This is a genomic window from Nocardia alba NBRC 108234 (assembly GCF_001612665.1).
Taxonomy (GTDB): domain Bacteria; phylum Actinomycetota; class Actinomycetes; order Mycobacteriales; family Mycobacteriaceae; genus Nocardia; species Nocardia alba.
Genome location: NZ_BDAX01000021.1, coordinates 57,672 through 172,521, shown reverse-complemented (window position 1 = coordinate 172,521; position 114,850 = coordinate 57,672). Strand labels below are relative to the sequence as shown.

Genomic DNA, 114,850 nt, shown 5'->3' with positions numbered 1-114,850 from the left:
GAGGGCGGCGCTACCGAGCCCGCTCAGCGCGGCTTTCGGGTCGGCGACGGCTCGGCGCCAGTCAACTCCCGACGCCATCGCCCCCATCGCCAGACCACCGGCCAGGCCGGCGCCGCCGCGCACCTTCGAGCCGAGCCCGCCCCGAGGTCTGCCCTGCGGCCTCGATGGCCTGCGCGGCTTGACCGACCGGCTCGGTGGTGTAGCGGTGGGTCGCACACCCCTCGGCGGTTCGGTCGGAGCCGGGGGGCGCTCTTTCTCGTATCGCGCTGGTGCGTCGCGCCTTTCGATGCTCGGCTGACCGCCCCGTGGATGATCGGAGTGAGCCACATCGGCTTTCGACGACTCCCCCGAACCCTTCCCATCGGACTTGGTCGCGCCGCCCTTACCCTTATCGCCGGCATCGAGTGGATCGCTCGCGGCCAGCGCCGCGCGCAATGCGGCGTCGAACTGCGCGTCGCCTTTACTGCTCATCGTTCTAACCACTCCCTGAGGTGTCTGAAAGGTTGGGCTAGCGCGACCCACCCGCGTAGGTGAGCGCGCGTTGCGCGTGCACGGCGCGCGATCGCACGAAACTGGTGTCGGTCCCGCGGTTCAGCGCGATGGTGGTCGAATGGTCGATCGCGCGAACTGTCGCGCCGGTTCGCCGCACGCCGCGCAGTGGGGCGATATGCGGACTCTTACTCAGCGCTGACCGGCCCGTATCGGTGCCAGCTACCCGCAGGTGATCACTGTCGACCGCGGCCATCACCGCCCGCTTCGGGCTGCCGGCGTCAACGACGATCTCATCGGTCGGGCCGGCCGGTGCCTTGGCGCGGCTCGCGCCGACAAGACCACCGTCTGCCATATGCGCCTGCGCCCACTGGGACATGGCGTCGGCGATGCCGTCCACGCCTGGGAACCACCGAAACTCGCCGAGGAGATCGGCGACCTTGCCGACGACCACGGCGATGTAGTGCACCATCTTCTGGAACACCCCACCCACGGTCGAACACAACGCCTTGAACGCGCCGGAGACGGCCGTACTGATGTGGGTGAACGGCTTCAGGACCTCGCCGAACTGATCCTGGAAGAATCTACCGACCGGATCGAGCACCTTCTCCTTGACGACACTGAACGCCGCCTTGATCTCGTCCCAGTGCTCGACGATGAGCGTGATCGCGAGAATCGCGGCCCCCAGGGCGAGGGTGAACCAGCCGACCGGCGACGCGTTCCACACCAGGTTCAACGCGGTCTGCGCCACCGACCACAGCTTGGACGCGCCGCCGATGATCTTCTGCACGGTTGACGCGGTGCGAATCGCGCCGGTCAGCTTCTTGAGGTTCTTGGCGACGCCGCCGACCTTGCCGACCATCTTCTTGCCGGCGCCCGTGTGGTTCTTGATGGCCGCGAGGTTGTCCTTGAACGCGCCGCCGAGGTTCTTGAGAGCGGTCGCCTCATCCTTGAGCCCTTTGGTGTCGACCTTGCCGCCCTTGGGTTTGCTTCCCTTCGGGCCTCCTGGTTTACCGGCCGCCGGAGCCTTAGCAGGTGGACGTTTCGCCAGGTCGACCGGCTTGCTCCTATTCGGCGGTGCCGCCGGCCTATCCGGTCTCGCGGACGTCGGTTTCTGGCCTTTGGCCGGCTGCTTCCGGTCGACACCGGGCGGCTTCGCGCCCGGACCACCTCCACGTGGCGACTTCGGCGCAGCGCCACGCTCTCGCTTGCCGCTCTCACGCGGCTGAATCGGCTTCTTCGGCGGCCGAGCCGTGGGGCTTGTGCCCATTGGGTGATCATCGACCTTGGGCGGATTCTTTTGCTGCCGAGCGGGTCTGGACGCGGAAGGCCGACGCGAAGGACTCCTGCTCTTGCTCGGCTCCTTCGTATTGCCCACCTTTTTCGGCCTCTGATCCGTTGAATCGTTGAGCCCGTCCAACGAGACCGGATGGATCTCGATGTCGAAGCCGGCCAACGGGTCCGGAACACCCTCCGGTTTCGAATCACTCATCGTTTCCAACCTTCCGATCTCTTGTGAATTATCGACGTCTACATGTCAATGCCGAGTCAGCCGAATAGCCATCACCCGGCTACACGCCAACCGGACTGATCCGCGCATCCTGCACGGCCTGCAATATCCGAATCTGCGCGAACGCCGCATCGACATCAGCGACCCGGACATCAAATGTGCGCGGACCGGGCCCGCTATCCGTGCGAGGCAACGCGCCGTCGTGCAGGAACGGCGGCCGATACGCGTACCCGATCTTGCGATCCTCAGCTTGGGCAGCACGCAACACCGACCGATCGATCACGGCCATCACCTCGATACCGGATGCCCTACGCGGCGCGGACCCACGTTGCCCACCCACCAAGCCACCGTCGGCCATCCGCTCAGAAGCCCAATCCACCATCGCATCACCGATACTCTTCAACCCGAACGACTTATTGACCGGGAATCCGATATTGATCTCGAGCCGCTGGAAAATCTGACCGATCGCCTTCACAATCCCCACGACCGTCGACCGCACCGTCCCAACCGCGGTACCGACAACCCCACCCATCCCATTGAACCCAGCCATCACCGCGTTGAACGCCGCGCGGTACGGCGTTATATAAATCTTGAACGCCGTCATGAAGAACTCAGCCACCGGCGTCAAAACATTCTTCAACACCCAATCAAACGCGGCACGAATCTGATCCCAATGCTCAACGATCAACTGAATAATCGGCACCGCAGCCGAAATAGCCGCAGCCACCGTCCCCACCGGCGAAAACAACATCGCAATATTCAGCAACTCTTGCGCAAATGCCCAGTCATCGGAGATCTCATCGATAATCTTCTGCGCCCCAGCCGAATCAATAACATCGGTAACAAACCCCGATGCCGCCGCAACAGCACCCCCGACCATCACAGCCAAATCATTAAGGCCATTCTGAACGTAGCTCGTAAATGAAGTCGCCATTCGGGAGAACTCGGCGATAGTCGCCTTCAAACCTGGCAAAATTCCATCGACGAACTGACCGGGCTGGGCGCCGTTTTCAGGTTGGACAACTCCGTCACCGGGCGACTGCCCCGTTAAAGGTGCTACTACCGCAGCTTGAACTACTTCCGGGCTAGGTTTGGGCGAATCACGCAGGGCAAAGCCAACGCCGGCGATAGCTCCCAAGCCACCCAGGGTCACTCCGGCGATAGCATTGGCAGTTGTTGGAGTCGAACTAGGAGCCTTTTTGGGCGGAACCGCCGGTTTTGGCTCACTTGCGCCTCCGCGCGGCGGCCTGAAGAACCCAACCGGGTCGTCACCGATATCAAATCTGGACCATTTGGGCTCGCCTAATACCTTGAATCCGCGTACGGGCTTACTCTTATAAGGAGCTTCAGCCAAGTAATATTCAACATTCGCTTCCTTTCGCCACAGCGACACCAGAATATGTGAAAGCTCGGGGTCATTGGCCAACGCTCTTTGGAATTTATAGTCTTGCGCGAGCTTGTACTCAAGATACAGCCTGGAACCCTGCTTCACATAATGCCACTGGTTTTTCTCATCACGAACCCAGGCAAAATCAGTCTTGCCCGAGCCGCCTTTAGCCTCGACCACAATTAAGCGGCCGTCCAATACGGCGACCAGATCAAGAGCGTTGGCTCCCTCACCCTCATAGATAATACGCGCACCCATCTGCTTCATTCGCAAGCGCGCGAACTTCATCCCCACCTCTTCGCCAAGAAGTTGAGGAAATCGCTTCGGGCCAGTATCTCGATACTGAATATATTTTACGGTTAGCCTGATCAGTTCATTGATTTGGCCACGTTTCGCAATATCGTACGCATTCTTATTACGTTGATCATTCAGAACTGCTACAAGGGAGTCGCGATCCCTGGGAATAGGGTACGTCAGACCAGTAATCTGAGAGAGGACGGCTACTATGCTCTTCTTGTAGTCCGCCGCTGAATTCAGATCATTGAACGTAGACGGCGCTTCCCCCTCTGGGCTTCCCAAGATGGCGTGGAGGAGCGTAATCTGATGGTCGATACTGCCTGGAAGATTCGCCCTTGTTCTTCTATTCGATTGGGTTCTCGTACGAATATAGTCGTTGACATCGTCTTCGAACACGCTTGGAACATCAAATGACGATTCTGGAATAGCTTTCGATACGCCGCCAGGGTGAGTACACAGATTCGCTGATTCCCGACTTATATGACAGTTACATCTATTTATGCCGGTCACGCCGATGCTCCTATAGCTAATATTTTAGAGAAACTCGCAGTGAATAGATCCGCTACACTAAAAGAAACTCTCCTCCTATAGCGCGCGGAATCTTGCGCCTAAGAGCACCTATCAGTTCAATTACTGAGTCATCGCCAGCAGTCAGCGCAGCGGTGAGGTCGAGGAAATCCTTGGTGGATGTCAGTGCGGCGTTCCCAACGGATGACCAACCGCCGGTATTGGTGCAGGAAGGCCAGTGTTTGTTCGACAATCCAGCGGCCGGTGGTCACCTTGTCGCGGGTGCCGCGGCGTGGGATGTAGCCGATAATCCATAATTGCGCGAGTTCGTCGTAGACCCGCGGATAGTCGTAGCCGTTGGTCCGCGATCAGTGTCGTGATCCGCTCGCGTGGTCGGGCGGGGCGTCCTCGCAGGGGCTTAACACGATCGAGCAGTTCGGGCAGCACGAGATCGTCGTTGACGTTGCTGACTGCACGATTGCGAGCGGGAGGCCGTGCCGCAGGTCATGATGTAATGCTTCGCTCCGGTTTGCGGCAGTCGACCGGGCTGGGACCAGTATCGGCTCCCTCTTTTGGCCCGCGCGTGCGAGCCGTCGGGGGATTACGCGGGCGACAGCGGCAATCCCGCGCGGTGGCAGTGGGCGAGCATCGTGGTGGGCATAGCCCCGAACACCTCGGCTGCCTGCGGGTCGCGTAGCCGATGCCAGCAGGTCATGCCAGACCTGATTCCCAGCTTCTGGGACAGGTCTTCCCACTCGATGCCGGTGATCAGCACAAACAAGATCCCATGCCGGACACACCGATCGTTCATCCGTGCTGATCCCGGTGTTCCCGCCGGCTTGACTGGTTGTAGTGGTTCGATCACTGCGCACAGCCGGTCGTCAACGACCCACAGCGCTGTCAAAACGAAACCTTCCGCACTGCAACAAGATTCGCCGCTACCAGACAGAAACTGTTAGGAACTCCGAGAGGACATCCCGTAATTTGTCGCGCAGCAGCCGGTTTCGTGTCGTCGGTGATGATCTCGGCGTCTGACCCGGCAATGGTGGAGTTGTTCTCCGAGCTGCGCCCGGCCACGTTTACCCGTCTTATCACCCGGTTGCGGCGCGAGAACGCTGGTCGGCCGTTGCGGGGCTGGCCTTGGGGTTGAGTTTCGAGGACCAGGTGCTGCTGGTGGGCACCTACTGGCGGACCAACCTCACGATGCGCCAGATATGGGTTGAAATGCACTCGGATTCAGGGGTTTTCCGCGAGTCAGGCGCGGACCTCGGTCCTGTTTTGGGCGGAGTAGTTATCCATCACCAGGTGTAGCTCACCATCGGGGTAAGCACGGGCGACATGGCGCAGGAAAGCGAGAAACTCCTGGTGGCGGTGCCGGGGCTTACATACGCCGGTGACCTTGCCGGTCGCGATTTCCAGTGCCGCGAACAGGGTCATAGTGCCGTTGCAGATGTAGTCGTGGGTTCGACGTACGGGGATGCCGATCTACATCGGTAACGTCGGCGCGGTCCGGCCTAGGACCTGGATCTGGGACTTTTCGTCCATGCAGAGCACGATCGCGTTCTTGGGTGGGTTCATGTAGAGCCCGACGATGTCGGTGACCTTGCCCGCCAGTTCCGGATCGGTGGAGAACTTGAACGTCTCCGCGCGCCATGGTTGCACCCCGTACCAACTCAACACCTTCAACACGGTCCTGTGCGCGATACCGAGGTGATCGGCCTACAGGCGTGCACTCCATGTGTGTGACAGCGTATTTGCGTAGTGGTGGGGTCAATGTGGTGGTGATCAGTGTGTCCCGGTCCAGGGTCCGTGGACGCCCTGATCGATGTTCTTCGTGAAGTCCATCGGTCCTGTGTGCGAGGTAGCGGGACCGCCAGTTGATCCCTGTGCCTGGCGCGAGATTTCGAACCAACGACCGATCTCGGCATGGGCCGCGCCATCGGCGGCCAGGATGATGATCCGGGCTCGTAGAAAAAGTCCGGACCTCATCGTCGTCGACCGAATCCAGGCCTGGAGGATCTCTCGGTCACCGTCACGCAACATCAGAGGGCAGCTCACACGGCCCTGATTCCACCAGATTATCTACCACCCAACAACTTTAAAATCTTTCCACTAGCCCTGATAGGTCACTGCCCAGGGCTTAGCGTTTCTATGAATCCAGTCGTAGGGCATCATTCGGCGAGTTGGGCAATCGCCCTCATGTCTGGCGTATTGGCGTCGTAGTCAGCCCAGACGTCGAAGTGAACATCCTCCGGCGATGCGCCTTTGTTTTGCCGACGAAGTGCCGCTACTGCAATCTTTGCCATCGACAAATATTCGATTTGCTTTGCAGGCCACATGACTGACCGCTTCCATTGTTCGCCGCCCTCAACCGCATAGAATTCCCAACCGGCAGGATCTCCGAGATACTCACGATCCAAAGAATCCGAGGAAGACGCAGGCAGATGCGTGATCGATATTGAAATCTGTCCATACCCCATCTGGAATTGGACATAACCGTTTTCACCTGTTCGCAACCTAATGCAGCCGGTTAACTTCATCATGCGAAAAGTAGCTAGAAGATTCTCCTCGAATTCCAACCATGATCCCGGCTCACAGTTCCCCGAGTATGGACCATCCACAGTATCGACGCCCACTTCAAGGACGTCGGCCTGCGAATCGCGCCAACGTTGATAGGCCGGATTCACGAGGTCTACGGAAACTCCAGAATCTGACATCGCGAGACAAATCACAAGACTGGGACTCACAAAACTGGGACGATCCCATCGCAGACTCGCAAATTGCCCCGGCCTGAAATCGTCCGGAGAACCGAACTCAAGGCGAAGTCGATATGAAATTTCAGCGAAAAGATCAGTTAACTCGGCCGAGTTATTGCCGCTTTCGTATAGCTTAGGGTCCACCAAGACGGTCGAGATCTGTGCCAAATCTTGAGAAGTATCCGCATCATCAGGCGAAGCCAACGGTAGCCAATCCACCAGCGCAAGCGGGAACGCCTGGCCTGGAACGGCATACAACACAGCGAAGCTCTCAGCGGAATAATTGGACTGCCAGCCAGCCAATCGATAGAATTCCTCAGCGTTCTCGGTCGTCCACTGCCAGTCGAAGTCAGCCGCCAATTGGGCGATACTGACGGCAGTTTCGATGTCGGCGTGCATGCTTGGATACTACTTCCTGTCGAGGACGGCCGTTGGCCAAGTCCGACTCAGTGCGGGCAGATCGGTACAGCTGAACCCGCGATGCGTGGCTCCGGGTGTGGACCACGGATGACATGAGTGAGCACCTATATAGAAATCCTAACAGGCTCAGCGGACAGGCGACTAATTTGATTGTAGTGCAGCGTGTTTCACGCAGCGAGCACCATGGATGACCACTCCGGCATCGGTTCGAAGACCCTGATCACCGACAACGGCTACGAGCATCCCAGCGCGTACACCGACCTACGACAGCGCAGGATCGCTGAGCCTTTTTCATCCTGCCGCAGCTAGTCGACGCTCGCGGTCCTGAAGAACACCGATCGCCTTCACAAGCCGCATGGCCTTATCGGGGCAATAACTCACAACGAAGATGGCTGGTAGCACGGATAGTCCACAGCAAACGTGATGTGCCCCACAATCGATTGGCCGTCTGTGTGGGTACGGCCGAACCGGCTTATGCTTCGCGTGCTCTCAAGCTCGAACTGGCTTGGGAGACAACATGTTTGATGGCCATCTCTCTGGGAGTTCGAGAAAATTGAAGAAGTTCATTGCCGCGACCTGTCTTGCGATCGCGGCAACAGCGGCGTTCGCCAGTACCGCGCACGCCGCGCCGGCACCAGGATTCGATCCCAGCACAGTCACCACCAGCCCGGTTGAGGCCGCACCGATCGCGCTGACGCCCGAGCAACGGGCCTACTGCCTGAACATCACCACGAACGGCTTGATCGGCATGGGCCTGGGCGCCCTCGGCGGGTTTTTTGCCGGTTCGGCTATCGGGGCAATTCCCGGCGCGCTCATCGGTGGGGTGGTCGGTGGTAGTACCGGTAGCAGCGCTCCGATGCCGGACGCGGACGCCAATGGCCAACCGCCGGTGGTCAAGTGCTTCTCCGGCGGGGCATTCTGATCAACCGCGGTTCTACCCGGCGACCGGTTTGAAGATGTCGACGATGCTGTTCATCGTGGACAGGCGCCGTTCCTCGCGGACTATGTCCATTGCTGTCTGCGGACGCGGCATCGGCTTCACCTGGGGTGGATCCGCGCCGGCTGCCGCAATCACGGCAGCTTGGACGCCCTGTAGCCCGTCGATGATCGACAGGAGCAGATACGTGTCGAGGGTGTAGCCCTCCGGGGTCGGTGGCTCTTCGGCGTCGGGATCGGGGTCGGATTCCTCCATGTCGAGCCAGTACTCGGCGAGCTCGCGGTCCAACGCCAAGGCTGTTTTGTAGTGCGACCCGCGGGGTAGGCGGTCTTTGAACCGCCAGATGGTGCGCCAGTCGCGGGTGCGGAACTCTATGGGCCCGAAGCAGTCTCGGATGTCGATGCCGCGCTCGAGTAGGTCGTATTCGAGCGCGGCACCGAACTTGTCCCAGAACTCTACGAGCCCTCGGATCCCCCCGGCAGCTCCGTGGCGCCTTCGCCGTAGAAGTGGGCGTACAGATCGTTCTGGAAGGCGACCCATTCGTCGATGGGGCGGTCGGCGAACAGGTCGTCGACCGCCTCGTAGGCCTCGCCCAGCAGGATCTGTAGCTGGTCTTCTTCGTCGTCGGTTTCGGCCAGCAAGCGCGCCTGGCGGCGGGTCAGTGGCTGGATCGCGATGTCGGCGGTCAGGTGGTAGGGGCCGCGTCGCTTGGCTGCGAGTTCACGCTGGATCTCGTAGAAGCGGCCTTCGTCACCGCCTGCGACCTTCGTGGCCGTTGACGTTTTGCGGGGTGCTGCCATCAGGGGATCTCCGGTTTCGTAGTGGTGGAACGTGGTTACTTGGCTGGCTTGGTCGCGGCGACGGCCTGCGCGGCGTCTTCCTTGACGCGGTGGCCGAGACCGAACTTGGCGTCACCGAACGCCGAGGCGTCGAAGACCTGGTACTCGTGCGTGCCGTCGGTCATCGTGACCGGGAACTGGGTGGGGATGATGGACACGGGGTTGCCCCGCTTTCTCTCCGGAAACTGACAAGGAAGTGGCCGCGTGCCGCGACCGGAGAAGCACGGCACGCGACCACGTTTCATGGGCGTCGGTTACGCGACGGTGACGACGCAGTTCACCGAGGCGAGCGCGGTGCCGCCGGTCGGGGTGTACACGATGCCGACGGTGGTGTTGCCCACGGTGGCGTTCGCGGCGGCGGTCACGAGACCGGACGCCGACACGGTGATGTTCGAGCCACCGGCCGGGGTGAAGGCGCAGTTGGCGTTCGGCAGGATGCCGCCGAACTGGTCGGTCACCACGATCGGCGCGGACGTGGTGGTGCCGCGGGTCACGCTGATCGGCGCGGGAGTGATCGCCGAGACGGTGTACTTGATGCCGGTCGCGGACAGCAGCCTCTGCCAGCCGGTGCCGCCGAAGCCGTGGGCGACGGCGTAACCGAGGGTGTCGTCCTTGAAGGCGGTGAGGGTGAGCTTCTCGCCCATCAGGTTGGTGGGGGTCCACTGCTCGCCGCCCCACTTGGTGACGGCGACCTTCGGCATGATCTTGAAGATGTAGATCGGGGCGGCGTCGGTGCCGTCCTTGCCGATCACGACCGCGGAGTAGTAGTTGATCTGCGGGGTGGCGGGCTGCCAGAAGCCGACCTCACCGTTGGCCGCGGCCTGGGTGGACGCCAGGTTGGTGTTGCTGGTCAGCGCCAGGTTCAGCAGGTTGGTCTGCTGCGGCTCGAACTCGATGGTGGTGATATCGCTGGTGATGTCGTCGCGGACCGGCTGCATCTCGCCGTACGCCTCGATGGGCGAGGCCGTCACGGCGCGCGCGAAGTTGACGCCGGACTTCTTGTCGATGAGGCCGACGGACTGGTACGACGCGGGCAGCGCGAGCAGGTTGCCGGTGGCGTCGGTCATGCTGCCCGGGGTGACGGGGGTGGAGTTCGGCCACGGGGCTAGGAACACCGCGGCGTCGAGCGGCTTGAGCAGCAGCTGGCGCTGGGCGGCCTTCAGGGTGGTCAACGGGGTGGACGAGATGGGAGGCAAGACTTTCTCCATTCATGTGCCCGGTGAACCGGGCTGGACAGGGAACTGGGCAACCCCCGCGATCAGGCAGGGGTGCCGGTGAAATGCCGTCTACTGACGGCGGGCGTCGATGGCGAAGGCGAGCTCGACCATCTGATGCAGCGGATCGAGGTCGGGAAATTCGCTCGTCCCGCGGCTGCGACGCAGATTCGGGGCGCTGAAACGCGGTTCAGCGGCGGCGATTTCCTCCACGTAATCGACCAGCACGCCGTTGAAGCGTGCGGCCGAGGCGTTCAGAAAAGCATCGCGCACCTGAATCGCCATGGTCTGCGCCTGCTGCCTGGTGCTGTGGAAAACGGCCGCCCGCACCTTCGCCTGGTAGGTGATCGCGTTGTGGTCGAGCGTGCCGCCCGTTGTGCGAACCCAGATCAGCGGCAACGTGATTTGGCTCGCCGTCGCGGGCAGGGCACTCACGGTCGTCGCGATGGGTGTGAGCAGCCCGATCATGAACTGCTCGAAGTCCGGGAACTGCCCGGCGTATGGGCTGGTCATGCGACACCGTCGTCGAGGGCCGGGACGATCTCGACAGCAGCGTGCAGTACGCCCGTCGAGGGTTCCGATGGCTGCGACGCGGCGACGTCTTCGGCGCCGAGAGCGGAACTCGCGGCGAACGTGGTCGATTCCGTCATGGTGATCTCCGGGTCGTGGGGTCAGAGGCCGAGCAGCGGCAGGACTACCGGCGCGAGCACGATGGCCAGCTCGAGCAGTTGGAGCAGGATGGGAAGCAAGGGATTCACCTCCCCTCGGCTGCGGGCGTTTCGAGGGCCTTGAGGCGGTCGAGGATGTCGGCCAAGGTGTCGACCACAGTCATCCCGTCGAGCTGTTCCCAGCCCGCGAACATGCCCGCGTCACGCTGCTGGCTACCGCACAGCTGCTCGCGGATGTCCTTGACATCGCTGCCGATCGGGCCGCAGAACGCGGTGATGAAATCCTGGATCTGGGTAACTTCGGATGCGCTCATCGGAGCGTCCTCTCCGTCGATGAATGCCTGGACGTCGCGACGGAACTCGTCCATGTCGATGCCGGCGGGGTCGATTTTTCCTTCGTGGGAGTACTCGCGGTGGGCCACGCAGTCCTCGGCGTCGCGGCCGATGCGGGCCAGGATGGCCGCGCAGCCGCGCTTGTAGGCGTCGAGTTGTGCCGGTGTCCAGTCGGTTCCGTCGCCGCGGGAGACGGCTTCGATGCCGATCACGTGGTAGTTGGCGTTGTCGGTGGGCCAGCCGGGCCAGGAGCCGCGGCCCGCGTGCCAGCACACCCCGGCCGCGATCACGCGGAAGGTGCCGTCGCGTTCGAGGACCAGTTGGGCGAGGGGGCCGGGGAGGTCGGCGCGGCCGTCCTGGACGATGCGCCAGTCGTTGCGGCCGCCGCCCGCGGTGTGGTGGCAGAGCACGCCACGCAGGTCACGGAAGTCGCCGTGGCCACGGTCGCGCCAGCCCTCGTGTTCGATGACATCGAGTCCGGCATCGCGCAGCACGTCGGCCAGCCATACCGGGTCGCCGGTCCAGCCCATGGGTATCTCCTTGTGTGAGTGAGGTTTCGGGGTCCCGCCCTCGTGGACGAGGGGAAGCGGCGAGGGCGGGACCATCGCTCCTGACGCAGCGGCGACGTCTACGACCGCAGACCACCTGCGGGAGACGGGCGCGTCAGGAGCGCGGCATGCGGCGGGCTCGAATCCCGCACCGTGTCGAGTGTTCTCCGGGGGCCGACCGCATGCAGTTCGGGAACGGCGGGGTCGCCGTCAGATTTCTTCTTGGAGGGTGGCGGGAATCTTGTAGTCCGCCGCCGGGGGTTCCATGCCCGGTACGTGCAGGCGCAGGAAGCCGAGCAGTTCGTCGATGTGTCGCTGGAGTGCGCGGATCAGGCGGATCGCGTCGCGGAATCGGAGGTGATCGTCGGCGGCCTGCTCTTCGAGCGCGACCACCCGTTCACGCAACTTGGCGACCTCGCGGGCCTGCCACGCCGTCACCGCGCCGATCACGGTCGCCAGCGCCATGCCGGTCGCCTGAACGAATTCAGGGCTCAACCACGATGTCATCGGGCTCACCCACCGATCCGGTCACCGGGGTAACAGCGGGTCTGATGAGGGCACCGGCGATCAGCGGGGTCGCCAATCCGTACAGGGTGAGCAGTATTTCGATCCACGCTGTATCGATCTCACGGCCGAACAGGTAGGCGATGACGCCCGTGACAGCGACGAGTACCGACCGCACCAGCGCGGGTTCCGGGGTCTTGCTGATTCTCATGATGTGTTCCTTCGCGGGTCTCAGATGCGGCCTTCGGCGACATCGCGGTTCAGCGCCTGGGCCAGCGCGCGGGCGTGGCCGTAGCGGATGTAGTCACTGGTGTGCCTGCCGTCGAACAGGTAGCCGCGGGCGTAGGTGATCGCGCCGGTCCAGTGGCTCCAGTTCGACGGAGACCACCAGCGCTGCAATTGCTTTCGGGTTGCGGTGTCGAGCATTCGCTGTGCCCAGCGGATCGCCGAGTTCGCGCTGGCGAAGCTGAAGAAGGCGCCCAGATCCGCGATTGTGCGCAAGGGGTTACCCGCCGGCAGCGCGGTGATGGGGTCGCCGGGTGCCGCGGCCCAATAGGCGGGGATTGCGTCGATGGGGCGTTCGCCGACAACGCCGTAGCCACCGGGGTCGGTATCGCCTAGGTACTTGCCCGCCGGTCTGCGCGGATCGGCGATCAGCGCGCAGGCGATCACCTCGCGGCCCGGGTACTCGCCGCGGCCGATCTCCGCGGCTAGGTCACCCGCGACCGCAGCGCCCTGTGAATAGCCAGCTAGGACAACGGGATTCGGCGAGCGGTCGATGGCTGCCAGCAGAGCGCGCTTACCTTCGGCGACGCTCTCGGCATAGCTCACGTGCAACCCGTAGTCGGCGGGATACGGGACTATCCGAGGGGTGAACATCGCGCTGTTCAGCGCGTCGATGAAGGCACCGGTGACGCCGTCGCCGCCAGGGTTCCAGGTGCCGCCGACCACGAGTACGTCGATCGTGCGGGGCGATCCTTTCGGAGACCACAGTGACATGTTCCTACCTCTCCGGTATGTGAGTGGAGGTCCCGCTCCGACGAACTGCTCCGTCGGAGCGGGACCGTGGCGCCCCTGCGCTGCGACAACGCCTTTCGACCGCAGCGAGCTGCGGGAGACGGGCGCGACAGGGACGGGCCTGCGAGTCGGCGACATGCGCCGATGACAAAGCCCCCGTGCCGTTTTCACGGAACGAGGGCTGAGTGGGGACTGTGACTATCGGTGGTGTCTGCCGGGTGCCAGTTGGCGAAGTATCTCGCCGGAGCTGGATGTCGGCCACAGACACCGGTAGGGGTATTCCGCGGGTATCCCGGGCAGCCAGCCCAGGCGGTTCAGCAAATGCACTGGTATTACAGCGAACTCGTCGTTCGCCAGGTGTTGTAGCCGCCAACCGAGCAGGAACTCGGTGACACCGAGGAGCGCCGAGACGTCGGTGAGATTGTCGCCGACTTCCAGCGCGTCACGCAGGTCGGCGAGTGGGATGAGGCGGTGTGCCACCACATCGTGCACCTCCATCTCGATCCGGCCCCGCCAGCGCTCACCATCGAGTGCCGCTGCCAGGTCACGTGATTCGGCCATCTCGATGTGGGCCACGGCGTGCGCGATGACCTCGTTTCGTACATGACCGGACAGGTCTGCTTGGATCAGGATCGCGCGGTCGACTACGGACCAGTACGACACGAAGTCGAAGACCACGGCCGAATCGACCCGGATTCCCTGGCTGAACGCGGACTCCTGGGCGTTGAACCCGTTGCGCTGTACCGCGATATCCTGCCGGTCCGGCATCGCGGTATCCGATTCACCTTCATCACCCATGGCAACACACAACTCTCACAACTCGGAACTGACCTCGACCCGTCGCATCCTCACCACCCCGACGGTGTCAGATGCCTGTATCAGCTCACCGAGAGGTAGTACGCGTCACCGTGGTCGGTGCCCGGAGCGAGCGCCACCGATCCACCGCACCTGCCACTACTTGGAGGTCTTCCACGCAGATGTCGGAGAGAGCGACATGGCCGACGCGGTTCCTTCTACCTGGTATCGAGTCGTCTACTCGGGAGAGGGGCCTGCCGCCTTCACGAGTGGGTCCCTCACCGGACGGCCCACCGGAATCGTCGGGAGTAAATGCATCGAACGCGCCTGACACAAGTAGAACCTCACCCAGCAGCCGAAATGTCGAGACTCTCGGTCGAGAGCACGAGCCCATTCTAGCGTCGACGCGAAGGGAGATCCCGGTCAGGATCCGTGTAGTCGGCGGTCGCCTACAGCGAATCGCACTGCACCGAACTACTTTTGGGCACGGCGAATCCCGCTGGCACTAGTTTGCTTCATCGGTCGCAACTTGTCAACACCCACTTCCGGATAGCGCGAAAGCCCAGGTAGACGGGGGTATCACGCGACAGCTTCGCGTCGAGCACCGCTCGAAAATCGTGCGGCCTAAGCGTTTTCGACACCGCGACGTGGCCGAAATGTGTCCCACAACGCCAGCGGGGCGCCGGCAACAATCTGCCGACGCCCCGCTGGGTCACTCTGTTCGCTATGCATCTATCGCCCGGTGCCGCACCGGAAGAGCCCGGTGCGCGTCCAAAACCTCACCCACGATGAAGAGCTCCGGCCAGTCCGGCGTCCAGGGCCCCGGGACCGGATTGATGAGGCCGGCCTTGCGCAGGGTGCGCACACGCCGAGCGGTGAGGTTACGGAAACCGTCACCCAACTCCTCGGCGAGCTTGCCGATCGCCGCCGCATGGAGGCGAACAGCCCTGGCACGCAGGACCAGATCCGCGTCGGCGGAGGCGAGCTCGGCCGGCGGACAGACCACCGTCTCGGCCGCCTCGATCGCCGCGGCGATCTCGGCGGGCGCGGCTTCGACACCTTCGGTCATCGCCAGCGCGATGATGTTGCGCTGCAACCACTCCGCCATGCCACTGGTGGTCGCGACCCCGCTGTAGTCGATGCCGCGCTGCTCGCAGACCAGCCGGACCCAGGCCACCATCACCGACTGGAGATGGTCGGCGGCGTGGGCAGCGGCCGGATTGAACGGAAGCCGTTGTTCCCGTGCGCCATTGCGCGTGCGGTAGTCCACCGTGCCGAATCGGGTCTGCCGGGTGCGCGCATCCGACAGATCCTCGACCAGGTCGGGGATGTCACCGAGCATCCGGGCCAGGTCTCGCGCGGCTTCTCGATCCAGGTACAGGTGGTTGTCATCGGCCCACCTGTCCAATGGGGTTACGCCGCATGAATCCTCACGCTCGCGATTCGACGCCGTAATGGCATCGTATGGGCCCATGTACTCACTCCTTCGGTCGATAGCGGGCCGCAGCCCCGGTCTCCCCCCGCTACGCGACCGAAAATGAATGGCGCGCCCGGGGCGGTGTCCAGCGATGGCTCCTACTGGGACCCACAATCGGACACACGTTGTATGCAACGTTGTTGCTAGGCATCTGTCAAGCCGGAGCGGCAGGCGCGGTACCCAGTCATCCGTCACCACAAACAAACTCGCTGATCGCCGTTGCTTATACAGCATCTGCAGGATTCGGATTCGCAAATTCGCAGCCAAGGACTACATGCACTTCATGCATCAGTGCAAACAATCTGCTACCCTCGCTGCATGGTGAGACAACGGAGCGCGGTGGTCCCCACCGAGGTCAGCGCCACCCTGCGGCTTGCTCGCAAGGAGCGCGAGATGTCGATGGACCGTGCCGCGAAAGCAGCGCGGATCAGTACGAGCCTATGGACACAGGTCGAGAACGGGACCCAGTACAAGCGCGGCCAGAAGGTCCCCGCCAGCACCACGGCCGAGACCCTGCAGGCCATGGCGGCGGCGGTCGGCCTCGACGCCGAACCGCTGTTGACCCAGGCGGGGCTGGACCCGGTCGAGACGGAGCAGGTCCGACCACCGGCCGCCGAGGGAATCGTCGACCTGTCCGGGTTGTCCGAAGGTGACCTACGAATTGTCGCCGCCTACGTCAACGGACTCCGGGCGGCCAGACACAGCTGAGCCCTGACGACGAATGCCCCGCTCATCGCGGGGCATTCGTCGTCAGGGTGATGCGTCAGGGAGCCGGGGTTTCCACCGGCGTCTCCTCGGCTGCTGCGAGCTGTTCTCTCGAATATCGGTCTCAGCAACGCTTGCTGACAGGTCACCGCCTATTGCCGACCACTGTCACCCGACTCGGTGGCCTGCCGAGCAGAGGGCCGACCTCGGCGATGACCTCCCCGACCGGCGCACCGGCAACCTCTCCACGAACGACTGCGAAATGGGCACCATCAGTCAATTCCTCTGACGTGCAGACGAATTCGTCGGTTACCAACAGCCTCATGTTGCTTGCATCGTCGGCGCAGACTCGAAGACCGGCGCGTGCTCCGCTCAGCACGAGAGGGACGACCTCGGCCCACGCTTCGTGCGGTCGGCGCTCCAGGACTATCGGCCGGTCGCCGGCGACATCGGCCATCGCGTCGAGAGCGGCGGGGATGCCTACCATCTCGGGGCGCCGGTTGGCCAGGGAATGTGTCATCGTGACGACCACGATCCCGACAACAAGCAGGCCGATACCGGCATATTTCAGCTGGCCGATCCGCTGGGTGAGGCCTATCAGGAGGAGAAAGAACATGAACAGTGGGACGGCATACGAGAAATAGCCGATATAGGCCTCGTCGATCTGGTCGATGCCGATCATCGCGTAGATCGACATCAAGAGCACCGTCACCGCGCACACAGCCAGGCCGCGTCGCAGGAACGTCTGACCACGCGCTACCGCTGCGACGAGGGCGTACAGCGCGACGAAGATGACGAGGCCGAGTATGCGGTTGGGCCCCCAGAACTGCACTGTGTAGGAAGCCGCGGTCCACGGCATATGGATACCGTGACCGCCGCCGTAGACGAAGTACTTCGGGAGTTCGCCGGGGTAATTCACCATCGTGTTCAGCCGAATCGGGAAGGCGAACACTACGACGATCGCACCGAACCACCACCAATCCCGCACAGCGACCGGCAGTTCCCAGCGCCGGACAAGGTAGAGCGCCGCGCCACCGAGCAATGTCACGAAGAACAAGAACTCAGCATGGCCGTGGATCAGTAGCCCGCCGGCCAACGCCACGATCCAGAGGTGTTCGGTGCGCCCAGCCAGTACCGAGGACACCGCGACCAGAAAGACCAGGAACGGTGCGAAATATACGAAGGGAAACCAGAGTTGGCTGAGCAGTTCGCGATACACCGTCACGAACAGCAGACTCGCACCAGCGAGTCCGGCGACGAGCATCCACGACGGATACCAGCTGTAGACAATGCTCAGAACCAGGGCCATCATTGCCGCGTTGAACAGCAGGATGGCAATCGCCTGACCGTTCCACGGTGACGGCACCAGACTCGAGACGTCGTAGAAGAGCCATTCACCGAACGCTTGCACATAGATGAGTGCGGGACCAGGATGATGAAAACCCGCCCTGGAATAGTTGCCGACGAGAAGCTCGAGATCCTTTGCCGCGAGCACCTGGATCGACACGGTCGCCGCGTCGCCCTCCTCGAACACCACCCGGGTGAACAGGTCACGGCTGCTTGCGAGCAGGGCCGTCGCATAAGCGAGCCAAGCCACGATGAAGACAGCGAAGCCACCGTAGGCCGTCGGCCGCATCGTGGCAGGAACTTCATCTCCGACCGATATCGCCGGATCACCAACTAGTTGATCAGTTTTCGTCACATCACACCGCGATAGCTCGAACAAGGCCTACCGACCCATAGCCAGCGATCCTAGCGCCGACCGGGCGCCGGCAACGTTGTGCCGAACCCACGGAGTCAGAGGACTCAGCGCACCGTGGCGGTGAAGCCCGGTTGCCCGTTGAATGGCCGTTCCAGAGGGCCGCACACCTTTTCGAGCATGCGGCCCACGCGTCCGACCTCAGCGTTCGGATGAACAGGAACGCTACGACGGGCAGTTAACCGTGTACTCCCACTGGGTGTCGTTCGGCCCGGTGACCCGGACGCTCACCGTCGTGGACGAGCCGGCGGGCAAGGACACGACCCGTGATCCGGTGCCCTGGTTGGTGTTGTCGCCGACGTAGCCGGTGTCGAGCACCTGGCCGCCTTCGTAGAAGACCTGGATGCGGTCGGGGATGTTGAAGGTTTCGTAGGTCAGGACGAACGAGGTGGGGCCGGTCTTGCCTAGTTGGTGGGTGGTGTTGGTGACGCCCGCTCCGCCCGACTTCGTCGAGCGGTTGCACTGCTGCACGGTCTCCGAAGAACCACTGCTCGAGCCACCGCCGAGGATGCCGCTGCCGGTGTCGAGGAGATCTCCCAGAATCCCGCTGCCGGTGTCGATTACCCCGCTGCCGGTCGCCCCGCTGCCGGTGTCCGCGCCGGCCACCCCGGCCCCCGCGGCCAGCGACAGTGCCGCTCCCACGACTACGACTGCTCGAAGAATCCCCCGATTCGAACGACTGATCTTGTTCACAACGCTTCCTCCACAACACTTCTCGCCACGGATCTGGATCAGGTGAACCCCGCCGACATGACCGAACGGTCGATGGGCAAGAGAAGTTCTACACGCGTTTCGCGGGGATCCGGAGGGCTCGAAATTCGGGCACCGAAGTGTTCAGATGCCGAATAGTTGCCGGGCGGTTGGGGCACGCGATATTGGCGAGGTGGCAACGTCGCAAAGTTGGACCACTGTGGCCCAGGCAATTTCTTAGCACGCAGAAGAAAACACCGGACGGTAGACCAAATTGGGCGTCGAAATGCCCGATGGCAAGTGTTCAGCGAACGCGAAGTTGGGTGATGAGTAAAGTCACAGCAATTGCGCGTAACGGTGCCCGTTGGGATGACGATCGAGGATGACCTCGAAAACACAAGGCCCCGACCACAATCCCCGAATACCGGTAGGGGCCGCACACCCCCCTGGAGTGTGCGGCCCCTACCGGTGGGCACTCAGCGCAAGGTCGCGGTGAGGTGTGGGTAACCCTTTTTGGGGTGCAGGATGGAGAGGTCCCAGCCGGATCCGACTCGATCGGCGTAGATGTTCACCGATGACGGCAGGAAGATCGGCTTGCCGAACTTGACCGCGTAGCTCGCCTTTTCGGGTACACGACCCTCTACGGTGCTGAGGATCGCGGCAGCCGACCACATGCCGTGGGCGATGGTCTGCGGGAAACCCATTGCCTTGGCGCCGATCCCGGAGACATGGATCGGGTTGCGGTCGCCCGAGGCCGCGGCGTAGCGGTTGATCATTTTCTGATCGACGCGCTGCACGCGCAGCGGCGGCGGGGGCACCTCGTCGGCGGGAGGTGCCGACTTGGGACCGCCGGAGAGCGAGGTGCGCTGCTGGTGCAGCAGGGTCGATACCTGCCGCCAGACCAGTTCGCGGCCCACCCGGATCTCTGTGATCGCGTCTACCAGAAGACCTTTCGGGTGTTCGCGAAGGTTCTCGACGTGGGCGGAGAAATCGAGCGGCTCGGCGACCGAGATCTCCCTGGTGCGCTCGATGACGTTCTCGAAGTGCACCGCGCCGACCGCCGTGAACGGGAAGTCCCTGGCCACGAGCAACTCCATCATCAGCGGGAACGCGAGGATGAAGGGGTAGGTCAGCGGCAGGGTGTCGCTGAAACGCAAGCCGGTGGCGTGGCAGTAGGCGGCCAGGTGGTCGGCGTCGACCCGCACGCCGTCGACGACTACCCGACGGTCGGGCAGGGTCGGCTTGCGACCCGACAGCGGAGCGGGCAGCGGGATGGCGCCGAGCGCCGCCTTGGCGTACAGGCCGCCGTTCTTCGGGACCTCGGTGAGGGTGATCGTCTGAGTCATCAGGCGCCGATCAGGCTCTGACCGCAGACGCGAACCACGTTGCCGCTCACCGCGTTCGACGCGGGGCTCGCGAAGTAGGCGATGGTCTCGGCAACGTCGACGGTCTGACCGCCCTGCAGCAGCGAGCTCATCAGGCGACCGGCCTCACGGGTGCCGACGGGGATGGCGGCGGTCATCGCGGTCTCGATGAAGCCGGGCGCCACCGCGTTGATGGTGATGCCCTTCGCGGCCAGCAGCGGGGACTCGGCGTCGACCATGCCGATGACGCCGGCCTTGGACGCGCCGTAGTTGGTCTGGCCGCGGTTGCCCGCGATGCCCGCGATGGAGGACACGTCGATCACGCGGCCGCCTTCCTTGAGCACGCCCTTGGCGACCAGGCCCGAGGTGATGCGGTGCGGGGCAGCGAGATTGACGTTGATCACCGAGCTCCAGCGGCCCTCGTCCATATTGGCGAGCAGCTTGTCGCGGGTGATGCCCGCGTTGTGGACGACGATGTCGATGCCGCCGAAACGCTCGGTGGCGAAATCGGCCAGGCGCTCGGCGGCGTCGGGCGCGGTGACGTCGAGGGCCAGCGCGGTGGCGCCGATCTTGTTCGCGGTGTCGGACAGTGCCTCGCCCGCGGCGGGGATGTCGGCGACGATCACGGTGGCGCCGTCACGGGCGAACACCTCGGCGATGGTGGCGCCGATGCCGCGCGCGGCGCCGGTCACGACCGCGACCTTGCCCGCGAGCGGCTTGTCCCACGAAGCGGGGGCGACGGAGTCGGCGGCACCGACCCGGATGACCTGACCGTCGACGAAGGCCGACTTGCCCGAGAGCAGGAAGCGCAGGGTCGACTCGACGCCGGTCGCGGCGGCGCCCGCATCGGGGTGCACGTAGACGAGCTGGCTGGTGGCGCCGCGCAGCAGCTCCTTGCCGACCGAACGGGTGAAGCCCTCGAGCGCGCGCTGGGCGATCTGCGCGTCGACCGAGCCGACCAGTTCGGGGGTGGTGCCGAGCACCACGACGCGGCCCGACGGCGCGAGGCTGCGCATGGCGGGCTGGAAGAACTCGAACAGCTGCGCGAGCGCGTCGATCGAGTCGATGCCGGTGGCGTCGAAGACCAGCGCGCCGTACTTGGTGCCCGAGGCGAGCGAGTCGGCGACGGTGTAATCCGACAGCAGCGCGCGGACCGGCTCGGCCAGGCGGCCCTTGCCGCCGAGCAGCACCGGGCCGGGCAGCGCGGGCTCGCCCGCCTTGTAACGGCGCAGTTCGGCCGGCTGCGGGAGGCCCAGCTTGCTCGCGAGGAACGCGCCGGGGGCGGAGTGGATGAAAGATCCGTAGAGGTTCGGTGCACCCTTGCTCTTGGCTGCCACTGTTCCTACCTTCTCTGTGCTCGACGTGTGTGTGACCGTTGCCCTGCCCAGTGTCCCCGGTGTGAGCGCGCACTCGCGGGTACGGTGTCGACAACGAACTTACTCCGGAGTAAGTTTAATGTAAACCGATACGACGCCGCGACCGCACGGGGGCAATTCCACCGGCCGGCGTTATCCGGAACCGACGAGACCATGGAGAACTCGAGTGACCAGCAAAGCCCGCTCGGCGAAGTCCCCGGCCAAGGCCGTGAAGACCCAGCGCCCGATTGCCATCGTTGGCGGCAACCGCATCCCGTTCGCGCGCTCCGACAAGGCCTACGCGAAGGCGTCCAACCAGGACATGTTCACCGCCGCCCTCGACGGGCTGGTCAGCCGGTTCGGGCTGCAGGGCGAACGCCTCGGCATGGTCGTCGGCGGCGCTGTGCTCAAGAAGGTCGGCGAGCACAGTTTGATCCGCGAGAGCGTGCTCGGTTCGAAACTCTCGCCCTACACCCCGGCCCACGACCTGCAGCTCGCCTGTGGAACCGGCCTGCAGTCGATCGTCACCGTCGGTGACGCGATCGCGCTCGGTCGCATCGAGTCCGGCATCGGCGGCGGCGCCGACACCACCTCCGACGCGCCGATCGGCGTGAGCGAGGACATGCGCGAGTGGATGCTCACCGCCAACCGCGCGCGCACCACCAAGGACAAGCTCAAGCTGGTCGGCCAACTGCGCCCCTCGATGCTGGGCATCGAGATCCCGCGCAACGCCGAGCCGCGCACCGGGCTGTCGATGGGTGAGCACGCCGCCATCACCGCGAAGGAGTTCGGCGTCGCCCGCGAAGCGCAGGACGAGCTGGCCTACCTCTCGCACAAGAACATGGCGGCCGCCTACGACCGTGGCTTCTTCGACGACCTGATCACGCCGTTCCTCGGCCTGACCCGCGACGACAACCTGCGTCCCGGCTCGACCGTGGAGAAGCTGTCGACCCTGAAGCCGGTGTTCGGCGTCAAGGCCGGCGAGGCCACCATGACCGCGGGCAACTCCACCCCGCTCACCGACGGCGCGTCGGCGGTGCTGCTGTCCACCGACGAGTGGGCGGCCGAACGCAACCTCCCGGTGCTGGCCCACCTGGTCGACTCCGAGGTCGCGGCGGTGGACTACATCCACGGCCCCGACGGCCTGCTGATGGCGCCCACCTACGCGGTCGCGCGCCTGCTGGCCCGCAACGGCCTGACCCTGCAGGACTTCGACTACTACGAGATCCACGAGGCCTTCGCCTCCGTGGTGCTGGCCACCCTGGCCGCGTGGGAGTCCGATGCCTACTGCAAGGAGCGCCTCGGCCTCGACGGCGCGCTGGGCTCCATCGACCGCAGCAAGCTCAACGTCAACGGTTCCTCGCTCGCCGCGGGCCACCCGTTCGCCGCGACGGGCGGGCGTATCGTCGCCTCGACCGCGAAGCTGCTGGCGGAGAAGGGATCCGGCCGCGCGCTGGTCTCCATCTGCGCCGCGGGCGGCCAGGGCGTGGTGGCGATCATCGAGCGCTAGCTCGACACACAGCGACGGCGGGCGGTCTCCGGTTCTTCGGAGACCGCCCGCCGTTCGTTGTCTGAGCTCAGCGGCACTGCGGGTTCGGGTGCGGCTGCGACGATCCCCAGGGTCCGCAGAGCAGGAGCTTGATGAAGCCGAGTGGAATATCGATAGCGGCGGAACCGGTTCCGCTGGAACCCGATTCGGCTACCACGGCCGGTTGGGCGGGGGCGGCGAGCGCGGCGGGGGCGCCCGCAGCGATACCGGCGACAGCCGCGGTGGCGACGAGAACTCGGATCATTCGACGATGCATGACAAGCCTTTCGGGGGACGAGCTGAACTGCTGATAACCACATCGGGTGCTTCGATGCGCGCGTTATCCATAGCTTCCATGGGCTTGACCGCGTGAATTACTCAGTGCTACAAGCTATTCGAGTTCCCTGGAGAGCTGTTAGTTCGCACCGATAGCGGCAGCGAGAAGTGGCCAGGAATTGTGCAGGTCCTGTTCCCAGTACTTCCAGGTATGGGTGCCCGCCGGACGAAATTCGGTGTGGGCGGGAATGTTCAATTCCGCGAGGCGGGCGGCGAGTCGCTGGGTGCACAGGTTGGCGGCGGCCTCGATGGCGCCGCCGAGCAGGATCTGGTCGGTCATGCCGATGACCTTGCCGGGCGTGGCACCGGGCGGCAGAGCCTCGGCGGCGCCGGGCAGTCCGTTGGCACTGGAGAGGTAGATCGCCTTGCCGCGCAACCGTTCCGCGTTGAGGTAGGCATCGTTGGCGCGCCAGGCGGGGTCACCGGGTGGGCCCCACATGTTGGCCGGGTCCGCGCCGCCACGAGCCAGGACGGTGTCGATGTAGGCGCGGCTCACCGGGTCCTCGACCGAGGCGCAGCCGCTGTAGGCGCCGACGGCGCGGTAGCGGTCAGGGGCGGCGATGGCCAGGTTGAGCACCGCCGTGGCCGACATCGACAGGCCCGCGATGGCATTCACGCCGGTGGTGTTCAAGGTGGCGTCGATGATCGGCGGGAGTTCCGCGGTGAGGAAGGTCTGCCATTTGTTGCGGCCCAGCTTCGGATCGTCGCGCTGCCAATCGGTGTAGTACGAGAACGCGCCCGCCGCCGGAGTGACGACGTTGACGTTCTTGTCGGCGAAGAACTGCACGATGTCGGTCTGGTTGTACCAGTTCGCGATGTCCTCACCGCCGCCCGCGCCGTTGAGCAGATACAGCGTGGGACGGGGCGCGCTGGTGTCGTGCGGCGTGATGACCTGCAACGGGATCACCCGGTCCATCGACGCGGAGTACACGTGCACTATTTGCTGCCGCTGGCCCGGCCGCTCGATCCGATCCAGCCGGGATCCGTCCGCACCGGCGGTGCCGATCGTGACGACCGACAGCGCGATGACAGCGAGCGCGGTCAGCACCGTCCGCTTACAGGGGAACACGAGCCCTCACAGAGTTCGAAACGATTGCGCCACACAGGGAATGGTGCGCCGGGACGGCAGCGCGAGTCCGTCCCGGCGACCAGGTGCCAGACGATCAGCTACCGATCAGATCGCCCAGCACGTCGGCGATGATGTCGCTCAGCGAGCCGGTGGAGCTCAGCTGGCCATCATCGGAACCCAGCCCGTTGTCACCGAGACTGCCGATCACCGTCTCACCGGCATTGGCGCCGCGCGCGGTGAAACACGCTGTGAGGCCGGGCAGTTCAGTGCCGACACCCACGGTGCCCGCGACGCCCACGCCACCGCTGGTGACCATCTGGCCGGCCTTCACGCCGCTCGGCACGGGGTAGGTGATGGTGAGGGTGACCGGGTTGCCGGAGTTGACGAACCAGCCGGTGCTCGTGACCTTCCAGCCTCCCGCGTTCGGCACGGCGGTGACATCCTCGGTGACCTGGCCGCCGACCGCGTGATAGGCGGTGATGGTGGTCTTGGTCGGGGCGCCGAAGCCGACCGGCGGGAAGTCGGTGATGGTGTTGACGTACGGGTTGCCGATCCCGGTGGTTCCGACGACCACCTTGTAGGTGACCGAGGTGCCGACGCCGATCTGCTCGGCGCTCGCGGTCTTGTCGTAGACGTGAGTGACGCCGACGGTGCTCGCATCCTTCTTCTGCGCGTGACTGCTCACCGCGCAGGTGGCGTCGGCGGCGGCGACGCCGGATCCAAGGCCGACACCGACACCGGCGACGACCAGTGCGGTGGTGGCGACGCCCGCGGCGATACGCGAAGTCCGGAACATGTTTTTCCTCCATAGCCCCGGCGAGACGGCCGGGGCGAATTCCTCATCAGGTGGGCTTTCCCCCCCTCTGACCACAAGGTATAGGCCCAACTGGACGTCTGTCCCGGAAAAGAAGAACGTGTTCCTATTTTGTGGAATATGGTCGTTTTACTTTGTCGTGCGGGTAGTATCCGGCAGCTCGTTGTGGCCGCCGAAGGCCTTTCTCATGGCCGAGAGCATCTTGTCGGCGTAGAGGGCCTGGCCGCGGGAGGAGAAGCGTTGGTAGAGGGCAGCGGAGAGGACCGGGACGGGGACCGCGGTGTCGATGGCGGCGTCGACGGTCCACCGGCCTTCGCCGGAGTCGGAGACGCGACCGCTGTAGGAATCCAGGTCGGGATCGGCGACCAGGGCCGCCGCGGTGAGATCGAGAAGCCAGGAGGCCACGACCGAGCCGCGACGCCACACCTCGGTGATGGCCGGGATGTCCAGGTCGTACAGGTAGTACTCGGGGTGCTCCATCGGCGTCTCCTCCGCGGAGTGCTCACCGTGCAGGTAGTCCGACCCCGCGTTGGCGTGCGCCAGGATGTTGAGACCCTCGGCATAGGCGGCCATCGCGCCGTACTCGATGCCGTTGTGCACCATCTTCACGAAATGGCCCGCGCCGTGCGGACCGCACAGCAGGTAGCCCTTCTCGGCCTGCGACAACTCACCGGTGCGACCGGGGGTGCGCGGCGCCGTCTCGTAGCCGGGGGCGATGGTCGCCAGCAGCGGCTCGAGGTAGTCGACCTGGGCCCGGTTGCCGCCGATCATCAGGCAGTAGCCGCGCTGTAGGCCGAACACACCGCCCGAGGTACCGATGTCCAGGTAGTGGATTCCCTTGGGCTCCAACGCTTTCGCGCGCTTTATATCCTCGTGGTACCGACTGTTGCCGCCGTCGATGATGATGTCGCCCGGCTCGAGCAGTTCGGCGACATCCTCGATCACCTTGCCGGTGGCACCGGCCGGAATCATCACCCACACCACGCGGGGCACCTCGAGCTTGCCGATGAACTCGGCCAGGTCGTTCGTGCCGCTGAACTTGTCGCCCAGCTCGGACTCCAGCTCGGAGATCGGCCCTCGGTTGCGCTCGTAGCCGACGGCGGTGTGCCCGTCGCGCACGATACGGCGCACGATGTTGGCCCCCATCCGGCCGAGGCCGATCATTCCCAGCTGCATCAATTCTCCTCGTTCGTCCCGGTCCGTGGTGTCGAGTCTCACCCCAATTGTCTCGCGCCGCCGCGTCGCCGCTCGTCGAGGCGCTGGCCCGCCGCGCCGAAATTCTTCCGAATGAGCTGTAACGCCCCGCTCCGGGCCACGATAAACAGATCGGCTCCGTGTAGTTGCCAGACCCCCGACCCGGCAACTACGCGGAGCCTTTCGCTGTCCGGCGGGCGATCGGACGCCGTTCCGACGCCTGTACGGAGCACTTACCCAGCCCCCACCCGGTCGCCGAGCGCGCCGAAGCGCGTTACCCTCGGGCCGGACCCCGCAAACATTCGGGGCCAACCTAACGGAAGGACCTCCGTGCCCAGCGAGTCGACCGCCGGACGACCGGCCGACCGAAGGGGCGAGGTCGGATTACGCAAGCTGCTCGAATCAAATCGCACTTTCGATCCGGACACCACCGCCCTTACACAGCCCCTGAACACCGTGACCCGCGATCGCTGGTCACCCACACCCGGCCCGGCAAGCCCACCCCCGCCGACCTCGCCGGGCAACCAGCAGCTGGTCAAACGCATCGGGATCGCGGTCGGCGCCGTGCTGGCCGTCGGGACCGCCGCCTACCTGGCCGACCTCGCGTTGAGCACGGGTGAGGTGGCGCGCGGCGTCGTCGTCGCCGGTATCGACATCGGCGGCATGGACCAGGCCGAGGCCGACGCCCTGCTGCACACCGAACTCGGTCCCAAGGCCGAGCGACCGCTACCCGTGCGGATCGGCGACGTACAGGCGAGCCTGGTGCCCGCCACAGCCGGTCTGTCGGTGGACTACGACCGCACCTGGGACGCCGTCGGCAGCCAGCCACTGAACCCGGTGAGTCGACTGATCTCGCTCTTCGGAACCCGCGAGGTTCCGGTATCGAGCACCGTCGACGCCGCGGCCCTCGACGCACAGCTCGAGAGCTTCCGAGTCCACGACAACCCGACCGTCGAAGGCACGGTGCGGTTCGAGAACGGCAGGCCCGTCGCGGTCGCGCCGGTGCCTGGCCGGGTACTCGATACCGAGGGCGCGCGCACCACCGTCATCGACCGCTGGGCCGCGAGCAGCCAGCTGGATCTGCCCGTGGTGGCCGCGCCCATGGCCGTGCGCGCCGACGCCGTGCAGGCGGCGGTGCGCGAGATCGCGACACCCGCCGTCGCGTCACCTATCGCGGTGTCCGGCAAGGACATCGCGGCCTCGCTGACCCCCGGTCAGATCGCCGACACGCTCGGTTTCGCACCCGACGGTAACGGCGGACTGGCACCCCGGTTCGACAACGACGCCGTGATCGCCTTGCTCGCACCACAATTGGCGAAGTCGGAGGTGGAGCCCAAGGACGCCACCTTCACCGTCGGCACGGGTAAGCCGACCGTCGTACCCGCCGTGGTCGGCGAGAAGGTGGACTGGCCGAAGACGCTGGAGAAGCTGCCCGCCCTGCTGACGCAGCCGGGTCCGCGCACCAGCCCGGTGGTGTATCAGCGCATCGAGCCCAAGCTCACCACCGAGGCCGCGAACGCGCTCGGGGTCACCGAGACCATCGGTCAGTTCACCACCGGCGGCTTCAGCGGACCCTCCGGGGTGAACATCCGCACGGTCGCCGCCAAGGTCGACGGCGCGGTGGTCAAGCCGGGAGATACGTTCTCGCTCAACGAGTTCACCGGACCGCGCACCGCCGCGGAGGGCTATGTGGAGTCCGGCATCATCGACAAGGGCAGGCCGAGTACCGCGGTCGGCGGCGGCATCAGCCAGTTCGCCACCACGCTCTACAACGCGGCCTACTTCGCCGGGATGGAAGACGGCGGACACACCGAGCACAGCTACTACATCTCGCGCTACCCGGCCGCGCGCGAGGCGACCGTGTTCGACGGTGCGATCGACCTGGCGTTCCGCAATACCGGCACGACCGGCGTCTACATCCAGGCCATCGCCACCGGCTCCGACATCACCGTGCGGTTGTGGGGCACCAAGACCGTGAACGTGGAATCGGTGACAGGTGAGAAGTCGAAGCCGACCGAACCCACTGAGGTGGTGCTGCCGAAGGGCAAGGACTGCATCGCCTCCGAGGGCGCACCCGGTTTCACCATCTCCGACACCAGGGTGATCACCGACGCCAAGTCCGGCGCCCAGGTGTCGCGCCACACCCGGACCGTGAAGTACGACCCCATCCCGATCGTCAAGTGCGAGTAGGGGTTCGATAGCGAAAGGCTCGCGCGGTAGGCGAATTCGCCACCGCGCGAGCCTTTTTCGTCAGCAGTCGCAGCCGCAGCCGCAATCGCCGCAGCAGCAGTCATCGCCGCAGCAGTTGCCGCAGCACTCACCGCAGTCGCAGCAACTGCCGCAGTCGCAGTTCTTGGCCCAGGCATCCTTCTGTTCGCCGGTGCACGGACTGGTGTGGTCCACGCAGCAGGCCACGCCGGTGCAGTAGACGCCGAGGATGAGTCCGCCCGCCTTGAACGGACCGGGTCGGCTCGGGCGCCGTCGTCCGGGCGGGGACGGGAATTCGTACGGCGAATGCTGTTGCGCCGCAGCGGGAGTACGGCAGGTGTGGCCGACCGCGAGACCGAGCCCTCGGCCCACGGTCCGCAGCAGGCTCGCCAGCGGATCGAGCAGCGCCCAGCGCACTGTCGGCAGCTGGTCGAGTTCGGCCTCGGACGCGGCCTGTCGAATGCGGGATTCGCTCTCGCGCAGCAGCTCGTATGCGCGGGGCATATCCGTGCCGGTGGCCTCCAGGGGATTGAAGCGGCCACGGGCACGGTCGCGTTCGAGGTCTTCGATGGCGTCGGCCAGATGCGCGATGCGACCGACGTGGCGACCGATCTCCTGGAGCGCGGCAACGTTTTCCGGGCGACCGGCCAGCGTGGCGGTATGCCCGAAGAGGGTGGCGGCGCAGAGTTGAGTCGGCCCGGTGAGTTCGTCGAGCGAGGTCGAACCCGCGCGCCCTTGCGCCTGGAAGGCCGCCGCGCGCGACTCCAGCGCGGACTGGGTGGCGATCGCGTTCAGCATCGGCGCGACATCGAGCCCGATCAGCTCTGCCTGTCGCTCGGCTCGCGCCGCCCACGTGTTCGACACCCTGCGCATCGGAGCGCGGGCCACAGCGGACGCATCGCCGTCGTCGACGTGATCACGAATCTTGGCCGCGCCCAACAGCAGTGACGCGGTGGCGGCCAACCGCACGCCCGGCGCGCTCGCGGCGACCACCGAGGCGCGCTTCATGCCACGTAGCGGACACGGACCGGCGCTGGTGCGCTCGCCGGCACCTGCCTGCGCCTCCGTGAGCACGCTGAGCACGATCGCGTCGGTATTGGTCGCCGCGCGGGCCAACTGGCCGTGCCCGTCCCGCAGACCCAGGCACAGCCCGCACATGTGTGCCTGCCACTGCCCCGGATCGATGCCATATTTCGCCGCGCCGTGCGCACACGGCTTCAATACACCGAACACACTGCCACCCCGTCTGTCGTGAAACGTCAACCGTGCACGATCGCAGCCGACAGGGCGCGGCGCAACCGCTAGTCGACCTTCTTGCGACCGGCCAGACCGCGCCAGGCGAGATCGTCGAGTAGGTCGACCGCCTCGGCCACCTCGATCCGCCCGCTCGCGACCCGGTCGGCGATGGCCTCGCCCGCGCCGATCACCGCCGCCGCGACGACCTCGAAATTGGTTCCGGGGTCGGCGTTCCTGGCGCTGGACTCGAGCAGTTTCGCGGTGAGTTCGATGACGCGCTCACGGGCATTGTCGATTTCGGAGGCGAAAGTTTGCTGACCGAGTGCCTGCCGGTAGAGAACCTGCCAGGACTGGCGATTGCGGTCGACGAAATCGAGGAAACTCTCCAGCGCGGTACGCACCTGCTCGTGCGGGGTCAACTGCGGGTTGCCCGCGGGCGCGACGGCCTCGATGAACCGCAGACCCTCGCGCTGGATGCAGGCGCGAAAGAGTTCGTCCTTGGAGCCGTAGTACAGGTAGAGCATGGGTTTGGAGATCTTCGCCTCGGCGGCGATGGCATCCATCGACGTGTCGTGGAAGCCCCTGCGCGCGAATACCTCGACGGCGGCATCGAGCATCTGTTGCTCGCGAACTGCCCGGGGAAGTCGCTTGGTCCCGCCTGCCATCCACTCTCCTACCGCAGGGTGAACCACCTATCTTACTCCAAGGTAAGTTAACCCGCCCTCATTTGCCGCACAGTCGCCGAGCGCGATCAGCAGCCCAGCGCTACGCCCTTGTAGCGCGCCATCCGCAGAACGGATGTGTCGACCCGGTCGGCGGGCAGTTTGCCACTAGACACCGACTGTTCCAAACGGTCGAGTACCTGGGGCACCGCATCGCTGCTGATCCACAGCGCGTTGTCGGCGCCCGCGAGGAGAGTGGCCTCGACGGCATCGGCGATGGACATGCGGGCGGTGATGGCGGCCATGCCGCTGAGATCGTCGGTGAAGATCGGCCCGTCGTAGGGCGGCGCACCGTAGCCCTTGCCCTCGCGCAGCAGCGTCATCGCGGCCGGGCTGATGCTGGCGGGCACGTCGGGCTCGGTCAGGCCGGGCACGTCGAGGTGGCCGACCATCACCGCCGCACCGGAATTCACCAGCTCACGGAACGGCACCAGGTCGGTGTTCTGCATCTGGTCCAGCGGCGGGGTGGTGACGGCGCCGGTGTGCGAGTCACCGGACCCGGAGCCGTGGCCGGGGAAGTGCTTGATCACCGAACCGAGGCCGACCTCGTTGGCCGCGCGGATGTAGGCACCGGCGAACTCGGTGACGACCTTCGGGTCGTCGCTGTAGGAGCGGTCGCCGATCACGCTGTTGTCGGGCTGGCTGCTCACATCGACATCGGGGGCGAAATCGACGGTGATCCCGAGGTCCTTGAGCGCCTTCGACCTGGTCAGCGTGAACTGGTAGTACTGCTCGGGGGTCTGGGTCTGCGCGATCTCACGGGCCGACGGCGCGGCGCCGATCACGTTCTTCGCGCGCGAGACCCGCCCGCCCTCTTCGTCGATGGTCACCATCAGCGGCACCTTGGCCTTCGCCTTCACCGCGTCGAGTGCCGACTTGTCGAGCAGGCTCGGATCGGTCCAGCTGCCGACGAAGATGCCGCCCACCTGCTCCGAACTCACCACGTTCGACGCGTCCGCCGACCCGGTGATGCCGACGGTCAGCAACTGGGCCAGCTTCTCGCGCTGCGAAAGTTTGGCGAGATAGTCTGCGCCGCAATTGCTTCGGGTCGGAGTCGCCGACGCGGGCGACCCCGGCTCCCCGGCGGCCGAGGGACCGGCCACCGCGCTGCTACTCGCCGCGGGCGACGTCTCGTTCGACGAACCTCCCGAACAGGCGGTCGCGACGGCGGCGAGGACTGCGAACACGACCACAGGCGATTTCCGCATGCGCTCCACGGTAGCCCGCTCGCGCCGCGAACCCATCACGGTGGTTCGGATTGATACCTCCCAGCCGCGGGTAACCTGGGATGAAACCAGCTCCGACCAGCGCAGGAGGTCGTCATGGCATGCGATCGGATGCTCATCGCCTACGACGGTTCCGAGAACGCCAAACGCGCCATCGAGTACGCGGGACGGTTCCTCACCGCCGAACGCGCGATTCTGCTCACCGCGTGGGAGCCGATGGTGCGCCAGGCCGCGCGCATCTCCGGACTCGCCGGGGTGATGCAGCCCGACTGGGTGCCCGACGAGGAGGTGGAGGACATCGCCTACGCCGACGCCCGCAAGATCAACGCCGAGGGCGTGCACCTGGCGCGACTGGCCGGCGTCGACGCCGAACCGCGCACCGCCGAGTGCACCACCACGATCTGGAACGCCATCGTGGACTGCGCCGACGAACTCGACGTCGACATCATCGTCGCCGGTACGCGCGGTTCAACGGGGTTGCGCGCGCTGTTGCACAGCAGCGTCGCCGAGGCCGTACTCAAGCACGGGCACCGGCCGGTCCTGCTGGTACCGCCGGAGCAGTAGCCGGTCGCCACGCCCGATCTTCGAGCGGTGAGAGTTGCGTCGCTCTCGCGGATCGGCGCCACATCGGCGGCGTTATGGTCGAAGCACCATGAACGAATTCCTGCTCGCTCGACCCGACGCGGTGTTGCGGACGTCAGGGGTGCGCAAGTCCTACTCCGACCCGCGGGAGGCACTGGCGGCGCTGCGCGCGTGGCGGAGCTCGCCCGGCCGAGCGCAGGTCGCCGATTCGGCCGGAGAACGGCATGACCCGGCACCCACGTTGATCGTCGGAGCCCTGCCGTTCGATCCGCGCGAGCCCGCGGCACTCTGGCAACCGGAGACGGTGCTGCACACCGCGGGACCGTGGCGACCCGCGGCGCTCCCGGACCTGCCCGAAGTGCGTGTGGTGACCGAGATACCCAGTCCGGCTGAGCATGTCGCGCGGGTGACGAAACTGGTCGAGCAGCTGGCCGACCCGGCGAACGAGCTGCGCAAGGTAGTGGCCGCACGGTCGATAGTGCTGGAGGCCGACGCGCCGCTCGACCCCGAAGTGCTCGCGGCGCACCTGCTGACCAGGCATCCGAACGCCGCGGTGTACGCGGTCGACCTGTCCGCGGCGGGTCGATCCGGCGAGACGCTGATCGGCGCGACACCGGAGGTGCTCATCGCACGCCACGGCGAGCGCGTGAGCCTGCACCCGCTCGCGGGCACCGTGGCGCGCCTCGCCGATCCGGCCGAGGACGCGGCACAGGCGCGAGAACTGTTGGCCAGCAAGAAGAACCACGACGAGCATGCCTTCGTCATCGACTGGATCCGTCGGCAACTGACCCCGGTCTGCGCGCGACTGCACATCCCCGACGCGCCCGAGCTCCTCAGCACCGAACAGGTCTGGCACCTGGCCACCCCCATTCACGGCGTGCTGCGTGACCCGTCGACCACCGCACTCGACCTGGCCCTGCTGCTGCACCCGACCCCCGCCGTCAACGGCACCCCGTTCACCGCCGCGCTGGACGCGATCGCCACCGACGAACCGCGACGCGGCTTCTACGGCGGCGCGGTGGGCTGGTGCGGCGACGACGGCGACGGCGAATGGGTCGTGGCGATTCGCGGCGGCGAGCTCGGCGCCGATCGCCGGACGCTGCGGGCGAGCGCGGGCGGCGGGATCGTCGCGGCGTCGGATCCGCGTGCCGAGCTGGCCGAGACGACGGCCAAACTACGCACGCTGATGAATGCCCTGCGTTGCGAGCTGCCCAACGACTGATCGAGCCGGGCGGACCTGCTAGGTTGGCCACAGACAGGCCCCGTCGTCGAGCGTATTGGAGTGCGCGATGAAGTTTGCTGTTCCGGCTGTTGCCAGCGCGGTCGGCGGCGCCCTGCTGAGCGCGATCGCCGTCTTCGCCATCACGGCGGCGGTGCAGCAGAACACGGCGCCCTCGATCGACCGCAGCGGTGACAAGGACTCGTCGCTGCTCAACGCCCCTGAATACGGCAGCCGCTGAGGCCGACGCCCGCGCGTCACGCCCCACCTCGGGGCAACCGGACAGGGCGCCACTGGGTTGGCGCTGGCTCGTCGGCTCGGTAGTAGCCGCCTTCGTACTGACCTTCGCGCAGGCGCCCAGCCTCACCGTCGCCGACACCAAGTACGACCTCGCGCAGAACCCCCTCGGTTTCCTCGCGCGAGCGTCGCACCTGTGGAGCAGCCAGGCCCCGATGGGTCAGGTCCAGAACCAGGCCTACGGCTACTTCTTCCCGCACGGCGCGTTCTTCTCCGCTGGTCACCTGCTGCATCTGCCCGCGTGGGTCACCCAGCGCGTGTGGTGGGCGCTGCTGCTGCTCGCCGGGTTCTGGGGCATCGTCAAGCTGTGCGAAACGCTCGGCATCGGCTCGCGCGGGTCGCGGGTGATCGCGGGCATCACGTTCGCGTTGTCGCCCCGCGTGCTGACCACACTCGGCTCGATCTCCTCGGAAACCCTGCCGATGATGCTGGCGCCATGGGTGCTGCTCGCGCCCGCGGCGCTCGGGGTGGCGATCCGAGCGCGGCGGCGCGGTGGTGCGCTCTCGCCCGCGGGCAGCGCGCTCGCGCTGGCGTTGATGGGGTCGGTGAACGCGGTCGCGACCGTGGCGGCGTTTCTGCCCGCGGCCCTGTGGTGGGCCTCTTACCGGCCGAATCGGCAGTGGTGGCGGTTCACCCGAGCGTGGATTCCGCTGCTGGTCCTCGCCACTTTCTGGTGGGTGGTGCCGCTGCTGCTGCTCGGCAAGGTGAGTCCGCCGTTCCTCGACTTCATCGAGTCGTCGGGGGTGACGACGCAGTGGGCCGCGTTGAGCGAGGTGCTACGCGGGACCGACAGCTGGACGCCGTTCGTCTCGCCGGAGCGGATCGCCGGAGCGGTGCTGGTGACCCAGCCCGCCGCGGTGCTCGCGACCGGCTTGCTCGCGGCGGCGGGCATGGCCGGACTCGCCCGGTCGACGATGCCGTATCGGGGCCGATTCGCCCTGATCCTGTGCGTGGGGCTCGCGGGGATCTGCGCGGGGTATGTGGGGACGCTCGGCGGGCCGTTCGCCGAACACGTGCGGATCTTCCTCGACTCCGGCGGTGCGCCGCTGCGCAATGTGCACAAGCTCGAACCACTGATCCGGCTGCCGCTGGTGGTGGGGCTGGCGCATCTGATCGGCCGGGTCGCGCTGCCCGCGTCCGTGCCGATGCCGGTGTGGCGCAGCTCTTTCGCCCATCCCGAGCGCGACCGGCTCGTGGCGGTCGCCGCGCTGGTGCTGGCCGCGCTCACCCTCGCGACCTCGCTGGCGTGGACCGGTCGGCTCGCCCCGCGCGGCGCCTACGACCGGGTGCCCGCCTACTGGACCGACACCGCCGACTGGCTGGCCGACAACGCCGCCGACACCCGCGCGCTGGTCGTGCCCGGCGCTCCCTTCGGCAGCCAGATCTGGGGACTCACCCGCGACGAACCGCTGCAAGCCCTGGCGAGTACCCCATGGGCCGTGCGTGATTCGGTTCCCCTGAATCCGCCGGGCACGATTCGCGCGATGGATTCGGTGCAGCGGCTGATCGCCGACGGCAGGCCGTCGACCGGGCTCGCCGCCACCCTCGCCGACCAGGGCATCGGAATCCTGGTGTTGCGCAACGACCTCGACCCCGAGACCTCGCGTTCCACGCGGCCGATGCTCGCGCACCGCGCGATCGAGGGCTCGCCCGGCTTCACCAGGGTGACATCGTTCGGCGCGAACATCGGGCCGCGTGCGGCGGACACCGGGCTGGTGGTCGACAACGATCTGCAGCCCGCCTACCCGGCCGTGGAGATCTACCGGGTCGACGTACCGCCGCCCGGCACACCTGTCGACGTGCGCAGCGGCACGGGCGTACCCCCCGCGTTCCCCGGCGCGTACACGGTCCCGCTGGACTCGACCCCCGTTGTCCAGGGCGGCCCCGAAGTGCTGGAGCGGGTGCGCCGCGACGCGGAGAACCCCACGGCGCCAGTGCTTCTCGACGCCGACGCCCGACGCGCCGGGTTACCCGCGCGGCCCGTGCTGGTCACCGACACCCCGATGGATCGCGAGACCGATTTCGGCCGGGTCGACAACCACAACTCCGCGGTCCGCGCCGCCGACGACGCCCGGCGCACCCACAACCTGGTCCCCGACTACCCCGTCGAAGGCGCCGGGCTCGTGCAGGGCGAGTGGTCGGGGGCGAAGGTCACCGCGTCGAGCTCGGCCGCCGATGCCACCCAGATCGGCGGGGCGGCCCCCGGCAGTTCCACCGCGGCCGCCGTGGACGGCGATCCGAGCACCGCGTGGATCAGCAACGGTTCCGAATCGGCTCTCGGGCAATGGATTCGACTCGATCTGGACAAGCCGGTCGCGAGCGGCTCGCTGCGCTTCACCACCACGGCGGCAGCGCTGGGTGATCCGGTGAAGTGGGTCGAGGTCCGCACCTCGCGTGGGACGGTGTCGGCCCGGATCACCGAACCCGGCGATCCGGTGTCGGTCGCGCTGCCCGCGGGTAAATCCGACTGGGTGATGATCAGTGCCGCGCGCACCGAAACCGGCACCCGCGGTGGACAATTCGGAATCAGCGAGCTCACACTCGACGACTACTCCAACCGGGAGGCGCCCGAGCGGGTGGATATCCGGCACCGGGTGGTGCTGCCCGATGTGGCCGCGGGAACCGTCGTCAGCGGGTGGGATCTCGGACAGGAATTCCCCGGTCGCGGTAATTGCTTCGACGGTCCCGACCGCGTGCACTGCAGCAAGGGGCTCGGACTGCCCGCCGAGGAGCCCGGCGTCTTCGGGCGCACCCTGTCGGTGCCGGAACCGCTCACCGTCGGCACCGACCTCACCGTGCGGACCCGACCCGGGCCCGCGCTGGAGGCCCTGCTCACCGACCCGACCAGGCCGGTGGCACGCGGGCAGGCCGATGTCGCCGATCCGCGCGGCTCCGCCTTCGCCGCCACCGACGGCGATCCGAAGACCACCTGGACCGCGCCCGAGTCGACCGTGCGCGAACCCGCGGGCGGTAAACCCACGCTGGTGCTGGAACTTCCGGAACCGACACTGGTGACCGGGCTCGACATCACCACCGCGCTCGGCGGCCTGCCCGCGACCGCGACCGCCGTCGCGGTGAACATGGGCAACGGGCCGCAGATCCGCGAACTGCCCGAACGCGACCACGGCGAACCCGCCCGAATCTCGCTGTACCCCACCGAAACCGATCGCATCGAGATCAGCGTCCAGAGCTGGAACGAGGTGCTCGATCGCACAGCGCTCGGTTTCGTCCTCACCCAGCCTCCCGGGCTGGCCGAGGTCGAGGTGCTCGGGCCCGAGTATCCGGCCCACGCCCCCGGCGACCGACTCATCACTGTCGGCTGTGAGGCCGGGCCGGTGATCGCCGTCGGCGGCCGTGCCGTGCACACCACCATCACCGCCACCGCCGACGAACTCCGCACGGGTGCACCGGTTTCCGCGCAGGCCTGCCCCGAGGACGCGGCCGATATCGAACTGCTCCCCGGCCACCCGGACCTCACCGTGGCCCCCACCGAACTCTTCACCGTCGACCGCCTGCGCCTGCCCCGCACCGACCCCTACCCCGGCGCGTCCGCGAACGACGCGTCCGGCGAAACTCCCGAGCCCGCGCCCACCGACGCCGAAAGCGAACCCGCCGACCCGAACGAGCCGGGTGCCGGCACTCAACTGCTGGTCCTTCCGCTCAGTACCAACGTCGGCTGGCAGGCTCATACCGCCGACGGGCGAGAACTGTCGCCGCTCGTCGTCGACGGCTGGCAACAGGCATGGCTCGTTCCGCCGGGCACCACCGGGGAGATCACCGTGTCGTTCCCGGCCGACCGCTGGTACCGGCTGGCGATCTTCGGCGGACTGCTGTTGCTGATTCCCCTTGCGCTGCTCGCTGTTCCGCGTCGACGTGTGGTTCCCGACGCCGGGCCCGCGCCGAGCACCTGGGGTGTCGGCTGGGTGGCCGCGCTCGGGTTGACCGGCGTGATCGCGGTGATCGCCGGGCCGTTCGGGGTGGCGTGCACACTGATCGCCCTCGGCTGCCGACATTTCCGGCCCGCGCTCACGGCGCGCACCCTGCCCTGGCTCGCCGGCCTCGGGACACTGGCGTCGGCGGCGGCGCTGTCCACCGGGACCTGGCGCTCCGGTGTCGAGTACATGGGCGGCTCGCTGTGGGCTCAGGCGCCTGCCGTGATCGCGGTCGTCGCCGTCGGGATAGCCGCACTGCCCCGCCGGCGGTGACTCAGCGCATCGCCGGACGCTGCACCGATTCCGCCTCTTCGACACGTGCGGACACGGTTCGCCGATCCCACCGGGCCGCCCAGCGGCGGGCCGGTTCCTCGATCAGGGCGAAGCTCGCGGCGGCCAACGGGAGCGTGAGCGCGATGGTCAGGGTGATCACGTAGATGAAGTGACCGTTGAACGGCATGATGCCGAAGACCGGGAAGACCACCGTGAGCACCACCAGGTGCCACAGGAAGATGCCGTAGGACCAGCGGCCCAGAATCGCGGCGGTGCGCGATTCCAGCCAGCGGTGCTGGGCGCCCACCCGGTGCACCACCAGGGGTGCGAGCAGACAGAACCCCAGCACCATGCCGAGCACCATCTTCATCGCGTACTGCCACGGCTGCGCGCGTTCCAGACCGGCCGGGCCACCGAACTCGGTCGCCGAGAACACGAACGCGGCGAGCGCGATCGCCCACATCAGGGGCTGATTCGACAGCACTCGCGGCCACCTGGCCCCGGTGCGCGCGAGGTGGATCAGTTCCGCCAGGAGCATGCCCGCCGCGAACCACGGCAGATACGCGGGCAGCCAGTTGTCGGCGTGGATCGCGTCCGGCGTCGGAATCGGCCACAGATTCCAGGTCAGACACGCCACGACCAGTCCGCACAGCACCGGCACCCGCCACCGCGCCGCCGGTCCGCGCAATCGGACGAACAGCCAGGCCAACACCGGCAACACCAGGTAGAACGCCATCTCCACCGACAGGCTCCACATCTGGGTGAGCCCATCGGTCAACGTCAACGGCACGAACACCTGCAGCAGGAACAGATTCGACACCCACACCCGCAGGTTCGCCGAATGCGCCGCGCCGGGCAGCAACACCAGCACGAACACCACGACGACCCAGTACGCGGGCAGCACCCTGGCCACCCGGTGCAGCAGGTAGCGCGAGGTCCGCGGCGCGCGGCCGAGTCCATGCGCGGCCGCCGCGTGCGGACGCCACAGCAGAAAACCCGACAGCGCGAAGAACACCGCCACCGCCATATCGAAGCGTTCCAGGAGCGGTCCGAAGAACGGTATCCCGCTCGTTCCGGTCTGGAAGGCCACGTGCGTGACCAGCACACCGAGCGCCGCCATCCCACGCATTCCTTCGAGGGCGGGAATGAAGGCGCGCGGGGGCGGAACGGGAGCTGTCGTGGTCGTCATCGGGGTCCAGTCTGCCGTGTCGGCGATTTCCCCGGCGCAGCGCCGCACCTTCCGTGCCTGGGCTGTTAGTGTCGGGGCTCACGAGTGCCTGTGGCGCAATACCAGACCACCGGGCCATCCGTGTTCGAACGACGAGGAGAGTTTGCATGGCACTGAGTGCCGGTACCAGAAGAACGGTCGCCTGCGTGCTCGTGGGTCTGGGCGCGGCGTTACTCGTCGCCGCGCTGATGATCCCCACCTACACGGTGGGCAAAGTCGCCAAGACTCCACTCGATCTCGAGATCACGACGATCGCGGAGAGTCAGAAGGGCGAGGAAAGCCTCGTCCTCGACTCCAAGTCGTTGACCTCCGGTGACGGTGCCGCCGTGGTGAACAAGAATGTGCCACTGATCTCCCAGCGTTTCGTCACCGTCGAGGAGCCCTCCGACGCCGACGACATGACGCTGCAGGCAGGTCAGACACTGCGGCGCACCGATGTGCAGGGCGATACCGGCCTGCTCACCGCCACCATCGACCGTGTCACCATCTCGCGCACCAGCGGCATGCCGGTGGACGCCGACCCCAACGGGTCGATCGCGGTGACCGTCAACAAGGACGGCAGCGTCATGGAACCGGTGCAGCACACCGGCCTCGGCTACCGCTTCCCGATCGGCACCGAGAAGAAGACCTACCCGTACTTCGACATCAACGTGCGCAAGTCCTTCGACGCGAACTTCATCGAAGAGACCGAGATCAACAACATGAAGGTGTACCGGTTCCAGATGACCGCGCCGGTCACCAGCACCTGGGACGTCGTGCAGTCACCGACCAACCGGCTCACCCTGCCCGCCGCCAAGTGGGGCGTGGAGGGTGGCGACACCCCGGTCACCATGACGCGCTACTACACCAACGTGCGTGACCTGTGGGTCGAGCCGCAGACCGGCACCGTGATCAAGGGTGGGGAATCGATCCACCTGTTCTACGCGCGGTCAGGGGACAAGCCCGAGGTGACGGCGCTCAAGTCGCACATCGTGTTCGACGAGGCGACCGTGGAGTCGCAGATCTCCATCGCCAAGGAGAACATCGACAAGATCTCGCTGTTCGGGCGGGTAGTGCCGATCGTGCTCGGCGTGCTCGGCGTGCTGGCGCTGCTGGCGGGGTTGTTCCTCGGACTGCGTGGCGGCGGCACCCCGGCGCACGCGAGTCCGCGCGGATCACGTCCGACACCCGCGCCGACCACCGCGCGCGATGACACCGCGGCTACTCGATGGGACGGCGACGACGCGCCGACGACCCAGTTCCCCCGTGGGGACTACGACACGCCCACCGAACAGATCGACATCGACAAACGTCCATAGGCGCACACCCTCCACAACAGCCCCGGTCTTCGACCGGGGCTGTTCGTGTTCTCCGGGGATGCCTCGGGCGAACCCGGGGGTTCGGTCAGCTCAGGATCGGGTTCGCCGGAGCCGGGTGGGTCCGGGCGGCGCGAAGGACCACGGCGGCGACGATCGTGGTGGTGACGGCCGCGACGGAGACCGCCGTGCCGATCGTGGACTCGATCGTGCGGGCGAAGGCGAGCATCAGCCCCACCTCGACGGCGAGGCCGATCCAGGTGACGGCGGCCAAGGCGGTGCGTTCGACCGCGATGGCCGAGAGCAGAGCACCCTGCAACACCGCCAGGATCGCCCCGTGCAGGGCGAACAGCCAGAGCAGTCCCTGAATGGGTGCATAGTCGGCGCCGGCGAACAGGGGGGCCAGCGGGGCCGCCAGAGCCGCACCAAGCACCGCGACGACACCGATCGCCGAGAGCACCGACAGCGCGTCGCGGATCGCCCTGGCCGAATGCGTCGGCTCGGCCATCCGGGGGTACAGCACGACGCCGACCGCCTGGGGCAGCCAGAACGCGATCTTGGTGGCGATGGTGCCCAGCGAATAGCGGCTCGCGTCGACCTCGTCGAGGACGACGCGGACCACGATCAGGTCGACCGAGGACAGCGCCATCAGCGCCGCCTGCACCTGCACAGCGCGCAGTACCGGCACGACGCCGACGGTCTTCGTCAGCGCCGATTGACCGCTGTCCCCCGCGCCGCTGTCAGCCGCGGGCGCGGTGGTCCCGCGCGCGATGCGACCGGCGACGATCGCCGCGCCGACGATGCCCGCCGCGCCGGCCCACAGCGCACCGGCCGCACCGCCGCCGAGCGCGAGCGCGAGCAGCGCCGGTGCCACCCGCGCCGTACCCGCCATCGCCAGCACGGTCGCGAGCGCGCGAAAGTGATTGCCGCCCTGCAGGATTCCCTGCTCGCCCGAGAGGATCACCAACGCGGGCGCCGCGCCGAGCGCACCGGCGGCTGCCCACACTCCCACGTCGAGCAGCCCGACCACCATCGGAATCAGCACCACCGCGACGGCGGCGACCAGGGCGGCGCAGCGCCACATCATCGCCCGCACCGCACGCGAGGACGCCCCGCGCACCACCTCCCGCGCCACCACGTTCTGCATCGCCAGGGCGGGGACAGCGCACAGCAGCTGCACCGCGAGCAAGCTCGCGAACTCGCTGTACCCCTCGACCCCCAACCAGCTCGCCGCCAGCAATTGCAGCAGGTAACCGGCGACGTTGGCGGTCATGGCACCTGCCGTGACCCAGGTCAGATCGGCGACGACAGGCGGGCGGCGGACTGAGGACACGCCCCATGGTCGCACTTCACTGTGGGCGCCATCACGCCAACCCCGAAAATGTGAGTCCGAGCGGACTCACCTTCCTGCTTTTCGGCCCCGAACAGCGCCTATTCGACCCCGGCCACGGCGACGCCCGCCGGGACGTAAGGTGCGTGGACGTGACGGGTAGCGGTCGAGCAAGGGCTTTGGTGGCCGGATACTGCGCGCTGCTCACGATGATCATCGTCGGACCGCTCGCCGGATCGGGCTATCTACTGCTGCGCGACGCGGTGAGCACCCCGCGTTCCTTTCTCACCGATTCGGCCCTCGGCGTCGGCGCGGCCGCGCCCCGCGCTGTTCCGCAAGACGCCGTGCTCGCCGCGCTGTCGCTGGTGATCGACGGCGGCATCCTGGTGAAGGCAACCCTGATCGTCGCGCTGTGGTCGGCCGGCTACGGTGCGGCGGTCCTCGCGCGACGGTTCGTCCGCGCGTCGACCGGCGCGCAACTGGTCGCCGCGACGCTGGCGCTGTGGAATCCCTATGTCGCCGAACGACTTCTGCAGGGGCATTGGAGTCTGCTCACCGGGTACGCCGCGCTGCCATGGGCGGCACTGGCCGCCGCGCGGATTCGAACCCGCTCGAACGGGGCGGTCCGCGCCGATCGTGGCGAATCCGTCGACACCTCGGGGATGAACCGGCACCGCGGATTCGTCAACCGCGCCGGAACGCTGGGTGGCTGGGCAGCGCTGACCGCGAGCTTCGCGGCGGCCGGGTTGACCCCGACCGGTTCCCTGCTGGCCGCGATCATCGGGCTGGCACTGGTCGGGCGCCGAGCCTTCCTCCCCGCCACCGTCCTGTGGATCGCGACCTGCGCGCCCTGGCTGACCGCGACCGTGCTCGGATCGGGAGCCGAGCCGTCGGACCCCGCCGGGGTCTCGGCGTTCGCGGCGCGGGCCGAACCGTGGCTCGGCACGCTCGGCAGCCTCGCCGGGCTGGGTGGGATCTGGAACGGCGAGGCGGTACCCGAGAGCCGTACGACCCCGCTCGCCCTTGTCGGCACGCTCGTACTGCTCGGCATCGTCGCGTGCGGGGTGCGGGCGGTATGGGCGAGCGGACGTGACGGGCGAACGCTGCTGGTGATCGCGGCGGTGGCGATCGTGCTGCCCGCCCTCGGCGCGACCGGTTGGGGTCTGGCGGCCGGGGAATGGCTGGTGGTGCACGTGCCCGGCGCCGGGCTGCTCCGGGATACACAGAAGTACGTGGCCTTGGCGATGCCCGCTTACGCGCTGTGCGCGGCGGCCGCGTGCCGAACCGTCACTGTGGCGGTCCGCCGACTGTTCACCGAGCGGTCCTCCGCCACCGAGCCGAACGACAACAACGCAGATAAGACAATTCGCGAAAGCCGGACCGAATATCGCCCGGCCGCAATTGTTTTCGTTCTACTGCTCATCCTCCCGTCGGCCGATCTCGCCTGGGGTGTCGGCGGCGGCATGCGCCCCGTCCACTACCCCGCGGGCTGGGAACAGGTCGTCGACCACATCGACGCCCCCGGCGATGTCGCGGTCCTCCCGGCCGGGATGTTTCGCCGATTCCCCTACAGCGGAAAGGCTCCCGTCCTCGACCCGGCGCCCCGTATCCTCCCCAACGACGTCCTGCAAACCGGCGAACTCCGAGTCCGCGGCTACGCGGTGACCGGCGAGGGCAACCGGGCCCGCGCGGTCGAGCAAGCACTGCTCGACGGCGCCCCGGCCACCGATTTGGCATCCCTCGGCGTCGGCTGGATTCTGATCGAACGCACCACACCCGGCCCGCTCGGCGATTCCGCGAAAACTCTCACCACGGCCGAAGTGCGGTACCAGGACAAGGACCTGGCCCTCTACCGCGTCTCCTCCCCGGCCGTTCTCGACACCGCGAGCCCAACCCAGCGCCGCATCTCCACTGCGGCCCACTTGCTCTGGGTGACCCTGCTGCTCACCGGACTGATCGGCGCGGCACTGTGCCCGGACCGGACGGGCGCCCGGCGAGCGGAGCGAGAGAATGCCGGTAACTAGGCCCGGGTGGGCGAGACCAAACCGCTGACGTTGCGGCCACTCGCGGCGGCCGCCAGCACCTCGTAGACGCCGGCGCCGGTCTGTTCCCAGGAGAACTCGCCCGCGCGCGCCCTGGCCTTCTCACCCATGACGAGGCGGGTGTCGGGGTCGGCGAGGAGGTCGCCGACAGCGGTGGCGAGCGCGGGAGCGTCGTCGACCAGCAGGCCGGTGACGCCGTCGACGATCGAGTCGGTGAGGCCACGGGAGCTGCGGTAGCCGATCGTGGGGACGCCGTGCTGGGCCGCTTCGATGACGGCCAGGCCCCAGCCTTCCTTGCGCGAGGGCATCACGTGGACCCAGGCCGTCGAGAGGATCTCGTGTTTGCGGCGTTCGTCGACGTGGCCGTGGAAGGTGACGGCGTCGGCGATGCCGAGTGCATCGGCGCAGGCGCGCAGGTTGGGGGCCCACCAGCCGCCGCCGATGACGTCGAGATGCACGTCGGGGAAGCGGTCGCGCAGGTGGGCGACCGCGGTGAGGGCGTCTTCGATCTGCTTGTGCGGGACCAGGCGCGACAGGACCGCGATGCGCGGATGGGTGGCGCGGGTGACGTCGTCGCCGGGGACGACCTCGGCGGGGACCGGTTCGGCACCGTTGCGGACCACGGCGATGCGCTCACGGTCCACCCCGAGCACCGACAGTTCCTCGGCCGAGGGCAGCGACACGGTCAGGTACTGGTTGTCGCGGTGCACGCGCGGAGACAGCGTGGACTCGATCCACCAGCCGATCCGCCCGACCAGGCGACCGGCGACCGGCCACTGCTCGCGGTGCCCGTGGTGCACCAGCACCACCGAGGGCACGCCTGTGGCCGTGGCGAAGAAGGGGATGCCGTTCTGGGTGTCGATCACGACGTCGGGGCGCAGGCCGCGCAGGGGGCCGATACCGAGCCGACCGGCCACGATGGCGGCGAGCGCGCGGGGGTACACGGTGAAGCGCCCACCGGCGCGACTGATGTCGATGCCGTCGATCCGCTCACGCTTGGGCGCACCGGGATAACCCGCCGTCCGCAGGGTGACCTTGATGCCGCGCGCGGCCAGCTGAGCGCCGACCTGTTCCAGATACCGTTCGCTGCCGCCACCCTGTGGGTGCCCGGTGTCACGCCAGCAGAGTAGGAGGACTTCACGCACGGTCGGGGCTCGCATTCGGTTCGGTGGGCAGACAAACGTCGGACCCCACACTAGCCGGTGTGCTCCACGCAACACGGACGTATCCGCAGCGCCCGCCCACATCACGCGATCCTCCCCAGACCCTCACCAACCGCGGCCCTCGACCACGCCACATCCCCCGTTCACAACCGCCCGAACCGCACCCCACCCACCCAACGCCCCCACCACCAGCCGCGACCGAAGGGTCTGCCCATAAACTCCTGCCCGTGCCGACCGCCACCCAGCCGAGAACCGAACAGCCCGTCCAGCCACGCGACCGATCGAGGTTCGCGCGCCGCGCCACCCTGCGCCGCTCGCTACGCCTGCTCACCAGCTTCCGCTTCGAGCAGTCCGACCCGGCCCGCTTCTACGGCGGCATCGCCACCGACAGCGCGCAGCTGATCGGCGACTTCTACGCCGACCTCACCGGCCGCGACCTCACCGACACCGTCGTCCTCGACGTCGGCGGCGGCCCCGGCTACTTCGCCGACGAGTTCACCACGGTGGGCGCGCGCTACGTGTCGGTGGAACCCGACCCGTCGGAGATGCACGCGGCCGGGCTGCGGGTGTCGGGTTCGGTGCGCGGATCGGGCATGGCACTGCCGTTCCGCGACAACGCCTTCGACGTCTGCTTCTCGTCCAACGTCGCCGAGCACGTGCCGCAGCCGTGGCTGATGGCGGACGAGATGGTGCGGGTGACCAAGCCCGGCGGCCTCATCGTGTACTCGTACACGGTGTGGCACGGGCCGTTCGGTGGGCACGAGACCGGCCTGTGGCATTACCTCGGTGGCGAGTACGCGGCCCGCCGGTACCGGCGCAAGCACGGATTCGAACCGAAGAACAGGTTCGGCCGCTCGCTGTTCGCGGTGACGGCAGCGGAGGGTTTGCACTGGGCGGCAACCACTCCAGCCGACGTGCGGACTGTTTTTCCGCGTTATCACCCGCACTGGGCCTGGTGGCTGGTCCGAGTTCCGGTCGCCCGAGAGCTACTGGTCAGCAATCTTGTGGTGGTGGCTACCAAACCATGATCACGCCAGCCAGCTCAAGCGCCGCGACCTCCGCATCGGCTCGGGTAGCACCCTGACCCACGGCGATTCCTGAATCGCCAGGCCGACGGTCTCCAATGTGGTCAGGCCGACCTGGTCGGCGAGCGCGCCGACCATCGCGACCGCCTCAGCGGCCTGGATAGCGGCAGTCGCCTGCTCGATCGTGAGTGTGCGGCCCGGCAGGAATGAGACGACCCATCCGCCACTGCCCACACTTTTCGCTTGATGGTCGGTCTGGTCGCTGGTCATCAACGATCGGCCGATCACTTGCACAGCCATCAGTCGGTCTCCCCAATTCGCTGTTAATGTCCGATGAATCGAGCGAGCTGATCAGTTGCTAAAGCATCCCCTTTTCACCAGCGGAACGCAATAGTGCGTTCCCTGAAAAGCGAACAGACAGGTTGGAATTCGCAATCTTCACAGTCGTTGCGCCACAGCGAATTAGAACAGGTTACAGACAATTCGCTCGCAAAACTGTAACGTGTTCTCATGCACTACGACAGTCTGTTCATCGGCGGGAAGTGGACCACCCCGGCCGGTAGTGACCGCATTTCCGTGGTCTCCCCCGCAACGGAGGAGACCGTCGGCAGCGTGCCTGCGGTAACGAACGCCGATGTCGACGCGGCGGTCGCCGCGGCGCGCGACGCGTTCGACAGCGGGCCGTGGCCATCCACACCTCCACTGGAACGAGCGGAGGTAATCGGCAAAGTTGCGCGACTGATCGAGCAGCGCTCGCCGGAATTGCTCGCCGCGCTCTCCGCGGAGATGGGCGCGACAGCGTTAGCGGGCTTGACACTCAACCAGATTCCCGCCGTCGCGGCACTCGACGCACTCGTCGAACTCGCGAAGACGTTCGCCTGGAACGAGAGTCGAGTCGGCCCGTTCGGAACCACGCTCGTCTCAAGGGAACCCCGCGGTGTCGTCGCCGCGATCACCGCCTGGAACGTGCCGCTGTTCCTCGCCGCGAACAAGCTCGGACCCGCGTTGCTGGCCGGCTGCACCGTGGTACTCAAGCCCTCGCCCCTCACCCCGCTGACCGCGAACATCCTCGCCGACCTCTTCACCGAAGCCGGCCTGCCCGACGGCGTGCTCTCCGTCCTGCCAGCCGACGCCGAAGCCAGCGAATACCTCGCGGGCCACCCCGGCGTCGACAAGGTGACCTTCACCGGCAGTACTCCGGTCGGCAGGAAGCTGGGCGCGCTGGCGGGTGAGCAGCTCAAGAGCGTGTCGCTCGAGCTCGGCGGCAAGTCGGCCGCCATCGTGCTGCCCGATGTCGACCTGGCCGCGAGCATTCCCGTGCTCGCGTTCTCCGGGCTGATGAACAGCGGGCAGGGCTGTGTGGCGCAGACCCGAATCCTCGCGCCGCGCAGTCGATACGACGAGATCGTCGAGGCGCTGGTCGCGCACGTCAAGACCATGCAGACCGGTGATCCGACCGATCCGGCCACCCAGGTCGGCCCGCTGATCAGCGAGAAGCAGCGCGACCGCGTGGAAGGCTACATCGCCAAGGGCAAGGCCGAGGGCGCGCGACTGGTCCTCGGCGGCGGCAGGCCCGAGGGCGTGGAGCGCGGCTGGTTCGTCGAGCCGACGATCTTCGCCGATGTCGACAACGCCAGCACCATCGCCCAGGAGGAGATCTTCGGCCCGGTGCTCTCGGTGATCCCGTACGAGACCGAGGACGAGGCCATCGCTATCGCCAACGACTCCGACTACGGCCTCGCCGGTTCGGTGTGGACCACCGATATCGAGCACGGCGTCGAGATCGCGGCCCGCATCCGCACCGGCACCTTCGCGATCAACTGGTACGCCTTCGACCCGACCGCACCGTTCGGCGGCTACAAGAACTCGGGCGTCGGCCGCGAGAACGGGCCCGAGGGACTCGACTCGTTCTGCGAGCAGAAGTCGGTCCTGATGCCCATGGGGTGGACCGCCCCCACGTCCTAGTTCTCCGGCATGTGGACGCGCAGCACCGGCTGCGCGGCCACCTCACCCCGGGCCGGCAGGTCGACGACCTCGACCCGCCAGCCCGGGGGCAGAACGTGCTCCAGTCGGCCCGCCACGCGCTGCATGGGCGTGCTCGAACAGGTGTCGGACTCGGATCCGGGCACCAGATCGGTCATGCGTCGAACCACCTCTCAGCGTCGATCTCGTCGGGCTCATCCCCGCTCGCGCGGGGAGCTCGGGTGACCGCGTTGCGGTGCGGGAGTCTCGCAGGGGTTTCAGCTCGAGAGGAAATATAGGCGACAGTCGCACCGACGCGACCACCGACTCTCTGACACCCGACAGATGTACCCATAAAGAGTCCACGGAAATCGTCCGATGAACCCGGTACGAACAAAAACCGCCCGTACCTGACGGTACGGGCGGTTTCGGGTGTGTGGGGGGATCAGCCCAGGCGCTCCTTGAGTGCCTCGAACTCGTCACGCACGCCCGAAGGCAGCTTGTCGCCGACGAATTCGAACCATTCCTCGATCGAGGGGATCTCCTTGCGCCACTCGTCGGCGTTCACCGCGAGTGCCTCGTCGACGTCGGTGGCGACCGCGTCGAGGCCGTCCAGGTCGAGATCGGCAGCCGAGGGCACGTTGCCGACCGCGGTGGCCGTCGCACCCGAACGGCCCTCGATGCGGCCGACGATCCACTCCAGCACGCGGGAGTTCTCACCGAATCCGGGCCACAGGAAGCGGCCGTCGTCGCCGCGACGGAACCAGTTGACGTAGAAGATCTTCGGCAGTTTGTTCGCGTCGGCGTTCTTGCCGAGGTCGATCCAGTGGTTGAGGTAGTCGCCCACGTGGTAGCCGAGGAACGGCAGCATCGCCATCGGGTCGCGACGAACGGTGCCGACCTTGCCCTCGGCGGCGGCGGTCTGCTCCGAGCCCATGGTGGCGCCCATGAACACGCCGTGCTCCCAGCCGAACGACTCGGTCACCAGCGGGACGGTGGTCTTGCGGCGACCGCCGAACAGGATGGCCGAGATCGGCACGCCCTGCGGGTCGTCCCACTCCGGCGCCAGGGTCGGGCACTGCGACATCGGGGTGCAGTAGCGCGAGTTCGGGTGCGCGGCGTGACCCTCCGACTCGGGGGTCCAGTCGTTGCCCTTCCAGTCGATCAGGTGCTGCGGGTCGCCTTCCAGGCCCTCCCACCACACATCGTTGTCGTCGGTCTTGGCGACGTTGGTGTAGACGGTGTTGCCCGCGTCGATGGTGGCCATCGCGTTGGGGTTGGAGCTGTGGTTGGTGCCCGGCGCCACGCCGAAGAAACCGAACTCCGGGTTCACGGCGTAGAGCTGACCGTCCTTGCCGAAACGCATCCAGGCGATATCGTCGCCCAGGGTCTCCGCGCGCCAGCCGGGGATGGTGGGCTGGATCATCGCGAGGTTGGTCTTGCCACAGGCGCTCGGGAACGCGGCGGCGACGTAGTAGTTCTTGTTCTCGGGCGAGATCAGCTTGAGGATCAGCATGTGCTCGGCCAGCCAGCCCTCGTCGTGAGCCATCGCCGAGGCGATACGCAGCGAGTAGCACTTCTTGCCGAGCAGCGCGTTACCGCCGTAGCCCGAACCGAAGGACCAGATCTCGCGGTCCTCGGGGAAGTGGGTGATGTACTTGGTGTCGCTGCACGGCCACGGCACATCGGCCTGGCCCTGCGCCAGCGGCGCGCCGACGGAGTGCAGTGCCTTCACGAACGGCCGGTCGGCGCCCAGCTTGTCCAGCGCGGCCTGGCCCATGCGGGTCATCACGCGCATCGACACGACCACGTACTCGGAGTCGGTGATCTCCACACCCAGTTTGGGGTCTTCGGCGCCTAAGGGGCCCATGCAGAACGGCACCACGTACATGGTGCGACCCTTCATCGAGCCGCGATACAGCTCGGTCATGGTGGCGCGCATCTCGGTGGGGTCGACCCAGTTGTTGGTCGGACCGGCGTCGGCCTCGGTGGCCGAACAGATGTAGGTACGCGATTCGACGCGGGCCACATCGGAAGGATCGGACAGCGCTAGGAAGGAGTTGGGCTTCTTCTTCTCGTCGAGCTGCTGGAAGGTGCCTGCCTCGACCAGCTGGGTGGTCAGGCGATCCCATTCAGCGTCGGAGCCGTCGGCCCAGACAACGCGATCGGGCTGGGTGAGCTCTGCGACTTCCTGTACCCAGGCGAGCAGTTCACTGTGCTCGGTCGGCGCCGTGCCGTCGGATCCACGAAGACCAGGAATGGTCGCTGAGGTCATGAAAACTCTCCTGAGATGGGGGTTGTTCGATCCATCGATCGCCACCATGGGCGGGTAAGGCGTCCGCAGTGACCAACCGTCGCACAACCCCGGTAGACGGCTGAGGAGGCCGTACACGGACGGTGGCCGCGCATCGACTGGCAAGAGCGGACGCCCAGGTTCCTGACTCCAGGTTAACGCGATATGACGTTCAATATGGCATCGGGCTCCCTAACAGGTACCCACGGCCGTGTCGGCCAATCACATGCTCACAGTCGATCGAGCGTGACGATGTCGCGCTCACACGCCGTCAACTGCGCCGGCCGCTCCGCGACGAGCCTGCGCGCGAGCGCGTCCAATTCGGCGACACGCCGATCCACCGCCACGGCCCGCGCGGTCGATTCTCGCATCACGTGCTCGGCCAGCTCGGCCTCGATGTCCACCAGCATTCCAGCGACACGCTGTTCGAGCTGGGCTTTGACATTCACCAGCGCCTCGGAGACCCACTGCGCCATGTGGTTGCGTTCGGCGAGCTGGCCCCGGGCACGCACCACCCAGGCGGCCGCGCCCGCGCCGAGCAGCAGCGTCACCGGGACGCTCGCCACGTCGAGAGTCGGCACCAGCGACAGCGGCGCGACGAACAACCGGCCGAGGCCGACACCGGCCGACGCGCCGAGCGCGATCATGAGGTGATCTTCGACACCACGGTGTCTCTTGTCGGGATCGGGGCCGACTCGGGGCGCCGGATCGCGTCGACGGGCGGTCGGCGCGGCGGTGCCGATCCGGCGGGCCGCTTCGATGACCCGTTCGTCGATGACGGCGTCCACCGAGACCGAGAGTTCACCGGCCGCCTGCTGCAAACGCTGCGGGTAGGCGCGTAGTTCGGCGCGGTCGCAGCGATCCAGTTCGGCGCGGGAACGGGTGTGCAGCGCCCGCACCATCGCGCCGAGCTCGGTGGTCAGGTCGACCCGGGCGAGCTGGACCTGACTGCGCACCGCGGCGAGGCCGGTCTGGCGGCCCCCGTCGCGCTCGGCGACCAGCCCGATGCGTTCGGCCCTGATCCGGTCGGTGTCGGTGCCGGAGCGCAGCGCGGCGATCTGCTCGTCGATTCTGGCCCTGGTGTCGGCGAGGACCCTGGTGCGGACGGCGGTGCGACGCTGGGCGCCGTCGGCCGGTCCCTTGGCGGTGGCCGCGGCCAGGGTGGCGTGCAGTGCGGCCACGCCGGAGCGGTCGAGCAGGGCCGAGTCGTCGGTGGCGCGCGCGGCGGCGGCCAGCCGGGTCGAGACGGCGACGATGTCGAGGTCGGTGATGCCGCGCGCGGCGAGTAGTTCGAGGTTGCGGTCGCGGGTCGAGCGCCAGTCCTGGTAGGCGTGAAAGCCGTTCATGGCGAGCAGGATGCGCTGGTCGGCGGCCCGCAGACGGTCGATCAGGGCGAACATGTCGGCGCCGAGGACACTGCCTGCGTCGAAGACGATGAGCGCGGCGGCCGGATCACTGCCGGGGGCCGGATCGGCCAGCTCGATCAGGGGTTCGAAGCGGGCGAGTTCGGTGCGCAGCAGGGTGGTGTTGGCGTCGTCGGGGGCGAAGAAGTCGACGCTGCTGCCCTCCCCCGCGGCGGCCATCGCCCGGAGCAGTGCGCCGCCCTGCGGATTCCACCGGTCGATCACCGCGTCCACCGCCTCGGGCAGCGCATCCGGATCGCCCGGATCACCATGGCCGAGCTCGTCGACGGCAGTGCGTTGGCCGGGTGGGACCTCAGAGGCCGGCACTTGACATCCGCTCCCAGGCTCTGACGTAACCGTTGTGCACGCGCAGCGCGGCCCGTCGGGCGGCGGGGGGCATATCGCTGGACACGACGGCACGCCAGCGGGTGGCACGGGCGAGCGCCTCGTCGACGTCGCCGGGCGCGGGTGACGGGTAGCCCGCGGCCAGGTGCGCGACTTGCGGGCAGGCCAAGCCCGCGCACAGTCCGGCCCAGAGCGCCTCGTCGCCGGTGAGGTACTGCTCGATCAATTCCCGGGCGCGGCCACCGTCGCCGGGGACAGCGCGGGCGGCCAGCCTGGTCAGCTCGTCGAGCAGTTCGCCGCCGCGCACCGCTTCCACCTGCTCGTATCGGCGGTGGACCAGCTTGTGCAGCGGGTCGATCCCGCTCGCGGAGTGCAGGATCTGGATGATCGCCGACGCGGGCAACTCGGGATCGGCGCGCAGGGCCGACAGCGCGCAGTCCACGCCGTAGAGATCCCAGTTGGCGATCAGCCGCCTGCGCGCTTGCTGATCGGAGCCGACGCCGACGAACAGATCGGCCGCCAGCACCGACGGCACATCAGGGCCGACCGCGAGCCTGCGCAGCTCGTTCAGATCCTCGGCGCTCACCGCCCCCGCCCTGGTCTTGGAGGCGACCGAGGCGACGATCGGCACGATCGGCAGGCCGAGTTCCTGCGCGTGCCGCTGGGCCGCGGCCACCGCCTCGCCCCAGCGCGCGCCCACCGCGTCGGCCTTGTTGAGCACCACCACGCCGCGCCCCTGCGGCACGGTCGCGAGCAGGCGATAGTCGGCGGCCTGCGGCGCACCGGCCAGCACGTAGATGACCAGATCGCCGTCGAGGACCGGGTCCGGCAACTCGGGTTGATCGACCGGCGCGGTCTCCTGCGCCGACAACAACGCCAGCGCGCCCATCACGGTGGTCCGCCCGCTGAGCGCACGCCCGGTGATCTGGATGTGCAATGGACGACGACGGCGCGCGGCCGCCGCGGCGAGCTGTTCGGCGATCCCCGGATCACCCCCGCGACCTGTGCCCAGAACCGAGATCAGCGCGTCGAGCTGGTCCGCGGGTCGTGTCTGTGCGAATTCAGTGGTTGTCAGCATTGCGCACACCCCCTTTTCGGAGGGCATTGTGTCAGATCCGCGCCACGCCGGGGCGGGGCGAACCTTCTGCCGACCTGGGCGGATCAGCACTCCCCCGAACTCGCTTGTCGCGTAGCTCCGCGCATGCTGGACAATGGGCGACGTGAACGACGCCGCCGACCACGCCGAGCCGACCAGCCACAAGCTGTCGGAGATGCCGAACGACGCGGGCCGACGCTCGCTCACCGGCTCCCGGCTCTACCCGCGCGTCACGAGCTTCCGCACCCGGCGGGGCGCGCTGACGCCGAACCAGCAGACCTCATGGGATCGCACCTGGCCGGTGATCGGGCGCAATGTGGCCAACGAACCGCTCGACCCCGACGCCTGGTTCGGGCGCGCGGCACCGCTGGTGATCGAGATCGGCACCGGCACCGGCACCGCGACCGCCGCCATGGCCACGGCCGAACCGCACCTCAATCTCATCGGCATCGAGGTCTACGAGCCGGGTCTGGCCCAGCTGGTCCAGCAGATCGAGCGCGAGCAGATCGACAACATCCGGTTGCTGCGCGGCGACGCCGTCGACGTACTGGAGAACATGGTTGCCCCGGAATCGCTGATCGGCGTTCGGGTGTTCTTCCCCGACCCGTGGCCGAAGGCCCGCCACCACAAGCGCAGGCTGCTCCAGGCTCCGACCTTCTCGCTGATCGCCAGCAGACTGAAGCCGGGCGGCGTGCTGCACGTGGCCACCGACCACGCGGACTACGCCGAGCATATTCTCGAAGTAGGCTCCAAAGAACCGCTGTTCACCGGCCTGAACGACACCACCGGCGGCGACAGCGCCGCCAATCGCATCACCGCGCCGATCGGTTTCGAACGGCCCGTCACCAAGTTCGAAGGCAAAGGCCTGCGCGCCGGTAGCGCCATCAACGAGTTCATATGGGGGAAGATCGACAGATGAGCGTGAGTGAGATCGCCCCCGAGATGCCGGTGCCCGCCCAGGCAGGCTCCGGTTCCGAGGCGTCGAGCGGTTCCGATGTTCGACGTGTGCTGCTGGTCTGGGACGCGCCGAACCTCGACATGGGGCTCGGCGCCATCCTCGGTGGACGCCCCACCGCCGCTTATCGTCCCCGCTTCGACGCCCTCGGCCGCTGGCTGCTGGCGCGCACCGCCGAGATCTCGATCGCCACCAAGGGGCGCATCGAGGCCGAGGCCACCGTCTTCACCAACATCGCGCCCGGCACCGCCGACGTGGTCCGCCCCTGGGTGGAAGCGCTGCGCAATGTCGGTTTCGCGGTGTTCGCCAAGCCCAAGATCGACGAAGACTCCGATGTCGACGCCGATATGCTCGCCCACATCGCGGCCCGTCACCGCGACGGCGGCTTAGCCGGCATCATGGTCGCCTCGGCCGACGGCCAAGCGTTCCGTGAACCACTGGAAGCCATCGCGGCCAAAGGAATCCCAGCTCAGGTGCTCGGATTCCGTGAGCACGCGAGTTGGGCCGTCACTTCGGATACCCTCGGGTTCGTCGACCTCGAGGACATCCCCGGTGTGTTCCGCGAACCGCTACCGCGGGTGAGTCTCGAGTCGCTGCCCGACGAGGGCGCTTGGCTCCAGCCGTTCCGGCCGTTGTCCGCGCTACTCACTTCTCGCCCTGGTCAAGGAGTCGCTTAAGTGTTCACCCGCTGGGGCGATCTGGTCTACCGGTTCCGCTTCGCCGTCATCATCATCGTCGGTGGGGTGATGTTGGCGTTGGGCGCGTACGGCATGGGGCTCGGCCCCCGCTTGACGCAGAGCGGCTGGTTCGATCCCGGGTCGGAGTCCGTACAGGGCGCGCAGATCGCGGACGGGTCCTACGGGCGCGATCACACCGCCGATGTGATCGTCATGTACAACGCCCCCGAGGGCAAAACGGTCGATGACCCGGAGTTCTCGCAGAAGGTCGTCGACAGCCTCACCAAGGTCGTCGCGGAACATCCTGATCAGATCGGCAAGATCAACGGCTCCTATTGGAAGGTGGGCACCTCGCCCGCCGCGCCATCGCTGTTCGGTTCCAAGGACAAGAAGCACGCGTTCGCCTCGATCGCCATCGCCGGGGACAACGACACCGTCATGATGGCGAACTACCGGGCCGTCGCCGGTGCCTTCGCCATTCCCGGCGTCGACGTCGAGGTTTCGGGCCTACAGCCGCTCGCCGTCACCCTGACCGACACGCTCGACCACGACTCCAAACGGATGGAAGTGCTGGCCATCCCCGCGGTGGCGATCCTGCTCTTCTTCATCTTCGGCGGCGTGGTAGCGGCGGCACTCCCGCTGATCATCGGCGGTCTGACGATCCTCGGCGCCAACGGTCTCGTCATGACGTTGACCAACTTCACCGAAGTCAACATGTTCGTCACCGGTGTCGTTTCCATGATCGGTCTCGGCCTCGCGATCGACTACGGCCTGTTCATAGTCAGTCGTTTCCGCGAGGAACTAGCCGAGGGCTACGAGACTCGCGCCGCGGTTCGACGATCCGTGATGACGGCAGGGCGAACGGTCGTCTTCTCCGCGACGATGATCATCGCCAGCCTCGGCGGCATCCTGATCTTTCCCCAGGGCTTCCTGAGGTCGGTCGCGTACGGCACCATCGCCACCGTTTCCCTCGCGGCGCTGACCGCGGTGACGATCCTGCCCGCGATGCTGGCCGTGCTCGGCCCCCGTGTCGACATGTTCGGGCTCAAGCGATTCCGCAAGACCAAGACCGCCGAACAGATCGAGAACGGATTCTGGGGCAACACGACCCGCTGGGTCATGCGGCATCCGCTCAAGATCGCCATCCCGATCACGATCGGTCTGCTCCTGCTGATCATCCCGGTCAAGGATCTGGCCTTCGGCGGAATCAACGAGAAGTATCTCCCGCCGGACAATCCGACCCGGTCCGCGCTCGAGCACTTCTACGAGGTCTTCCCGCTGAAGAAGACCGACCCGATCCAGCTGGTGTTCGTCTCGGACAACACCAACGCGATCGGCAAGGTCTGGAAGGAAGCCAACCAGGCTCCCGGGCTGGTCGGTCCCTTCGAAGTGCCGGTCAAGTCGCCGACCAACCCCGAGGTGTTCCGGACCTCGGCGACTCTGGTCAACCCCACCGGCGGCGCCGAGCCGACGATCGACTATCTCCGTGCCATCGAGGTGCCCGACGGCGTCACGATGTACGTCACCGGTCAGCCCGCGCTCATGGCCGACAGCATCGACACGCTGCTGGAATTGATGCCGTGGATGATCTTGCTCGTGCTGGCTACCACCACGATCCTGATGTTCTTGACATTCGGTTCACTGGTGCTGCCGATCAAGGCCGCGTTGATGAGCGCGCTGGGTCTCGGCGCGACGCTCGGCATCCTCACGTGGATCTTCGTCGACGGCAACGGCGCCGGGCTGTTGAACTTCACCCCACAGCCGATCAGCGCGCCGGTCTTGATGCTGATCATCGCGATCATCTACGGCTTGTCGACCGACTATGAGGTCTTCCTGCTCTCCCGCATGGTGGAGGCGCGCGCCCAAGGCGCGTCGACCACCGAGGCCGTGCGGATCGGTACCGCCCAAACCGGCCGGATCATCACCGCCGCCGCGCTGATTCTGCTGGTGGTGACCGGTGCGTTCGCGTTCTCCGACATGGTGATGATGCAGTACATCGCCTACGGCATGATCGCGGCGCTGTTCATCGACGCCACCATTCTGCGCATGCTGCTCGTCCCCGCGATCATGAAGCTGCTCGGCGACGACTGCTGGTGGGCGCCGAAGTGGATGAAGCGCATCCAGGAGAAGATCGGCCTCGGTGAACCCATCCTCGACGACGAGCGCCCGGAACACGGCGGCGTGGTCGACCTGGTGAAGACCACACCGATCACCGACCCGCCGACCATGCAGATGACGGCGGTCCCCGACTCGAAGCTGGCCCGCACCCCGCGCAGGCCACGCACGGTCGCCGAGATCGAGGCCGAGGCCCCGACCGCGCGCATCGACAAGGTCGATGCCGAGCCCACTCGGCCGCGCCAGCCGATGTCGCCCGATCCGACGCGCCCGCGCGCCTCGATGCTGTCCTCGGGTGAGCCGACGCGAGAGTTGCCGACGGTCAAGCCGGGTAGAGCCGAGAAAGAAGACGCGGCCGAGCCGAAGGATTCCGGCGTCGAACTGCCGAAGTACCTGTCCGGCGAGCCGACCCAGGTGCTCCCGGTCGTGCAGCCGGATGCTACGAATCCCGTTCAGGGACAGCATGATTCGACCTCGGACACCGCCGAGGACGAGGACCGTGGCTATTCGGGGCCGAGCTTCGGCACCCCCCCGATCCCGCTGGCCGACCTCGGCGATCCCCGAACCGGCCCCGGCGGCGCCGCGCGCCCGACCCCCGGGCGTGGACACACGAACGGCACCGGCGAATCACCCAGCGGCAGTTCACCGTTCGGCGGCGCCGAGTCCGGTCCCGTAGGCAATACCGGCGTGACAGGACCGAGCTTCGGTCCCGATTCCCGCTTCGGACCGCCCGATACCGCCGCCCCGGTCGACAACGGGTCCGGTCTCGATCTGCCCGGCATCGCCCCCGGTGCCGCGCCGCGTGGCTCCGAACGCGTGCAGCCACCCTCGGGGTACACCGCCGGCGTGATCGGCGAGACCCCTCGGGTATCGACGCCCGACGACAGCGCCGGATTCGGCACGCCCCCAGCGGATTCGCCGCCACGGCCGAGCATCGTGCCGCCTGCCAGGCCGAGCACGGCGACCCCGCCGCCCCGTGGGATCGTCCCGCCGCAGGCGCCACGGCTCGTGAACACGCCGCCGCAGACACCGCTGCCGAGCGAGGCTCCGTCGAACGGAACCTTCAACGGATTCAGTCCGGTGACTTCGTCGAACCTCAGGGCGGTCGTGCCCGAGTTCCCCGCTCCGGAGCCGAGCCGTTCGTCCGATCAGACCGATCCCGCTGCGCGCGATACGGTTTCGCGCCCGCACGAGGTCGCCGGACCCGACTTCACGGCGTCGCCCGGCGCGGGTCGCACCGAGTCGCACGAGGGGGGCATCGCGCACGCGGAGACCGCGCCCGATTCGCCGCAGGGTGTCTTCGGCGACGCGGTACCGGTCGCACCGCAGCCGAGCACCCCGTGGAACAACGGCATGACGAGCCCCGGCACGCCACGCGGTTTCACCCCGTCCGAACAGGGCAGCGGACCGCGTTTCTCGCCGGTCACGCCGTCCTCGGCCGACGAGGCGGACCGTGGCCGTCCTGTCATCGATACCTCCGGCGAGCGACCGGGTTCGGCCCGACCGGCTGATGTGGTCCGCCCGCAGGTAGCGCCGCCCGGATTCACCGAGGTCCGACAGGAGACCACGCCTTCGCAGCCGGCTTCGGCAACCGACGAAACATCCGCCACCGGTTGGGAACCCGACGAGGCTCCGGCGAACGAGCAGCTCGGCGCCCCCGGTCAGTGGCAGGCGCCTTCCGGTTTCACCGCTGTCGCGCCCCCCGCCGCACCGACTCCGGAGCCTTCGCAAGCGTCGCCGGAATCCGCCCCCGCCGATTCCACCGCACCGGAATCCCCCGCGGCCACCCGCAACGAGATCGAGAACTGGATGGCCCAGTTGCGCTCGTCCCGTCGCGGCCCCGCCGAGGACGAGGGTCGCCACCACGGCACCGAGGGCCGGACGGTGAGTGTGAACGAACTGCTGCGCCGACGCGAAGACGACTGAGTCTCGAAACCGGTGACCGGCGGGGCCTTCGAGCCCCGCCGGTCAGCCATTTCTAGGAGCCCTGGCGAGATGGTGCGACCTCGGCGAAGGCACGCGCGTAGCGGGTTCCAGTGAGTAGCAACAGGATTCCGACTGCCAGGAACGCGATGACCCGGACCAGACCGGACAGTGTCGCCAGGTCGAACAGGAACAGTTTCGCCAGTGCCGCCGCGGCCACGAGCAGGCCGGACACCAGGCAGACTTTCGCGACGGCGGGCGAACTGGCGAGCCGCCGCAATCCGTAGAACAGCGAGCCCGTGGCCACCACCATCCACACGATGGTCGCGAGACTGTGCCCGATGATGAAACCGTCAGCGCCACCGCTGGATACGCCGAGCGACACGGCGGCGACCAGCACGTAGTACAGGCCCGCGATACTCACCGCGATCCACACCCCGGTGACCAGTGCCGGGTCGTCGCACCGCGGCAACCGTGGCACGGTCCACGCCACCATCGCCGCGACACCCAACCCGACCACGGCCGCCACCGCGGTCGCGACATCGAGCCCGGCCACCGCGAGCCGTTGCAGCGCCAGTGTTTCCGGCGTGGCGATCGCCAGCATCACCAACCCGCCGAGCAACGCGAACGCGAGACCCAGCCCCGCCGCGACCCTGGTGCGACTCGCGGCGGCCACCGCGAGAAACGCGAGGGCGACCGCGAACAGCGTCGTCGGGAGCAGCCGAGGGTGACCGCCTGTCGCCATGGTGCAGGTCTGCAAGAGTGCGACAGCACCGGTCAGGCCCGCTACCAGTGCCGTGTGCCGCGCAGGCCGGACAGGGGCGGAACCCTCGGTCGGACGGCGCGGAATCAGCGTGGTGGCCGCGAGGCCGAGCAGGACAGCGGCCAGTACAGCGGTGACGGAAGCGCTCACCACACGGTCGAAGAGTGTGGCGGTGGCGAGCACCGGCAGCGCGGTCAGGGCGATCGTGATGCTCGCGGTGATGTCACCGGGTCTGCGACGCACCGCGAGCAGCGCACCGACCAGACCGACCACCGCGCCGGCGATCGCGGCGACCAGCAGTCCCTGCCGCTGGTGCGCCTGCTCGCCGGAGATCGCCCCCTCTAGCCCGCTCAACGCCGCCATTCCCAGCACGGCGAGCACCACCGGCAGGGTGCGTACCACGTGCAGGACCGGCCAATCCCTGCGCAGCTGCACCGGAACCCCCGCCGACTGCAACACCACGAGGAACCCGAGCAGCAGCAACTCGGTCGTCAACGCGGGCGACAATATCGCGGCCCCCACCACAACCCCCACGGCCAACGGCTGCGACTGCCATCGCACCGCGATCCCGACCCCGACCAAAGCCACCACCAGCGCCACCGCGAGCCCGACCCCGACCGGCACCCACCGGTAATACCCGGTCACCGCGACAGCATCCAGGTACAGCCCCGCGATACCGGTGGCGACCATGGCGATTCCACCGACCCGGCCGCCGGGGCGCCCGAAAACCCGCCACCCGATCCCCACCAGCACGACCGAAAATGCGGCCCCGGCAATAACTCTCGCTACCGGTCCGAAGAACCCGGCCTGTGCCGCCAGCACCAACAGCATCAGCACGCCGACCAAGGTCACTCCGACCCCGGCCACCGCCAGCACCCTAGAGATCACCCCTTCCCGCTGCCACCACGGCACGCGAGGCCCCCGCATCGGCATCGGCATCGGCATCGGCATCGGGGCGAAAGGACGACCAGCCGGATAGGTAGCCTGCCCCCACCCTGGCCCCGCCTGCGGTCTCCGTCCCGTACCCGGAGGCACCGGCATCCCCACCGTCGGCGCATACACCGGCGTGTGCCCACCGCCCCCGGCCCAACCGGCCGGACCGACGACGCCACGAGGCGGACCGCCGTAACCGACACCCGAAACCGGCGGACTCATAGCAGGCTGGCCCACGGCAGGCGCCGAACTCACCGCAGGCTGACCGACCACAGGCGCGGGATCTACAGCAGCAGGCCCAGTACTCACAGCGGGCCCATCCGACGACGCGGGCGCCGAACCGCCGCCACGCACCGCCTCCTCGGCCCGCAATTGCGTGGACAGCACATCCAGATCACCCCCCAGCTGACCCATCCGGGCGCCGAGCGCGGTGAACTCCCCCGAGAGCCGCGCAACCAGCGCGGGATCGATAGCGGTACTCATCTCCCCATCGTCGACGCCCCACCCTCGCCGAACATGAGTAGAAACCCCCGCCGAACCCCCGGTTCCTACCCGAATCAGCCCGGGCGGTTCACGACCCCAGGAACCGCCTCCACTGCACCATCAACGGATACTTCGCCGTCACCGACCCGAACCGGACGCGCCCGTGCACGACCAGATGGAGCGGCCCGATCGGCGGTCCCGTGCGCACCTTGTTGTTCGCCGAGGACCCCACCAGATCCAGGCCGTTGAGGTCGACGGTGGCAGCGGCCGGAACGAGCACCGTCAGGCTCGTGCAGTAGTCGTCGACCTGAATCTCCACGATCTGCGTCTGCATCACCGCCTCGGTGAAGTCCAGGGTCACACTCGACATCAGGTTGTTGAGGTGCAGAACCGGCGGCACCTGCCACGGCCCGCGTCGATGAACCCCCGACAACCGGCTGCGGATCGCGTTCGGATTCGACCCACCGGGCGGAACCGGGATGTGGCGTGGACGCGGCATCGCGGCGGGCTGCGGTGTGCCCGCCACCCGCATACCGGGCAGGTCGACCAGCACGGCGTTGAGTTCGCCACGGGTCTTGGCGGCCAGCGCGGTATCCATCCGCTCGGTGAACTCCCCGAGCGACAACATGCCGAGCCCGACGGCCCGCTGCAACAGCTGGCCGACGTGCTCACGTTCGGCATCGGAGACACGCAGCTCACGGTCGCCGACCGGACCTGCTGTCGCGGCGCCGGGTACGAAAAGGGATTCAGGACCGCCCATGTCATCGAGGGTAACCAGACACCCTCGCTGAGCGCATCAGGGCAAACCCGTATCTTTTGCGGCTGGCGCCGCGGGTTCTCGGCGCTTGACTCCACCTCTTCCCTCCCTACGGGCACTCCTTCGTCGCACCCTTCGGTCAGTCCATCGGCGCAGGCGCGCCGAGAACCGCTACTCGAGTCCCTGTTCGATCGCGTAGCGGGTGAGCTCGACTCGATTCGCGAGCTGCAACTTTCGCAAGGTGGCCTGTACGTGGTTTTCCACGGTGCGGTGCGAGAGGTTCAAGCGGGTGGCGATCTGTTTGGCCGACAGCCCCTTGGCCACCATCCGCAGAACTTCGGTCTCCCGCTCGGTCAACGACGGCCGATGCGGCTGATCGGCGGCCACCGGCGCGGTCGCCATCCGCCGATACTCCCCGAGCACCAACCCGGCCAATCCTGGCGTGAACACCGGCTGACCGGCGGCAGTGGCCTTGACGGCGTCGATCAACTCGGCGGCCGACGCGCTCTTCACCAGATACCCGCTGGCCCCGGCCTTGATCGCGTCGAGCACGTCGTCGCGCTCGGCCGAGGCCGACAGCACCAGCACCCGGCTGTGCGGCGACACGCGCAGCACCTCGGCGGTCGCCGCGGCCCCGTTACCGTCGGTGAGCTGCATATCCATCAACACCACGGCGGGCTGAACGGCCGCGGCTCGACGCGCGGCCGTGCCGACGCCGTCGGCGGTGGCCAGCACCTCGAAACCGGCTTCGGCGAGATCGCGCGAAACGCCCTCACGCCACATCGGATGATCGTCGACCACCATCACCGTGATCATCGGCTGACTCCTCTGCTCAGCGCGCCAGGTGGCGCGGAATCCGGAATTCCCACTCGGTGCCGAGGTCCGCACCCTCGGTCAACAATTCGGCGACACCGCCGAGGGCCTCGATCCGGCCGACGATCGAGCGCGAAACCCCCATCCGCCCTTCGGCTTCGGCCGCTGCCAGGCGTCCGGTCGCGATCCCGGCCCCGTCGTCGCGCACGCTCACCACGAGGTGGTCACCGGTATCTTCGAGCAGCACATAGGCTTTCGCGTCGGGCCCCGCGTGCAAGGCGACATTCGACAAGGCGGTGTTCACCGCGGCCGCGATCTCCTGGGCGACTACCCGCCCGACGACGACCGGATCGCCCGGCGTGGCCACCGACACCTTCGGCGTGGCGTGCGCGGTGAGCAGTGGCCGCAGATCCACTTCGCCCGAACCCGAGTCGGGCAGCTCCGCCTGCTCGGACAGCAGCACCCGCAACGCCACCTCCTGTTCCCCGGCGCGCTGCGCGAGTTCCTGTGCGGGCCCGCCTATCTCGTCGCCGCGGCGTTTGATGAACGCGAGCACCTGCAATACCCCGTCGTGCACCTCACGAGCCAACCGCTCGCGCTCCTGCGCCGCCGCCGTGATGCGCAAGGCCCGCTCGAGCTGGCCCTGCGCCCGTCGCGCGGTATTGGCGGCCAGCCCGAGCGCCAACCCCACCGACACGAGTACCGGTGCGGTCGCGTCGCCCCACACGTCCTGTCCCCACTGATCCCGCACGGTCACCACCACCGCCGACATGACCAGTCCCGCGAGGACACCCGCGACAGGTCCGCGCAGAATCGCCATCGAGATCACCGAGTTCGCGATCCACAACGTGGTCGGCAAGGTCTGGTGTCCGTGGTACCAATCGTAGTCCGCGACAAGGCGAGTCGAGGCGATCAGCGCGATCGTCACCACCTGGTCGCCGAAGACCACCCAGCCACGGATTTTCCCGGTCGCCTCCGGGAAATACCACTGCGACAGCAGCAGCGCCGAACTCCCCGACCAGATCGCCATCACCGCGATCAGCATCCAGCTCAGTCGCGGATGCTCGTAGTACGACACCGACGCGATCTGCTGGCCGATCGCGTACAGCAGCGTGACCAGCCGAAACGCCTGCGCCGCCCGCCACAGTGGCGCGGTCGCGGCGTCGGCCGAGCTCAGCTCAGCGGTGTGGGTCCGCATCGCCGGACTCGGCTTCCTCTTGGAGCAGCCGCTTGGCCACGTCGAAGCGGCCGGGTGGCTCCGGTTTGTCGGGCTCGGCGCTGAACCGTTTTCGTTCCTCGGTGGCGACCAGTTCCCCGAAGGCCTCCTCCGGACTGTCGGCGAGCAGATAGCGAATCGCGGTGTTGCCCACCGCGATCAACGGCACCGCCAGCAGGGCCCCCGCGATTCCGCCGACGACCAAGCCCGCGGTGATGGCCAGCACCACGGCCAGCGGATGGATGCTCACGGCCCGCCCGAGCAGCAACGGTTGCAGCACATGGCCTTCGAGCTGCATGACCGCGATGATGATGCCGAGCACGATCAGCGCGGTCACCGGACCCTTGGTGACCAACGCGATGAACACCGCGACGAACCCGGCGAAGAACGCGCCGATGATCGGGATGAACGCGCTGATGAACACCAGCGAGGCCAGTGGCAGGGCCAGCGGCACATGCAGAATCGCCAGCCCGGCGCCGATGCCGATCGCGTCCACCGCGGCTACCACCACGGTGGCGCGCACGAACCCGACCAGCGTGCCGAAGCCCAGTTCACCGGCGGTACGGACCTTTTCGCGGTGCGCGGTGGGGATGATCCGGGTGACGAAGTTCCAGATCTGGTCCCCGCCGTAGAGGAAGAAGATCAGGACGAACAGGATCAGGAAAGTGCCGGTGAGGATATGGCCGATGGCGGTGGCGGTGGTCAGCGCGCCGCTGGTCAGGCTCTCGCGGTTGTCCTGGATGGTGCGCACGATGGTGTCGCCCGCGCTGCGGATCTGCTGATCGCTCAGATGCGGCGGCCCGTTGATCAACCAGTCCTGGACCTTGTGCACACTGTTGGTGACCTCGTTGGACAGCCCGGGCACCCCGTCGACGAACTGTTCGACGACAAAGGTCAGCACGCCGGCCAGCAGACCGATCGACCCGAGCAGCGCCACGAACACGCCCAGTGAGCGCGGGATCCCCACCCGCTGCATCCAGTCGACCAGCGGTGCGAGCAGCGCGGCGGCGAGCAGCGCGATGGCAAGCGGGATCACCACGGTGGCGAACTTCTGCACCAGCATGCCGACCGCGAGCAGCGCGCCGAAGATGATCAGCAGCCGCCAGCTCCAGGCGGCGGTTTTGCGGACCAGGGGATGTACTGCCTCGGCGTCCGAGCGCCACGGCGTTGACGCGGTCCCGGAATCTACCTTCTGGTCGGTCACCCGAGAGAGCCTATCGGTCCCGACCCTGGAGTGGCTCGGGTCGGCGGGCAGCGGTGCCGACCACAGTCGCGCTCTCCGTGCTTGCCCGGTCGCCTGTCATGATCACCGGCGCACATGGTCGGATAGATTGGCATGCGTGTCAGCGCCACTGGAAGCGGTCAAACAGACCATGCGAACGCGCTGGCCGCTGTATCTGACGTCTGTGCTGCTGGCGAATGCCTTCGGTGCGGTGCTGGTGTGGGCCTTCATCCAATACGGCCTGCCGGTTCCGGAGGGCGATCCGGGTGGAGTGCGCCAGACGGGCCTGCTCGCGCCGCTGCTCGTTTTCGGGGTCGCCGCGGTGCTGAGCATCTTCGCCGCCGCCCTCATGCTGCGACCGGTGATGCGCTGGCAGATGCGCGGCGGGCCACCGAGCAGGCGCGAGCAGATGGCTGCCTTACACGTGCCGCTGCGGCAGTCGATCGTGCACCTGGTGCTGTGGATCATCGGCGGCGGGATCCTGGCCGCGCTGATCATCACCGAATCGCCCGAGCTGGCGGGTGCGGTGATCGTCACCGAATGTATGGCCGCCACCATCGTGTTCGGCTTCACCTACATGCTGGGCGAGCGCATCCTGCGCCCGGTCGCCGCGGAGGCGCTGACCGAGGGCACCTTCGACCACACGCTCACCCCCGGCGTCGGCACCAGGATGGCGATGACCTGGGGCATGGGCACCTTCGCGCCGACCATCGCGATCGTGCTGCTGTGCGTCACCCAGATCTCCTCGGACGTGAAGTTCTCGGCGAACTCGCTCGCGATCTCGATTCTGCTGCTGTGCGGCGTGGTGATCATGCAGGCGCTGGCGCTGTCGATGCTCACCGGATCCTCGATCTCGGACCCGGTCCGGCAGCTGTCCCAAGCCATCAATCGGGTGCAGGCCGGCTCACGTGACGTGCAGGTGGAGGTCTACGACGGCAGCGAGATCGGGCTGTTGCAGGTGGGCTTCAACCGGATGATGGACGAGGCGGCCAAGCGTCTGAAGTTGCAGGAGCTGTTCGGCCAGCACGTCGGCGAGGACGTGGCGCAACGAGCATTGGACTACGGCACCGAACTCGGTGGCGAGACCCGATTCGTGGCGGTGCTGTTCGTGGACATGGTCGGCTCCACCGCCGCCGCGGCCGAACGCCCGCCGACCGAGGTGGTGAGCCTGCTCAACGAGTTCTTCCGGGTGGTGGTCGATGTGATCGACAGCCACCACGGTTTCGTCAACAAGTTCGTCGGCGACGCCGCGCTTGCCATCTTCGGCGCCCCGCTGGACCGCCCCGACGCGCCGAGCGCCGCGCTCGCCGCGGCCCGCGACCTGCGCGAAGCCCTGCGCGAGGTGACCAGCCTCGATATCGGCATCGGCGTCTCGGCGGGGCTGGCTGTCGCAGGCAACATCGGCGCGGCGAATCGCTTCGAGTACACCGTGATCGGCGACCCCGTCAACGAGGCGTCGCGACTCACCGAATTGGCCAAAGATCATCCCGGCCGCGTTCTCGCTTCGGGCAGCGCACTCTATTTCGCCGACGAGAGCGAGCAGCGACATTGGATCACCGGCGACGAGGTCCAGCTGCGCGGCAGACGCAGAAAAACTCGTCTGGCCTGGCCGAAGTCCGCGATCGCCGCGCCGAGCGCACCCGCGCCCGCACTCCTGCCGTGCGCGGTCTGCGGGCAGCCGGAATCCGACTGTGTTCACTAGGCTGAGACCGTGACGGCCGACGGCGACCTAGCAGGCGCACCGGCCGAGCGCCGCCGCCGCTTTCGGTGGGTCAAGTGGGTGCTCGGCGCGGTGATCCTCGCGCTGCTCGTCGGTGAAGGCCTGTATCTGTGGCCTCGCCTGCACGAATCCTGGCGCACGCTCACCGAGATCCACTGGGGCTGGCTGTTGCTGTGCATCGTTTTGCAGGCGATGTCGATGAGTGGCTTCGGGCGGGTGCAGAAACAACTGCTGCATGCCGGCGGGGTGGATGTCAGCCAGGGGAAATCGGTCTCGGTGGTCTACGGCGCGACCGCCATGTCGCTGACATTGCCCGCGGGCCAGGTGTTCTCCACCGCGTTCACCTACCGCCAGACGCGGCGCTGGGGCGCGAGCCCGATCGTCGCCTCCTGGCAGTTGGTCTTCTCCGGCGTGGTCGCCGCCGCCGGGCTGGCGCTGCTCGGACTCGCGGGCGCCGCGCTGGTCGGGCAGGGCATCGGGTTCAAATTCGTCGTCTCGCTGGTGGTACTCGGCCTGGTCCTGTTCATCGGCAACTATCTCGCCCGCCATCCCGGCATGCTCGAGGCCATCCTGCGGCGGGTGCTGGCACTGATCAACCGGCTGCGCAGGAAGCCCGCCGATCACGGCATCGCCAAACTGGCCGAGATTCGGGCGCAGCTCGAGTCGGTCGATCTGGGGAAGAAGGACGCGGCACTCGTCGGGGTGTGGGCGCTGGTGCACCGGTTCGCCGACGTGGCGTGTCTGGGCGCTGCCTGTTACGCGATCGGCGCCGATCCCAAGTTGTCCGGGCTGCTCATCGCGTTCGCGGCGGGCAAGGCGGTAGGGTCCATCCCGTTCGCGCCGGGCGGGATCGTGTACGTGGACGCGACGCTGATCTACGGTCTCACCGCGGGCGCGGGGCTGCCCGCCGCGCAAGCCGTCGCGGCCGCGTTCGTGTACCGGCTGGTCAGCTTCATCCTGGTCGCCGTGGTCGGCTGGATCGTCTTCGCGTTCCTGTTCCGTACACCGCAGGCCGACGACGAGGAGTACGAACAGGAGTTCTATTCCGTCACTCCGCATATGCAGGCCAGACGCAGGCGCGAGGAATCCGGGGACGCGACAGGCGGAACTATGGAGTCGGCGTCACCGCAGCGCGCGTATCGCGGCGCGCCAGCCCAGGAGAAAGAGCGCGAGGACGCAGGCCGCGACGAGCACGAAACTCGGTGCGACGCCCTGACCGCTGATGGCGCGCAACACCATCCCGCCGACGAGCGTGCTCGCCCAGATCAGGATTCCGGTGGGCCACAACGCCGTTGCGTCGAACCGGGTCTCCCGCGCGAGGTAGACCGCGAGGACCCAGCCGAGAATCAGTCCTAACCCGAAGGGCCACACCGTTTTCAGCAGACCGGCGATGACCGCTTCGTCGTGACTGCGCCTGCCGATCGCGCAGAAAACGATCACCAATAGAGCATCGATACCGAACGGCGCGTATCTGTTCACCGACGTAGCGTAGCCGGTCAAGATCGAATTCGAGACCCGGTTCATAGCCACTGAGCAGTGATAACACTCGCCCTACGGTTCCGGCGTCGCCAGCGATTTCAGCAGCACGGCCGCGAGCCGTGAAGTGGCGTCGCCGCTGTCGACGTCGGCGATGTGCACCGCGAAGACCAGATCGCCCATGGTCGCCAGCAGCCAACCGTCGGCGCCGCCCCGCGCGGCGAAGGCCGTGATATCGCGGAATCCGCGCAGTGCGGCGGTCTCGGGTTTACCGATGCCCTCGTTCATCATCGCGCGCAACCGGTCGACCGCGGGCTGGGGCAGCGCGGGAACCGGCGTATCGGTGGTACCCGGCTTGCCCGCCTCGATCATGGGCGCCACCACCGACCCACGCGAAATGGCCGCTGCGGCGATCGCCATCCCGAAGGGGCTCACCTGCACCGCGTCGGCACCCGCGCCCTGACGCACCTGCTCGGTGCTGCGGCCGGGCGTGCTGATCCGCCCGGTCACCTCGTCGAGCCCGGCCACCTTGAAGTCGACGCCGACGCCGAGCGCGGTCGCCGCCTCGGCGGCCTCCTGCACCGTGACGTCCTGCGGCGGCTTGTTCTTGGTCGCCGCGGCGACGGCGCGGAACAAATCCATCGTGCCGCCCGCCGGGAACAGTCCGGTGAAGGCGATGGGGCCCTTCTCCGTCGCGTAGGAGTTCTGCGCGACCGCGACCACCGCGCCGGTCGACGGCTGGATGGCCACGACCGTCGCCGCGGTCCCCGCGCTCACCACGGCGTCCTCGGCGGCGCGCTGCAATCGCTGATCCATCGTCGCGGCGATATCCGGCCCAGCCGGCCCCTGATATCCGGCAACCTGGCTGACGAATCTGCCGTCGGCCTCGAAAATCTGCACGCCCCAGCCCGCGGTGGCCTCCAGGCTGTCCTGCCACACCTCGCGCAGCGCGTCGAGCATGGGCGAGCGCGTGCGCCGGTCGGCCGAGATCAGTTTGGGCTGCTTCTCCATCACCACGCCCGGTACCTTGGCCATCCGCGGTTCCAGGATCTCGAAATCGCCGTCACGCAGGTTCACCGCGACGATCGGCTTGCCCTGCGAGGCCGCCACCTGCTGCATGAGCGACGGCCCGGTGATCAGGGGCGCGACCGGTTCGATGGCGTCGGCGAGGGCGTTCGTGGTGGCGACGAGGTCGCCGGTGCGGCTCGGGTCGATCTTGATGACGTTGAGCGTCTGTTCGGTCATCAGCGTTTCGCCGGGCAGATCCACAACCTTGGGCGGCGGCTTCGCGGTGGTGCGCACGAGCTTGACGGTCCGATTGTCGGTGAGCTGCGGCATGACCACCGCGGGCTCCCAGGAGATCCGCCAGCCGATGGCGAGCTTGCGGACGGTGCCCTGCAGTGTGTAGGTCCAGTCCTTCTTCTCGCCGAAGTTCCAGTCGACTTCCATGCTGAAGATCGCCGACTGCTTGTCGAGGTCGATCACTTGCGACGCCTCGTAGTCGACTGTGCCCGACTGCAGGCCCTCGAACATTTGCTTCAAGGTTGCCGAAGCGGCAGCGGGGTACGAGGTCAGGTCGGCGGCCTTGCCGTAGTCCTGATCGTCGAGGTACTCGGTGAACCGCTGGACCACCGTCTCCGACTCACTCGTCTTCCCACCCACTCCGCACGAGCACAGCGCGATGGCGAGGGTCGCAACCCCCGCGATCGCCATTGCGCCCCGGACGCGAAAGCGGCGGGATCCCCACACATCCATATCGCCCACTCTTCACTCTTGCCACTCCGATAACGAACCCACCGTACCGGAAGTCGACCTGTCTCCAATGCCTCGGTAAGCCGAGGCACTGCCCATCCTCGACACCTCGATTGTGCCGGAAATCTCGCCCTGATGAGGGTCCGTTTTCCAACCTCGCCCAGTAAGCGGCGACAACTGCTGTGTCAACCGTACCGACAGCCGCGACCGGTCGTGCGGATCTCGCATTTGTCCGGCGATTCAATCCGAGGGTACCCAGGCCGTCCCCGGCCAACCCCACGGCATCGCCTTTACCGAGTCGATACCGACCAGTTCACGCAGAGCGGAATTCACCGGACTGATTTCGGCGTAATCTTGTAATCAACGCAACGTGCGCAAGACAGATAGCAGGTGATTTCCATGCGGAACGATCGACGCGAGCGCGGATTCGGCCGACCCGGCGGTTGGCAGCAGGCCGACCTTCCCGATCCCGCCGACGCCCCCGACTGGTTCGCCGGACGATTGCCCGCCGACTGGTTCACCGGGCCGGTGGACATCGAGATCGACCGCGACGAGATCGTCGTGGTCGGCGAACTGCCCACCCCCGGAGATGCGAGCACCCCCACCGCCACCAAAGAAGGCGCCCTCGCCCGCTTCCGCGAGTCGACCCGCGCCGCCCGCATGCAGATCGCCGACGAAGCCCAGCGGCGTTACGGCCGCAGCGTCGCCTGGGGTGTGCGAGTGGACGGCGAACGAGTCCTGTTCACCCACCTGGCAGTGCCCGTGATGACCCGCCTCCGTCAGCCCGAACGCCAGGTCCTCGACACCCTGATCGACGCGGGCGTCGCCCGCTCCCGCGCCGACGCCCTGGCCTGGACGGTCAAACTCGCAGGCAAACACGCCGAAACCTGGCTGGCCGAACTCCGCGAAGCCATGCGCAAGGTCGACAACCTCCGCTCAGAAGGCCCCACCGGCCTATAACCCCACCCCACCCCACCCCACCCGGTGCGGGTAACCCCCGTATGTCTCTACCCAAAAGGGGCCGGCCCCGATCTGGACTGACCGAAGGGTGCGACGAAGGAGTACCCGTAGGGAGGGAAGATCGGGGCCCAAAGGGGCCCCGCTCGAGCGCGCCAGCGCTCCAAAAACACAGCCCGTACACCACCCGGATACAGTGCCCTGCATGACCACCGAGCAGGCCACCGGTCCGATCCTCGTCCTCAACGGACCGAACCTGAACATGCTCGGCACCCGCCAGCCCGAGATCTACGGCGCTGACACCCTCGACGACGTTGTCGCATTGTGCGAACGGACCGCCGCCCGATTCGACCGCCGGATCATCGCGTTCCAGTCCAATCACGAAGGCGCCCTGATAGACCGGATCCACCAGGCCCGCGGCGAGGTGTCGGCCATCGTCATCAACCCCGGCGGCCTCACCCACACCTCGGTGGCACTGCGCGACGCCCTGGTGATCCCGGAGGTGCCTATCGTCGAGGTGCACATCAGCAATGTGCACGCGCGCGAGGAGTTCCGGCACCATTCGTTCGTCTCCCCGATCGCGACCGCCGTCATCGCCGGCCTCGGCGTCCAGGGCTACGCCGCCGCGATCGAGTACCTGAGCAAGCCCTAGGCCAGCCGGAAAACCGGGAAACCCGGTGCGATAGCGATCAATTCGGCATCGGTCGCGTCTTTGGTGACGCCCTCGAAGAACCTGCCGACCTCCCAGCCCCACTTCTCCAGGTACAGCCGCAACAGCGGCACCTTGTCGGCGTCGGCGACCTCGGTGGCGGTGAACAGTTCGGTTCTGCGGCCGAGGCGCAGTTCGCCGTCGCCCGCCGCGCGCAGGTTGCGCACCCACTGGGTGTGCCCGCGCGGCGCGACCAGGTAACGCGCGCCGTCGGCGGCCGTCATCACGTTGACCATGGTGGTGCGCCATTCACCGCTCTTGCGACCACGCACCGCGAGCAGCCGCGACCCCATGACGCTGATCCCCCACTTGGGCAACAGGTTGAAGATCTTGTTCATGATCGGATCGATACCGGTGGGGCTGAGGTAGCGGGTGGCGTTGTCCATCTTGATCACTCCTGATTTGTGAGCACTGCTCTCCGTTGACTACAACAATGCACCCTTCGTCATCCGAAGTCAAGAGCACTGCTCTCTCTTTATCGGAACGCCTGAAATCAGACGAAGTATTGCCGCGATGATATGTAGTACGTATGCTACAAATCATCGAAGGTCGATGATTGGGAGGACTCATGACTTCGAACAACAACGTCGTTCTCGATGTCGCGCAACTACGGATGCGATACGACGAGAAGGACGTCCTGCACGATGTGGCGTTTCACGCGAAGCGCGGGGAAGTGCTCGTCATGCTCGGCCCCAACGGCGCGGGCAAAACCACCACGATCGAGATCCTCGAGGGGTTCCGCAGGAGGTCGGCAGGCAAAGTCGACGTGCTGGGGGCCGATCCCGAACACGGTGACGAACTCTGGCGCGCACGCATCGGCGTGGTGCTCCAATCCTGGCGTGACCACGCGAAATGGCGTGTGCGCGAACTACTCGGCCATCTCGGTGGGTACTACAGCCCCTATTCCACGGCCCGCATCGTCCGACCGTGGGACACCGATGAGCTGATCGCGCTGGTCGGGCTCACCGAACAGCGCGACGCGAAGATCGCCACCCTGTCCGGGGGCCAGCGACGCAGACTCGATGTGGCGATCGGCATCGTAGGCAAACCGGAACTGCTCTTCATGGACGAACCGACCGCGGGCTTCGATCCCGCTGCCCGGCGCGACTTCCACGACCTGGTCCATCGGTTGGCCGATCTGGAGGAGACCACCGTCCTGCTCACCACCCACGACCTGGACGAAGCCGCGAAACTGGCGGACCGGATCCTGATCCTGGCCGGTGGCCGGATCATCGCCGACGGCTCCCCGGAGGAGCTCGCCGCCGCCACCGCGGGCGAGGCCGAGGTGCGCTGGACCCGCGACGGCCAGCGTTTCGTCCACACCACCACCGAGTCGACCAAGTACGTCCACGAACTGTTCAAGCAGCACGGCGAACAGATCGAGGACCTCGAGGTGCAGCGCGCGTCGCTGGAGGACACCTATATGGCGCTGGTCCGCCGCTTCGAATCCGACACGGCCGCCGAGCCCGTTCGTTCACTGCAGGAGGTCACCCGATGAATCCCACGCTGGTAGCGGTCAGAGGCGGCCTGGCCGCGATGTGGATCGAGCTGCGTCAGCTCTACACCAACGCACCGAGCCTGATGGGCCAATTCCTCACGCCCACACTGTTTCTGATCGCGATCTTCTTCCTGCGCGACCGGACCTATCACGACACCGAACTGTCCCTCGGCGAACTCGCCGTGCCCGGCCTGCTCGGCGGCATCATCGCGTTCAACGGCCTGTACGGCATCGCCGAAGTCCTCGCTCTGGACCGGGAGGATGGAACTTTGTTGCGCGCCAAGACAATTCCGAACGGCATTCTCGGCTACTTCATCGGCAAGATCGGCACCATCGCGGGCGCGGTCCTGGTGCAACTGGTGGTGGTACTCACCATCGGCGCCCTGATCGTCGGCGGATTGTCGATGCCCGACGGCGGTCTGGTCACGCTGACGTGGGTGATCGTGCTCGGTCTGCTGGCCACCCTGCCGATCGGGGCCATCCTGGGCGGGTTGATCGTCGGCGCCCGCGATATCTTCCTGCTCACGCTGCCGCTGATGGGTCTGATCGCCATCTCCGGCATCTGGTATCCGATCGCCGCGCTCCCCGGCTGGGTGCAGGGCCTGGCCCAGCTGTTCCCGATGTATTGGCTCGGCCTGGGCATGCGCTCCGGGCTACTGCCCGCCGAGGCGGCGGCCATCGAGATCGACGGGTCGTGGCGGCACCTCGAGACCGCCGCGGTACTCGGCGTATGGTCGATCGTCGGGTTGTTGCTCGCGCCGATCGTGCTGCGGCGAGCGGCCCGCCATGAATCGGGATCCAGCGTGGCCGTGCGCCGCGAGAAAGCGATGCAGCGTGCCTTCTGAGGTCATCTACAACCGCATCGCGATGCTGCGCGCCGAGCGCGGCATCTCGCGGCGGGACCTGGCCGAGGCGCTCGGTGTGCACTACCAGACCGTCGGCTACCTCGAACGCGGCGAATACAGCCCGAGCCTGCACCTGGCCCTGCGGCTCGCGGCGTATTTCGAGGTAGCGGTGGAGGTGGTGTTCTCCACCGAACCGTTCCCGAGGTTGGGCGCCGAGACCGCGTGAGCACCGACCGGGTCGACAGCCCAGGTCAGGACGCCTCGCCGCGCATCAACGCGTAGGTCGACACCGCCTTGCCCGCGGTCTCGCTCGCGGCGACGGCTTTGCGCCAGTACGACTGCGCCAGGCGCGAGAGCCCCGCGTCGACGCCGACTTCCTCGCTGGCATCGATGATGTGCTGGGCGCCCGCGTCCATCATGGTCAGGCTGGCCTCGTCGGCCCAGCCGCCGTTCTGGTTCGCCACGGAGAACTGCTCCATGAAGTACGGGAAGGCCTCGCTCGCACGCACCGCGAACGGGACGAACCGGCCGATGTCGTGACCCGACTTCGCGATCATGGCGCTCGCCTGGTCGAAGGCGAGCAGCCACGGGTGGAAGATCGTCAGTAGTGCCTGGTAGAAGACCTGCGCGAGGCCGTCGTCAGCGCCGAGGTATTCCTGCGGGCCCAGCGGGCGCAGCAGTGCGGCGTTGGCGTCGAAGACCGACCTCGGACCGCTGTAGAAGATGTAGGACGCGGGATGGGCGATATTGTCGCCCGCCGACATCACCCCGCCGGAGAGGAACTCGGCGCCACGCTCGCGCACCCACTTCGCGCCGGCCCGCGCCTTCTCCGGCGAGTCGGAGGACAGGTTGGCGATCACCTTGCCGGGCAGCTGGTCGATCGCCTGGCCGAGGACGTCGTACATGGCGTTGTAGTGGGTCAGGCTGAGTACGGCGACCGCGTTGGCGTCGAGCGCCTCGGCGACAGTCTCGGCGCGCTCGGCACCCAGCGCCACCATCGCGTCGACCTTGGCGGTGCTGCGATTCCACACCGTCACCTCGACGCCCGCTTCGAGGAAGGCCCTGACCATGGCCCGGCCCATCGGGCCGAGGCCGAGAACGGAAACGGAACGGAGAGCGGTTTGCTCGGACATGTTGTGGCCCTTCGATTCTCGATACTGGTTGGTTCGGCGCCGCTGTCCATGGTGGTCGGCGCGAGTATCGTCGGGAAGACCGCACGTTCGGGTGTGGTTGCTTACCCAGAGGTTCGAAACACGGTCAGAGGGGTGTGGCGACGGTGAGTGGTGACGCGGATCACGATGTGTGCGGCATGAGCCTGGCCATCGATGTCGTCGGCGGTAAATGGAAGCTGCACCTGATGTGGGTGCTCGGCGCGGGCCCGCAGCGATTCGGTCGGATCCGGCGGCTGCTCGACGGTGTGAGCGAGAAGGTGCTCGCCGAGAACCTACGACAGCTGGAGAGCGCGGGCGTGGTGCACCGCGAGATATTCGCCGAGATCCCCCCGCGCGTGGAGTACTCGCTCACCGCGCTGGGTGAAACCCTGCGCCTCGCACTGGAACCGCTGGAGAACTGGGGCGATGAGAATCGCGAGGCATTGACCGGAGTCCTCGGGGCGTCATGACAGGTGCTCCATGGCGATTCGCTCGCCGATGCGCTCCAGCAGGTCGGCCGCCGCGATGATCGAGCGCGCGGGATCGGGCTCCAGATCGCTGAGCGGATAGCACGTCGCGAACCCCGCGGCTCGAATCTCGCCGGGCGACAGCAGCGTTCGACCCACGGCCGCGATCACCGGCACGCCCGCCTTCTTCGCCGCCGCGGCGACTCCGACCGGCGCCTTCCCGTGCATGCTCTGGTGATCCAGCGAGCCCTCACCGGTGACGATCAGCCTGGCCCCGTCGATCAGAGTCGTGAATTCCAGCAGTTCGAGCAACACGTCGATACCGCTGCGCACCTGCGCGCCCAGTACCGCGAGCACCCCGAACCCGGTGCCGCCCGCGGCGCCCGCCCCGCCGATCTCGGCGTACCCGGTACCCAGCACAGCGGCCCAATTGGTCAGCCCGGCTTCGAGTTTCACCATCTGCCGGGCGTTGGCCCCCTTCTGTGGCGCGTACACCGCCACCGCGCCCGCGGGCCCGAGCAGCGGGTTGTCCACATCGCAGGCCAGCGTGAACCGAGCCGTCGCGACCGCCGGATGCAACGCGGCGCGATCCACCGACGCGACCTGCTCCAGCGTCGCGGCCACATCCGCGCCGCCCGCCAGTTCGCGCCCCTGCTGATCGAGCAACCGCAGACCCAGCGCCCGCAGCAGACCCGATCCGCCATCGGTCGAAGCGCTTCCGCCGAGCCCGAGCACGATCTCCTTCGCCCCGCCGTCGAGCGCGTGCGCGATGGTCACCCCCAACCCGAATGTGTCGGCCCGCAAGGGATCCAGCCGCCCACCCGGCAACTTCACCAACCCGACGGCGGCCGCCAACTCCACCACCGCGGTATCACCGCGCACTGCGTACACCGCCGTCGAAGCCTGTCCGGTCGGTCCGGGCGCCGCGACTTCGATCCGCTTCCACCCCGACGCCACGAACGCGTCGACCATCCCGTCGCCGCCGTCGGCCACCGGCACACACCGCACCCGAGCTTTCGGCGCCCGTCGCGCAACGCCCCTGGCCAGCGCCCCGGCAACCTCCGGTGCGGTCAACGACCCCTTGAACTTGTCGGGAGCGAGCACGACAAGTGGTTCGCCGGCCATCTTTTCCGCCTCTCCGCGTATTCAGCGTGTCGTTCCCGAGCTCGACGGTTCGCTGTGGGTGGTCGGGGAGTCACCCATGTTCTCATTTGCCCGGTGGGTTGTCCTCCCGAACACGGTAACGTCGACATATGGCGACCGAGGTCCGCAACAACACCGCGCTCGAGCGGTTCGAACTCACCGCCGACGGTCAACCCGCCGGCTACATCGAATACCAGGACACCGGGGACGAACGCGCCCTCGTGCACACCGAGATCTATTCCGCGTTCGAAGGCCGGGGACTGGCGAACACACTGATCAAGGCCGCACTGGACGCCAGCAGAGACGAAGGTTTCAGCGTGCTGCCGATGTGCCCGGTAGTCCTGCATTTCATCTCCACCCACCCCGACTACATCGCCTACGTCCCGCAACGCGCCAGGGAGTTGTTCGGACTCCCTCAGTAGTGCGCGACGGCCCCGTCGACGGCCAGCTGCAGCTCCTCCTTGACGAGCCTGGCGATGTCGGCGGGCCGCTGCGGCAACTCGCGAATCGGCGCCCGGAAGTAGGCGAGCCCCGACACCACCTCGGCCGCGGACGGTTCGACCCCAGCCGCGTAGGTCCCGTAGTTGATCCCGATGGCGACCAGCGCGGGCGCGGCATCCAGTTTGGCGGCGCGGAACGCGATATGCCCGATTCCGCTGCCGACCGCCTGCACCCTGGTGTGATCTACCTCATTGCACGTCCCCTCGGGGAAGATCGCCAGGTGGTCACCGTCGGCCAAGCGCTGCGCGCACACATCCATCATCCGCTGGCCTGCGGCGTTGACCGCGCGAATGCCGTGATCCTTGCCCCGGAACACCGGGATCCCGCCCATCATGTCCACTTTGCGCCGCTGCTCCGGGTCGAGGAAGAGCTCGTCCTTGGCCAGTACCCGTACCCGCCCGATCTTCGAGCGCAGCGGTGAGCGCCACGCCGTCGCCGCGACCGTGTACGGGTCGCTGGTCGAGAGATGATTGATCGCGTAGATCACCGGTCTGCCGCTGCGGATCAGGGCCTTCAACTGCTGTTTCGCGCCCTCGGCGAACGTCACGCGCGGCCGGAACCGCCGGGCGAGCACCGCGTACGAGGCCAACGCCTTCCACCTGTTCTGCTGATGTCGCAGGTAGTAGTCGTACACAGCGTCGTTGTCGTCGAGCAGGACCTCGGGCGAGTGCATAGCGCGACACTACCGGGCGATCGCGGGGTCCACGCACGAAGAAATTCCGGTTCCGATCCGGTCCGCGGGAAGCGCGTATCGCCGCTCCAATGCGATGATGGCTCGGTGGCAGGCGGAGACGACCCCGACGAGCGCCGGACTCGGGACGGGCACGGCGACGATCGGCGGCGCGGTCAGCCCGCGGTGAATGTCCGCGCGGGCAACCTGCTGGTGTCCGCGATAGACCTGGTGGAACCTACTTTCCGGCGCACCGTCGTTTATGTGATCGAGCACAACGACGCGGGCAGCCTCGGCGTGGTGCTGAACCGGCCGAGCGAGACCCCGGTCGAGGATGTGCTGCCCACCTGGGCCGACCTGGCCGCCAGCCCGAGCGACCTCTACATCGGCGGCCCGGTCAAACGCGATGCCGCGCTGTGCCTGGCGGTCCTGCACGCCGGCGTCGACATCTCCGAGATCCGCGGCCTGCGCCGCGTCGACGGCCGGGTCGTGCTGGTCGATCTCGACGCCGACCCCGCCGAGATCGGCCCGCTCGTCGAGCGGATCCGGGTCTTCGCCGGATACGCGGGCTGGTCGATGGGCCAGCTCGACGGCGAACTCGACAACGACGATTGGATCGTGGTCTCGGCGCTGCCGTCGGATCCGATCGCCACCGACCGCCACGATCTGTGGTCGGCCGTGCTGCGCCGTCAACCGCTGCCGCTGGCCCTGCTGGCGACGCACCCGATTGAACTCGAACGCAATTGATCCCGTTACTCCTTCAGACGAGTAGGAGTGACACATGAATTTCGACGAGCAGTGACCAGGGCCGCCGATGAACGATGGTCGCGACGAACTGATGCGCGCGCTCTACGCCGAGCACGCACCCGCGCTGTGGCGTTTCACCCTCGGTTTGGTGCGCGATCCCGGCCGGGCCGAGGACATCGTGCAGGAGACGCTGCTGCGCGCCTGGCAGCGCCCGGCCGTGCTGGAGCAGACCGAAACCTCGCCACGCGCATGGTTGTTCACCGTGGCCCGTAATCTCGCGGTAGACGAGCATCGCAGTGCCAGACACCGGCGCGAGTTCGGCACCGACAACCCGCCGGAGCAGGTGAGCCCCGACCAATCCGATCGCGCGCTCGACGGCTGGCTGGTCGCCGACGCGCTCAGTACGTTGAGCCCGGATCATCGCGAGGTGATCGTGCGGGCCTACTATCGCGGCCTCGGTATGGCTCAGATCGCCGACGAACTGGGTATCCCGCCGGGGACGGTGAAATCGCGCTTGCACTACGGCATGCGCGCCATGCGTCTGGCGTTACAGGAGATGGGGGTGACGAACCGATGACCGACCTCGCCGACGAGTACAGCACCTGGGACGCGGCCTATGTCCTCGGTTCGCTCGGCGCCACCGAGCGGCGGGCCTACGAGGCGCACCTGCTCGACTGCGGACACTGCACACAGGCTGTCGCCGAGCTGTCCGGGATGCCGGGCATGCTCGCCCTGGTCGACCGCGATACCGCGCTGTCGATGATCGCCTCGCCCGAGCCGGCCGCGCCGCAGGTCCCCGATCTGCTCCCGACGCTGGCGGCGGCGGCCGAGCGGCGCAGACGCCGGGGTCGCTGGCTCGGCATCGGCAGCGCGGTGGCGGCGGCCGCCGCGGCGGTGGCGATCGCGATTCCGGTGACTGTCACCGTGGCGCGATCGGAGTCGGCGACCGAGCAGATCGTCGCGGAGCAGCAGATGCAGGCGGTGGAGCAGACGCCGGTGAGCGCGCAGGTGAAGCTGGTCCGCGACGGCGAGCGCACCCGCCTGGTGATGACCTGCCGCTACGCGCCGAGCTCCTACGGCTCCGGCTACACCCGCACCTACGGGCTGGTAGTGACCGCGGGTGAGCAGCGGTTCGAACTGAATCAGTGGCCCGCGGGCCCCGGTACCGAGCTGACCGTGGATCGCACCATCGACGCCCCAGCGGACTCGATCAGCAAGGTGGAGATCACCTCCATCGATTCCGGCCGGACCGTCCTGGTGGCCCAGGTCTGAACGCGGAACGGTCCGGTCTCCGCGGAGACCGGACCGTTCGTGTGCCACCGCTATTTCGCTTGCTTGCGGAAGATCGACTTCGACCACAGGAAGCCGCCACCGGCGATGATCGCGCACCAGACCAGCGAGACCCAGCCGTTGGCGCCGATCTCGGTACCCATCAGCAGACCGCGCAGCGTCTCGGTGATCGGGGTGAAGGGCTGGTATTCGGCGAACTGGCGCATGCCCACCGGCATCGTGTCGGTGGCCACCAGACCACTGCCGAGGAAGGGCAGCAGCACGATGGGAAACGGTGCGTTGCTGGCACTTTCGGGGGTCGGCGAGAGCAGGCCGAGCGCGATGGCGAGCCAGGTGAAGGCGAAGGTCACCAGGGCCAGCAGCCCGAACGCGCCGACCCATTCCACGACGTTCGCGTTCGGCCGAAAGCCCACCAGCATCGCGACGGCGGTCATCGCGACCACGCCCGCCATCGCCTGGATGAGCGCGCCGAGGACATGCCCGGTGAGCACCGACGACTGCGAGATCGCCATCACCCGAAAGCGATTCACGATGCCCTTGCTCGCGTCGGTGGCGATCGAGACCGCCACCGACACCGTGAGGTAGGCAGGCAACAGCAGCATCATGCCGGGCGCCAGATAGTCGATGTAGTTGCCGCCGGAGGATTTCTCCAGCGCCCCGCCGAACACGTACTTGAACACCAGCATCAGCACGATCGGCATGATGATGATGCTGAACGTCATGCTGGGGTAGCGCTTGACGTGAATCATGTTGCGCCGCAGCATCGTCATCGTGTCGGCGAGGGCGTAGGACTTGGACTTGGTCAGAGTGGTCATCGCAGTGACTCCTGTTCGATGGTGGCGCGGCTGTTGGCATCGGGCATGCTCGGGCGGCCTACGTGGTCACGCTCCGCTTCCGCCTCCGGCCGCTGACCGCTCATGCCGGTGAGGGTGAGGAATACGTCGTCGAGGTTCGGGGTATGGACGGAAATGCCGCCCGCTTCGATGTTCTCGGCATCGAGCAGGTCGAGCACGGCACGCAGCGAACGCACGCCGCCGTCGCTCGGCACGGCGAGGGTCAGCCCGTCGGTGCCCTCGACCACCTTCGCCGTCGGTCCGAACGCGCGCTGGGCGGCGTCCACGTCGGGCTGATCGGTGAAGTCGATCCGGATATGGCCGCCGGGGATCAGCCGCTTCAGTTCCGCCGCGGTGCCTTCGGCGACGATTCGGCCGTTGTCGAGTACCGCGATGCGATCGGCCAGGTGGTCGGCCTCCTCGAGGTACTGCGTGGTGAGGAAGACGGTCACGCCGAGATCGTCGACCAGGCCGCGGATGATCTCCCAGATGGAACGACGGCTGCGCGGATCGAGGCCGGTGGTCGGTTCGTCGAGGAAGATCACCCGCGGATCGCCGACCAGCGTCATCGCCAGATCGAGCCTGCGGGTCATGCCGCCGGAGTAGGTGCTCGCGGGCTTGTCGGCCGCCTCGACCAGGTCGAAGCGCTCCAGCAATTCAGCTGCCAGAGTGCGGGTTTCGCGGCGCGGCAGATGGTTGAGGTCGCCCATCATGTGCAGGTTCTCTCGACCGGTCAGCAGCTCGTCGACCGCGGCGAACTGTCCGGTGACGCCGATCAGCTCGCGGACCCCGTCTCGGTCGGTCGCCACATCATGGCCGCCCACGGCGCACTCGCCGCCGTCGGCGGCGATCAGCGTGGTGAGGATCTGCACGGTGGTGGTCTTGCCCGCCCCGTTGGGGCCGAGCAGCGAGAAGACGGTGCCCTCGGCGACGGTGATGTCGATGCCGTCGAGAACTGTCTTGTCGCCATAGGCCTTGCGCAGGCCGCGTGCGGTGATGGCCGAGTTGACCATGGTTGTCCCTTTCCACAGGATTACATTAATTGGTGCGAATAAATGCATGAGTAATCCACACAGCCCCCAGGGGCTGCGGTTCGAGTGTCGGATGTGGAGTTGTCGCGGCAGGCTAGATGTCGAGTTCCTCGATCTGCGGATGCGCGGTGACGTCTTCGACCTTGCGGTAGAGCTTGTCGGGCACGCGATCCCTCAGGTCTTTCAGATCATCGAAGATCTCGTACACGTAGTCACCCCAGTCCCACGCCTTGTCGCCGATGCCGAACATGCGACGCCAGTATTTCCAGTCCTTCATGTCGCCGGCGGCCTCCCCGATCGGGTAGTCCGCCCACAGCGCCGTGTGCGTGTAGAGCACGAACTTGCCCTTGCGACTGCGGTAGACCTGCTGATGCAGCGCCTTCTTGTCGTCGACGTCGCGCCATTCGCCCAGCAGTACGCCCTGGAAGCGCACCTGCCGCGCGCCGTCGCGACCCACCTGCAAGACGACCTCGTCGAACCCGGCCGCACGGCCTTCCTCCAGCTCGATGAGCCGGCGCAGCGCGCTGATCACGGTGCTGGAGAGGTTTCCGCCGACGAGCTCCTGAGCTCGCTGGAACACGGGGAGATCGTCGTCGGCCACGTAGATCGTCTTGTTGGGCATGAACTCACTATACGTATATGTGTACGTACACACAAGGGGTGGTTTTCACCCACCCTCTGAACTCACCCTCGGCGCGCCTCGTAACCCCAACAGACGTGGTGCACATCGGCGTCATATTTCGACGCGGAGAAGGAGGGCCGATGCCGGACAGAGTGGTCGACTACCTGGTACGAACGGTAGCCGACCGGGGAATCACCCAGATCTTCGGCGTCGACGGCGCCAATATCGAGGACCTGTACGACGCGATCTTCGACGCGGGCGATTCGCCGGCGGGCATCGTCGCCAAGCACGAGTTCTCCGCGGCGACGATGGCCGACGGGTACGCGCGCAGCACCGGCGGCATGGGGGTCGTCGCCGCTACCTCCGGCGGTGGCGCGATGAACCTCGTCGCCGGACTGGCCGAGTCGTACACCTCCCGCGTACCGGTGCTGGCCTTGATCGGGCAGCCACCGACGGCGTTGGAAGGGCATGGCGCATTTCAAGATTCGAGCGGACTGGCCGAATCCATCGACGCTACTGCCCTGTTCGCGACGGTGAGCCGGTACTGCGCACGGGTCACCGATCCGGCTGAGCTGCCCGCACAGCTGGCGGCGGCCCTCACCGCGGCCGAAAGCGGCGGGCCCGCGGTGCTGCTGATACCCAAAGATGTTCAGCAGCAGGCGATGCCGGATCGCCTCGGCGTTCCAGCGCCGATCGGGGCCGGTAGCGGCGAGAACAGCACTCCCGCGCCCGAGCGGCAGTCGACCCGGCGACCCGGCGCGGGTCCACCCATCGACCCGCACACCATCGCCGCCGAACTCACCGATGCCCGCCGGACCGGCAAAGTCGTGATCATCGCCGGTGATCAGATCGCGCGCGACAACGCTCGCGGTGAACTCGCCGCATTGGTCGCCGCGCTCGACGCCGCCATCGGCCTCGCGCCCGACGCCAAGGACGTGTACTCCAACACCGGCCCCGGCTACTGCGGGGTCGCGGGCAGCATGGGTCACGCCGAGCTGGCCGACGCCCTGTCGGCGGCCGGCGCCTGCCTGCTCGTCGGCACCCGCCTCCCGGTCACCGCCCGCGCCGGGCTCGACGCCGCCCTCGCTGTCCTGCCGGTACTCAGCATCGGCGCATGCGCGCCCTACCTCGCGGCCACCCACGCCACCAGCACGGACCTCGCGGAAACCATCGCCACGCTGCTGGCCGACCTCGGGGTGGGGTCGACAACGAGCCCGCGCCGCGCGGAGGTCACGCCCATGGCCGTCCCCGAAGCGTCGGGCCCCGGGTTGCGCTACCGCGCCGTCGTCGAGGCGATCGCGGGCGCGCTGCCCGAGGCCGCCGATGTCTTCGCCGATGCGGGTAACACCGGCGCCTCGGTGGTGCATTACCTACGGGTGCCCGAGCGCGGACGTTTCACGGTCGCGCTCGGGATGGGCGGAATGGGATACGCGTTCGGCGCGGGTATCGGATCCGCGTTCGCCCGCCGCGGGGCGTCCGACGGCCCGCACCGCACCGTCGTCATCGCCGGCGACGGCTCGTTCTTCATGCACGGCATGGAGATACACACCGCGATCGAGCACGACCTGCCCATCACCTTCGTGGTGTTCAACAACAACGCCCACGCCATGTGCGTCACCCGGGAACAGCTCTACTACCGGAATCGCTACAGCTTCAACCGTTTTCAACCGTCACATCTGGGAGCGGGCATCGCCGCCATGTTCCCCGGGCTGCCGGCCCGCACCGTCTCCGATGCCACGCGGCTGTCCGACGCACTCGACCACAGCTTCGCCGCCACCGGCCCGTCGTTCCTCGAAATCCTCTGCGACCCCGACGAAGTCCCGCCGTTTCTGCCCTTCCTGTCCGCCCTCGAATCATCCAGGAGCACCCCGTGACCCTCAGCGCTCTGCCTGCCCTGTCCGACATCACCGAAGTGGTGCCCGGCGTCATCCGCATCGAGAACTCCGACCGGGAGACCACCACGCCGATCATCATGGACATGCTGCGGTCGGTGTATCCGCACGACCAGATCTTCGGCGACTACTGCCCCGTGCAGACCTACATCGCGGCCCCGCCGCGCGAGGTCTACGAATACCTCGCCGACACCCGCTCGCTCGAGGAATGGACCTACAGCCTGCGCGGCTTCACCGAGACCGAGGAGCCCGGCCTGTGGCTGGCCTACGACCGGCTCGGTGACGCGACCAAGTGTTTCACCCGCACCGTCAGCCATTCCGACGCGATGACCGTCGACTATCACTGCGCGTGGGATCAGTCCGAGCACCTCTGGATGATCTATCTGATGCGGGTGGTCGACGCGCAGGTGGTGTTCAACAAGCCCGGCTCGGTGGTGACGTGGGTCAACTGCAAGCACCCCTTCTACGACGAGAACGGCTATCCCGAGACAGCGCCGCCGAAGCGCCCCGTCTGGGTCGGCGACTTCTGGGAGATGTTCTCCGCCGGACACCAGCTCGAGCTGGACAACCTCAAAGCCATTTGTGAATACCGCGCGGCCAACGGGCTGCCCATCAAGCCGGAGTGGATGCAGTGAACATGCCGCAGGTGAGTCTGGTCGACGTCGCGAGCTATCTGCCCGGCGACCCCGTCCCGACCGACTACTTCACCCAGTTCTCCCGTTCGGAGCGGATGGCGAAGAACGTGATGTTCCGTTCGCCGACCGGCCGTCACCACATCGGGCGCGACGAAACCGCCGTAGACATGGCCGAACAGGCCTTCGCCGCCCTGCGCGAACGCCACGGCGCCGATCTCGCGTCCGAGATCGACATCATCATCACCCACACCCAGCTGCCCGATAACCCGGTGCTCGGCGCGGGCCCCGAACTGGCTCGCCGGCTGGGCGCTCGTCCGTCGCAGGTGCTCGATGTGCACAACAGCGGCTGCGCGGCGTTCGTGCAGATGATGGCGATGGCCCGGATGATGATGGCCACCAGCGAGGCGAAGACCGCGCTGATCGTCGCCGCGCAGAATTGCGCGGGCCCGGTGTTCACCCAGCCCGATATCCGGAAATTGGCGCAGGCGCCGGTGCCCGGCGACGGTTGCGGAATCGGTCTGCTGCGCAAGGACGATTCGGGCCCGATCCTCGACATCGAAACCCGCACCTATCCCGAATTCGCCGGTGACATGGACTTCTCCACGAATGGTCCGCGCAAGTACTGGGAACCGGGCGAGGGTCAGGGCTGCGTGAGCTTCTCCGAATCCAAGATCACCAAGGTGTTCGCGCGGGGCAATCGCCTGGTACCCGAGGTGGCGCTCGAGGTGTGCAAGCGGATCGGGGTGAAGAGCAGCGATATCGACACCTTCGTCACCAATCAGCCGAACCGGCTGTTCCTGCGCAACTGGCACGACGCGCTGGAGCTGCCCGCGCAACGTCACCCCGACACGTTCGACCAGTGCGGAAACTTGTTCGCAGCGGGGATTCCCGTGACGCTCGACGCGGAGAACCGGGCGGGCCGATTGCGCAACGGGTCGGTGGTGTTGCTGTCGGCGTTCGCGCACGCGGGTGACTTCGCCGGCGCGGCGGCGATTCGCTGGGGCGCCGCGCGATGACTGTGCGGTTGGTGGAACCGACGCGGCCCTCCCGTCGGTTCCACGCCACGGCGACACCCATGGTGTTCGACCTCGGCCTCAGCGAGAACCCTTTCCCACCATTGCCTTCCGTGATGTCGGCGGTGACTTCCGCACTCGCGCAGGCCAATCGGTATCCGGAGTTCCTGCCGGAGGAGCTGCCCCGCGTCATCGCCGATCACCTCGGTGTCTCGCCCGATGACGTGGTGGTCGGCGCGGGGGCCACCGGCGTCGCGATGCAGGTGATGCGGGCGCTCGGCGACGGTGAACTGCTCACCAGCACGCCGACTTTCGACGGCTACCCGATCATGGCCGAGATGGCCGGGATGCCCCTGGTCCCGGTCCCCCTCGATTCCGGCGGCGATCAGGACCTGACGGCGATGCGTCGCGCGGTGAACCGGCGCACCGGTCTGGTCGTGCTGTGCCGCCCGCACAACCCCACCGGCACCGTCCTGGACGCGGCGGCTGTTCGCTCCTTCCTCGCCGCGATCCCCCACCGCGTTCCGGTGCTTCTCGATGAGGCCTACGTCGAATTCCTGGATCCGGCGGACCGCCTCGATATCCGCGCTCTCCTGCACCGACACCCGAACCTGCTGATCCTGCGCACCTTCTCCAAGGCCTACGGGCTGGCCGGGCTGCGGATCGGCTACTGCGTCGGCCGCGGAAAGCTGATCGAACGAATCCGCAACCAGCAGTTGCCTTTCGGCACGCCCACCGCGTCCATCGCCGCGGTGCGCGCAGCCTACGCGGCGGGCGCCGAACTGCGCGACCGCGTCGACAGCATCAACCGCGAACGAATTCGGCTACGAACTTCGTTGCGTGCCTGTGGAATAGAGGTCCCGGACAGCCACGCGAACTTCCTCTATCTACCCGGCCCCGGCGTGGCCACCGCCCTGCGCCGCGCCGGTATCAAAGCGAAGGCCTACCCGGACGGAAGCGCGCGCATCACGGTCGGTGACCCCGCCGCTGGGCACGCCGTCCACGCCGCCCTCGTCGGTCTGCGGTAACCCGTCGACCTCGGAACCCGACCCGGTCATCGGCCGGGTCATCACGACCGGGACCCGGCCCCCTCCGCCGGGTCCCGGTCATCCGTGGCTCAGGACCCGCCACCGCAGCTGCCGCTGTCACCTGTCCCGGCGAACCCGGTACCGGAACTACCGGCGGCAGTCCAGCCCGCTCGGCGCCGATTCCGCGCCCGCCGCGCCTGTCCCGACGGCGCACGCCGACGCGCCCGGCGAACCGCGGCCGCGGCCCGTTCGTCTCGGGCTTCCGGTGTGGCGCCGAGACCGACGAGCCCGAACAGCACCAACACGATCGTGATCGCCAGTAGCACTGCCCCCGTTCCTCCGCCGAGCAACAACCCGACCACTGCGACGATGAACGCCACGACAAAGACCATGATTCCTCCCCCGAGACAAGTGTCGCCGCAGACCGGCGACACCGATTTTCCTTACCTATCCGTCGGACAACTTCCAGCTCAGCAGCTGCTGCCGCCGCCACAACCGCTGCTGCTACCGCCGCCACAGCTACTGCTCGACCCCGAGTCGCAACTGCCCGACCAGCCACCGTCGCTGCTGCTCGCGCCGCTGGACCAGCTGGTACTCGCCGAACTCCAACTGCTCGAGCGCGAGCCGGTTCCCCGTCGCCGATTCCGAGCCCGCGCCAGCTCCCGCGCCCGCCTGTTCGCGGCGATCCGCGCGCGCCTTTCCGGCCGTCCCGCTGGATCCGAGACCTGCTGAACAATCGCCACGACGACCATCACCGGCACCGTCACGATTCCCACCACGCCGACCACTCCGACAAAGAGCGCGAGCACAGTGGCGGCTACCTCGCTGATACTCATGGACCTCTCCTACCTGCACCGGTATGTCGAGGCCGACCGTAATCACACGTTCTTGCAATCCCCTTGTGGTTCAACCACTACCGAGGCCGCGACCAGCGATCAATCGCCGCCGCCACCCCCACAGCCGCCGCCCCCACCGCAGCCGTGCGAATGCCCGCCACCATCGCCGCCGCCGTCACCGAACCAGCTGACCCCGGCCGCGGACGAACCCGAAGCCCACCGCCGCTTCGACTTCCGCGACCCGCCGGGGTCACGAGAGAGCAGAAAACACCCGACCACCACGGCGATCACCCCGATGACAACCAGAACGATCCCCGCGGTCGTCGAATACCCGGTAGTGATAGCCCCGATCAACGCGAGAATGAGCCCAGCCCCGACAACCTTCATGATTCCCCCCGCTCGAGATCCTGTTCCCGTTGTACCGGAACGCGGGACCCCGCCGCTAGCGAAATCAGTTCGCGGGGGCGCAGGTGTCGCGGATGGAGCAGCCGCCACAGGAGGAGCCGCAGCCGCCCACGGGGGCGGGCGGGAGGAGCGGTTCCACTGCTCCAGCGGCGGCGTTGGCGCCCGCGCCGAGGGTGAAGACCGCGATGACCGCGACGAGTGCGGCCACGCCGACGCTCGCGAGCCCACCGGCTACCAGCACCACCAGCCCACCGGCGAACAGCAACGCTCCGGCCCCGACCGAGGTGGGGGCGGCGATGCGGTTGGCGATGCGGAAATTGTCGTCACTGTGCAGCGCGGCCTCGGTGGTAACGCCGAGGAAGCGGTTGCGGGGCAGTTTGCCGAACAGTCCGAGCACACCGGTCACGATGGCGACCGCGGCCAGCGCGAACAGCAGGAGAGCGACGACGACCATTCATGCAGGCTAGCGCACCCGCGCCGACCCGAAACCAGGACTCCCCGCCCAGGGTGACCGGCCACACACCGCCGGTGCGCGCCGACGAGGCCGCGCGAGACCGGGCGCCACGTTCTCGGCCCTTGGGAAATCGGCTCGCGGCCACGTTCTACGCTGTTAGACGATGTTTACCGGGGATCGGCGAGAACAAGAAGGCAGGACCGTGCAGGACACTCGTGCAACCGAGACTGACGTACCTCAGCACCGGTACAACGCCGAGCTGGCTGGGCGGATCGAACGCCGCTGGCAGCGGAACTGGACCGAGCGCGCCACCTTCCACGCGCCCAACCCGGTCGGGCCGCTCGCCGGTGAGACACCGCCCGACAAGCTGTTCATCCAGGACATGTTCCCGTTCCCCTCCGGCGCCGGCCTGCACGTCGGCCACCCGCTCGGCTATATCGCCACCGATGTGTTCGGCCGCTACCACCGCATGCGTGGCCGCAACGTGCTGCACGCGCTCGGCTACGACGCCTTCGGCCTGCCCGCCGAGCAGTACGCCGTGCAGACGGGCGCGCACCCTCGGGTGACCACCGAGGCCAACATCGCGACCATGCAGCGTCAGCTGGACCGGCTCGGCCTCGGCCACGACCCCCGGCGTTCGTTCGCCACCACCGACCCGGAGTACTACCGGTGGACGCAGTGGATCTTCCTGCGCATCTACAACGCCTGGTACGACCAGGAAGCCGGTCGGGCCCGGCCGATCGCGGAACTGGAAGAGCAATTCGCCGCCGGTGCGCGTCCGGTGCCCGACGGCGACTGGAACTCCTTGTCGGCCGCCGAGCGCGGCGCGCTGATCGACTCCTATCGTCTGGTGTACCAGTCGGATTCGATCGTCAACTGGTGCCCAGGGCTGGGCACGGTGCTGTCGAACGAGGAGGTCACCACCGACGGGCGAAGCGAGCGCGGGAACTTCCCCGTGTTCCGTAAGCGCATGTGGCAGTGGATGATGCGCATCACCTCCTACTCCGATCGTCTGGTCGACGACCTCGACACCCTCGACTGGCCCGACAACGTGAAGTCCATGCAGCGCAACTGGATCGGGCGTTCGCGCGGCGCCCAGGTGCGGTTCGACGCGGCGGGCGAGACCATCGAGGTGTTCACCACCCGGCCCGACACCCTGTTCGGCGCGACGTATGTCGTGCTCTCGCCCGAGCACGAACTGGTCGACCGGCTCACCACCGCCGCGTGGCCCGAGGGCACGGACGCGCGCTGGACCAACGACAGCGCCGCCCCTACCGAAGCCGTTGCCGCGTACCGCAAGTCGATCGCGGCGAAGTCGGATCTGGAACGTCAGGAGAACAAGGAGAAGACCGGCGTCTTCCTCGGCTCCTACGCCACCAACCCGGCCGACGGCGCGCAGGTGCCGATCTTCATCGCCGACTACGTGCTGAGCGGCTACGGCACCGGCGCCATCATGGCGGTACCCGGCCACGACAGCCGCGACTGGGATTTCGCGACCGCGCTGAACCTGCCGATCATCGAGGTGATCGACGGCGGCAACGTCGCCGAAGCGGTCCACGCCGGCGAGGGCAAACTGGTGAACTCCGGTTTCCTGAACGGACTCTCGGTCGACGAGGCCAAGGCGACCATGATCGGCCACCTCGAGGCCGAGGGGCACGGCACCGGCACCGTCCAGTACAAGCTGCGCGACTGGCTGTTCGCGCGGCAGCGGTACTGGGGCGAGCCGTTCCCGATCGTCTACGACGCCGACGGCGTGGCCCACGCACTGCCGGAATCCATGCTGCCCGTGCGGCTTCCGGAGATGGAGGACTTCGCGCCGGTCACCTTCGACGCCGACGACGCCGACTCCGAGCCGTCCCCGCCGCTGGCCAAGGCCACCGACTGGGTGAACGTCGAACTGGACCTGGGCGACGGCCCCAAGCAGTACCGTCGCGACACCAACGTGATGCCCAACTGGGCCGGATCATCGTGGTACCAGCTGCGTTACGCCGACCCGACCAATGCCGAGACGTTCTGCGCCGAGGAGAACGAGAAGTACTGGCTCGGCCCGCGCACGGCCGAGCACGGCCCGAACGACCCCGGCGGTGTCGACCTGTACGTCGGCGGCGTGGAGCACGCGGTGCTGCACCTGCTGTACGCGCGGTTCTGGCAGAAAGTGCTCTTCGACCTGGGCGATGTGTCGGGCAGCGAGCCCTACCGCCGCCTGTACAACCAGGGCTACGTCCAGGGTTACGCCTACACCGATGAGCGTGGCGCGTACGTGCCCGCCGCCGAGGTCGTCGAGCGGGACGCGAAGTTCTTCTGGACCGGCGCCGACGGCGTCGAGATCGAGGTGTCCCAGGAGTACGGCAAGATCGGCAAGTCGCTGAAGAACGCCATCTCGCCGGACGAGATGTGCGACCTCTACGGTGCCGACACCTTCCGCTTCTACGAGATGTCGATGGGTCCGCTGGACACCTCGCGCCCGTGGGCGACCAAGGACGTCGTCGGCGCGCACCGCTTCCTGCAGCGCGTCTGGCGCCTGGTGGTCGACGAGGAGACCGGCACGGTGAAGGCCACCGAGGCCGCGCCGTCGGAGGAGACGCTGCGCCTGGTGCACCGCACCATCGCCGGCGTCGACGAGGACCTGGCAGCGCTGCGCGACAACACCGCGGGCGCCAAGCTGATCGAGCTCACCAATCACCTGACCAAGAACTACGCCACCGGCGCCCCCCGCGCCGCCGTGGAACCCCTGGTACTGATGCTCGCCCCGCTGGCTCCCCACATCGCCGAGGAACTCTGGGAACGCCTGGGCCACACCACATCCCTGGCCCACGGCCCCTTCCCCGCCGCCGACCCCGCGCTACTGGTGGCGGACTCGGTGGAATACCCGATCCAGGTGAAGGGCAAGGTGCGCAGCCGAATTCAGGTCCCCGCCGACTCCGACGCGGCCACCATCGAGGCCGCGGCCCTGGCCGACGACAAGGTCGTCGCGCTGCTCCAGGGCGCGGCGCCGCGCAAGGTGATCGTGGTTCCCGGCAAGATGGTCAATATCGTGCCGTGAGGTGCCTCGCCGGCCGTCGCCGGATTCTTCCTGACGATGATGCCCCTCGCGCGAGGGGCATCATCCAGGTCGGGTGAAGCCGCCGGTGCCTACTTGATGCCGAGCAACTCGCCGTGCACGAGAGTCAGATACCCGTCGGGATTATCGGCCCACTGCAGCCAGGCCGTGGAAATCTCCGCCAGCTCGTCGGATTCGGCGAGTCCGGCGGTGACCAGTTGCTCGGCGATCGAGGAGTGCGTGATGCGCTCGGCCCACATCGATCCCCACCATCGTCGCTGTTCGTCATCGGCGAAACACCATGTGCTCGAGTCGATGACGTGATGATCGAACCCGACACGGTTGGCCCAGGCGAGAAGTCTGCGCCCCGCGTCGGGTTCGCCGCCGTTGGCGCGGGCGATCTGGCGGTACAGCCGCAACCACTTGTCCAGCGGCGACGACTCCGGGTACCAGCTGAACGCACCGTAGTCGCTTTCCCTGACCGCCACCACGCCACCCGGCTTACAGACCCGCTTCATCTCCGTGAGCGCGCGCACGGGGTCGCTCACGTGCTGCAGCACCTGATGGGCATGAACCACGTCGAAGAAATTGTCCTCGAACGGAAGCACGAGAGCATCGGCCACCGCGAACTCGATATTCTCGCAACCGCGCGTCGCGGCCTCGGCGCGCGCAGAGGCGATCACCTCCGGCGACGAGTCGACAGCGGTGAGCTTGCCCGGCGCGATGAGGTCCGCGAGATCGGCGCTGATCGTGCCCGCCCCGCAACCGACATCGAGCAGCGTCGAACCGGCGCGCAGGTGCTCGATGAGGTAGGCGGCCGAGTTCTCCGCGGTCCGCCAGCGCTGGGTTCGCAGAACCGAACCATGAAAACCGTGCGTGTAGGTCGGTGTTCGATTCTGATCAGGCACGCTGAGAACACTATCGTTCGCCCGGCATCACACACGAATGCCCTTACGGTCGAAGCCAACGCCCGGAACCCCGTCGAACCGTGTTCGTCTCAGGCTTGCACCTGCAGAACGTCATTGAGCGTCACCAGCGACAGGTTGCGTGCCCTGATGATGTCGACCAGTTGGCCGTAGCAGTGGGTGACCGGGGGGAAGTTGGCGTGGCCGATGATGATCGACTGGGCCGCGAAGTACTTGTCGGCGCACTCGAGCAGGTATTCCTCGGTGATCAGGCCCGAGTCGGACAGCGAGCCGTACCACATGGTGGGGACGGTGTAGCCGAGATCGGCGGCCACCTTGTCGACGGCGGCGTTGTGATATCCGAACGGCGGGCGGTAGAACGGGGTGCCGTCGACGCCGAAGTTGTTGCGCAGGAACGTTTTCGTGCGTCCGAGCTGGTCGGCTACCTCGGTGGAGCTGATCTTGGTGAGGGCGGCGTGGTCCCAGGTGTGGTTGCCGAGCTGGATCTGGCCGGAATCAACCAGCGGGCGCAGCTCGTTGCGGTGGATCGTCCAGGACTCGTAGTAGCCGGTGACGAAGAAGGTGAAGCGCGCGCCGGTGTCCTTCGCCCATTTCACATACGCGCCGACCACTTCCGGGCTGACGCCGTCGTCGACCGTCAGGGCCATGGTGAGCCCCTGGCCGGGCAACGCGGTGATGGGCTTCGGGGGGATGATCGACTTCGGGCCGCCCGGCGGGGGCGGGAGCAGGGGCTGGACGGGGGTCGGCGCGGGCAGCCGCGGTGTGGGGATCTCACCGGCGGAACCGGCCTCGACGGTCTCACCCTCAGCGGTCGCGCAGCCGGTCAGCGCCACGGCGGTACCCGCGGCCAACAGCGCCAGCATTCGACGTCTATCCACTTCCGAACCCCTACTCGAAATCATTGCGGCCGGCGCCGCGGTTCTCGGCGCTGAACTCCACCTCTTCCCTCCCTACGGGCACTCCTTCGTCGCACCCTTCGGTCAGTCCATCGGCGGAGGCGCGCCGAGAACCAGCGGGACTGTACCCACCGAATTCATCGAACGTCTGAACCGACGGAGACCGTTATGCGAATTCCGGGCCCCTGGAAGCGGTATCGGCGACCTTACCGAATCGCGGTCAGCGGGGCCGCAGCACGATCTCGGTGGGATGCGCGTCACGCGGGGTGTCGACAGCGGTTCGCACGGCCCCGGCCACCGTTTCGGCGGACAGGAACTCCGACGGCTGGTACTCACGCCCCTCGGCGGCGACGATCGCGCGCTGCATATCGGTGTCGATGCGACCGGGGAACAGCGAGGTCACCCGCAGCGACGGCTCCTCCTGACGCAGCGCGTCGGCCAGGGCGCGCAGCCCGAACTTGCTCGCCGCGTAGGAACCCCAGCCGGGATGCGCACGCAATCCCGCACCCGAATTGATCAGCACCACATGCCCGTTCGCGGCGCGCAGCGCGGGCAACAACACCCTCGTCAGCTCGGCGACCGCGATCAGGTTCACCTCGAGGGTTTCGCGCCACTGCTCGACCGACGACTCGGCGACCGTCCCGAGGTCCGCGATTCCCGCGTTGTGCACCAGCACATCGAGCCGGGTTATCCGTTCGGCGGCCGCGGCCACCGCGGGATAGTCGGTGAGCGCGACCGGCCAGCCCGTCGCCGCCGGCAGCTCGGTGAGAATCGGCTTCAGCGCGTCGGCGGATCTGGCGCCGAGCAGCAGGTCGTGGGTGGGCGCGAGCTCGCGGGCGATCGCGGCGCCGAGTCCACGGCTCGCGCCGGTGATGAGTGCGGTCGGGGCGGGAGTACTGGTCACCGTCATACCTGCCACGCTAGCGGGCACGCGGATCTCGACGCCGTGACCGTTTCCCCCAGCGGATGGCCGCACCGGCTAGTACCGTCGGACTATGACCGATCCCCGGTACAACTACGGACCAGCGGACCCGCAGTACCCCCAGCACCAGGGCCAGCCCCAGTACGGCCAGGGCCAGCCCCCGTATCCACAGGGCGAACCGGAGCCCAAGGTCAATGTGGGCAAGCTGTGGGCAGGCGGCATCGGCACGGCCGTCGTGGCCGCGTTGCTGGTGGTGGTCGCGATCATGCTGATCCGCGGTGTGCTCGGCATCGCGATCCTCGCGCCCGAAGGCGCGGGCGCGTACGGCAGCGTCTCCACCACCTCCTACGCCATCGCCGCCGCGGGCGCCGCGCTGCTGGCCACGGCCCTGCTGATGGTGTTGTTGCTCGCCATGCCGAGCCCGCTCACGTTCTTCACCTGGATCTGTCTGCTCCTCACCGCCGTGGCGGTGATTCTGCCGTTCACCCTGGCCGCCGATCTGGATGCCAAGATCGCGACCGCGGCGATCAACCTGGTGGTGGGGCTGTGCATCACCACCATGCTCAGCTCGGTCGGATCGGCCGCCCAGAACACGCCGCGTCAAGCCGGGTACTGATCGTCACAGCGCTGTCGGGATGCCATCGGGCCTGCTCCACCGCAGAATAGATAGATGACCGACCCAGGTTTCACCTCGACGCAGCTCGCGGCCCGCGCCGCCTACCTCCTGCGGGGCAACGACCTGGGCACGATGACCAGCGCCGCGCCCCGCCTCTATCCCCATATGTGGAGCTGGGACGCGGCGTTCGTCGCGGTGGGGCTGGCGCCGTTGAGCGTGGAGCGGGCCGTGGTCGAGCTCGACACGCTGCTGTCGGCGCAGTGGAAGAACGGGATGATCCCGCACATCGTGTTCGCCAACGGTGTGGACGGGTATTTTCCCGGGCCCGCGCGGTGGGAATGTCGCAAGCTGGCGAGCAATGCCCCCGATGGCCCCGATACCTCCGGCATCACCCAGCCGCCGGTGCACGCCATCGCCGTGCAGCGCATCCTGGACCATTCCCGCAGGCACGGCCGCTCCACCCGCGCGGTCGCCGAGGAATTCCTGAACCGCCGCTGGCCGGATCTGGTGCGCTGGCACCGCTGGCTCGCGCACGCCCGCGACCCCAAGGAAACCGGGCGGATCACGCTGTATCACGGCTGGGAATCCGGGATGGACAATTCGCCGCGCTGGGACCGCGCCTACGCCAATGTTGTTCCGGGGATGGATCTTCCGCCGTATCGTCGCGCGGACACCTCGATCGTCTCCGACCCCACCCAGCGGCCGAGCGACCGTGAGTACGACCGCTATCTGTGGCTGGTCGAGCAGATGCGGCGCGCGAACTACGACGATTTCCAGCTCACCTCGGTGATGAGTTTCGCCGTGGAGGACGTGTTCGTCTCCGCGATCTTCGCGCTGGCCTGCGAGGTGCTCGCCGATATCGGCGAGGAGTACAAGCAACCACACGCCGACGTCCGCGAACTGCACGGCTGGGCCGAGCGCTTCCGCGCGGGCGTGGTCGCCACCGCCGACGAACGGACCGGCGCGGCAAAGGATTACGACGTTCGCCTGCAACGCTGGATCAGCACCGAGACCCTCGCCATGTTCGCCCCGCTGCTCTCGGGCGGCCTGTCGCGCCACGCCGAGCGCGCCCTGCTCAACACCTTCGAGGGCCCGCGCTTCTGCGGCCACCCCGATCTGCGCTACGCCCTGCCCCCCTCGACGTCCCCGGTCTCCAAGGACTTCCGTCCCCGCGAATATTGGCGTGGTCCTGTCTGGCCGGTCATGAGCTGGCTGTTCTCCTGGGCCTTCGCGCGCCGAGGCTGGGCGGAACGCTCCTACATGCTGCGCGCCGAAGGTCTGCGCCAGGCCAGCGACGGCAGCTTCGCCGAGTACTACGAGCCGTACACCGGTGCGCCGCTGGGCAGCATGCAGCAATCCTGGACCGCCGCTTCGGTTCTCGATTGGCTCGGCTAGTTCTCGTCGAGATCGGTATTCCATTCGACGACGATGCCGAGTTCACGCGCGAGCGTTGCCGCCAGCCCCTGCGGGTCGCCGCCGTTGATGGTGGCGCCGCGCAGCGCGGTGATGCCGTAGAGGCCGGTGAGGTCGCAGTCCTCGAAGCGCAGGTTCTGCTGGATGCGGGCGCCGGTGAAGCGGGCGCCGACGAGGTTGCAGCGTTCGAAGCGGACGTTGCGGAACTCGGTGCCCTGGAAGTCGGCTTGACGTAGGTCGCAGTCACGGAACACGACCGTGCGCATGCGGGTTTGCGCGAAGGACGACAGGTCGGCGCGCGTGGATTCGATCGCCACGTCGCGCAGCACGCCCGCGGTCCAGGACAGTCCGGTGAGACGACCGTTGTCGACGAGGCTCTCGATCATCGAGGAATCGTCGGCGGCGACATTGGCCAGATCGCAGACGCGCAGCGTGGATTCGGCGATGGTGCTGTGGCGCAGCGTGCTCGGAAACCGGACACTGTCGAACAGGCAGGCCTCGATGCTCACCCCGGAGACGTGGCGCTCGGCGAAATCCGTATCGCGATACTCGACGTCGGTCACGGATAGCTCGTCGATCGGGTCGTCGCCGGGCGAGACCGCGGGTCGCAGCGACCCCGGCTTCGCCACCGCCGGCTCGAACCGCGTCTCACGCTTGCGCGCCATGCCCACCACTTCCTGTCAGCCGATGTCGGGACCAAGATACGGGCACAGGCCGACAGGCTTTCGGTAACTATTCCCAGACACACACCAACACCGCTGGTCACGCCCGCGCCGAGTCACTACGGTCGACGCCCATGAACACCAAGCGCTGGAGTTCGACGGTTCGTGGTTGTATTGCGCTCATCGCCCTGGCCTGCGCGCTACCCGCTACCGCGCAGGCGGAGCCCACCGGGCCGGATGTGTCGTCCTGGCAGCATGTGGACGGCCGGATGATCGACTGGCACGCGGTGCGCGCGGCCGGGCACCAGTTCGCGATGGTGAAGGCCACCGAGGGGTTGAACTACATCAACCCGTTCTTCGTGCAGGACAGCGTTCTCATGCGCGTCGCCGGGGTGGCACGCGGCACCTACCATTTCGCCCGGCCCGAACTACCGCCGGAACCGCAGGCGGCGATGTACGCGGCGACGGTCCTCGGCCAGAACGGGCCCCTCGACCTGCCCCCGGTGCTCGACCTGGAAACCACGGGCGGCCTGCCCCCCGCCGCGCTCATCGACTGGACCCACCGCTACCTCGCCACGGTGCAGACCCTCACCGGCCGCACGCCCATCATCTACACCTACCCCCACTTCTGGCAGACCGCGATGGCCGATACCGACGCCTTCACCCGATACCCGCTCTGGATCGCCGACTACAGCGGCGGCGACCAGCCCGAGGTCCCCGGCAACTGGCCCGCCTGGACCTTCTGGCAGACCACCGACCGCGGCGCCGTCCCCGGCATCCACGGCGGCACCGACGTCAACATCTACAGCGGCGCGCAAGGCGACCTCGCCCGCTTCGCCAACATGTCGGGACTGTTCGGCAGCAGCTGAGGGCAGACATGACAAAACCGCCACTCGCCCAGCCGAGTAGCGGTTTCGTCAGCGGATCGGGGGTCGGCTAGACGCCGATTCGTCCGCCGTTCTTCTTCCAGACGACCGCCACGGCGGGACGCGGCTGGGAGGTGCCGCCGTCGGGCCAGTGGGACTGCGGGTTGTCCGGGGTGGCGTCATCGGCCTCGCCGGGGTGCTGGACCGAGACGATGACGTGGGATTCGGTGACGATCGGACCGCAGGTCTCGGCGCCCTTGGGCACGGTGAGGAACTGCTTGGTCTCACCGCGGTTGGGGCCGTCGAGGATCACCGAGAACAGGCCGTCGTTGGTCTTGAGGGCGTTGCCGTCGGTGGAGATCCACAGGTTGCCGTACGGATCGAAGGCCAGGTTGTCCGGGCAGGAGATCGGGCTCACCTTGGTCTTGTCGAAACCGGCGAAGTAGGTGTCGGCGGCGGCGGGGTCACCGCAGACCAGCAGCAGCGACCAGGTGAAGTCGGTGCCGGTGTGGTTGTCGGTGAGCTCGAGGACCTGACCGTTCTTGTTCAGCTTGCGCGGGTTGGCCTCGTCGACGCCCGCGACCTTCTCGTCCTTGGCGCGGTTGTCGTTGTTGGTGAGCGCCACGTAGACCTTGCCGGTGTACGGGTTGGCCTCGAAGTCCTCGGGACGGTCCATCTTGGTGGCGCCGACCTTGTCGGCGGCCAGCCGGGTGAACACCGCGACCTCGGCGGCGGACATGCCGTCGACCAGGGACTTACCCTTGCCGTCGGCGCCGGTCTCGAGCAGCGGAATCCACTGGCCCTTGCCGGTGAAGCCCTTGTCGGAGGGGACCGCGCCGCTGCCGTCGATCTTGTCCGGGTGGTCGCCGGTGAGCTTGGCGACGTAGAGGGTGCCCGCGTCGAGGATGGTCAGGTTGTGGCGCATCGCGGAGGCGCCGGTGCCGGACTGCATCTTGCGCGAGGAGATGAACTTGTACATGTAGTCGAACTTCTCGTCGTCGCCGGTGTAGGAGACGACGTCACCGGAATCGGTGACGTAGATCGTGGCGCCCTCGTGCTTGAGGCGACCCATCGCGGAGTGCTTGATCGGCGTAGCGGAGGCATCCCACGGGTTGACCTCGACGACGTAGCCGAAACGGTTGGCCTCGTTGGGTTCCTTGCTCAGATCGAAGCGCTTGTCGGTGCGCTCCCACTGGTTCGGGGTGCCGCCCTTGGCGAAGCCGTAGCGCTTCACCCGGCCCTGCGGATCGGAGGCCAGGTCACCGTTGGCGAAGTAGCCGTTGAAGTTCTCTTCACCGGAAAGCACTGTGCCCCAAGGAGTTACACCGCCCGCGCAGTTGGCGAAGGTGCCGAGCACCTTGGTGCCGGAAGCGTCGGCGCTGGTGACGGTGAACGCGCTGCCCGCGGCCGGACCGGTGAGCAGGAACTCGGTCTCGGCGGTGATGCGGCGGTTGTACTTGCCGAAGACGGGGGTGAGCTTGCCCGAGCCCGCTTCGCCCTTGACCTCGACCACGGCCATGCCGTGCGCGGCCTTGGTGATCGCGATCTGCTCATCGGTCGGCTTGGCCTTGTCGTAGCCGCGGAACATCATCGGGCCGGTGGTGTACTCGTGGTTGACCACCAGCAGGTAGCCGTTGGCCTGGCCCTCGATCGGGATCAGCGCGGCGAAGTCGTTGTTGTAGCCGAACTGCTTGGCCTGCGCGGCCGCGGTCTGCTTCTCGAAGTCGAACGCGGGGGCGTCGGCGAAGATCGGGTCACCCCAGCGGATAACGACCTGCTGGTCGTAGCCCTCCGGAATGGTCAGCGCGTCTTCCTTGTTCGGCGCCACAGCGGTGAAAGCCGTTCCGGTGCCGGGGGTTCCGGCCGGCGTCGGGGCGGGGGTCTTCGCGGCGTCGGAGTCGTCACCACAGGCGGCGAGCGCACTCGCGGCGCCGACAGCCAGCACCGCGGCCGCGCCGCCCTTGATCAGGCCACGGCGGTTGAGGCCGCTGACGATGTCACCGAAGTAGGCGCCCTCTGAGGTGTTCGGGGGCTCGTGGAAACAGGCGTTGCCGCACTTGTATTCACAGGTCAGGGCGGCGCGTGCCGACTGACCGTCGTGCTTGACGAACAGGGCGAGCGGTTTCGGACTCACGGTGACTCCTGAGTAGAACGGACTCCGGGCACCGTAAGCAGCGCAAGCGAGCCATCGGGAACGCGTAGATGAACGGTCGACCAAAACTCGGCGCGCGCCGTGGGCGATCCTTGATGGATCAGGCACAGCGCGCGCCGAGTGCGAGTGACGTTGTCATCAGGCGTTGACCGGAAGGGCGATCACCACCTCTTGCTCGTTGCCGGGCAGGTAGTGCACCTGCACGATTCGGCCGACCTGCACCTGTCCGACGGCGGTGGGCGGCAGGTACTTCTCGGCGCGGGTCTCGAACGTGGTGCCGTTCGGGCGGGTGACCACCAGACCGAGCGCGACCTCGGTGTAGCCGCCGCGGATGCGGCCGGGGACATCCAGGCTGCGAACCACCGCCTGGGCGGCGATGCCGCGATCGGCGATGTCGAGCTTGCCGCGCGTGGTGATGCCCTTGCGGATGAGGGATTCGTTCATGGCGCGCTGGGCGGCGCCGTTGTCGCCGGAGCGGTCGACCTCGACCTTGTCGGTGCGACCCGGCAGGTACCGGACCGGCAGGACCACGCCCGGCTGCAACAGGCCCAGTTCGGTGAGCGGAACGATCATCTTGGCGTGCGAGTCGAAGACCTTTCCGTCGGACCCCTCGACCCGGAAAGCGATCTTGATCTGTGGTTGGTCGTTCACCGAGACACCGGTCTGCCGGAACGAGGTGATGGTGCCGATACCGACCGCGGCGTCGCGGAACTCGCTGCTGTTGCGGCCGGTGAAGGCTTCGAGAATGCCGTCGCCGGTGAAGGCGAAGACGATCGGGACGATGGTGAGCGCGATGATCGGCAGGGCCATCTGGGGACCGACCCAGCCGAGCATCGCACCGGTGTATTCGTCGGGGGTGTAGGTGAGTCCGTAGTAGAGGTAGTAGCCGATGGCGAGGATTCCGAAGGCGACCGCGGCCGCACGCAGCTTGGATTTCATGATTTCTCCTTGGATGGATGTCGACCGGGTCGCGAAGGTTCAGGCGCCGACGATGGTGGAGCAGGCGAAGGTGATGTCGAACTTGGCCGTCGACGGGCCCGCCAGCGGGTTGGTCATGTCGGCGCTGACGCCCTCGCCGGTGATGCGGTAGGTATTGCCGTCCTTGACCAGGGTCGCGGAACCGCCGGGCTGGCCGTTGCCGTAGCCCACGGCGTAGGGCAGACCGTTGGCGCCGCCCTTGCTGCCGCCGATGGCGACCGCCTGGACTTTGTCGCCTTCGACCGTCGCGCCGACCGAGAGGCTGCCGTAGGTGGCGTTGGCCGTGTCGGTGAGCGCCAGCGCGAGGGTGCCACCCTGCTTGGAGCAGGTGGTGTCGAACTTCGCGGTGAATTCCTTCCCGTCGACCTTGGCGGCAGACTTGCCCGCGGCCGGGGCGGGGGCTGCCGACCCCGTGCTGCTCGGGGCGGCGGTGCCCGCGTCGTCGCTGCAACCGGTGACGAACAGCGCGGTGGCGGCGGCGGAAGCGGCGAGGGCGGCGATCAGCTTGGCGTTCATGGTGGTTTCCGTTTCTCTCTGTGGTGTGTTCGGGCTGGTAACCCGTTGAGAGAAAGGTAGAAAGCATTCCTCGCCTACCGATCCCAACTTTCGCGCTCGGCCACCACCGCACCGAGCGCCGAAAATACCTATAACCTGGTCGAATGCTGAGACCGCGCGCCATGGTGCTCGATGAGGTGTGGCGGGGTATCGACGGCGTCGACGCGTTGAGCGGGGCCGATGGCGGGCCGCTGCGGCGGACGGTGAAGCTGGTTCTCGATCCGCTGGTGCTGCGGCCGATGCAGCATCCCGGGCTGGCGTCGAGCATGCTCGACGAGGACGGGATCACGCTGCTCACAGCACTGCTGCACGCGCAGTCCGATGCGCTGGCGGCCTGTGCGGCGTGGTTCGTCGTGCTCAAGCAGGTGCGCCGACGCCTGCGGATCACCGAGGGCAACGCCCAGGATCTGTACTTCCAACGCTGTTTCGAACTGGCGACCGTCGCCGGTGCGCCCGACGGCGAGCGCGCGCACGCGAGGGCCGAGGCGATGCTGCGGGAGGTCCACGACAGCACCGGTGGGCGCACCACCGCCGCGCTGAAACGCCATGTGACCGAACCTCATCGCGCCGTTGAGCTGGCGGAACTGTTGAACCTCGCCTGGGCGCGCCGCCCACTCACCCGATACGGCGCGCGGGATCTGGCCGCCGAGCTGACCGAACTGCTCGAAGCCTGCACGCTCGCCCGCGCGGGCGATCCGGCCGACGCCGGACCGCTGTTCGACGACGTCGTCGACAGCGGCGCGGGCACCCGACGCGGAATCGCGCTGTGGCTGCCCCATCCCCACGCCGGGGCCGATGACCTGGGGCTCACCGTCGAATCCAGCCCACAATGCCCCGAACTCGGCGCGAGCGCGTCGACCGCTAGTCTCGGTCTGCCCTTCGACCGAACCGTGTACGAACGGGTCTTCACGGTGTTGCAGGGCAGTATCGATCGGGCCGATCTGCCCGAGATCGCGGAGCTGGTCACGCGGGAGATCTCGCGCAGTTGTTCGCCGTGGGGGCTGCTCGACGAATCGCTGCGGGTCGCCGCCGCAGCGGGTTCCGAACTGGCGCTGGGACTCTCACCGATCGGACCGCCGGTTGCCGGGCAGGGCCCCGCGCCCGCGTCGCGGGCGCACGAGGTGGTCAACGGTCGCTGGCGGCGGGAAGGGTATGTGTTGCAGGCGCGTCGGTACGCGGTGCACGTGGTCGACGGGCAGACCGGTCCGCTCGCGGCGGTGGCCGCCGAGCTGCGCGCGCCGTGGCGGCCGTATTCGCGCAGGTTGTGGGTGCGTTTGCACGGTCGGGATGTGCGCGAGATGCCGGTATTCGATCCGGGTGAGCTGTGGGATCTGCTCGACGGTGTCGCCCGGTCGGTGATGCTGGACCACCGCACCCGGGTCAAACAGGCGCTGACCGCTGACACGGTCGCCGATGTGGAAGCGAGGGCCAGCTGATGACTGTCGTCCACCTTCGCCGCGCGGAGCCTGGTCTGATCGTGATCGCTGCCGAGGGGGCGCCGCTGGTCACCGATGCCGCGCCGGGCCTGGATGTGCTGGTACTCGAAGTCGCCGGCGGCCATCTGACCTGGAGTCTGTTCGACAGCGAGGTCGTGCCCGCGGCGGTGCTCGATGATGTCGACGCGGCGCAGGATTGGGTGTGGGCGATATACGGCGAGGATGTCGCCTCGGCTGTCGCTGCCAACGAATCCCGCGCGCTGCGGGCCGCGCCCGCTCGGCCGGAACGGGTGACTGCCCTGCGGCGACTCGCTTACGCGCACTGGGCGAGTCGGTGGTGGCCCGCATCGACAGTCGACGGGATCGCGGCGCTGGATCCGAGGCTGTTGCACGAGGAGATCGAGAGTCTCACCGAGCAGTGCGAGATGATGCTGGACGGCGATCTCGACGAGCGATTCCCGGTGATCGAGGCCGACCAGAGCCGGGCCGACGCCGACACAGGCGGCGATTCCACACCGATCGATCCAGCGCGCCGTCGCGCGCAGGACTACGCGTTGGCGGCAGGCGGCGCGGACGCGGCCGACGGGCTGGTCCTCGCGCGCGGCAGTGGTGGATGGGACTGGCGGCGTTGTCCGCCCGGGATTCTCGACGCCGGCGCGAACGCGGTGTCGTGGCAGGTGACACGGGCGGCCGGGATATCGACGGTGCGGGTCAGCGTGGTCGCCGCTCCTGACTGTCGTGGCGTTGTCCCCGAGCATCTTCGGCCGCACGCGTGGGTGCGGCCGGTCGGCTCCCCCGCGCATCCGGGGCACCAGCCATCGCCCGATGCCGACGCGGAGTTCACGGCACTGCACTTGGGCGCGGACTCGTGGACGGGAACGGTACGAATCCCCGGACCGCCTGAAATGCCCACTGAAATAATCATTTTCGTTCCCGGCGTCGGCCCGACCGATCCGGCGGACGAGTCGGCGGTGCGCGATCGAATCCGCGAGTTCGCCCGTCTTCGCCTGGCCGAGCCCAACGGTGACCAGCGTCTGCGCGCCGAGGCGGCCGCGGCCGAAATGGATGAGGACTTCTGATGTGCCGGATCGAAACCCCTCCGCGGATCGTTCGGTGCACACCACAGGGCCAGTAAGGATCAGGAGTAGCTGGATGGCAGCCACGGGGAGAACCTCGGACCAGGACGACGCGCAGCTCACCGCGGGATACGCGGCGTATCAGCGTGGCGATGTGGTCGCCGCGCTGGAGATCTTCGAACAGGCGGCCGACGGCGCGGCCCCGCGATTGCGGACCGCGGCCCTGATCAACGCCGCGAGCATGGCCGACGAACTCGGCGACCACCGGCGGTCGGTGGCGCTGTTCCTCACGGCGTTGACGGAAATGCCCGACGACGCCGCACATCAACGACCCGCCGCATTGGTGAATCTGTCGCAGGCCTACCAGCATCTGGGCGAGTTCGACGCCGCGCAGGAGGCGCTGGAGCAGGCGCGCGCGCTGCTCGCCGACAGCACCGATCAGGGGCTGTTGCGGGTGGCGTGTCTGCTGTCGCTGACGGCGGTCGCGCTGCACCGGCAGCAGTGGGCGCACGCCGGTGAGCTGGCGAACGAATCATTAGGTGTGACAGAACGTTTCGCGCCGGAACTGGCCGGTCATCCCTTGATGAACCTGGCGGCCTGCTCGTTCGAGACCGGCCGCTGGGAACTGGCCATCGACTTCGCCCGCCAGGGCGTGGCCGCGTTCGCCGCGGCGGGCGCGGCGGCCTCGGTCGCGGAGTCGCGGCAGAACCTGGCCACCATGCTGGTACGTGCCGGGCATTTCGACGAGGCCGAGGAGCCGTTGCTGGCCAGTCAGGAGTTCTTCGAGGCCGCGGAACTGGGTCACTGGTCCGGGATCGGGTCGAAGACGATGGGCTTTCTCGCCGAGCGCCGCGATGACTTCGATACGGCGCGTGCGTATTACCTGCGCGCACTGGATCAGTTCGACGCCACCGGCGCGGTCGTCGACGCGGCGGACGCGCGGCTGCGACTGGCCACCCTCGCCTGCGCGCAAGGCGATCTCGCTGCCGCCGAAGAGCTGCTGGACGCGTCGTTCGCCGCCTACGCCGCCCAGGGTCTCGGGATGCACTGCGCCCAGCTCGACTACTGGCATGCCGAACTGCTGCACGCCGCGATCGAGCACGCGGCACAGCCGGATCCAGACCTGGTGGCCCGTGCGGTGTCCCTGTCGGTCCCCGCCGCCCTCGCCATCGACGCCGTTCGCCATACCCTGCCCAACGGCAACCAGCGCGCGCACTGGCACCGCACCGTCGCCGAGCCGGCCATGCGTGTCGCCTTCCGCTGCGCCGCCCTCGCCGGAAACGGCCAACTGGTGAGCGATCTGATCGAGACCCAGTGCGCCGGTACCACTCTCGATACCGGCGCGTTCACCGACAGCCCGGCACCCGCTCTCGAATTCCAGCTGTTCGATCCGGTGCCCGCCGAGCAGATCACCACCCCGGCCCTGCAACTCGGCGCCGCGCTCGCCGATGTGGCCGCCGCCGCGGGCGTCCCTGTCGCGCCCCCGCCCCGGCTGGTCGACGACGGACGTGTAGTACTGGCGGATTTCATCTCCCACGCCGAGCAGCGCTACGGTCGCCCGGTTCGCGACACCCGGGTGATCGCGCTGTGAACACACCTGCATCCGAATTCAGCAGTACACCAACGGTATTCATTCGCATGGCCGATGCCGGAGACGTGTATGTGTCGTGGCGGTGGGCCGACGACGCGTTGGCACGCGGGGTGGCGGTACTACCCCGCGACCAGGTGCGCGAGACATTGCGACTGCTGACCGACGCGGTACCCGATCCCGCGCGACCCGAGGATCTGCGGCGGGTCATGACGGTGGGGGCGCTGGCCGATCCCGAGGCGGAAAGCGTGTTGGCACAGTCGCTGTCGCGCACCCTGCTGCCCTATGGGCTCGCCGTGCAGCTCTACGAGCTGTCGCAGCGCGGGATTCGACCGCATCTGCGGATTCAGCCGTCGCCCAGGCTGGCGCAGGTGCCGTGGGAGATCATCGCCCCCGACCCGGAGCTCCGACTGCTGGATATCGCCGATGTCAGTCTGCTCGCGCCGGTGTCGGTGGTCCACGCGCCGGGTCGAATCACCCGTCGCTGGAACGACACTCGCGAGCTACCCGTGGTCGCGGTGCTCGACCCGCGCGTGCCGGGGTTTCGCGCCGACTCCGAACTCGGCTCGGTTCTCGGCAGACCGTCCGCGCAGACCCTGGTGGCACAGCACTTCGGCCGCTACGCCGAGCGCGTGGTCCCCCGGGTCGACGACGCGGTCGAACTCTTCCGGCGCGCCGACATCGACCGCGACTGGTTGTCCGAGGTCCTGCGGGCGGGCGCGAGCCGACTGGTCTACGTGGGCCATGTCACTTCTCCCGCACCGGAATCGGGCCACAGCGAGCACGCCGAACTCCACCTCGGCTGCACCGCGGGCACCCGGGGCTTCGCGGCGACCAACCGCACCCACCGCCCGCTCTCGGCCAAGGACCTCCTCCTCGGCACCCACACGCTCGACCCCAGCCCCGTCTCCGGCCGTGACCGGTGGCCGATGCCGAGCCGGGTCGCCCTCATCGCCTGCGAAAGCGGCGGCGACCTCCGTTTCACCGAGGCGCTCGGCCTCACCACGGCGGCCCTCTCGGCGGGCGCCGAACTCGTCACCGCCACCCGCTGGCCGCTGCCCACCGACCACGCCTTCCACACTCTCACCCCCACCACGGGTCACCCGCTGCAAGCCGCGATCTGCGCCGTGGACACCGCCCACGATTCCTCCACACCCGTCCACACCCTGCTGACCTGGCAGCGAGCACAGCTGGCCGCGTGGCGCGACGCTCCGACGGCCGAGAACTCGCCCCTGCTCTGGGCCGCCTTCGCCACCGTCACCGACTGAACGACTATTCGGGCAGTCCGAGGCCCGCGGCCAGCACCGGCCACGACCGGTGGAAGGCGTCACGCCAATAGCCCCAGGAGTGGGTGCCGCTCGCTTGCCGATCGAAGGTGGCGGGAATCCCCAACTCGTCGAGCCGGGACTCGAGGTTGCGGGTGCACCAGTTCACCGCGGCCTCGATGACGCCGCCGACGACGACCTGATTCGCCAGGCCGAACGGCGTCGGATTCATCATGTACGGGTCGTCGATCCGGTCGTGCGGACCCGGCAGGCCGGAGGCATCAGAGACGAACAGCCTGGTGCCGCGCAGCTTCTCGGCGTTGACGACCGGGTCGTTGGCCACCCAGGCCGGGTCGTCGTCGGGGCCGTACATATTGCTGACGTCGCCGCCACCGTAGGTCTGCACGACCAGCTTGGTGAACTGCTTGCCGATCGGGTCCGAGATCTGCGCGCAGCCGCTGTAGCCGGCGACCGACTGGTAGAAGCCCGGCTTTGCCTGCGCCAATTGCAGGACCGCCGTCGCGGTCATCGAGTTGGCGGCGATGGCGTTGACGCCGTTGGTGCCCAGGGCCGCGTCGACCAGGGGCGGGAGTTCGTCGAGCAGGAAGGTGCGCCATTTGTTGCGGCCGAGCGCGGGGTCGTCGCGCTGCCAGTCGGTGTAGTACGCCCAGGCGCCGCCGATCGGCATCACCACATTGACGTCCTTGGTGGCGAGGAAGTCGCCGACATCGGTGTTCTGCCACCAGGTCGCGCGGTCCTCGCCGCCCCCGGCGCCGTTGAGGAGGTAGAGCGCGGGGCGCGGCACGGAGGCGTCCCGGGGGCGCTGCACCCGCACGGTAACGGGCTTGTTCATCGCGGCGGAGAAGACCAGCATGCTCAGGTTTCGATCGTCGACCCTGCTCGAGATGATGTTCGAGCCGTTCGCGGTGGTCGGCGTCGCGAGGAGTTTCTTGGCTTCGATGATCGGATCGCGCCCCTCGGCCAGGCTGTTGCCCGCGCCGAAGGTCGCGACACACGCGGCCAGCACGCTACCAATGACACCGAAAGCCATTGTGCGCCTGAATGTTCTGCCCATCGACCGAGAATCCCCATCCGTGAGTCGGCAGGCAGGACGCAGGCCGCAGGCACAGACAGTATCCGGGCAACCGACCCCGCCTCGGGCGGGGTCGGCTCAGTCCTCAGTGGTCGTCGTAGTGGTCCGCGTGGGCGGCGTGGCGGTGGCCGTCGTGGATGTAGTCGACGTGGTCGCCGTGCGGGACGGCGACATGGCCGCAGCCGGGGCCGTGTTCGTGGGTGTGCGCGGTGTGCTCGACGTGTGCTGAGGTCTCGCACTCGTCGAAATGGCCGTCGTGTTCGCGGTGCAGGTGACCGTCGTGGACGTAGTCGACGTGATCCTCGTGCGGCACGGCGACGTGCCCGCAGGTGGGGCCGTGAACGTGGGTGTGCTGGGGGTGTTCGGCATGCGTGGTGGTCATCGGCTCTCTCTTTCCGGTTTCCCGGAACGCGTCCGGTACTGATCGAATGGAGCTCCAAGCACCTCCGACATTAGCAGTTGCGCATGCGTTGCTGCGACCCCCTTACCTGGTCAGAGGACCTGGTCGAGGAACCGGCGCAGACGCGGGGTCTCGGCGTTGTCGAACAGGGCGTCGGGGCTGCCGGTCTCCACGACGACGCCCTGATCCATGAACACCACACTGTCGGAGACCTCGCGGGCGAACCCCATCTCATGGGTCACCACGACCATCGACATGCCGCCGGCGGCGAGGTCGGCCATCAGCGCCAGCACACCCTTCACCAGCTCGGGGTCCAGCGCCGAGGTGGCCTCGTCGAAGAACATCAGCTCCGGCTTCATGGCCAGCGCGCGGGCGATGGCGACGCGCTGCTGCTGGCCACCCGACAGCGAAGCGGGCCTGGCATCGGCCTTGTCGGCCAGGCCGACGATCTCGAGTTGTTCGAGCGCCAGCGCACGGGCTTCGTCGGCGGACAGGCCGCGCAGCTTGCGTGGACCGAGCACGATGTTGTCGGCGACGCTCTTGTGCGGGAACAGGTTGAACTGCTGGAACACCATGCCGATGCGCTGGCGCAGCTTGTCGGGATTGTCCTTCAGGACCGACTTGCCGTCGAGGAGCACATCACCGGAATCGGGTTCGTGCAGGCGGTTGAGCACGCGCAGCAGGGTCGACTTACCCGAGCCGGACGGGCCGATGACGGTGGTGGCGTGGCCCGCCTCGACATGGATGTCGACACCGCGCAGGATGTGGTTGCCACCGAGCGTCAGGTTGAGCCCGGTGCCGGTCAACGATGCACTCACGCGCCTCGCCCTTCTGTGATGACTGCCTGCTCGATCGGGTCGGCGGGGGTGGGTTTGCCGGTGCGCATGCGCTGGTCGATGTAGTTGACCAGGTGCGTGAGCGGAATGGTGAGCACCAGATACATCAGGCCCGCCGCGACCAGCGGGGACAGGTTGCCGGTCTGGGCGTTGAGGTCGCGGCCCACGGCGAACAGTTCGCGCTGGGAGGCGAGCAGGCCGAGGAAATAGATCAGCGACGAGTCCTTGATCAGCGCGATGAACTGATTCATCAGCGCGGGCAGCACCCGGCGCACACCCTGTGGGATCACCACCAGCGTCATCGACTGGCGGTACCCGAAGCCGATGGCGCGCGCGGCTTCGAGCTGGCCGGGCTCCACCGACTGGATACCGGAGCGGAAGATCTCACCGATATAGGCCGACGAGAGCAGCGCCAGCGCCACCGCGCCGAGCCAGTACGGGTTGCCGCCGGTGATATTGCGGACCACCGGGCCCACGCCGAGGCCGATGAGCAGGATGATCACCACGGCGGGCAGACCACGGAAGATATCGGTGTAGACGCGGGCGGGCCAGCGCAACCAGCGGGTGCGCGAAATGCCCATCACCGCGAGCAGCATGCCGATCACCGTGCCGAGGACACCCGAAACCAGTGCCAGGATCAGGGTATTGGGCAGACCGACCTTGATCAGGTCGGGAAAAGCCTTGCGGTACAAGGACCAGTCGAAGAACGTGTCCTGCAACTGTTGCAGCGTCGACTTCTGCGCGACCTGTTCGGTCTCCCCCGGCTGATTCTCGGCCGCCAGCGCCTTGAAGTCCGGGAGTTGGGGCGCGGGTGCGGCTTTCGAACCCGGCTTCCAGCCCGGCGGGAGTTCGCGCGGCACCCAGTCGGCGTAGAGGCGGGCGTAGGTACCGTCGGCGATCACCGCGTCGAGGCCGGAATTGAGCGCGTCGATCAGCGGCTGGTTGTTCTTCGCCACCGCGTAGCCGACGAAGTTGTCGAGACTGAAGGTGTTCTGGGAGATCACCATTCCGTCGCCGGGCTTGATCGCACCCTCGGCCTGGGCCGAGGGCGCCACCCAGGCGTCGACCTGGCCGGACTTCAGATTCGCGTAGGCGGTGTTGTAGTCGGGAAACTTCACCGGGTCCAGCTTCAGCTGGTTCACCACGAATTCGTCCTGCACGGTGCCCTGCACGACGGCGATGCGCGAACTCTGGTTCAGGTCGCCGAAGCCCTTCACCGCGCTGCCCTGCGGAACGACCAGGGAGAAGTAGCCGAAGTCGTAGCCGTTGGTGAAGCCGACCAGTTCACGGCGGGCATCGGTGGTGGTGATGTTGGACGAGCCCACATCGAAGCGCTTGCCCGACACCTGGGCGAGCAGGCCCGCGAACTCGGTGCCGGAGAACTCCACGCGCAGACCGAGTTTCGCGCCGATCGCGGTGAGGAGTTCGTTGTCGAAGCCGGTGAACTCGCCCGCGCTGTTGACGCAGATGCTCGGCGGCGCGTCGGACAGGGTGCCGACGCTCAGGGTGCCCGGGTTGAGCAGGCCGAGTTTCGTGGTGTCGATCGAGTCGACCGGCGCCGTTGTCGCGGTCGTGTAGCGATCGGCCCCCGCGGTCTCGCCCGCGGCCAGATTGGTCGGCGCGGCAGCGGCGGCGCTGGGTCCCGGTGGCGAGCAGAGGTCACGCGCGGAGCTGCTCTCGGAGCCGCCGCAACCGGTCGCGGCGACGCCGATCAGGAGCAAGAGGGCAGCGATCCGGGCTCGAGTTCGTACACCTGCCATGCCGATAGACCCTAGCCGCAACCTTGCACAGCGAAGGTTACGCAGGGCTGCGGCTCACGGCGTGGATCCGCGGCAACGGCCGGTCGGGGGCCCGAAGCGGGTTCGCCTCAGGGTGATCGAAACTAGGCGAGGCCCTCGAGGACGGCCGGGTTCGTCTCGTCACGCCATTCGATGGCGCGCCGGACCTCGGTGAGGTCGTAGCCGGGGCCGGAGACACCCACGGTGAACAGGGTGACGCCCGCCTCGTGCAGCGCCTTCGCCTCCTCGCGACCCTGCCACTGCACCGAACGCTCGATCCGCGACTGGTCGGTGCCGACGGCGGCCGCGTGCTCGGCCAGCACCTTGTTCTTATGGCCGAGGGTCGCCACATCGGCGAAGGAATGCCAGATATCGGCGTACTCGGCGACCAGGCGCAGCGTCTTGCGCTCACCACCGCCGCCGATCAGGATCGGGATATCGCGGACCGGCGGCGGGTTCAGCTTCCCGAGCCTGGCGGTGATGCGCGCCATGCTCTCCTTCAACAGGGTCAGCCTGGTGCCGGGCGTACCGAACTCGTAGCCGTACTCGTCGTAGTCACGCTCGAACCAGCCCCCGCCGATGCCGAGAATCAGCCTGCCGCCGCTGATGTGGTCCACCGTGCGCGCCATATCGGCGAGCAGGTCGGGATTGCGGTAGCCGCCGCCGGTGACCAGCGCGCCGAGCTCGACCCGCTCGGTCTGCTCCGCCCACGCGGCGAGCATCGTCCAGCATTCGAAATGCGCGCCCGCCGGATCGCCGGTGAGGGGGAAGAAGTGATCCCAGTTGAAGATGATGTCGACCCCGGCGTCCTCGGCCCGCAACACGGCATCACGAATGAGCCCGTAATCGGGCGCGTGCTGCGGTTGAAGCTGGACTCCGATTCGGACCGGACGACTCATATCGCTGGCTCCTCGATGACTCGAATTGGCTCGCGACCGAGGCTACCCGGCACAGGTCGGGGCCGCTACGATCCCTGGCGACCCACTACTCGGATCGTCCGGCACGTTCCTGCCGGGATGGGATGTTGATCTACGCATGGCTACCGTGACTTTCGACCGCGCCACCCGGCTCTACGCCGGCGCCACCAAACCCGCGGTCGACGCACTCGACCTGGAGATCGCCGACGGCGAATTCCTGGTACTCGTCGGCCCCTCCGGGTGTGGCAAATCCACCTCGCTGCGCATGCTGGCCGGGCTGGAGGAGGTCAACGGCGGGGCCATCCGGATCGGCGACAAGGACGTGACCAACGCCGAACCCAAGGATCGCGATATCGCGATGGTGTTCCAGAACTACGCGCTCTACCCGCACATGTCGGTCGCGGAGAACATGGGTTTCGCGCTGAAGCTGGCCAAGGTGGCCAAGGCCGAGCGCGACGAGCGTGTGCTCGAGGCGGCCAAGCTCCTCGACCTCGAGCAGTACCTGGACCGCAAGCCGAAGGCGCTGTCGGGCGGTCAGCGCCAGCGCGTGGCGATGGGGCGCGCGATCGTGCGCCAGCCGCGGGTGTTCCTGATGGACGAGCCGCTGTCGAACCTCGACGCCAAGCTACGCGTGCAGACCCGCACCCAGATCGCCCAGTTGCAGCGGCGGCTCGGCACCACCACCGTCTACGTCACCCACGACCAGGTCGAGGCGATGACGATGGGCGACCGCGTCGCGGTGCTCAAGGACGGCCTGCTCCAGCAGTGCGCCTCACCGCGCGATCTGTACCGCGACCCGGCGAACATGTTCGTCGCCGGGTTCATGGGTTCGCCCGCGATGAACCTGTTCACGCTGCCGGTCGACAACGGCACCGTCACCATCGGCGGTTACCCGGTGCGGGTGCCGCGCGCGGTGGCCGACGCGGGTGAGGGCTCCGTGGTCCTGGGCATCCGCCCCGAACACCTCGAGGTCGGCGCAGGCGGCCTGGAAATGGAAGTCGACGTCGTGGAGGAGCTCGGCTCCGACGCCTACGTCTACGGGCGCGCCGTCGGCGGTGGGTCCGGGGAAACGATTGTGGCGCGCGTGGATTGGCGCAACCCGCCCGCCAAGGGCGATCGCCTCAGCCTGACCACCGACCCCGAACACGTGTACTTCTTCAGCGTGGACGGCCGCCGCCTGCGCTGATCCGACCTCCGCGGGCGACTCGTCGATCGAGTCGCCCGCGCTTGATTTCGCTGTGCGCGTAGACGCTCGGCTCGGCGCCGATGCGGTCCTATGCTGATGCCGGCCGCCGGTGATCGCCGGGCAGGTTCGTCGACATGAGGTAGTGACATGCGCATCGCGGTACTGGGCACCGGCCAGGTCGGTCGACGGTTGGCGAGCAAGCTGGTCGAGGTCGGACACACGGTGACGATGGGGTCGCGGACCGCCGACAATGCCGACGCGACCGCGTGGGCAGCCGAGACCGGTGCGGCGCACGGCACTTTCGCCCAGGCGGCCACCACGGCCGAACTGATCGTGAACGCGACGTCGGGCACCGTATCGGTGGCCGCGCTCACCGCGGCCGGGGCGGACAACCTCGCCGACAAGATCATCGTCGATGTCTCCAACGCGCTCGACTTCTCGCAGGGCTTTCCGCCGAAACTCGTCGTCCCCGCGGCGGGCAGCGTCGCCGAGGAGATCCAGCAGGCCTTTCCGGCCGCCCGCGTGGTGAAGACGCTCAACACCACCAACAATCAGGTGATGGTCGATCCGACCCGAATTCCCGGACAGCACAGCATCTTTCTCAGCGGTGACGACGCCGATGCCAAGAAGCAGGTGGCGCGGCTGCTGAACTCCTTCGGCTGGACCGACGCACAGCTGATCGACCTCGGCGCCCTGAATACGGCTCGCAGCACCGAACCGGTCGTCCTGCTGTGGGTGAGTCTGTTCCAGGCCATGGGCACCGAGGACGTGACGATCGGCGTGTTCAGCGCCTAGCTGTCCGGCCGCTGCTTTCGGCGCTCGGCGCGGTCACGGAGGTAGTCCTCGTTGACTCGCACGCCCAGGCGTTGCAACGGGACCTCGGTGCCGTCGGGGGTTCGGAGGTCGACGCGGACCGGTTCGCCGGTTTCCGCGTCTACCCGCAGGAGGGGCGCGGGGCCGGGTTGGAGGTAGGCGTCGCCCCATTGCCAGAGGGCCACGACCACGGGGAGTAGGTCCTTGCCCATCTGGGTGAGGGCGTATTCGTGCCGGGTGCGTTTGCCTTCTTCCTGGTAGGGGCGTTTTTCCAGGAGGCCGGCCGCGGTGAGTTTGCGGAGCTGGGCCGCCGCGGCGGCGTCGGTGATGCCGACCCGGCGGGCGAAGCCGTCGAAGCGGCGGGTGCCGTAGAAGGCCTCGCGCAGGATGAGGATCGCGGAGCGGGTGCCGATGACATCCATGGCTCTGGCGATGGAACAGCCCGCCGCGTCCCATTTGCTGAGATCGGCCAGTGGTCCTTCCATCACAGCTGCCATGAGCTACATCATAGCCAA

At 67.4% G+C, this 114,850-nt stretch carries 108 protein-coding genes and 2 pseudogenes (1 of these 110 running past the window's edge); 42 read left to right on the top strand and 68 right to left on the bottom strand.

The genetic code is table 11. The features are described from left to right. From NA12_RS23320 to NA12_RS33790, 7 genes are all read right to left on the bottom strand, one after another. Window positions 1–522, bottom strand: partial view of a phage tail family protein gene (locus NA12_RS23320; RefSeq protein ID WP_132369725.1) — the 5' portion only. The gene continues 1,119 nt to the left of window position 1, outside the view; 522 of the gene's 1,641 nt are visible here — the first part of the coding sequence; the start codon lies at window positions 520–522; its stop codon lies off the left edge, out of view. Further along, window positions 509–1,945 carry a hypothetical protein gene (locus NA12_RS23315; protein ID WP_132369726.1) on the bottom strand — a complete coding sequence of 479 codons (1,437 nt, stop codon included), beginning with the start codon at window positions 1,943–1,945 and terminating at the stop codon, window positions 509–511. Before NA12_RS23315 ends, NA12_RS23320 begins: the two co-directional genes overlap by 14 nt. Window positions 1,946–2,060: 115 nt before the next feature. Next, on the bottom strand, window positions 2,061–4,079 hold the full coding sequence (locus tag NA12_RS33795) for a hypothetical protein (RefSeq protein WP_132369727.1): 2,019 nt from the start codon (window positions 4,077–4,079) through the stop codon (window positions 2,061–2,063). Between the two features lie 712 nt (window positions 4,080–4,791). After that, the gene (locus NA12_RS23305; protein WP_067455173.1) at window positions 4,792–5,094 is read right to left on the bottom strand and encodes a transposase; all 303 of its coding nucleotides are present in this window, start codon (window positions 5,092–5,094) and stop codon (window positions 4,792–4,794) included. A 350-nt stretch (window positions 5,095–5,444) separates the two neighbouring features. Further along, window positions 5,445–5,627: a hypothetical protein gene (locus NA12_RS34440; protein WP_067455171.1), complete on the bottom strand. Its 183-nt coding sequence runs from the start codon at window positions 5,625–5,627 to the stop codon at window positions 5,445–5,447. Window positions 5,628–5,675: 48 nt separating this feature from the next. After that, window positions 5,676–5,870, bottom strand: coding sequence for a hypothetical protein (locus NA12_RS34435; RefSeq protein ID WP_207905566.1), 195 nt, complete (start codon window positions 5,868–5,870; stop codon window positions 5,676–5,678). 491 nt (window positions 5,871–6,361) lie between these two features. Beyond that, complete coding sequence (locus NA12_RS33790; protein WP_132369728.1) at window positions 6,362–7,345, bottom strand: DUF6301 family protein; 984 nt, start codon at window positions 7,343–7,345, stop codon at window positions 6,362–6,364. Window positions 7,346–7,883: 538 nt separating this feature from the next. Between NA12_RS33790 and NA12_RS23290 the strand changes: the two genes are divergently transcribed. Then, complete coding sequence (locus tag NA12_RS23290) at window positions 7,884–8,288, top strand: hypothetical protein (protein WP_132369729.1); 405 nt, start codon at window positions 7,884–7,886, stop codon at window positions 8,286–8,288. A 12-nt stretch (window positions 8,289–8,300) separates the two neighbouring features. Here the strand turns inward: NA12_RS23290 and NA12_RS23285 are convergent, their stop codons facing one another. From NA12_RS23285 to NA12_RS23240, 12 genes are all read right to left on the bottom strand, one after another. Beyond that, window positions 8,301–8,597, bottom strand: a complete 297-nt coding sequence (locus NA12_RS23285; RefSeq protein WP_067455163.1) for a hypothetical protein — start codon at window positions 8,595–8,597, stop codon at window positions 8,301–8,303. Between the two features lie 161 nt (window positions 8,598–8,758). Further along, window positions 8,759–9,103 carry a hypothetical protein gene (locus NA12_RS23280; RefSeq protein ID WP_067455159.1) on the bottom strand — a complete coding sequence of 115 codons (345 nt, stop codon included), beginning with the start codon at window positions 9,101–9,103 and terminating at the stop codon, window positions 8,759–8,761. Between the two features lie 35 nt (window positions 9,104–9,138). Continuing rightward, window positions 9,139–9,300: a hypothetical protein gene (locus NA12_RS33785; protein ID WP_157106408.1), complete on the bottom strand. Its 162-nt coding sequence runs from the start codon at window positions 9,298–9,300 to the stop codon at window positions 9,139–9,141. Window positions 9,301–9,396: 96 nt separating this feature from the next. After that, window positions 9,397–10,338: a hypothetical protein gene (locus tag NA12_RS23275; protein WP_132369730.1), complete on the bottom strand. Its 942-nt coding sequence runs from the start codon at window positions 10,336–10,338 to the stop codon at window positions 9,397–9,399. Window positions 10,339–10,428: 90 nt separating this feature from the next. Beyond that, entirely contained in the window at window positions 10,429–10,869 is a 441-nt protein-coding gene (locus tag NA12_RS23270) for a hypothetical protein (protein WP_067455154.1), read from the bottom strand. Continuing rightward, window positions 10,866–11,006, bottom strand: a complete 141-nt coding sequence (locus tag NA12_RS33780) for a hypothetical protein (protein ID WP_157106407.1) — start codon at window positions 11,004–11,006, stop codon at window positions 10,866–10,868. Before NA12_RS33780 ends, NA12_RS23270 begins: the two co-directional genes overlap by 4 nt. Window positions 11,007–11,110: 104 nt before the next feature. Further along, a complete protein-coding gene (locus NA12_RS23265; RefSeq protein WP_084473026.1) occupies window positions 11,111–11,887 on the bottom strand; it encodes a peptidoglycan recognition protein family protein in 777 nt (258 codons plus the stop codon). Window positions 11,888–12,115: 228 nt separating this feature from the next. After that, window positions 12,116–12,412 carry a hypothetical protein gene (locus NA12_RS23260; protein WP_132369732.1) on the bottom strand — a complete coding sequence of 99 codons (297 nt, stop codon included), beginning with the start codon at window positions 12,410–12,412 and terminating at the stop codon, window positions 12,116–12,118. Further along, window positions 12,390–12,620, bottom strand: a complete 231-nt coding sequence (locus NA12_RS23255) for a hypothetical protein (protein WP_067455147.1) — start codon at window positions 12,618–12,620, stop codon at window positions 12,390–12,392. The genes NA12_RS23260 and NA12_RS23255 overlap by 23 nt, the downstream gene beginning before the upstream one ends. Before the next feature lie 20 nt (window positions 12,621–12,640). Next, entirely contained in the window at window positions 12,641–13,408 is a 768-nt protein-coding gene (locus tag NA12_RS23250) for an alpha/beta fold hydrolase (RefSeq protein WP_165914762.1), read from the bottom strand. A gap of 216 nt (window positions 13,409–13,624) precedes the next feature. Beyond that, a complete protein-coding gene (locus NA12_RS23245) occupies window positions 13,625–14,194 on the bottom strand; it encodes an ImmA/IrrE family metallo-endopeptidase (RefSeq protein ID WP_132369733.1) in 570 nt (189 codons plus the stop codon). 751 nt (window positions 14,195–14,945) lie between these two features. Beyond that, complete coding sequence (locus NA12_RS23240) at window positions 14,946–15,695, bottom strand: hypothetical protein (RefSeq protein ID WP_132369734.1); 750 nt, start codon at window positions 15,693–15,695, stop codon at window positions 14,946–14,948. A 321-nt stretch (window positions 15,696–16,016) separates the two neighbouring features. Here NA12_RS23240 and NA12_RS23235 point away from each other — a divergent pair, with 321 nt between their 5' ends. Further along, the gene (locus NA12_RS23235) at window positions 16,017–16,406 is read left to right on the top strand and encodes a helix-turn-helix domain-containing protein (protein WP_084473023.1); all 390 of its coding nucleotides are present in this window, start codon (window positions 16,017–16,019) and stop codon (window positions 16,404–16,406) included. A gap of 142 nt (window positions 16,407–16,548) precedes the next feature. Here NA12_RS23235 and NA12_RS23230 read toward each other — a convergent pair whose 3' ends face one another. The 4 genes from NA12_RS23230 to NA12_RS23215 all read right to left on the bottom strand — a co-directional run bounded on the left by NA12_RS23230 (window position 16,549) and on the right by NA12_RS23215 (window position 21,553). Continuing rightward, the gene (locus NA12_RS23230) at window positions 16,549–18,039 is read right to left on the bottom strand and encodes a hypothetical protein (RefSeq protein WP_067455136.1); all 1,491 of its coding nucleotides are present in this window, start codon (window positions 18,037–18,039) and stop codon (window positions 16,549–16,551) included. A 288-nt stretch (window positions 18,040–18,327) separates the two neighbouring features. Beyond that, complete coding sequence (locus NA12_RS23225; protein ID WP_243654771.1) at window positions 18,328–18,804, bottom strand: hypothetical protein; 477 nt, start codon at window positions 18,802–18,804, stop codon at window positions 18,328–18,330. Between the two features lie 524 nt (window positions 18,805–19,328). Continuing rightward, on the bottom strand, window positions 19,329–20,198 hold the full coding sequence (locus tag NA12_RS23220; protein ID WP_067455130.1) for a MaoC family dehydratase: 870 nt from the start codon (window positions 20,196–20,198) through the stop codon (window positions 19,329–19,331). Continuing rightward, the gene (locus NA12_RS23215; protein WP_067455129.1) at window positions 20,198–21,553 is read right to left on the bottom strand and encodes a 3-oxoacyl-ACP reductase; all 1,356 of its coding nucleotides are present in this window, start codon (window positions 21,551–21,553) and stop codon (window positions 20,198–20,200) included. The genes NA12_RS23220 and NA12_RS23215 overlap by 1 nt, the downstream gene beginning before the upstream one ends. A gap of 205 nt (window positions 21,554–21,758) precedes the next feature. On the opposite strand from NA12_RS23215, the gene NA12_RS23210 reads away from it, so the two are divergent. After that, window positions 21,759–23,081, top strand: a complete 1,323-nt coding sequence (locus tag NA12_RS23210; RefSeq protein WP_067455128.1) for an acetyl-CoA C-acetyltransferase — start codon at window positions 21,759–21,761, stop codon at window positions 23,079–23,081. A 67-nt stretch (window positions 23,082–23,148) separates the two neighbouring features. Here NA12_RS23210 and NA12_RS23205 read toward each other — a convergent pair whose 3' ends face one another. From NA12_RS23205 to gnd, 4 genes are all read right to left on the bottom strand, one after another. Beyond that, complete coding sequence (locus tag NA12_RS23205; RefSeq protein ID WP_067455126.1) at window positions 23,149–23,364, bottom strand: hypothetical protein; 216 nt, start codon at window positions 23,362–23,364, stop codon at window positions 23,149–23,151. Between the two features lie 150 nt (window positions 23,365–23,514). Next, entirely contained in the window at window positions 23,515–24,462 is a 948-nt protein-coding gene (locus NA12_RS23200; protein WP_371856018.1) for an alpha/beta hydrolase, read from the bottom strand. A 136-nt stretch (window positions 24,463–24,598) separates the two neighbouring features. After that, window positions 24,599–25,300, bottom strand: a complete 702-nt coding sequence (locus NA12_RS23195; RefSeq protein WP_067455120.1) for a hypothetical protein — start codon at window positions 25,298–25,300, stop codon at window positions 24,599–24,601. Between the two features lie 147 nt (window positions 25,301–25,447). Beyond that, window positions 25,448–26,494, bottom strand: coding sequence for a phosphogluconate dehydrogenase (NAD(+)-dependent, decarboxylating) (gene gnd / locus NA12_RS23190; protein WP_067455393.1), 1,047 nt, complete (start codon window positions 26,492–26,494; stop codon window positions 25,448–25,450). Window positions 26,495–26,968: 474 nt separating this feature from the next. Here gnd and NA12_RS23185 point away from each other — a divergent pair, with 474 nt between their 5' ends. Beyond that, on the top strand, window positions 26,969–28,702 hold the full coding sequence (locus NA12_RS23185) for a VanW family protein (RefSeq protein ID WP_243654772.1): 1,734 nt from the start codon (window positions 26,969–26,971) through the stop codon (window positions 28,700–28,702). A gap of 60 nt (window positions 28,703–28,762) precedes the next feature. Here the strand turns inward: NA12_RS23185 and NA12_RS23180 are convergent, their stop codons facing one another. From NA12_RS23180 to NA12_RS23170, 3 genes are all read right to left on the bottom strand, one after another. Beyond that, window positions 28,763–29,953: a DUF5685 family protein gene (locus NA12_RS23180; RefSeq protein WP_067455114.1), complete on the bottom strand. Its 1,191-nt coding sequence runs from the start codon at window positions 29,951–29,953 to the stop codon at window positions 28,763–28,765. 68 nt (window positions 29,954–30,021) lie between these two features. Continuing rightward, window positions 30,022–30,621 (bottom strand): TetR/AcrR family transcriptional regulator, encoded by a 600-nt coding sequence (locus tag NA12_RS23175; protein WP_067455111.1) that lies wholly within the window; start codon window positions 30,619–30,621, stop codon window positions 30,022–30,024. A gap of 86 nt (window positions 30,622–30,707) precedes the next feature. Next, window positions 30,708–31,886, bottom strand: a complete 1,179-nt coding sequence (locus NA12_RS23170) for a glycoside hydrolase family 3 N-terminal domain-containing protein (protein ID WP_067455390.1) — start codon at window positions 31,884–31,886, stop codon at window positions 30,708–30,710. 114 nt (window positions 31,887–32,000) lie between these two features. On the opposite strand from NA12_RS23170, the gene NA12_RS23165 reads away from it, so the two are divergent. The 4 genes from NA12_RS23165 to NA12_RS23155 all read left to right on the top strand — a co-directional run bounded on the left by NA12_RS23165 (window position 32,001) and on the right by NA12_RS23155 (window position 38,207). After that, window positions 32,001–32,468, top strand: coding sequence for a universal stress protein (locus NA12_RS23165; RefSeq protein ID WP_067455108.1), 468 nt, complete (start codon window positions 32,001–32,003; stop codon window positions 32,466–32,468). A gap of 88 nt (window positions 32,469–32,556) precedes the next feature. After that, a complete protein-coding gene (locus NA12_RS23160; RefSeq protein ID WP_067455105.1) occupies window positions 32,557–33,708 on the top strand; it encodes an isochorismate synthase in 1,152 nt (383 codons plus the stop codon). Window positions 33,709–33,775: 67 nt separating this feature from the next. After that, the gene (locus NA12_RS33235) at window positions 33,776–33,946 is read left to right on the top strand and encodes a DUF2613 domain-containing protein (RefSeq protein ID WP_022566695.1); all 171 of its coding nucleotides are present in this window, start codon (window positions 33,776–33,778) and stop codon (window positions 33,944–33,946) included. Next, window positions 33,927–38,207 (top strand): alpha-(1->3)-arabinofuranosyltransferase domain-containing protein, encoded by a 4,281-nt coding sequence (locus NA12_RS23155; protein WP_174551124.1) that lies wholly within the window; start codon window positions 33,927–33,929, stop codon window positions 38,205–38,207. The genes NA12_RS33235 and NA12_RS23155 overlap by 20 nt, the downstream gene beginning before the upstream one ends. A gap of 1 nt (window position 38,208) precedes the next feature. Here the strand turns inward: NA12_RS23155 and NA12_RS23150 are convergent, their stop codons facing one another. Further along, entirely contained in the window at window positions 38,209–39,396 is a 1,188-nt protein-coding gene (locus tag NA12_RS23150) for an acyltransferase family protein (RefSeq protein ID WP_067455099.1), read from the bottom strand. Between the two features lie 146 nt (window positions 39,397–39,542). Here NA12_RS23150 and pgfA point away from each other — a divergent pair, with 146 nt between their 5' ends. Then, window positions 39,543–40,733 carry a cell envelope lipid trafficking protein PgfA gene (gene pgfA, locus NA12_RS23145; RefSeq protein ID WP_067455096.1) on the top strand — a complete coding sequence of 397 codons (1,191 nt, stop codon included), beginning with the start codon at window positions 39,543–39,545 and terminating at the stop codon, window positions 40,731–40,733. An 85-nt stretch (window positions 40,734–40,818) separates the two neighbouring features. On the opposite strand, the gene NA12_RS23140 is transcribed toward pgfA, so the two are convergent. After that, complete coding sequence (locus NA12_RS23140) at window positions 40,819–42,003, bottom strand: polysaccharide biosynthesis protein (RefSeq protein WP_067455094.1); 1,185 nt, start codon at window positions 42,001–42,003, stop codon at window positions 40,819–40,821. Between the two features lie 209 nt (window positions 42,004–42,212). On the opposite strand from NA12_RS23140, the gene NA12_RS23135 reads away from it, so the two are divergent. Next, window positions 42,213–44,084, top strand: coding sequence for an MmpA family trehalose lipid delivery protein (locus NA12_RS23135; protein WP_371856016.1), 1,872 nt, complete (start codon window positions 42,213–42,215; stop codon window positions 44,082–44,084). Here NA12_RS23135 and NA12_RS23130 read toward each other — a convergent pair. Beyond that, window positions 44,081–45,247, bottom strand: a complete 1,167-nt coding sequence (locus NA12_RS23130; RefSeq protein ID WP_067455387.1) for a glycosyltransferase family 4 protein — start codon at window positions 45,245–45,247, stop codon at window positions 44,081–44,083. The two genes, NA12_RS23135 and NA12_RS23130, sit on opposite strands and share 4 nt — an antisense overlap. A 245-nt stretch (window positions 45,248–45,492) precedes the next feature. On the opposite strand from NA12_RS23130, the gene NA12_RS23125 reads away from it, so the two are divergent. Next, entirely contained in the window at window positions 45,493–46,293 is an 801-nt protein-coding gene (locus NA12_RS23125; protein ID WP_067455088.1) for a class I SAM-dependent methyltransferase, read from the top strand. Here the strand turns inward: NA12_RS23125 and NA12_RS23120 are convergent, their stop codons facing one another. Then, entirely contained in the window at window positions 46,294–46,560 is a 267-nt protein-coding gene (locus NA12_RS23120) for a hypothetical protein (protein WP_307188359.1), read from the bottom strand. It abuts the gene before it with no gap. A gap of 240 nt (window positions 46,561–46,800) precedes the next feature. On the opposite strand from NA12_RS23120, the gene NA12_RS23115 reads away from it, so the two are divergent. Further along, a complete protein-coding gene (locus tag NA12_RS23115; RefSeq protein WP_067455084.1) occupies window positions 46,801–48,255 on the top strand; it encodes an aldehyde dehydrogenase in 1,455 nt (484 codons plus the stop codon). Here the strand turns inward: NA12_RS23115 and NA12_RS23110 are convergent. From NA12_RS23110 to NA12_RS23095, 4 genes are all read right to left on the bottom strand, one after another. Beyond that, entirely contained in the window at window positions 48,252–48,431 is a 180-nt protein-coding gene (locus NA12_RS23110; protein WP_067455081.1) for a hypothetical protein, read from the bottom strand. The two genes, NA12_RS23115 and NA12_RS23110, sit on opposite strands and share 4 nt — an antisense overlap. Window positions 48,432–48,697: 266 nt before the next feature. Further along, window positions 48,698–50,527: a phosphoenolpyruvate carboxykinase (GTP) gene (locus NA12_RS23105; RefSeq protein ID WP_067455077.1), complete on the bottom strand. Its 1,830-nt coding sequence runs from the start codon at window positions 50,525–50,527 to the stop codon at window positions 48,698–48,700. Between the two features lie 248 nt (window positions 50,528–50,775). Continuing rightward, window positions 50,776–52,275: a hypothetical protein gene (locus NA12_RS23100; protein WP_243654773.1), complete on the bottom strand. Its 1,500-nt coding sequence runs from the start codon at window positions 52,273–52,275 to the stop codon at window positions 50,776–50,778. Then, a complete protein-coding gene (locus NA12_RS23095; RefSeq protein ID WP_067455074.1) occupies window positions 52,262–53,371 on the bottom strand; it encodes a hypothetical protein in 1,110 nt (369 codons plus the stop codon). Before NA12_RS23095 ends, NA12_RS23100 begins: the two co-directional genes overlap by 14 nt. 133 nt (window positions 53,372–53,504) lie before the next feature. Here NA12_RS23095 and trmB point away from each other — a divergent pair, with 133 nt between their 5' ends. Genes trmB through NA12_RS23080 form a run of 3 tightly spaced genes read left to right on the top strand, consistent with a single transcriptional unit; the run spans window position 53,505 to window position 59,062 of the window. Next, window positions 53,505–54,308 (top strand): tRNA (guanosine(46)-N7)-methyltransferase TrmB, encoded by an 804-nt coding sequence (gene trmB / locus NA12_RS23090; protein WP_067455072.1) that lies wholly within the window; start codon window positions 53,505–53,507, stop codon window positions 54,306–54,308. After that, window positions 54,305–55,021 carry an NYN domain-containing protein gene (locus NA12_RS23085; RefSeq protein WP_174551122.1) on the top strand — a complete coding sequence of 239 codons (717 nt, stop codon included), beginning with the start codon at window positions 54,305–54,307 and terminating at the stop codon, window positions 55,019–55,021. Before trmB ends, NA12_RS23085 begins: the two co-directional genes overlap by 4 nt. Further along, entirely contained in the window at window positions 55,022–59,062 is a 4,041-nt protein-coding gene (locus tag NA12_RS23080) for an MMPL family transporter (protein ID WP_243654774.1), read from the top strand. Window positions 59,063–59,114: 52 nt separating this feature from the next. Here NA12_RS23080 and NA12_RS23075 read toward each other — a convergent pair whose 3' ends face one another. The 5 genes from NA12_RS23075 to NA12_RS23055 all read right to left on the bottom strand — a co-directional run bounded on the left by NA12_RS23075 (window position 59,115) and on the right by NA12_RS23055 (window position 65,228). Next, window positions 59,115–61,238, bottom strand: a complete 2,124-nt coding sequence (locus NA12_RS23075; RefSeq protein ID WP_243654775.1) for a DUF2339 domain-containing protein — start codon at window positions 61,236–61,238, stop codon at window positions 59,115–59,117. Window positions 61,239–61,326: 88 nt separating this feature from the next. Continuing rightward, complete coding sequence (locus NA12_RS23070; RefSeq protein WP_067455070.1) at window positions 61,327–61,998, bottom strand: DUF1707 SHOCT-like domain-containing protein; 672 nt, start codon at window positions 61,996–61,998, stop codon at window positions 61,327–61,329. 168 nt (window positions 61,999–62,166) lie between these two features. After that, a complete protein-coding gene (locus tag NA12_RS23065) occupies window positions 62,167–62,811 on the bottom strand; it encodes a response regulator (protein WP_067455067.1) in 645 nt (214 codons plus the stop codon). Between the two features lie 16 nt (window positions 62,812–62,827). After that, a complete protein-coding gene (gene macS, locus NA12_RS23060; protein ID WP_067455064.1) occupies window positions 62,828–64,006 on the bottom strand; it encodes a MacS family sensor histidine kinase in 1,179 nt (392 codons plus the stop codon). Next, window positions 63,987–65,228: an AI-2E family transporter gene (locus NA12_RS23055; RefSeq protein ID WP_067455061.1), complete on the bottom strand. Its 1,242-nt coding sequence runs from the start codon at window positions 65,226–65,228 to the stop codon at window positions 63,987–63,989. The genes macS and NA12_RS23055 overlap by 20 nt, the downstream gene beginning before the upstream one ends. A gap of 136 nt (window positions 65,229–65,364) precedes the next feature. Between NA12_RS23055 and NA12_RS23050 the strand changes: the two genes are divergently transcribed. Both NA12_RS23050 and NA12_RS23045 read left to right on the top strand, forming a co-directional pair. Further along, window positions 65,365–66,948 carry an adenylate/guanylate cyclase domain-containing protein gene (locus tag NA12_RS23050; protein ID WP_443093718.1) on the top strand — a complete coding sequence of 528 codons (1,584 nt, stop codon included), beginning with the start codon at window positions 65,365–65,367 and terminating at the stop codon, window positions 66,946–66,948. 9 nt (window positions 66,949–66,957) lie between these two features. Further along, a pseudogene (locus NA12_RS23045) lies at window positions 66,958–68,007 on the top strand (lysylphosphatidylglycerol synthase transmembrane domain-containing protein); the annotation flags it as partial. A gap of 81 nt (window positions 68,008–68,088) precedes the next feature. On the opposite strand, the gene NA12_RS33225 reads toward NA12_RS23045, so the two are convergent. After that, complete coding sequence (locus tag NA12_RS33225) at window positions 68,089–68,445, bottom strand: DUF3054 domain-containing protein (RefSeq protein ID WP_084473040.1); 357 nt, start codon at window positions 68,443–68,445, stop codon at window positions 68,089–68,091. A 72-nt stretch (window positions 68,446–68,517) separates the two neighbouring features. Continuing rightward, complete coding sequence (locus NA12_RS23040) at window positions 68,518–70,197, bottom strand: NTF2-like N-terminal transpeptidase domain-containing protein (protein ID WP_243654776.1); 1,680 nt, start codon at window positions 70,195–70,197, stop codon at window positions 68,518–68,520. Between the two features lie 396 nt (window positions 70,198–70,593). Here NA12_RS23040 and abmR point away from each other — a divergent pair, with 396 nt between their 5' ends. Both abmR and aroQ read left to right on the top strand, forming a co-directional pair. Beyond that, window positions 70,594–71,154, top strand: a complete 561-nt coding sequence (abmR, locus tag NA12_RS23035) for an ATP-binding transcription factor AbmR (protein ID WP_067455056.1) — start codon at window positions 70,594–70,596, stop codon at window positions 71,152–71,154. 202 nt (window positions 71,155–71,356) lie between these two features. After that, window positions 71,357–71,803, top strand: coding sequence for a type II 3-dehydroquinate dehydratase (aroQ, locus tag NA12_RS23030; protein ID WP_067455053.1), 447 nt, complete (start codon window positions 71,357–71,359; stop codon window positions 71,801–71,803). Here the strand turns inward: aroQ and NA12_RS23025 are convergent. Then, window positions 71,800–72,246: a nitroreductase family deazaflavin-dependent oxidoreductase gene (locus NA12_RS23025; protein ID WP_067455372.1), complete on the bottom strand. Its 447-nt coding sequence runs from the start codon at window positions 72,244–72,246 to the stop codon at window positions 71,800–71,802. The two genes, aroQ and NA12_RS23025, sit on opposite strands and share 4 nt — an antisense overlap. Before the next feature lie 182 nt (window positions 72,247–72,428). Here NA12_RS23025 and NA12_RS23020 point away from each other — a divergent pair, with 182 nt between their 5' ends. Genes NA12_RS23020 through NA12_RS23010 form a run of 3 tightly spaced genes read left to right on the top strand, consistent with a single transcriptional unit; the run spans window position 72,429 to window position 74,429 of the window. Further along, window positions 72,429–73,358, top strand: coding sequence for an ABC transporter ATP-binding protein (locus tag NA12_RS23020; protein WP_067455050.1), 930 nt, complete (start codon window positions 72,429–72,431; stop codon window positions 73,356–73,358). Further along, window positions 73,355–74,203 (top strand): ABC transporter permease, encoded by an 849-nt coding sequence (locus NA12_RS23015; RefSeq protein ID WP_067455046.1) that lies wholly within the window; start codon window positions 73,355–73,357, stop codon window positions 74,201–74,203. Before NA12_RS23020 ends, NA12_RS23015 begins: the two co-directional genes overlap by 4 nt. Next, window positions 74,193–74,429, top strand: coding sequence for a helix-turn-helix transcriptional regulator (locus NA12_RS23010; protein WP_067455043.1), 237 nt, complete (start codon window positions 74,193–74,195; stop codon window positions 74,427–74,429). The genes NA12_RS23015 and NA12_RS23010 overlap by 11 nt, the downstream gene beginning before the upstream one ends. 25 nt (window positions 74,430–74,454) lie before the next feature. Here NA12_RS23010 and NA12_RS23005 read toward each other — a convergent pair whose 3' ends face one another. Beyond that, window positions 74,455–75,336 (bottom strand): NAD(P)-dependent oxidoreductase, encoded by an 882-nt coding sequence (locus NA12_RS23005; RefSeq protein WP_067455036.1) that lies wholly within the window; start codon window positions 75,334–75,336, stop codon window positions 74,455–74,457. Between the two features lie 176 nt (window positions 75,337–75,512). Between NA12_RS23005 and NA12_RS23000 the strand changes: the two genes are divergently transcribed. Continuing rightward, a complete protein-coding gene (locus tag NA12_RS23000; protein WP_067455369.1) occupies window positions 75,513–75,824 on the top strand; it encodes a winged helix-turn-helix transcriptional regulator in 312 nt (103 codons plus the stop codon). Here the strand turns inward: NA12_RS23000 and NA12_RS22995 are convergent. Beyond that, window positions 75,819–76,946: a glycerate kinase gene (locus tag NA12_RS22995; protein WP_067455034.1), complete on the bottom strand. Its 1,128-nt coding sequence runs from the start codon at window positions 76,944–76,946 to the stop codon at window positions 75,819–75,821. The two genes, NA12_RS23000 and NA12_RS22995, sit on opposite strands and share 6 nt — an antisense overlap. Before the next feature lie 128 nt (window positions 76,947–77,074). Between NA12_RS22995 and NA12_RS22990 the strand changes: the two genes are divergently transcribed. After that, the gene (locus NA12_RS22990) at window positions 77,075–77,386 is read left to right on the top strand and encodes a GNAT family N-acetyltransferase (RefSeq protein ID WP_067455032.1); all 312 of its coding nucleotides are present in this window, start codon (window positions 77,075–77,077) and stop codon (window positions 77,384–77,386) included. Here NA12_RS22990 and NA12_RS22985 read toward each other — a convergent pair. Then, a complete protein-coding gene (locus tag NA12_RS22985; RefSeq protein ID WP_067455029.1) occupies window positions 77,380–78,138 on the bottom strand; it encodes a lysophospholipid acyltransferase family protein in 759 nt (252 codons plus the stop codon). The two genes, NA12_RS22990 and NA12_RS22985, sit on opposite strands and share 7 nt — an antisense overlap. 105 nt (window positions 78,139–78,243) lie before the next feature. Here NA12_RS22985 and NA12_RS22980 point away from each other — a divergent pair, with 105 nt between their 5' ends. The 3 genes from NA12_RS22980 to NA12_RS22970 all read left to right on the top strand — a co-directional run bounded on the left by NA12_RS22980 (window position 78,244) and on the right by NA12_RS22970 (window position 80,154). Next, a complete protein-coding gene (locus NA12_RS22980) occupies window positions 78,244–78,882 on the top strand; it encodes a YqgE/AlgH family protein (protein ID WP_084473021.1) in 639 nt (212 codons plus the stop codon). Window positions 78,883–78,949: 67 nt separating this feature from the next. Beyond that, window positions 78,950–79,459 (top strand): sigma-70 family RNA polymerase sigma factor, encoded by a 510-nt coding sequence (locus tag NA12_RS22975; protein ID WP_067455024.1) that lies wholly within the window; start codon window positions 78,950–78,952, stop codon window positions 79,457–79,459. After that, complete coding sequence (locus tag NA12_RS22970) at window positions 79,456–80,154, top strand: zf-HC2 domain-containing protein (RefSeq protein WP_067455022.1); 699 nt, start codon at window positions 79,456–79,458, stop codon at window positions 80,152–80,154. The genes NA12_RS22975 and NA12_RS22970 overlap by 4 nt, the downstream gene beginning before the upstream one ends. Window positions 80,155–80,204: 50 nt before the next feature. On the opposite strand, the gene NA12_RS22965 is transcribed toward NA12_RS22970, so the two are convergent. The 3 genes and pseudogenes from NA12_RS22965 to NA12_RS22955 form a co-directional block, all read right to left on the bottom strand. After that, window positions 80,205–80,987, bottom strand: coding sequence for an ABC transporter permease (locus tag NA12_RS22965; RefSeq protein ID WP_067455019.1), 783 nt, complete (start codon window positions 80,985–80,987; stop codon window positions 80,205–80,207). Window positions 80,988–81,091: 104 nt separating this feature from the next. Then, window positions 81,092–82,018, bottom strand: a pseudogene (locus NA12_RS22960) (ATP-binding cassette domain-containing protein); the annotation flags it as partial. 112 nt (window positions 82,019–82,130) lie between these two features. Continuing rightward, window positions 82,131–82,658 (bottom strand): EXLDI protein, encoded by a 528-nt coding sequence (locus NA12_RS22955; RefSeq protein WP_067455016.1) that lies wholly within the window; start codon window positions 82,656–82,658, stop codon window positions 82,131–82,133. Between the two features lie 140 nt (window positions 82,659–82,798). On the opposite strand from NA12_RS22955, the gene NA12_RS22950 reads away from it, so the two are divergent. The 4 genes from NA12_RS22950 to NA12_RS22935 are packed head-to-tail and all read left to right on the top strand — an operon-like array spanning window position 82,799 to window position 87,226. Continuing rightward, window positions 82,799–84,532, top strand: coding sequence for a thiamine pyrophosphate-binding protein (locus tag NA12_RS22950; protein WP_067455013.1), 1,734 nt, complete (start codon window positions 82,799–82,801; stop codon window positions 84,530–84,532). Continuing rightward, the gene (locus NA12_RS22945; protein ID WP_067455010.1) at window positions 84,529–85,185 is read left to right on the top strand and encodes a DUF8713 domain-containing protein; all 657 of its coding nucleotides are present in this window, start codon (window positions 84,529–84,531) and stop codon (window positions 85,183–85,185) included. Before NA12_RS22950 ends, NA12_RS22945 begins: the two co-directional genes overlap by 4 nt. A 2-nt stretch (window positions 85,186–85,187) precedes the next feature. Then, window positions 85,188–86,201: a 3-oxoacyl-ACP synthase III family protein gene (locus NA12_RS22940; RefSeq protein ID WP_067455007.1), complete on the top strand. Its 1,014-nt coding sequence runs from the start codon at window positions 85,188–85,190 to the stop codon at window positions 86,199–86,201. An 8-nt stretch (window positions 86,202–86,209) separates the two neighbouring features. After that, window positions 86,210–87,226, top strand: a complete 1,017-nt coding sequence (locus NA12_RS22935; RefSeq protein WP_371856017.1) for a pyridoxal phosphate-dependent aminotransferase — start codon at window positions 86,210–86,212, stop codon at window positions 87,224–87,226. 89 nt (window positions 87,227–87,315) lie between these two features. On the opposite strand, the gene NA12_RS22930 is transcribed toward NA12_RS22935, so the two are convergent. Continuing rightward, window positions 87,316–87,618, bottom strand: coding sequence for a hypothetical protein (locus NA12_RS22930; protein ID WP_067455001.1), 303 nt, complete (start codon window positions 87,616–87,618; stop codon window positions 87,316–87,318). 19 nt (window positions 87,619–87,637) lie between these two features. Here NA12_RS22930 and NA12_RS33775 point away from each other — a divergent pair, with 19 nt between their 5' ends. Further along, window positions 87,638–87,958 carry a hypothetical protein gene (locus NA12_RS33775; protein ID WP_067454998.1) on the top strand — a complete coding sequence of 107 codons (321 nt, stop codon included), beginning with the start codon at window positions 87,638–87,640 and terminating at the stop codon, window positions 87,956–87,958. Between the two features lie 203 nt (window positions 87,959–88,161). On the opposite strand, the gene NA12_RS34430 is transcribed toward NA12_RS33775, so the two are convergent. Both NA12_RS34430 and NA12_RS22915 read right to left on the bottom strand, forming a co-directional pair. Next, window positions 88,162–88,449, bottom strand: coding sequence for a hypothetical protein (locus tag NA12_RS34430; protein ID WP_218017146.1), 288 nt, complete (start codon window positions 88,447–88,449; stop codon window positions 88,162–88,164). Window positions 88,450–88,513: 64 nt separating this feature from the next. Then, entirely contained in the window at window positions 88,514–88,921 is a 408-nt protein-coding gene (locus NA12_RS22915) for an SdpI family protein (RefSeq protein WP_067454995.1), read from the bottom strand. Window positions 88,922–89,123: 202 nt separating this feature from the next. Here NA12_RS22915 and leuS point away from each other — a divergent pair, with 202 nt between their 5' ends. Continuing rightward, window positions 89,124–91,964, top strand: a complete 2,841-nt coding sequence (gene leuS, locus NA12_RS22910; protein WP_067454992.1) for a leucine--tRNA ligase — start codon at window positions 89,124–89,126, stop codon at window positions 91,962–91,964. 89 nt (window positions 91,965–92,053) lie between these two features. Here the strand turns inward: leuS and NA12_RS22905 are convergent, their stop codons facing one another. From NA12_RS22905 to NA12_RS22895, 3 genes are all read right to left on the bottom strand, one after another. Continuing rightward, window positions 92,054–92,869 (bottom strand): class I SAM-dependent methyltransferase, encoded by an 816-nt coding sequence (locus NA12_RS22905; protein ID WP_067454990.1) that lies wholly within the window; start codon window positions 92,867–92,869, stop codon window positions 92,054–92,056. A gap of 89 nt (window positions 92,870–92,958) precedes the next feature. After that, complete coding sequence (locus tag NA12_RS22900; protein WP_067454987.1) at window positions 92,959–93,750, bottom strand: polysaccharide deacetylase family protein; 792 nt, start codon at window positions 93,748–93,750, stop codon at window positions 92,959–92,961. Between the two features lie 253 nt (window positions 93,751–94,003). Further along, on the bottom strand, window positions 94,004–94,693 hold the full coding sequence (locus NA12_RS22895; RefSeq protein WP_067454984.1) for an SDR family oxidoreductase: 690 nt from the start codon (window positions 94,691–94,693) through the stop codon (window positions 94,004–94,006). Between the two features lie 85 nt (window positions 94,694–94,778). Here NA12_RS22895 and NA12_RS22890 point away from each other — a divergent pair, with 85 nt between their 5' ends. Then, window positions 94,779–95,321, top strand: a complete 543-nt coding sequence (locus NA12_RS22890) for a DUF6069 family protein (RefSeq protein ID WP_084473018.1) — start codon at window positions 94,779–94,781, stop codon at window positions 95,319–95,321. 54 nt (window positions 95,322–95,375) lie between these two features. Further along, a complete protein-coding gene (gene ggh, locus NA12_RS22885) occupies window positions 95,376–96,716 on the top strand; it encodes a glucosylglycerate hydrolase (RefSeq protein ID WP_067454981.1) in 1,341 nt (446 codons plus the stop codon). On the opposite strand, the gene NA12_RS22880 is transcribed toward ggh, so the two are convergent. Then, complete coding sequence (locus NA12_RS22880; RefSeq protein ID WP_067454978.1) at window positions 96,713–97,399, bottom strand: pentapeptide repeat-containing protein; 687 nt, start codon at window positions 97,397–97,399, stop codon at window positions 96,713–96,715. The genes ggh and NA12_RS22880 overlap by 4 nt on opposite strands. A 131-nt stretch (window positions 97,400–97,530) precedes the next feature. Here NA12_RS22880 and NA12_RS22875 point away from each other — a divergent pair, with 131 nt between their 5' ends. Then, entirely contained in the window at window positions 97,531–98,265 is a 735-nt protein-coding gene (locus NA12_RS22875; protein ID WP_067454975.1) for a glycoside hydrolase family 25 protein, read from the top strand. A 67-nt stretch (window positions 98,266–98,332) separates the two neighbouring features. On the opposite strand, the gene NA12_RS22870 is transcribed toward NA12_RS22875, so the two are convergent. The 3 genes from NA12_RS22870 to NA12_RS22860 all read right to left on the bottom strand — a co-directional run bounded on the left by NA12_RS22870 (window position 98,333) and on the right by NA12_RS22860 (window position 101,908). Beyond that, window positions 98,333–100,396 carry a PhoX family protein gene (locus NA12_RS22870; RefSeq protein ID WP_067454972.1) on the bottom strand — a complete coding sequence of 688 codons (2,064 nt, stop codon included), beginning with the start codon at window positions 100,394–100,396 and terminating at the stop codon, window positions 98,333–98,335. Between the two features lie 156 nt (window positions 100,397–100,552). Continuing rightward, window positions 100,553–101,353, bottom strand: a complete 801-nt coding sequence (locus NA12_RS22865; RefSeq protein WP_067454969.1) for a hypothetical protein — start codon at window positions 101,351–101,353, stop codon at window positions 100,553–100,555. A 39-nt stretch (window positions 101,354–101,392) separates the two neighbouring features. Continuing rightward, the gene (locus tag NA12_RS22860) at window positions 101,393–101,908 is read right to left on the bottom strand and encodes a lipoprotein LpqH (RefSeq protein ID WP_067454965.1); all 516 of its coding nucleotides are present in this window, start codon (window positions 101,906–101,908) and stop codon (window positions 101,393–101,395) included. Window positions 101,909–102,069: 161 nt separating this feature from the next. Here NA12_RS22860 and NA12_RS22855 point away from each other — a divergent pair, with 161 nt between their 5' ends. The 4 genes from NA12_RS22855 to NA12_RS22840 all read left to right on the top strand — a co-directional run bounded on the left by NA12_RS22855 (window position 102,070) and on the right by NA12_RS22840 (window position 107,315). Continuing rightward, window positions 102,070–103,383, top strand: coding sequence for a hypothetical protein (locus NA12_RS22855; protein ID WP_067454962.1), 1,314 nt, complete (start codon window positions 102,070–102,072; stop codon window positions 103,381–103,383). Continuing rightward, window positions 103,383–104,462: a hypothetical protein gene (locus NA12_RS22850; RefSeq protein ID WP_067454959.1), complete on the top strand. Its 1,080-nt coding sequence runs from the start codon at window positions 103,383–103,385 to the stop codon at window positions 104,460–104,462. The genes NA12_RS22855 and NA12_RS22850 overlap by 1 nt, the downstream gene beginning before the upstream one ends. A 73-nt stretch (window positions 104,463–104,535) precedes the next feature. Further along, complete coding sequence (locus NA12_RS22845) at window positions 104,536–106,050, top strand: tetratricopeptide repeat protein (protein WP_067454956.1); 1,515 nt, start codon at window positions 104,536–104,538, stop codon at window positions 106,048–106,050. A gap of 47 nt (window positions 106,051–106,097) precedes the next feature. Then, window positions 106,098–107,315 carry a CHAT domain-containing protein gene (locus tag NA12_RS22840; protein ID WP_067454951.1) on the top strand — a complete coding sequence of 406 codons (1,218 nt, stop codon included), beginning with the start codon at window positions 106,098–106,100 and terminating at the stop codon, window positions 107,313–107,315. Window positions 107,316–107,319: 4 nt separating this feature from the next. Here NA12_RS22840 and NA12_RS22835 read toward each other — a convergent pair whose 3' ends face one another. From NA12_RS22835 to NA12_RS22815, 5 genes are all read right to left on the bottom strand, one after another. Beyond that, window positions 107,320–108,387, bottom strand: coding sequence for an alpha/beta hydrolase (locus NA12_RS22835; RefSeq protein ID WP_084473017.1), 1,068 nt, complete (start codon window positions 108,385–108,387; stop codon window positions 107,320–107,322). Between the two features lie 103 nt (window positions 108,388–108,490). Continuing rightward, window positions 108,491–108,787, bottom strand: a complete 297-nt coding sequence (locus tag NA12_RS22830) for a hypothetical protein (protein WP_067454945.1) — start codon at window positions 108,785–108,787, stop codon at window positions 108,491–108,493. Window positions 108,788–108,897: 110 nt separating this feature from the next. Then, window positions 108,898–109,623, bottom strand: coding sequence for an amino acid ABC transporter ATP-binding protein (locus NA12_RS22825; RefSeq protein WP_067454942.1), 726 nt, complete (start codon window positions 109,621–109,623; stop codon window positions 108,898–108,900). Continuing rightward, window positions 109,620–111,401 (bottom strand): ABC transporter substrate-binding protein/permease, encoded by a 1,782-nt coding sequence (locus tag NA12_RS22820; RefSeq protein ID WP_067454939.1) that lies wholly within the window; start codon window positions 111,399–111,401, stop codon window positions 109,620–109,622. The genes NA12_RS22825 and NA12_RS22820 overlap by 4 nt, the downstream gene beginning before the upstream one ends. Before the next feature lie 122 nt (window positions 111,402–111,523). Further along, window positions 111,524–112,318 carry an LLM class F420-dependent oxidoreductase gene (locus NA12_RS22815; RefSeq protein ID WP_067454936.1) on the bottom strand — a complete coding sequence of 265 codons (795 nt, stop codon included), beginning with the start codon at window positions 112,316–112,318 and terminating at the stop codon, window positions 111,524–111,526. Between the two features lie 136 nt (window positions 112,319–112,454). On the opposite strand from NA12_RS22815, the gene NA12_RS22810 reads away from it, so the two are divergent. Together NA12_RS22810 and NA12_RS22805 are read left to right on the top strand one after the other, a co-directional pair. Beyond that, complete coding sequence (locus NA12_RS22810; protein ID WP_067454933.1) at window positions 112,455–113,522, top strand: ABC transporter ATP-binding protein; 1,068 nt, start codon at window positions 112,455–112,457, stop codon at window positions 113,520–113,522. A gap of 147 nt (window positions 113,523–113,669) precedes the next feature. Then, window positions 113,670–114,317 carry an NADPH-dependent F420 reductase gene (locus NA12_RS22805; RefSeq protein ID WP_067454930.1) on the top strand — a complete coding sequence of 216 codons (648 nt, stop codon included), beginning with the start codon at window positions 113,670–113,672 and terminating at the stop codon, window positions 114,315–114,317. Here NA12_RS22805 and NA12_RS22800 read toward each other — a convergent pair. Continuing rightward, window positions 114,314–114,832, bottom strand: coding sequence for a winged helix-turn-helix transcriptional regulator (locus tag NA12_RS22800; protein ID WP_067454927.1), 519 nt, complete (start codon window positions 114,830–114,832; stop codon window positions 114,314–114,316). The two genes, NA12_RS22805 and NA12_RS22800, sit on opposite strands and share 4 nt — an antisense overlap. Window positions 114,833–114,850: the final 18 nt, after the last annotated feature.

Coding starts and splice junctions, on each gene's coding strand:
- NA12_RS34440 (WP_067455171.1), bottom strand. CDS start 5,627: ATGACCCTGTTCGCGGCACTGGAAATCGCGACCGGCAAGGTCACCGGC.
- NA12_RS33790 (WP_132369728.1), bottom strand. CDS start 7,345: ATGCACGCCGACATCGAAACTGCCGTCAGTATCGCCCAATTGGCGGCT.
- NA12_RS23290 (WP_132369729.1), top strand. CDS start 7,884: ATGTTTGATGGCCATCTCTCTGGGAGTTCGAGAAAATTGAAGAAGTTC.
- NA12_RS23280 (WP_067455159.1), bottom strand. CDS start 9,103: ATGGCAGCACCCCGCAAAACGTCAACGGCCACGAAGGTCGCAGGCGGT.
- NA12_RS23270 (WP_067455154.1), bottom strand. CDS start 10,869: ATGACCAGCCCATACGCCGGGCAGTTCCCGGACTTCGAGCAGTTCATG.
- NA12_RS33780 (WP_157106407.1), bottom strand. CDS start 11,006: ATGACGGAATCGACCACGTTCGCCGCGAGTTCCGCTCTCGGCGCCGAA.
- NA12_RS23265 (WP_084473026.1), bottom strand. CDS start 11,887: ATGGGCTGGACCGGCGACCCGGTATGGCTGGCCGACGTGCTGCGCGAT.
- NA12_RS23260 (WP_132369732.1), bottom strand. CDS start 12,412: ATGACATCGTGGTTGAGCCCTGAATTCGTTCAGGCGACCGGCATGGCG.
- NA12_RS23255 (WP_067455147.1), bottom strand. CDS start 12,620: ATGAGAATCAGCAAGACCCCGGAACCCGCGCTGGTGCGGTCGGTACTC.
- NA12_RS23250 (WP_165914762.1), bottom strand. CDS start 13,408: ATGTCACTGTGGTCTCCGAAAGGATCGCCCCGCACGATCGACGTACTC.
- NA12_RS23245 (WP_132369733.1), bottom strand. CDS start 14,194: ATGCCGGACCGGCAGGATATCGCGGTACAGCGCAACGGGTTCAACGCC.
- NA12_RS23240 (WP_132369734.1), bottom strand. CDS start 15,695: ATGGGCCCATACGATGCCATTACGGCGTCGAATCGCGAGCGTGAGGAT.
- NA12_RS23235 (WP_084473023.1), top strand. CDS start 16,017: ATGGTGAGACAACGGAGCGCGGTGGTCCCCACCGAGGTCAGCGCCACC.
- NA12_RS23230 (WP_067455136.1), bottom strand. CDS start 18,039: ATGCGGCCGACGGCCTACGGTGGCTTCGCTGTCTTCATCGTGGCTTGG.
- NA12_RS23220 (WP_067455130.1), bottom strand. CDS start 20,198: ATGACTCAGACGATCACCCTCACCGAGGTCCCGAAGAACGGCGGCCTG.
- NA12_RS23205 (WP_067455126.1), bottom strand. CDS start 23,364: ATGATCCGAGTTCTCGTCGCCACCGCGGCTGTCGCCGGTATCGCTGCG.
- NA12_RS23195 (WP_067455120.1), bottom strand. CDS start 25,300: ATGTTCCGGACTTCGCGTATCGCCGCGGGCGTCGCCACCACCGCACTG.
- gnd (WP_067455393.1), bottom strand. CDS start 26,494: ATGCAGCTGGGAATGATCGGCCTCGGCCGGATGGGGGCCAACATCGTG.
- NA12_RS23175 (WP_067455111.1), bottom strand. CDS start 30,621: ATGGCAGGCGGGACCAAGCGACTTCCCCGGGCAGTTCGCGAGCAACAG.
- NA12_RS23170 (WP_067455390.1), bottom strand. CDS start 31,886: ATGCGGAAATCGCCTGTGGTCGTGTTCGCAGTCCTCGCCGCCGTCGCG.
- NA12_RS23165 (WP_067455108.1), top strand. CDS start 32,001: ATGGCATGCGATCGGATGCTCATCGCCTACGACGGTTCCGAGAACGCC.
- NA12_RS23160 (WP_067455105.1), top strand. CDS start 32,557: ATGAACGAATTCCTGCTCGCTCGACCCGACGCGGTGTTGCGGACGTCA.
- NA12_RS33235 (WP_022566695.1), top strand. CDS start 33,776: ATGAAGTTTGCTGTTCCGGCTGTTGCCAGCGCGGTCGGCGGCGCCCTG.
- NA12_RS23150 (WP_067455099.1), bottom strand. CDS start 39,396: ATGACGACCACGACAGCTCCCGTTCCGCCCCCGCGCGCCTTCATTCCC.
- pgfA (WP_067455096.1), top strand. CDS start 39,543: ATGGCACTGAGTGCCGGTACCAGAAGAACGGTCGCCTGCGTGCTCGTG.
- NA12_RS23140 (WP_067455094.1), bottom strand. CDS start 42,003: ATGACCGCCAACGTCGCCGGTTACCTGCTGCAATTGCTGGCGGCGAGC.
- NA12_RS23120 (WP_307188359.1), bottom strand. CDS start 46,560: ATGACCAGCGACCAGACCGACCATCAAGCGAAAAGTGTGGGCAGTGGC.
- NA12_RS23115 (WP_067455084.1), top strand. CDS start 46,801: ATGCACTACGACAGTCTGTTCATCGGCGGGAAGTGGACCACCCCGGCC.
- NA12_RS23110 (WP_067455081.1), bottom strand. CDS start 48,431: ATGACCGATCTGGTGCCCGGATCCGAGTCCGACACCTGTTCGAGCACG.
- NA12_RS23105 (WP_067455077.1), bottom strand. CDS start 50,527: ATGACCTCAGCGACCATTCCTGGTCTTCGTGGATCCGACGGCACGGCG.
- NA12_RS23095 (WP_067455074.1), bottom strand. CDS start 53,371: ATGCTGACAACCACTGAATTCGCACAGACACGACCCGCGGACCAGCTC.
- trmB (WP_067455072.1), top strand. CDS start 53,505: ATGGGCGACGTGAACGACGCCGCCGACCACGCCGAGCCGACCAGCCAC.
- NA12_RS23085 (WP_174551122.1), top strand. CDS start 54,305: ATGAGCGTGAGTGAGATCGCCCCCGAGATGCCGGTGCCCGCCCAGGCA.
- NA12_RS23075 (WP_243654775.1), bottom strand. CDS start 61,238: ATGAGTACCGCTATCGATCCCGCGCTGGTTGCGCGGCTCTCGGGGGAG.
- NA12_RS23070 (WP_067455070.1), bottom strand. CDS start 61,998: ATGGGCGGTCCTGAATCCCTTTTCGTACCCGGCGCCGCGACAGCAGGT.
- NA12_RS23065 (WP_067455067.1), bottom strand. CDS start 62,811: ATGATCACGGTGATGGTGGTCGACGATCATCCGATGTGGCGTGAGGGC.
- macS (WP_067455064.1), bottom strand. CDS start 64,006: ATGCGGACCCACACCGCTGAGCTGAGCTCGGCCGACGCCGCGACCGCG.
- NA12_RS23040 (WP_243654776.1), bottom strand. CDS start 70,197: ATGGATGTGTGGGGATCCCGCCGCTTTCGCGTCCGGGGCGCAATGGCG.
- abmR (WP_067455056.1), top strand. CDS start 70,594: ATGCGGAACGATCGACGCGAGCGCGGATTCGGCCGACCCGGCGGTTGG.
- aroQ (WP_067455053.1), top strand. CDS start 71,357: ATGACCACCGAGCAGGCCACCGGTCCGATCCTCGTCCTCAACGGACCG.
- NA12_RS23025 (WP_067455372.1), bottom strand. CDS start 72,246: ATGGACAACGCCACCCGCTACCTCAGCCCCACCGGTATCGATCCGATC.
- NA12_RS23020 (WP_067455050.1), top strand. CDS start 72,429: ATGACTTCGAACAACAACGTCGTTCTCGATGTCGCGCAACTACGGATG.
- NA12_RS23015 (WP_067455046.1), top strand. CDS start 73,355: ATGAATCCCACGCTGGTAGCGGTCAGAGGCGGCCTGGCCGCGATGTGG.
- NA12_RS23005 (WP_067455036.1), bottom strand. CDS start 75,336: ATGTCCGAGCAAACCGCTCTCCGTTCCGTTTCCGTTCTCGGCCTCGGC.
- NA12_RS23000 (WP_067455369.1), top strand. CDS start 75,513: ATGAGCCTGGCCATCGATGTCGTCGGCGGTAAATGGAAGCTGCACCTG.
- NA12_RS22995 (WP_067455034.1), bottom strand. CDS start 76,946: ATGGCCGGCGAACCACTTGTCGTGCTCGCTCCCGACAAGTTCAAGGGG.
- NA12_RS22990 (WP_067455032.1), top strand. CDS start 77,075: ATGGCGACCGAGGTCCGCAACAACACCGCGCTCGAGCGGTTCGAACTC.
- NA12_RS22985 (WP_067455029.1), bottom strand. CDS start 78,138: ATGCACTCGCCCGAGGTCCTGCTCGACGACAACGACGCTGTGTACGAC.
- NA12_RS22975 (WP_067455024.1), top strand. CDS start 78,950: ATGAACGATGGTCGCGACGAACTGATGCGCGCGCTCTACGCCGAGCAC.
- NA12_RS22970 (WP_067455022.1), top strand. CDS start 79,456: ATGACCGACCTCGCCGACGAGTACAGCACCTGGGACGCGGCCTATGTC.
- NA12_RS22965 (WP_067455019.1), bottom strand. CDS start 80,987: ATGACCACTCTGACCAAGTCCAAGTCCTACGCCCTCGCCGACACGATG.
- NA12_RS22955 (WP_067455016.1), bottom strand. CDS start 82,658: ATGCCCAACAAGACGATCTACGTGGCCGACGACGATCTCCCCGTGTTC.
- NA12_RS22950 (WP_067455013.1), top strand. CDS start 82,799: ATGCCGGACAGAGTGGTCGACTACCTGGTACGAACGGTAGCCGACCGG.
- NA12_RS22940 (WP_067455007.1), top strand. CDS start 85,188: ATGCCGCAGGTGAGTCTGGTCGACGTCGCGAGCTATCTGCCCGGCGAC.
- NA12_RS22930 (WP_067455001.1), bottom strand. CDS start 87,618: ATGGTCTTTGTCGTGGCGTTCATCGTCGCAGTGGTCGGGTTGTTGCTC.
- NA12_RS34430 (WP_218017146.1), bottom strand. CDS start 88,449: ATGAAGGTTGTCGGGGCTGGGCTCATTCTCGCGTTGATCGGGGCTATC.
- NA12_RS22915 (WP_067454995.1), bottom strand. CDS start 88,921: ATGGTCGTCGTCGCTCTCCTGCTGTTCGCGCTGGCCGCGGTCGCCATC.
- NA12_RS22900 (WP_067454987.1), bottom strand. CDS start 93,750: ATGCTGGCGCTGTTGGCCGCGGGTACCGCCGTGGCGCTGACCGGCTGC.
- NA12_RS22895 (WP_067454984.1), bottom strand. CDS start 94,693: ATGACGGTGACCAGTACTCCCGCCCCGACCGCACTCATCACCGGCGCG.
- NA12_RS22890 (WP_084473018.1), top strand. CDS start 94,779: ATGACCGATCCCCGGTACAACTACGGACCAGCGGACCCGCAGTACCCC.
- ggh (WP_067454981.1), top strand. CDS start 95,376: ATGACCGACCCAGGTTTCACCTCGACGCAGCTCGCGGCCCGCGCCGCC.
- NA12_RS22880 (WP_067454978.1), bottom strand. CDS start 97,399: ATGGCGCGCAAGCGTGAGACGCGGTTCGAGCCGGCGGTGGCGAAGCCG.
- NA12_RS22875 (WP_067454975.1), top strand. CDS start 97,531: ATGAACACCAAGCGCTGGAGTTCGACGGTTCGTGGTTGTATTGCGCTC.
- NA12_RS22865 (WP_067454969.1), bottom strand. CDS start 101,353: ATGAAATCCAAGCTGCGTGCGGCCGCGGTCGCCTTCGGAATCCTCGCC.
- NA12_RS22860 (WP_067454965.1), bottom strand. CDS start 101,908: ATGAACGCCAAGCTGATCGCCGCCCTCGCCGCTTCCGCCGCCGCCACC.
- NA12_RS22855 (WP_067454962.1), top strand. CDS start 102,070: ATGGTGCTCGATGAGGTGTGGCGGGGTATCGACGGCGTCGACGCGTTG.
- NA12_RS22850 (WP_067454959.1), top strand. CDS start 103,383: ATGACTGTCGTCCACCTTCGCCGCGCGGAGCCTGGTCTGATCGTGATC.
- NA12_RS22845 (WP_067454956.1), top strand. CDS start 104,536: ATGGCAGCCACGGGGAGAACCTCGGACCAGGACGACGCGCAGCTCACC.
- NA12_RS22840 (WP_067454951.1), top strand. CDS start 106,098: ATGGCCGATGCCGGAGACGTGTATGTGTCGTGGCGGTGGGCCGACGAC.
- NA12_RS22835 (WP_084473017.1), bottom strand. CDS start 108,387: ATGGGCAGAACATTCAGGCGCACAATGGCTTTCGGTGTCATTGGTAGC.
- NA12_RS22830 (WP_067454945.1), bottom strand. CDS start 108,787: ATGACCACCACGCATGCCGAACACCCCCAGCACACCCACGTTCACGGC.
- NA12_RS22820 (WP_067454939.1), bottom strand. CDS start 111,401: ATGGCAGGTGTACGAACTCGAGCCCGGATCGCTGCCCTCTTGCTCCTG.
- NA12_RS22815 (WP_067454936.1), bottom strand. CDS start 112,318: ATGAGTCGTCCGGTCCGAATCGGAGTCCAGCTTCAACCGCAGCACGCG.
- NA12_RS22810 (WP_067454933.1), top strand. CDS start 112,455: ATGGCTACCGTGACTTTCGACCGCGCCACCCGGCTCTACGCCGGCGCC.
- NA12_RS22805 (WP_067454930.1), top strand. CDS start 113,670: ATGCGCATCGCGGTACTGGGCACCGGCCAGGTCGGTCGACGGTTGGCG.
- NA12_RS22800 (WP_067454927.1), bottom strand. CDS start 114,832: ATGGCAGCTGTGATGGAAGGACCACTGGCCGATCTCAGCAAATGGGAC.